The organism is Burkholderia sp. BE12 (assembly GCF_002959955.1).
In the GTDB taxonomy this organism is placed as follows: Bacteria; Pseudomonadota; Gammaproteobacteria; order Burkholderiales; family Burkholderiaceae; genus Burkholderia.
Genome location: NZ_PREY01000017.1, coordinates 1 through 115,343, shown reverse-complemented (window position 1 = coordinate 115,343; position 115,343 = coordinate 1). Strand labels below are relative to the sequence as shown.

The following is a 115,343-nucleotide window of genomic DNA, read 5'->3' as shown; positions in this document are numbered from 1 at the left end:
TCAGGTGAATCTGTTCGTCAGTCGTGGCCGCGACGCCTGCAGGGCTGGCCAACACCAAATACGGCCGCTCGAACTGTTTGAGCGTACCGCCACCTTTTATCGAGTTCGCCTGGCTCTTCAGCGAATTGGCAATAGCCTTTTGCTCGCCATCTTGCGCGCCTGCTGCCTGGGCCGACTGCGCGACGCCGGCGGCTATATCCTGCGCGTTCACAAGTTGGAGATTCACCTCGTCGACACTGAAAGTATCCCCAGTCGCTCCGGGGCGGGCATGCGTCGACAGGAGCATCCCGCGTGCGCCGCGTACCGCAACGTGACCATCCGTGCGCAACTCCGCGCCCTCACCACGCTTCTCGCCGCGCCCAGTGGGTTCGCTGACTCGCGTGAGGTAGCCCAAATGCAGTCCTGACTCAAGATGATCGCTCCGAATCTGGGTCTGCACTTGCCCCGCCGTGTCGTCTTTCAGCCAGACGTTGTTCTGCTCTCCACCAATCTCCTTGCTGACGAAGCCTGACAGGGCATGTTGATCGGGAAGATTCCACTGCGGCCGATGCGTGCCGTTCCCCACACGGGCCGTGATCACCGGCCTGTCAGGGTCACCATCGAAAAATGGCACGACCACCTCGTCACCGACTCTCGGTAACTGGATACCGCCAAACTGAGCGCTGGACCACGGCTGTGCAACCCGCACCCAGCACGAACTGCGCTCGTCACGTTTTCCAATACGATCCCAGTGGAACTGCACCTTCACGCGCCCCAGTTCATCCGTATAGACTTCCTGACCTTGCGGACCCACCACAGTAGCCGTCTGCATCTGCATGACCGGCTTGCGGTGTTCGAACGGGCTGCGATACGGAACGGCCTTTCTTTGCGCCTCTATCTCGACGAGAAAGAAGCCTTTGGCTCCATCATCGTGCACAATGATCGATGTGTTTCCGATGCCCCGGCTCGCCATTGCGTCGGACAGACGCTCCTGCAGTCCATGAGGGAAGTTAGCGTGATGACTTGAGCCTGGGAGGTTGTTCTCAATCAGCCATACGGTTTCGATAATCGCGAATTCACGCCGCTCGGCAGAATCCCGATCGTGCTCCGGATGCCCGGTGAATTCGAACCACCTGCCCGCATCGGCCGCACGCAGGCTGCCAGTACCGTAGAACCGCTTGGCGCTCGACTCCCACTCCTCCATTTGCACCTTGGCAAGGTAATCTCCTCGCTCTTGCTTCAGGTAGGTGTAGGGGCCGGTGTACTCGTACATCTCCAACTGTTCGGGCAATTCGGGCAACACTGTCGGTACATTAGTGCCCTTGGGATTTCCCAGGGAAGATGGATTCTTGTAGTCGAACGTGCGCGTCGTCAGCACGGCGCTATGTAGGACTCGCACTCCTGACCAGTGAACCAGTGCGTCGACCTCGCTATTTGCACCGTCTCGCGAAAATTGAACCGCTTTCGGCGTAGATTGCTCACAAGTGTCTAGGCGATCAGTAACTGTCAGCATGTGCGACTTGCCATCGCCAGCCTGCGTCCAGATGCCGAACAGTCCTTCTGCCTCCATGAGCCGGTGAACGAAGTTCCAGTCGTCCTCGTACTGAGTGCAATACGATCTTGGCGGCAGCGGCTTTGAAAGTGCGAACTTGAACTGTCCTTTCGCTTGCGGATGGGCGTTGAACACGTCGCTGAGGATTTCATCGACAGGCCTGTCCTGCCAGATACGTTGATCTCGGCGAAACTTGAGGAAATTCATCCACGATGCGAATCCGATCTGGTAGCTGGTCAGCCCACCTTCCGCTCCCAGCCGTCTTATCGAGTAAACATAGCCATGCCGAGGCAGATACGACTTGTTAGCCTGCTGGATCCACAGGGTGATGGGTTGCCCGATCAGTTTCTTCAGTTTGAGATCGTTGCGCGTCGACAACACATCGAGCGTGAAGTCGTACTGTCGTCCGATCCGAGACCAGCCCGCTACACGATGCGGTAGCAGCACGTTGGTGCCGAGCGGGGTATCGAGTTTCAGCAGACGGTCTTGCTGAAGCAATCCGCCGTGAAGGGCCCTCACAATATCTTGCGCGTCCATTCCCATCCCTTTATTACTTTTTGCTTACTTATTGTCATTAATATGACATGGGCTCTCTTGCGCGATTCTAACTGCACTCAGATCAGTATTGCATCAGGTTTACAAAAACTTGGCGTATCGAGGCACAACGGCTCGCGCGGCCACAGGGTCTGCGGTTCAGGAAGATCACCGATGTACTGGCTACGAACCTCGCGGACAACCGGCGACCGGAGGAACGGGTCGAATGGGCCGGCATCGGTGAGCGGACGACGTGCCGCCGCTTCGCCGCCGAGACGGGGCAGACGTTTGCGCAGTAGCGCCAGCAGGCCAGACTGGCGCGAGCGCTGGGGACAACGCCCGGGAAATATATGGACGCAGAACGACACGCAGAATGGGCAGCTCTGCACGCACATGAAGTTGCAGGACGGCAGGCCGGGGTTCGGCAGACCAAAACCGCCGTGCGCAACCGCTGCGTCAATACGTGCCGTCGCCCTTCTTCGCGTCGCCGCCGCGGCCCTTGAACTGCGCGGCGAGCCGCTCCGCGCTCCGTGCCAGCAGCGTCGTATCGACGCCGACCGCGACGAACAACGCCCCCGCATCCAGATAGCGCCGCGCGGCCGCTTCATCCGCGCTCAGGATGCCCGGCGCCTTGCCGGCCGCCTTGATCGCGCGGATCGCACCGTCGATCGCAGCTTGCACGTCCGGGTGCCCGGGATGGCCGAGATGACCGAGATCGGCGGCCAGATCGGCCGGCCCGATGAATACGCCGTCCACGCCGTCGACCCGCGCGATCGCATCGATCGCGTCGAGCCCCGCGCGCGTCTCGACCTGCACGAGCACGGCCATCTCGTCGTTCGCGCGATGCAGGTACTCGCCGACGCGATTCCACCGCGATGCGCGCGCCAGCGCACTGCCGACGCCGCGCATTCCGTGCGGCGGGTAACGCGTCGCGGCCACCGCCGCACGCGCTTCGTCCGCGCTCTGCACCATCGGCACGAGCAGCGTCTGCGCGCCGAGATCGAGCACCTGCTTGACGATCACCGGATCGTTCCACGGCACGCGCACGACCGGATGCGACGGATACGGCGCGATCGCCTGCAGTTGCGCGAGGATCGTCGGCACCGTGTTCGGCGCATGCTCGCCGTCGATCAGCAGCCAGTCGAAACCGGCGCCCGCGACCACTTCGGCGCTGTACGGATTCGCGAGGCCGAGCCACAGGCCGACCTGCGCGTCACCGCGTGCGAGCGCGGCCTTGAAGACATTCGATGAAATCCGCATCGTTCCTCACCTCACGCGAAGTAGCACTGGATCGTCCCGAGCGGGCCGTAGTCGACGCTGAACGTATCGCCCGAACGCGCCGCGCAGGGCCGCGTAAACGACCCGCCCAGCACGACCTGCCCAGGTTCCAGCGCGACGTCGAAGCGCGACAGCCGGTTCGCGAGCCACGCGACGCCATTCGCCGGATGGTTCAGCACGCCGGCCGCGACACCGGTTTCCTCGACCACGCCGTTGCGCGACATGATCGCCGCCACCCAGCGCAAATCGACGTCCCGCGGGCGCACCGGCCGGCCGCCGATCACGACGCCCGCGTTCGCCGCGTTGTCGGCGATCGTGTCGAACACCTTGCGCGGCCGTTTCGTCTCGGGGTCGATCGACTGGCTGCGCGCATCGATGATCTCGAGCGCCGGCACGACGTAATCGACCGCGTCGTACACGTCGAAGATCGTGCAGTTCGGGCCGGTGAGCCGCTTGCCGAGCACGAACGCGAGCTCGACCTCGACGCGCGGCACGATGAAGCGGCCGGTCGGGATCGTGCCGCCGTCCTCGAAGAACATGTCGTCGAGCAGCGCGCCGTAGTCGGGCTCGTCGATCTGCGACGTGTTCTGCATCGCCTTCGACGTGAGGCCGATCTTGTGCCCCTTCAGCGTGCGGCCTTCCGCGAGCTTGAGGGTCACCCACGCGCGCTGGATCGCATACGCGTCGTCGATCGTGATGTCGGGATGGTCGAGCGAGATCTGGCGGATCTGCGTGCGCGCGCGTTCGGCGTCGTGCAGACGGTGCGCGAGCTGGTCGATGATGGCGGGTTCGAGCATGGTCGGATCGGGAGTGGAGTTCAGCCGGCCCGCTTGTAGCGGGCGTGAATGTTGTTGTGCTTGTACGAGCCGCTTTCGCTGAACTCGGTCAGTTCCATCGACAATGCAAGGTAGCGTTTCGCGTACAACTCGGCGAAATGCACCTTGATCGCATCGAACAGCGCGTCGCACGCGGCTTTTTTCTGCGCGTCGGTGCGGCCCGAGCCGATCTTCAGCGTCACGTGGACGAACGCGTCGTCCTCCGTACCGTCGGCGACGCAGTAGTCGTGCAGCTCGAGCGCGCGCGAACGGATGCCGCCGGTCGGGAACACGCCGCCCTGTGCGATCAGCGTCGCGTTGATCGTGCGCAGCAGCACGGGAATGCGGGCGTCGTCGCGGATGTTCGCGGTGTATTCGACGACGATGTGGGGCATGGCAAGTCTCCGGTCGGATTCGAATGCGTGGCGGGCGGCCACGCTCAGGGCAACGGGAAGATCGCGTTGATCTGCCCGGTGCCCGAGCTCGCGAAATAGTCGGTGACGATCTCGACGGGCCGGTCGTAACGATCCCAGCCGAGCAGCCCGAGCAGCATCGCCGTGTCGTGCATGCCGCCTTCGCCGTGGCAATGCACGTTGTACTCCGGCAGCATCGCGCAGAAGGTCTTGAAATCGCCCTGTTTCCACAGTTCGACCACGCGCAGGTCGACCTGCCGGAAGAATTCGCGGCTGATCTCGTGGATCGATTCCTCGGGGCTGCCGTTGTCGTTGAAGCGGTGCGACAGCGAGCCGCTCGCCAGGAACGCGACGTTCGAATCGCTCTTCTCGATCGCTTCGAGCAGCGCCTCGCCGAAGCGCCGGCTTTCGTCGAGCGTGTGCCACATGCACCAGCCGGCGATCGACACGACCTTGAAGTGCTGGTCGCCGTTCATGTAGCGCATCGGCACGAGCGTGCCGTATTCGAGCTCGAGGCTGTCGATCTCGTGCGCACGCGTCGCGACGCCGCGCTCGGTGGCCGTTTCCGCGATCAGCCGGCCGAGCGCCGGGTTGCCCGGATACGCGTACTGCATGTCGCGGATGAAATGCGGCAGCTCGTTGCTCGTATAGGTGCCGGCGAACCGCGCATTGCAGTTCACGTGATAGCCCGCGTTGACGAGCCAGTGCACGTCCGACACGACGATCGTGTCGACGCCGAGCGCGCGGCAGCGCTCGCCGATCAGCCGGTGGCCGCGGATCGCCGCCTCACGGCAGCCGTGATGCCGGCCGGGCAGTTCCGACAGGTACATCGACGGCACGTGCGTGATCTTCGCGGCGAGGGACAGTTTGCCCATCGTTAAGTCTCCCAATCGTTCGTTCTTGCGGCGACACGACCCGCTCCCGTTACACGCCCCAGCGAGGAATGTGATGCGAACCCATCGAGATGCACACGTTCTTGATCTCCGCGAACACCTCGAAACTGTACTCGCCGCCCTCGCGCCCGGTGCCCGATTCCTTCACGCCGCCGAACGGCTGGCGCAGGTCGCGCACGTTCTGGCTGTTCACGAACACCATCCCGGCCTCGATGCCGCGCGCGAGCCGATGCACCTTGCCGACGTCCTGCGTCCAGATGTACGACGCGAGGCCGTACGCCGTGTCGTTCGCGAGCCGCAACCCTTCTTCCTCGTCCTCGAACGGGATGATGCATGCAACCGGCCCGAAGATCTCTTCCTGCGCGATACGCATCCGGTTGTCGACGTCGGCGAATACGGTCGGCCGCACGAAGTTGCCGCGGCGCAGATGGTCGGGCAACCCTGCCGGCTTGTCCGCACCGCCCGCGACCACGCGCGCGCCTTCCTGCTCGCCGAGGCGGATATAGCCCGTCACCTTCTCCCAGTGCTGGCGCGTGATCATCGCGCCGAGATTCGTGCCCGGATCGGCCGGATCGCCGACCACCAGGTTGTTCGCGCGGCGCGCGAATTCCTGCACGAAGCGATCGTAGATCGTGCGCTGAACGAAGATCCGCGAGCCCGCGGTGCAGCGTTCGCCGTTGATCGAGAAAATCGTGAACAACGACGCGTCGAGCGCGCGGTCGAAATCCGCGTCGTCGAAGATCAGCACCGGCGACTTGCCGCCGAGCTCCATCGAGTACTTCTTCAGGCCCGCGCGTTCCATGATCCGCTTGCCCGTGACCGTGCCGCCCGTGAACGACACCGCGCGCACGTCCGGATGCCGCACGAGCGCATCGCCGGCCGTCGCGCCGTAACCCTGCACGACGTTCAGCACGCCGGGCGGGATGCCGGCCTCGAGCGCGAGCCGGCCGAGCTGGTCGGCCGTGAGCGGCGACAGCTCCGACATCTTCAGCACGGCCGTGTTGCCGAGCGCGAGACACGGCGCCGTCTTCCACGTGGCCGTCATGAACGGCACGTTCCACGGCGACACCAGTGCACACACGCCGACCGGCTGGTACAGCGTGTAGTTCAGCATCTGGTCGTCGACCGGATAAGTGCGGCCGTTCATCTGCACGCATACTTCCGCGAAGAAGTTGAAGTTCTCGGACGCGCGCGGAATCAGCTGCTTGCTCGTCTGCGCGATCGGCAGGCCGGTATCCTGCGTCTCCAGCGCCGCGAGCATCGGCACGTTCCGCTCGATCAGCTCGCCGAGCTTGCGCATCAGCTTCGCGCGCTCCTTCGCCGGCGTGTTCGCCCATTTCGGAAATGCTTCCTTCGCCGCGCGCACGGCGGCGTCGACCTCGGCCTCGCCGCCCGACGCGACCTCGGTGATGACGTCGCCCGTCGCCGGGTTCAGCGTCGTGAAGGTTTCGCGGCTCTCCACTTCGCGGCCGTCGATCCAGTGCTTGATGGTCATGTGCTCTCCTTGGGCGACGGCCTCAGCCGGCGCGATAGTAGTCTGCTTCGCCGACGATCGTGCTCACGAGCCGGCCGATCCCTTCGATTTCGGTCACGACCTCGTCGCCCGGCTTCGTGTCCGCGAGCCCCTCGGGCGTGCCGGTCAGGATCAGGTCGCCCGGCGAGAGCGTCATGAAGCTGCTGATGTGCTCGATCAGCGCGGGCACGTCGAAGACCATGTCGCGCGTGCTGCCTCGCTGCGTCTCCCGGCCGTTCACCGTCGTGCGCAGCGTCAGGTCGCCCGCGTCGCCGATCTCGTCGCGGCTGACGAACCACGGCCCGAGCGGCGTGCAGGTGTCGCGGTTCTTCACGCGCAGGTTCGGGCGGTAGTAGTTCTCGAGATAGTCGCGGATCGCGTAGTCGTTCGCGACCGTATAGCCGGCCACGTAGTCGATGGCCTGCGCGCGGCTCACATGGCGCGCGGGCCGGCCGATCACGACGGCCAGCTCGCACTCGTAGTGCATGTGCGTGGCGTCCGCCGGGCGCACCGTGCGCGACCGGTGGCCGACGAACGTGTTCGGCCCCTTCAGGAAGATCAGCGGTTCGCTCGGCGCGTTGAACGCGAGTTCCTTCGCATGGTCGGCGTAGTTCAGGCCGAGCGCGAACGTCGTGCGCGGCGCGACGGGCGGCAGCCACGCCACCGCGTCCTCCGCCACCACGCGCCCCGTATCGAGGCGGATCGCGCCGTCGCCTGCCGGTTCGGCTGCATGCAGTGCCCCGTTGTAGATCACGCGCGCCGTCTTCATCGTGCTTCCTCCGCGATCAGCGTATGCCGCAGCGTGCCGATACCGGTCGCGGCGATCTCGATCGTGCTGCCCGCGCGGGCGCGCGGTGCGCCGCCCGCGACGCCGAGCAGCAGCACGTCGCCCGCGTCGAACGACATGAAGGCCGTCACGTCGGCGATCAGGTCGCGCACCGGGCGAATCAGCGTCGCGGTCGATGCGGACGCGGCCACCTCGCCGTCGATCCGCACCGTCAGGCCGATCGCGTCGACATCGGCGAGCGCGGCGGCCGGCACGATCGCCGGGCCGAGCGGGCAAAAGCCGTCACGGCACTTGAAACGCACGGCCGGACGGTAGTAATCGGGATGCGGCACCGACAGGTCGCTCGCGAGCGTGAAGCCGTGCACGTAGTGGAGCGCCTGCGCGGCCGCCACGCGCGTCGCGCGCCGGGCGAACACGACGGCCACCGACGCGCCGATCTCCAGCGCGTCGACGCCGGCCGGCACGGCGACGGCCGCGCCGTCGGCCACATGCGTGTTGGCGGATTTGATGTAGAGGATCGGCGCCTGCGGCGGGCGGCCGTAAGGCGGCGCGTTCACGGCATCGCCGAGCGCGGCGAGGGCCGCGCGCTCGTTGAGCAGCGCGCCGTAGACGGTACCGATGGCGACCGGCAACGGCGGCGCCGCGGCGGTCGTGCAAGACAGCTCCATGCGTCATTCCCCTGCCGCGCGTCGCGGCGCATCGTCAATACTTAACATCTTAAGTAAACAATCGGGCGCTGGCAACCTCGATTACCCTGATACACGAAATCCATCAGCTTCGGCTGTTAAGATTGATGCGTCCCCGTCCTCTGCTCACCCTGATGAACCGTACGCTCGACCATCGCAACCTGGCCATGCTGCTGCTCGAGGCCCGCGAAACGCTGATGGGCCTGTTTCGCCCCATTCTCAAGGAATTCTCGCTGACCGAACAGCAATGGCGGATCATCCGCGTGCTCGACGGCGAACCGGCGCAGGCGCTCGAAGCCGGGCAGATCGCGAAACGCTGCTGCATCCTGAGCCCGAGCCTGACCGGCGTGCTGGAACGGATGGAGCGCGACGGCCTGATCACGCGCATGCGCGCGCAGGAGGATCAGCGCCGGCTGCTGGTCAGCCTGACGCCGCAAAGCAGGAAACTGGTGACGGAAATCGGTCCGCGCATCGACGAGCAATATCGTCAGCTCGAATCGCGATTCGGCCAGGACGGCCTCGAGGACATCTACCGCGCGCTCGACCGGCTCATCGAGCTCGGCAGCCACGCCTAAAGCGGCGCCCGCCACGTGCGGGAACGGGCGCCGGTGCGACGCGGGCGTCAGTGGCGGTCAGTGGATCGCGCCGCGCATCAGTTCGGTCACGGCCACTCCGCGCGACGTGCGCATGCACTCCTCGACGTAATCGATGAACGGCAACGGCTCGAAATCGATTTCGTCGCGCACGCGGCGGTTGTCGAACACGCGATCGACCGTCGCGAATTCCCCGCAGCGCTGCAACGCTCGGCCGATCACGCGCTCGAGTGCCGGGTCGGGGCGCCCGAGCACGTCGCGCACGACGAGCGGCAGTTCGGCCGGCGCGCATGCCGCGTAGCGCGGCGCCCCGGTCATCCCCGCCGCCTCGTCCATCGCGCGCACGATCTGCGCGACTTGCGGCGCCTCGTCGCCGGCCGACACGTGATAGACGTCGTGCGCGAGCGTCGGCTTGACGGCCAGCAGCATCGTCGCGCGCGCCACGTCGTCCACCGACACGATGTCGATGCGCGTCATCGGCCGCGCGGTGAAGCGGCGCGCCGCATGCGCAAGCCGGAACATCCAGAACGAATTCGGCGCGGGCCGCGTACCGAGCACCGTGTGGCCGACCACGTGCGACGGCCGCACGACGACGAGCGGCAGCCCGAGCGCGCGCAGGCGCTGTTCCGTCTCCGCCTTCGCGTGCAGGTAATCGGCCGCGAGCACCGCGCCCGGTAGACCTTCGTCGCCCGGCGCGACATCGTTCCCGGCGTCGCGTTCCGCCTCTTCCCGCACGATTCCGCCACGGCCGGCATGCGCGTAGGCCGTGCCGACGTAGACGAAGCGCTGCAGGCGCGGCGCGCGCGCAAAGCGTTCGGCGAAGCGCACCGCATCGGCGACGTCGGCCTGCAGGTGCGCGCCGTCGGCCGGCGACGCATGGCCCGCGCAGTGAATCACGTGGGTCGCGCCAGCCAGGCGCGGCGCATCGGCGCCGTGCCACACGTCGCCGAGCGCGCCGACGATCACGTTCGCGTCGGTCAGGCGCGACGCCCAGTACGGCGCGAGCCCCGCGCGCAGCGCGGCTTCACGCAGCCGCGCGACCGCGTGGCCGCGATCCTGCGCGCGCACGACGCAGACGATGCGTTCGAGCAACCCTGCATTGACGAGCGCGGTCAGCACGGTACTGCCGATGAAGCCGGTCGCGCCGGTCAGCACCAGCCGTCCGACGTTCGCCGCCGCGACCGGTGCGCTGGCCGGCGACACGAGGCTCGTCCGCCAGTTCAGCGACAACGCGGTTTTCCAGATCAGCACGATAGTCTCCTTCGAAGAGTCGGCCAGGCGGCGCGGCACCCGCGGTTGCGGGCGGCGCACGGCTCACTGGCCGGGCCGGGGCTGACGCGCGCCCCGGCGGCTCCCGATCAGGCGTGCGCCCTGCGATCGCGTCGATCGCGCTCTGGCACGAGCCAGCGGCAGCCGGCGCGGACGGGCATCCGCGGCACAGGATCGGGAAGTTCCCAGTGTGGGGCCGGACCGCATGCAAGTCTGTCCCGAAAGTTTCGTGAAAGTGTGCCGATTTGTACGCGATTGTCGGAGTGTGTCGTGCCGGCCGCTGCGTCAAAACGCAGAAAGGCCTCGCCCGACTGCATTCGACCGGCGCCGGATGCGCGTCGCTCGCCCGGTTTCGACGGCGGCCGGCGCGCGACAGATCGACGCGGCGAGCGGCCCTGTCGTCCCATGTCCTGACCGTCGCGCGTGCCGGCCCGGACGCCGCTGTCGCCGGTATCGCCCGCGTGTGCTGACGCCTCCGGAACGACCATGAATCGTCAGACGTCGTTTCATCTGAAATCGAAATGGGCTCAATATGGATTTATTGCGGATTATCACTTGCGTTTCACACCAGTCTATCTAGACTGTTCAAGTCAAAACGGTCGGATGCGTCATTTTTTTCAGGAGACGATGCAATGCGCCTCACCATTCGGATTAATGGCAGCGAATCGGCAACCCGGCATTCGTTCGCGGTATTGTGGGTCGATACCGACGAGGGGCTGTGGTCGCGCGAGGCACATCAGGGCATCGACCTCCCGACCTGGGGCAAGGTCCGCGATGTGGAGGGCGCGATGGCGCTGTGCGCGGCCGACAGCGGCAATGCCGTCTGTCAGCTGAAGGGCCTGTCGTTCGATGCGACGCGGCGCGAACAGGGCCGCGCGGTGCTCGCCGGCGAGCATCCCGACGGCGCGTGGCGCCTGCAGGCGGTCGATACCTGCACGACCCAGCCGGAATACCAGGAATTTATTTCCGTTGCCCGATAGGTATTATTGACATCTATCGTCTGCGGTTTTCGGGTTTATTCCGGTATCAGTGATATTCATTTCGATATTCAGTATGAATGGCGCCTCGGTGGGAGGCGCTTTTCATTTTCGAGATTAAAGAAATAACCGAAGTGCGGGCAATTGATCGCGCGCCGGGACGATCGCGATCGAACCATGCCGCAGACCATCCGCCCGCATCGGCATGCGATGGATCGTCCGTGTTCCATCATCCGCACGTGGCGCGGAATCTCGCGCCGGCCCCGCCTTTCCTGCTCCTTCCTCTCCCTTTTCAGACGGCCTGCCATTCGCCTTTTTGCGGGGCCGGAACACACTTTCCACACACGATGTTTACTCATTTATTACAATCGCATTATTCAGACTGACCAGCCGCCATCCGGCGGCCCGACCCGGCCATTGCATGAGCTTGAAAAAGAAGACCCGCCCCGCCGCTCCGTACGCGGCGGCGACCAAGAATCCGATGCTCGCGGCGCGCCTGCCGATGTGGCGCTCGCGGCTGATCGTGGTCGTCGTGTTCCTCGCGTTCGCGGCGCTGATCGCGCGCGCTTTCTGGGTGCAGGTCGCGAACCAGGATTTCTACGTCGGCCAGGGCCAGAAGCGCTATCAGCGCACGATCGAGCTCGACGCGATGCGCGGGCGCATCGTCGACCGCAACGGCGCGATGCTCGCGGTCAGCCTGTCGACCTATGAAATCTGGGCGAACCCGAAACAGGTCGCCGACACCGATTACCCGCAGATCGCGAAGCTGCTCGACATGCCGCTCGTCGAGGTGAAGCGACGTCTCGGCAACGACAAGACGTTCGTGCTGCTCAAGCGACAGGTCGACGCGGACACCGCCAGCCGGCTCGACAAGCTCGCGATCGACGGCATCACGCAGATCGCCGATTCGAAGCGCTTCTACCCGGAAGGCGAATCGGCCGCGCACGTGGTCGGTTTCACGAACGTCGAGGACAGGGGCCAGGAAGGTGTCGAGCTCGCGGCGAACGCGCGCCTGCAGGGCACGTCGGGCCAGCGGGAGGTGATCCGCGACCGGCTCGGCCGCATCGTGTCGGACACGCGCCCGCTCGTGCCCGCGCAGCACGGCGCGACGATCGAACTGACGATCGACCGCCGCATCCAGCAGCTCGCGTTCAGCCAGCTCAAGGCCGCCGTGATCGAAAACAACGCGCAGGCCGGCAGCGTCGTCGTGCTCGACGCGCAGAACGGCGAGATCCTCGCGCTCGCGAACTATCCGACCTTCGACCCGAACGACCGCGCCCGCCTCACCGGCCAGCAATTGCGCAACCGCGCGGTGATCGACACGTTCGAACCGGGCTCGACGATCAAGCCGCTCGTCGTCGCGCTGTCGATCGACGAGCGCAAGGTCACGCCGAACACGATCATCAACACGTCGCCGGGCACCTACAAGATCGGCCCGGCGGTGATCCACGACACGTCGAATCATGGGTCGCTGACGGTATCGCAGGCGCTGCAGAAGTCGAGCAACGTCGCGCTCGCGAAACTGGCGCTGAACCTGCCCGCCGAAACGATCTGGAACAAATACCAGGAGTACGGGATCGGCCGCGCACCGGAACTGACGTTCCCGGGCGTCGCGTCGGGCCGGTTGCGCGGCTACAAGCGCTGGCGGCCGATCGAGCAGGCGACGATGGCGTACGGCTACGGGCTGTCGATGTCGCTGCTGCAGATCGCGCAGACCTACACCGCCTATGCGGGCGACGGCACGCTGCACCCGGTGTCGCTGCTGAAGAACGGCACCGACCAGCAGACGATCGACGCGCACCGCGGCCACCGCGTGACGTCGCCGCAAACGGCCGCCGCGATCCGCTCGATGCTCGAGATGGCGGTGGGTGAAGGCGGCACCGGGCGCCGCGCGCGCGTGGACGGCTACCGGATCGGCGGCAAGACGGGTACCGCACGCAAGCAGGTCGGCGCGACCTATGCGAAAGGCAAGTACCGCGCGCTGTTCGCCGGGATGGCGCCGATGAGCGACCCGCGCCTGATCGTCGCGGTGATGATCGACGAGCCGCGCGGCAAGGGCTACTACGGCGGCACCGTGGCCGGCCCGGTGTTCGCGTCGGTCACGAGCGGCTCGCTGCAGCTGCTCGGCGTGCCGCCCGATGCACCGGTCGAACCGGAGAAGAACGCGCCGGCGAAGGCCGCCGCGCCGCAGAAGACGGTCGCCGCGCCGAAAGCGGCGGCGGCAACCACGACCGTCACGCAGAAACCGTCGGCATCGCTCAAGACGGCCGCGCAATCCGGCACGCCCGCGCCCGCGAAGGCGGCTACCGCAGGCTGACGACGCCGGCGGCGATGCCGTATCCGCATCGCCCCGCCCTATCCCGCTCTGCAGCAACACACCACAGAGACTGAAGCGCGCAGGGCCGGCCGCCGCCGTACGCCGTCAATGCGCCGCCGCGACCGGTTTCGCCATCCGGCCGAGCACGTGTTCGGTCATCCCGCGCGCGAGTTCGGTCTCGCCCATGAACACGGTGCCGATGCCCTCGCTCGACAGCAGCGCGGCCTCGTCGCCGCTGTTCGTGCACAGCACGACCTCGAGCGTCGGGTTGAGCGTGCGCGAGATCTCGACGATCTGCCGCACGTCAAACACGTCGGGCAGCGTCACGACCAGCATCCCGGCGCGGGCGATATGCGCCTGCACGAGCACGATCGGCTCGATCGCGTCACCCGATACGGCCGCGATGCCGTCCGCGCGCAGCTTCTCGACGAGTTCGCGATTCTGCTCGACGACGACATACGCGATCCCGCGCTCGTCCAGTGCATGCGCGATCCGCGTGCCGACCTTGCCATAGCCGACGATCACGACCTGCCCGGTCAGATGCGTCTGCGGCGTCGACATCGGCAGCGCGGCGAGCGGATCGTCGCGCGCCTCGAGCTTGCGCGCGAACGCCGAATGCTTGCGGATCCATGCGAGCGCCGGATCGATCGTCGCGAACAGCAGCGTGTTCATCGCGATCGAGATCAGCGCGACCGCGAGGATCAGGCTCTGCCCCTCGGCCGACAGCAGCCCGAGCGCCCGGCCGAGCCCCGCGAGGATGAACGAGAATTCGCCGATCTGCGCCAGGCCGGCGCCCACGGTCAGCGCCGTGTTCAGCGGATAGCGGAATGCAATCACGAGCGCCACGGCCGCGACCGTCTTGCCGATCAGCACGATGGCCGCGACCTCGATCACGTGCAGCGGCTGGTCGAGCAATATCTTCGGATCGAACAGCATGCCGACCGAAATGAAGAACAGCACCGAGAATGCGTCGCGCAGCGGCAGCGTCTCGTCGGCCGCGCGCCGGCTGAATTCCGACTCGCGCATCATCATCCCGGCGAAGAACGCGCCGAGGGCGAACGACACGTCGAACAGCTTCGCCGCGCCGAACGCGATGCCGACCGCCGCGGCAATCATGCAGAGGGTGAACAATTCGCGCGAACCGGTGCGCGCGACGAGCCACAGAATGCGCGGAAACACGCGCTTGCCGACCACCAGCATCAACGCAATGAACGCCGCGACCTTCAGCATCGTGACGCCGAGCGTGCCCCACACGCTGCCGCCGGCCGCATGCGCGTCGCCGGGCGGCGTGCCGCCGAGCAGCCCCGCCACCGGGGGCAGCAGGACCAGCACGAGCACCATCACGAGATCCTCGACGACCAGCCAGCCCACCGCGATGCGCCCGTTGACCGTCTCGACGAGCCCGCGTCCTTCGAGTGCCCGCAGCAACACGACGGTGCTCGCGACCGACAGCGCGAGCCCGAACACGAGCGCCGCACCGAGACTCCAGCCCCACGTGAGCGCGAGCCCGCCGCCGAGCAGCGTCGCGACGGTGATCTGCACGATGGCGCCCGGCAGCGCGATCTTGCGCACCGCGAGGAGATCGCCGAGCGAAAAGTGCAGACCGACGCCGAACATCAGCAGCATCACGCCGACTTCGGCGAGCTGCTGCGCGAGCGACAGGTCGCCGACGAAGCCGGGCGTACCGGGGCCGATCACGATCCCGGCGAGCAGATAGCCGACGAGCGGCGGCATTTTCAGCAGCGACGCGAGGTAACCGAAGATCATCGCGAGACCGAAACCGGCCGCGAGCAACGCAATCAGGCTGACGTCATGAGGCATCCCCCCTCCCAAGTTCTTGTAACTATTTAGTAAGGTTCAAGAGTGAAAGGATACGGGATGAGGCGGAAAAATGTCGCGCCGCCGAAAAAATTTCACGCGGCGGCGCGTATTGGCGGGGTGCAACCCCGGCAACGGGAAAGACATCGCCGCCCCGCCGCCCGTCGGCGCTGACCGGGGCGGCAGGCGGGTCGATGCCCCGTCAGCGCGACGCTTGCGGGAACCGCGCGCCCGGCGGCGGCTCGGGCCGCGTCGACGGCACGCTCTTGCGCACCTTCGCGACCTGCGCGGCGGTCACCGGCGCGCCCGTGTTGCCCCAGCTCGTGCGCACGAAATTCGACACGTCCGCGACTTCCTGGTCCGACAGGCGCCAGCCGAACGGCGGCATCGTGAAGGTCGACGGCGCGGTACGCGTCCCTTGCAGCGCGCTGCCTTCCAGCACGACGTGGATCAGTGAGGTCGGATCGTCGCCCTGCACGACCGGGTTGCCGGCGAGCGCCGGGAACACGCGCGTGTAGCCGTGACCGTCGCTGCGATGGCAGGCCATGCAGTTGTCGCGATAGACGGCCGCGCCCGGCTTGCCCGCGTCGCCACTCTGCAGCGCCTTCGCGGCGGCCGCGTCGTACACGTGCGGCTGCTCGCCCTGCACGCGCGGCGGCAACGTCTTCAGATAGCGCGCGATCGCGTTCAGGTCGTCGTCGGTCATGTGCTGCATGCTGTGGCCGACCACGTCCGTCATTCCCCCGAACGCGGCCGTGCGCAGCGTGCGGCCGGTCTTCAGGAACTGCACGATCTCGGTTTCGTTCCACGTGCCGAGGCCCGTGCGCGGCTCGCCGCGCAGGCTCGTCGGCACCCAGCCGTCGATCGCCGCGCCGCCGGCCAGGAAGTCGAGGCCGTCCGCGTCGGTCAGCCCGCGCTCCTGCATCGTCGGCGCGCGCGGCGTATGACACGCGCCGCAGTGGCCGAGCCCCTGCACCAGGTACGCGCCGCGCGCGACCACCGGGTCCGTGTACGGTGCCGCGTCGAACGGCTTCGGCGACGGCGCGAACATCTTGCGCCAGATGCCGAGCGGCCAGCGCATCGACAGCGGCCACACGATGTCGACCGCGCGGTTCTCGTGCTCGACCGGCGCGACGCCGTGCATGAAGTACGCGTACAGCGCCTTCATGTCGTCGTCGGTCAGCCGCGCATACGACGGGAACGGCATCGCCGGATACATCGTGTCGCCGTTCTTGCGCACGCCTTCGCGTACCGCGCGGGTGAAGTCCTCGTAGGTCCAGCCGCCGAGGCCCGTCTTCGGGTCCGGCGTGATGTTCGTCGAGTAGATGCCGCCGATCGGCGTGTCGAACTTCAGCCCGCCCGCGAACGGCTTGCCGCCGCTCGCGGTGTGGCAGGCGATGCAGTCGCCTGCGCGGGCAAGGTATTCGCCGCGCTTGACGAGGGCCGCGTCGGCGGACTGGGCAGCCGGTGCGGCCGCCGGGCCCGAAGCCGCGGCCGGCGCGGACGCCGGCTGCGCGAATGCGGCGCCGCTCGCGAGACCGAATGCCGCCCATGCCGTGCCGATCGCCAGCGCGCGCCGCAGCGGGGATACGCGGCGCGCGGCGTTGTGGTGGTTCATCGTCCTCATCATGCGGTCACCAGCGGGGCGGGATTCTTCAGGTACTGCTCGCGGATCGCGCGTGCCGACCAATAGGCCAGCGCCGCGATAATCCCGGTCGGGTTGTAGCCGATGCCCTGCGGCAGCGCGGACGCGCCCATCACGAACACGTTGTGCACGTCCCAGCACTGCAGATAGCGGTTCAGCACGCTCGTCTTCGGGTCGGTGCCCATGATCGCGCCGCCGACGAGGTGGGTCGTCTGGTACTGGCGCGAGTCGAAGTGCTTGCCGAACTCGCGCGTCGACACGCCGATCGCCTTCGGCCCCATCGCCTCCGCGATCTTCTTCATCTGCCCGGTCACGTACCGCGCCATCTTGATGTCGTTGTCCTTCCAGTCGAACGTCATCCGCAACAGCGGCTGGCCGTACGAATCGCGATAGGTCGGATCGAGATCGAGATACACGTCGCGGTACGACATGTTCGTGCCGTGCGCATCCATCGAGATCGTGTGCGCGTAGTTGTCCTTGACCGCCTTCTTCCACGCCGAGCCCCACTGCGGCGTGCCGGGCGGCGTCGCGATGCCGCTGATCGGCTTCACGCCGGCCTGGTTCACCCACAGCGGCGAGCCGCCGACGAAACCGAGCGGGCCGTGATCGAAGTTGTCCGCGTTGAAGTCGTCCACCGCGACGCCGTTGCCGCCCGCGCCGATGAACGGATTCGTGTAGGTGTCCTTGTCGAAGAACGCCTTGATCGTCGACAGGTTCTGGTACGCGAAATTGCGGCCCACGACGCCTTCGCCCGACACCGGGTCGTACGGCTTGCCGATGCCCGACAGCAGCAGCAGATGCACGTTGTGATACTGGAACGCGGCCACGATCACGAGATCGGCCGGCTGGTGCACTTCACGCCCGGCCGGATCGACGTAGGTCACGCCGGTCGCGCGCTTCTTCGTGTCGTCGAGGTCGACGCGCAGCACGTGGCACTTCGAGCGCAGCTCGAAGTTCGGCGCCTGCTTCAGCGCCGGCAGGATGTTCAGGTTCGGCGACGCCTTCGAGTACATGTAGCACGCATAGCCGCTGCAGTAGCCGCAGAAGTTGCACGGGCCCATCTGCACGCCATACGGGTTCGTGTACGGCCCCGACGTGTTCGCCGACGGCAGCCGGTACGGATGCAGGCCGAGCGAGTGCGCCGCATCGAAGAAGCGCTGCGCCGAATACGTATTGAGCTGCGCCGGCAGCGGGAAGTTGTCGCTGCGGTTCGCCTCGAACACGTTGCCGTCGCCGACCACCTTGCCGCCGACCTTGTACGCCTGCCCCGACGTGCCGAACACCTTCTCGGCGAAATCGAAATGCGGCTCGAGCTCGTCGTACGTGACGCCCGTATCCTGGATCGTCATCCCTTCGGGGATGAACTTCTTGCCGTAGCGCTCTTCATAGTGGCTGCGCAAGCGCAGTTCTTCCGGCGTGATCCGGAAGTGCACGCCCGACCAGTGCAGCCCCGCGCCGCCGACGCCTTCGCCCGGCAGGAACGCGGCGAGCTGCCGGTACGGCAGCGCGGTGTCCTGCAGGCCGTGGCGGATCGACACGGTCGTCTTCGACAGGTCGAGGAACAGCTTCTTGCGGATGTTGTAGGTCAGCTCGTCGATCGTGTTCGGGTACGCGCCGTCCGGATAGGTGTCGCGATATTCGCCGCGCTCGAGCGCGACGACGTTCAGGCCCGCTTCGGTCAGTTCCTTCGCGAGAATCGCGCCGGTCCAGCCGAAGCCGACGATCACCGCATCGACATGCGGCTTCTTATCCGAGGCCATCAGCTGCGCTCCCCGTTGATCGAGACGGGGCCGTACGGATAGGGCTTGCCGCTCTGGTTGACGAAATCCATGAAGTCCGCGCGCGCGCCCGGGAAACCGATCATCTTCCACGCGGCCATGTCGCGATTGCCGCCATGCACCGGATCGCAGAAGTAGCCTTCGCGCGTGTTCTGCAGCAACTGGCCGAGGAACACGCCGGGCGGGACGTCGTCGATCTGCGCGCCGCCCTTTTCCAGCGCGCCGAGCACCGTGTCGCGCGTCGGCGCGTCGAGATCCGCGAACGCCTTGCCGTGCGCCTTTTCGCAATAGCGGTTGACGGCCGCGATGCCGAGCCGGTAGATGTCGCGCGGCACCAGCTTCAACTGGTAGCCGAGCTCGGGCACGCCCTGCTGGAACGGCCCCTGCATATACCACGTCGCACCGTGCGCATACGGCGTCTCCATCTGGCGATCGATGAATTCGGGCACGCCCGCTTCGAGTGCGCCGGGGCCTTCGGCGTCGGCCGGAATCAGCCGGTCGACGGCGGCCTGGACGAACGCCCATTCCTTCGCATCGAAAAAGGTCGGCTTGTACGGCGCGCGTTCGGCGCTGGCCGACGCAGCGGACGCGTTGCCGGCCGTCGTCGCGGACGACGACGAGCGCAGGTCGCAGCCGGCGACCGACGCGATCGGCACGAGCGCGACCGAGGTGCGTAGGAAACGGCGACGCGAATTGGGTTTGTCAGGTGGCGTAGACATGGTCGGATGTTGATCATTGGGGATCGGGTTCAGACGCGCACATTCCGCATGTCGCGTGCCCGGCGGGCAGCCGTGCCGCAGTCGGCCGGTCGCCCTGTTCTTTCGTGTGTTGCGCACAACCTCGATGCAGGCGTCCGGCGGCGATCCGCGGTGGCCCGTCATTGCAGCCGCACGTCGCCTCGGTGCCGGCGGCGCCGCGAGGATCGACCTCTTCGCGGGCCCTATCGTCGGACAAATACCGGCATCGGCCTGCATCTGTCCGCCATCGCCCATGGCCCCCGTTCAACTTAGACGGCGCGTTTGCCGACGGCAAGCGCAACGTGCACGACCCTCTTTTCGGGCCCGGCGACGAATGCGGCGAATTATATATGGAACCGGTTCCAGTGCTAGGGGGTTCAATGCAATTCAGTGCATCGAAATTAGCAACAATGGGAAATCCGCAAGGCGGAATGTGCAAGGATGGCGAGGGGGCGGATGCCTGCGCCGGTCTGGCGGACGATCGAGCCGTCGGCGCGCGCTACGGCATGCCCGCGATCGTCGAAGTCGATGCGCAGCGCATGCACGGGGAGGGCCACACGTTCTTCGTCGCCGAAAACGGCATCTGGCCGACCGCTGCCGTGCCGGCCGAATACCTTGCGCCGATCGAACCGCACGCGGGCTGAATCGCGCGCCGCTCACCCGTCACCACGGCCAGAGCATCGATCCGATCGACAACGCAAGCGCCGCGCACAGCGGCGAGTAATACAGCGTATCCATCCGCGCGAAACGCGACCCGCGAATCCGCTTGAAGAAGCCGACGTAGCGGAAATCGCCGACGGCCCGCACCGCGAAGATCAATGCGAGCGCAACGACCGCGAACGCGATCGTGCCGGGATACGCGTTGCGTCCCAGCCAGCCGGCACGCGCGGCGACCACGCCTGCGCCGCCCAGCAATGCCGCCGCGACGGCGAGCGTGCCGACGGCAGTGGGCCGCAACAGCGGTACGCCGTCATGCTCCGGAATGGCCGCGCGCTTGCCCAGCCGCCCGCCGAACGCCCAGTAAACGTGCACCAGCGCGATGGCGCCAAGCGTCGGCACGCTGAAATACGCACCGGTCATGTCGATCAATGTCCTCGTCTCGTCGTGTCGTTGTTTTGCCGAAAGCATCTCGGCGCGCGGCCCCGGCACGCGGCACACGCGGCACGCGGCACGCGGCACGCGGCACGCGGCACGCGGCACGCGGCACGCGGCACGCATGACGATACCGAATCCCGGCCACGTGCGCATTGCGACGTCCGGTCGCAACCGGCCGCCGCGCATGCTGCGCCGCAGTGCGCATGCGTCGTCGCGCAGGCCGGCCGCTTGACTTCCCTCCGTGCGCTACTACCCTGTTATTCCAGTACTGCGGTCGGCACGCCGTTGCGCAAGCGGCTGCCCGCACGACGACGATAACGAAGGCCATGGAGGCGACTCATGCTGATCGGTGTGCCGAAAGAGATCAAGAACCACGAATACCGCGTCGGCCTCACGCCGGCCGGCGCGCGCGAACTCACGCGGCACGGCCATCGCGTGCTCGTGCAGCGCGGCGCGGGCACGGCGATCGGCCTGCTCGACGACGACTACACGGCCGCGGGCGCGTCGCTCAGCGACGGCGCCGACGAAATCTTCGCGCGCGCCGACATGATCATCAAGGTCAAGGAGCCCCAGCCGGCCGAATGCGCGATGCTGCGGCGCGGCCAGATCCTCTACACGTACCTGCATCTCGCGCCCGATCCCGATCAGGCCGCGGCGCTCGTGAAATCCGGCGCGGTCTGCATCGCGTACGAAACCGTGACGGGCCCGGGCGGCGGCCTGCCGTTGCTCGCCCCGATGAGCGAAGTGGCCGGCCGCATGTCGATCCAGGTCGCGGCGACCCACCTCGAAAGCCCGCGCGGCGGCCGCGGCCTGCTGATGGCCGGCGTGCCCGGCGTGCCGGCCGCGCACGTCGTCGTGCTCGGCGCGGGCGTAGTGGGCACCGGCGCGCTGCAGATGGCGGTGGGTCTGGGCGCGCGCGTCACCGTGCTCGATACCAACGTGAACCGGTTGCGCCAGCTCGATCTCGTGTTCGCCAACCGGATCGCGACCGTCTGCTCGAATGCGCATACGGTCGACGAAGCCGTGCGCGATGCCGACGTGGTGATCGGCGCCGTGCTCGTGCCGGGCGCGTCGGCGCCGCGGCTCGTCACGCGCGACATGATCGCGACGATGCGCAAGGGGGCGGTCGTCGTCGACGTCGCGATCGACCAGGGCGGATGCTTCGAGACCTCGCATGCGACCACGCATGCGGCGCCGACCTTCGTCGTCGACGGCGTGGTCCACTACTGCGTCGCGAACATGCCCGGCGCGGTCGCGCGCACGTCGACCTTTGCGCTGAACAATGCAACGCTCGGCCATGCGCTCGCGCTCGCCGACAAGGGCTGGAAGCAGGCGATGCTCGACGATCCGCATCTGCGCGCGGGCCTGAACGTGTGCGACGGCCACATCACGTACGAAGCCGTCGCGCTGGCGCTCGGCCTGCCCTACGTCCCGGCGACCGGTATGCTCGCATGACCATGCCGGCAGCATGAGTCGAACGCATCGCGGCCGCCCGCGTTGCGTTCACGTGCCCTTCGACCGGCTCCGCTTCGCGCCGCCAACCGCGCTGCCCGCACCGCCCATCGTGCGCGCCAGCAGCGGCCGCAGTTGCGCGAGCGTGCGCGTGTTCAGCACGTCCTGCCGCGTCAGCCAGCCGCGCCGCGCCTGATCGATGCCGAACGAGAGGTTGTCGAGTTCGTCCGCGCTGCATGCATCCGAACCGATCGCGACCGGCACGCCAACCTTCGCGGCCTCGCGGCACCAGACGTCCGGCAGGTCGAATCGCCGCGGCTGCGCATCGAGTTCGACGAAGCAGCCGCGCGCGGCGGCCCCCGCCAGCACGCGCGGCACATCGAGTTCGCACGCGTCGCGCTCGCCGAGCACGCGGCCGGTCGGGTGCGCGAGAATCGTGAAATGCGGATGGTCCATCGCGCGCAGCATGCGATCGGTCTGCGCGCCGCGCGGCAGGCCGAAACCGTCGCGTACCGCGCCCACCACGAGATCGAGCCGGCCGAGCATCGCGTCGGGCACATCGAGGCTGCCATCCTCGCGAATGCCGGCTTCCACGCCCTTGAGCAACACGAAATCGTCGAACGTCGCGTTGATGCGATCGATCTCGTCGAGCTGGCGCGCGAGCCAGTCGAAGCCGTCGCGATCGCCATCGGGCGGCGCACGGTCGGTGACGGCCAGGTACGCGAGCCCGCGCGCACGCGCGGCGTCGGCCATCGCGCGCAGGCCATCGCGGCCGGCCGATGCATCGGTATGCGCGTGCAGGTCGCCATGCAGATGCTTGCGCTCGACCAGCGCCGGCAGCGTGCCGGCACGCGACGCATCGATCTCGCCGCGAGCCTCGCGCAACTCGGGCGGCACCTCGTGCAGCCCGATGGCCGCATAGACCGATGCCTCCGTCGCGCCGGCAATCCGCTCGTCGCCGCGAAACACGCCGTATTCGTTGATCTTCAGGCCGCCGGCCTGCGCGATCCTGCGCAGCGCGATGTTGTGCGCCTTCGATCCCGTGAAGTAGACAAGCGCCGCGCCGAACGCATCGGCATCGACGACGCGCAGGTCGACCTGCAACCCGCTGGCAAGCGTCACGCTCGAGCGGGTCTTGCCGTGCGCGAGCACGCGCGCGACGTCGCCATAGCCGACGAACGCTTCGGCGACGGCAGCCGGGTCGCGTGCGGTGACGAGGATGTCGAGATCGCCAACCGTCTCGCGGCGGCGGCGGAAGCTGCCGGCCGACACGGCCTTGTCGACGCCGGCCACCGCACGCAGGCGTTCGAGCAACGGCATCAGCGCATGCGCGGCGTCGGGCAGCAGAAAGCGTAGCGGCTCGCGCTGCAGGCGATCGTCGATCGCTTCGAGCAGATGCGCTTCGGTTTTCGCGCCGAAGCCCGGCAGCTCGCGCACATGCCCGCTCTTCGCTTCGGCGCGCAACTGTTCGAGCGAATCGACGTGCAGCGCGTCATGCAGCGCCTTCACGCGTTTCGCACCGAGCCCTGGCACATCGAGCAGTTCGACGATCGCGCCCGGCAGCGCATGACGCAAGGTCTGCTGCAGCTCGCAGGTGCCGGTCGCGGCGATCTCGCGCAGCTTCGTCGCGAGATCGGCCCCGATCGACGGAATCTTCCCGAGATCGTCGCCGTTCGCGATCATCGTCGGGATATCGCGGCCGTAGTCGGCGACCGTCCGCGCGGCGTTGCGGTACGCACGCACGCGAAACGGGTTGGCGCCCTGGATCTCGAGCATGTCGGCGATCTCGGCGAACACGGCCGCGCACTCGGCATTGTGGATCGGCATGATCGGCGTGGCTCCCTTCCACATGGATGGCGCCGCACGCGTGCGCGACGGCGTCTGCCCGCCCGGCGCCGCATGTCGACGCCGCCGGGCGCCCGTTGGTCATCCTACGCCGGCCGCGCGTCGCGTGCAGCGCGGTTGAAGCCGCGACGTCAGAGCGACGCGCGCGGCGTCGTCGCGTAGCGTCGCTCGTAGAGCGACTGGCAATGCGTGCAACGTTCGGCGGTCGGGCGCGCCAGCAGGCGCTCGTAGCCGACCGAGCCATCGCAGTCGATGCATTCGCCGTAACTGCCGTCGCGCATCCGCTGCTGGGCGCGGCCGACCGCGCGCAGTTCGGTCAGCTTCATGCCGATCAATGCATGATCGACGTCGACGAACAGATCCGCGTTCGCCTCGTCGCCCTCGTCCGGCGCCGCGCCGGCAAGGTCCGCATAGGATTCCGACGCGCGCTGGTCTTCGCTCGTGCGGATCTCCGCACGCAGCGCCTGCTCGCTCTCGTTCAGCCGCTGCTTCAGCGTCTGTCGTTGTTGTGGGTCGAGCGACATGGCCGTCTCTCCTGTTCCGGGTTCCGCGCGAAAAAAGAGCGGCGCGCGGTATCGCGCCGGTGCGCGGCACGCAGGCATGACTGCGCCGCCGCATCCGGATGGGCGGCCGGACGTGCGAAACGCCGGACGCATTCGACGCAGGATAAACCCATTGAACACGCGTGTGTTGACCGGAATCAGCGTGCCCGTCATGCAGCGGCAGCGGTGCGGAAACTGGGGACGGACGCGCAATGCCGACCTGCGGCGCGCGCCACGAAGCCCGCCGGCGCAACCGCAGCGCAGCAATTTTCCAGGTGGCCACAGCGCTTCTTTCCGTGCTCGAGAACCGGCATCGCGCCATCGCCAAGATCGCTCGCACGACGCCGCCTGGATAATTCGTCATCCTCAGAATGCATTGCGCCCGATGAAGCCGCGCACCACCGTCATCAGGATGATCTTGATGTCGAACCAGAAGCTCCAGTTCTGCATGTAGAACAGATCGAACTTCACGCGGGCCTCCATCGCCTCGACCTTGCGCGTCTCGCCGCGATAGCCGTTCACCTGGGCCCATCCGGTGATGCCGGGCCGCACGCGGTAGCGATACATGTAGCAGTCGATCAGTTGCCGATACAGGTCGTCGTGTTCGATCGCGTGCGGACGCGGGCCGACCACCGACATCTGCCCGAACAGCACGTTGAAGAACTGCGGCAGCTCGTCGAGCGACGTGCGCCGCAGGAACGCGCCGACGCGCGTGATGCGCGAATCGTTGCGCGACGCCTGCCGGACGACGCCCGGCTGTGCGCGATGCACGCGCATCGTCCGGAACTTCAGGATATCGAACTCTCGGCCGTCGACGCCCTTGCGGCGCTGCCTGAACAACACGGGCCCCGGCGACGACAGCTTGACCGCGATCGCCAGCATCGTCAGCAGCGGCAGCAACGGAATCAGCACGCCGAACGCGAACAACCGGTCGAACGCGAACTTTGCCCACAGCTCCGGCGCGGAGCGCGGCGTGGTCGCGAGATTGATCGCCGGCATGCCGAGCACGTCGGTCGCGGAGCGATCGACGATCGCCATCTGCCGCACGTCGGGCAACAGCCGCAACTCGACGAACTCGTCGCGCAACTCGCGCACGATGCGCTGGATCCGCCACTCGTGCGACATCGGCAGCGTGAGCCAGACCTCGTCGATGTCGCCGCCGCGAATCAGGTCGCGCAACACGTTCCAGTCGTCGATCATCGGTACGCCGCCGATGCCGCCCGCGGCGGCCTGTGCATCGTCGTCGAATACGCACGCGGCCACGAACGGGCCGTTCGGCGCGAGCTGCATCCGCTCGATCGCCACGCGCCCGTAAGCCGTTGCGCCGACGACGGCGACGCGGCGCTGCCGCGCACGCGGGTCGCCGCGCGTCAGCGCGAGCGCCAGCAGCGCCGCACGGCCGAGCAGCACCGCCGCGTCGCCGGCCAGCACCGTGCGCACGATCCAGCGGGTCGTCACCGTGCCGCCGCGATTCATGATCCACATCGCGCCGGCCACCGTCAGCACGCTCGCGCACACCACCGCCACGAGCGTGTGCGCCAGCACGTGCGCGCCGCCCTGCACCGCCACGCCACCGCGCACGGTGCGCAGGCAGCGCGGCAGCAGCGCCACCGTCAGCACGCCCAGCAGCGCGATCGAACCGCGCTGCGCATCGGACAGCTCATGCCATCCGAGACCCGACGCCGCCTGAGCGACGAGCGTCCCGGCCAGCACGAGCAGGACGTCGGCCGCCGCGATCGCGGCACGCCGCATTGCATTCGTTCCACCCGGCATCGACTGCATCGTCACGCACCGGGCGCGGAAAATCTGCGGTGCGCCTCCAGCATGCGCGGGCGAACCGCCGCCGGCCTCGCATTCCCGCGCGTGCCGAGCAACCGGCGATAGTCGGCGCAAATCAGGTCGTGGCATTCGCACGCCTGATGTTCGAGGCCGTGCCGGTCGAGCACCGTGATGCGGCCGCGGCGTTGCCGGATCAGCCCGGCTTCCTGCAGGTTCCCGGCTGCTTCCGTCACACCCTCGCGCCGCACGCCGAGCATGTTCGCGATCGTCTGCTGCGTGACGGCCAGCTCGTCGCCGTCGATCCGGTCGTGCGCGAGCAGCAGCCAGCGACTGAGCTGCTCGCTGACCGAGTGATGCCGGTTGCACAGCGCACTGCGCGAAATCTGCGCCATCGTCGCCTGGCACGTGTTGAGCAGCAGCCGGTAGGTCTGCGCCGACCGCTCGAATTCGGCGCGCATCACGCAACTCGGCACGCGATAGGCCATTCCGCCGATACGCACCTCGACCCGGCTCGACGCGGCGAGACCGCCGACCAGCGTCCCCAGCCCGACCACCCCCTCGCGGCCGACCATCGCCACCTCGACCATCGCACCGTCCTCCATCAGGTGCTGCACCGACATCATCGCCGTCGTCGGAAAATGCAGATGGCGCATCGGCTCGCCGACCCGGTCGAGCATCCCGGCCTTGATCCTGACCAGTTCGAGATGCGGTGCGATGGCGCGGACGCTGTCCTCCGGGAGGGCAGCAAGGATGGCGTTCGCCGAATAGCTCGAGTGAAGATGAAGCATGTCTGTATCCCTTTTATCGTCCGCGCCGGCTACGGCAGCCGGCATGGAACTCGTTATCTCGGTGCGCGTCCGGACATTGACAGCGGTTGCGGCCCACAACCCTGAATCCGACTGATCATCGGCTTGTCATCGCCGAATTGAGTCGACTGCCCCGTTTCGACACGCCAGCCCGAATAAGCGATTTACGTGCCAATACCCGTCCGTCCTTAATATATGAATCACATCCGATTTAGAGCCCCCGAATAACCGTCCCCAAATCCCAAAAAACGTCTCATTTCCGGACACTCCTCCGCGCGGCGGACACAGCGAGCATTCGACTGATCAATTCCCGCGCATCGGGGCGCGACGACTGCATTGCGGCCGCGACGCTTATCGTTCAATTACTTACAGCCGATTTTCAATTGTTTCCGTGATGTGCAGCGCAGCATTTCCCGCCGTCGCCGCACCTCACACGCTCGTTTCAAACTGTCTCAAATTTGAATCGGTACATTAATTCAAGGTTCTGTCAGGCATCGCACATATCACCTGCAAACCATTGATCCCAATAGGAAATCAGGCGCACCCTCTTTATTTGTCAAATAATGTTCAATGCCTTCTCGCCACTTTCGCTGTACGATTCGCCACGTTGATCGATTGATTCCCGGTCGACATAGAATGACGAGCAACCTCACGATTCCATTTCCGGATGATTAATTCCAGGAAAATGAATCATTAAATCGACATGACGTTTGCATTCAATCCCAACCGTCAAACTTTGTGAAATGACAGAATGCGGAATGGTTCGAATTCAATTGCGTGCTAGCCTTTTTCGCGAGTATCGTCATTCCGTTTTTGATCAACGAAAGTCCGCACGATCGTGCGAAATCCCGTTCCGGGATTCGCGGAGACGACGCGCGACCGCCAACCTGCGAGGATGCGCCGTGACTCACCAGGCCGCCGACGCCGTCGCGTATGCGAACGGCGTGATCGAGCTTTCCCACAGCTTCGACGCCAACCGGTTTCTCGCGGCCATCGACCGCGATGAACTCGCCACGCTGACACCCCACCTGCAACTCGTTCACCTGAAATCCGGACAGGTGCTCTGCGAACCCGGCGAAATGCTCGCCGCGGTCTACCTGCCGGTCACGACCGCGATTTCGCTGCAGTACGTGTCGTCGGGGGGCATGACGCTGGAAGTCGCGGAGATCGGCAGCGAAAGCGTGGTCTGCGACGACGTGATCGGCGGCAGCGGCCGGATGCCCTGCCGGGCGGTCGCGTGCCGCGACGGTTTCGTCTACCGGCTCGACCGGCGCATCTTCGCGGCCGCGTTCGATGCGTCGCCGGTGATCCGCCACCTCGTGTTCGTCTGCGTGCGGCTGCTGATGGCCCAGGTCTCGCAGATCACGTTCTGCAGCCGTCATCACGTGCTCAAACATCAGTTATGCAGATGGTTCCTGCTCGCGTTCGACCGCACGCGCAGCATCGAGATCCAGGTGACGCACAGCATGCTCGCGCAAATGCTCGGCGTGCGGCGCGAAACGGTCACGGACGCCGCCGGCGAAATCCAGAAACTCGGCCTGATCCGGCAATACCGCAGCTCGATCGAGCTCGCGGACCTCGACGGCCTCGAAAAAATGTCGTGCGGCTGCCGCGCGATCGTGCGCGACGAGATGAAGCGCATCCTGTCGGCCGACTCGGGCGTGCCGGCCGCTTCGCGCGCGTGACCGGTGCACCGAACCGGGACGGCGCTTCGGCGCCGTCCGCGTGCCGGGTCAGCTGTTTGTAGGGTGGCGAACAGAACGCCGTGTCTGCCGATGGTCTACTGATGCCGGACTGCCGGGGGGAATGTCAGCGCTTATCGCGCGTCTGCCCGAGCGGACGACACCACGCACGCCGGAGCAGCACGTGAAAAACGAAATCAGAACCATCCTGAAGCACGTCGCCCACCTCGAAGCCGCGATCGATTCGATCGGTGACGGGGACGACCTCTACGAAGCGGGCCTCTCCTCGCTCGATACGATCCAGCTGATGCTCGCGATCGAAAAGCAGTTCAACATCGAGATTCCCGACGAGATGCTGAACCGCAACCTGTTCCGCAGCATCGACGCACTCGCGAATACGATCGCCACGCTGCAACGCACCGAGCATTCCGCATGAGCTCGCTGCTTCCCGAACTCGCGTCCGACAGCGATTCGCATCGGCTCGACGAGGCCGCGCATGCCGTCGCGCAGATCGCCGCCCAGCATGCCGATGCGGTCGATCGCGACGCGCGCTGCCCCGTCGAGGCGATCGAGGCGATGCGCGCGCGCCGGCTGCTCGGCGCGATGGTGCCGACCCATCTCGGCGGCGCGGGCGCATCGCTGGAAGACATCGCGTCGGCCTGCTCGATCCTGGGCCAGGCGTGCGCATCGTCGGCGATGGTGTTCGCGATGCATCAGATCCAGGTCGCCTGCATCGTCGACCACGCCGCCGACCAGGGCTGGCACAAGCTGTTCCTGCAGCAGCTCGTGCGTCACCAGTGGCTGCTCGCGTCGGCCACGTCGGAAGACGGCGTCGGCGGCAACCTGCGCGCGAGCCAGTGCGCGCTCGAAATCGACGGCAGCGGGTTCCGGCTGCACAAATCCGCGCCGACGATCTCGTACGGCGACTACGCGGACGGCATTCTCGCCACCGCGCGACGCGATGCGGACGCGCCGGCTTCCGAGCAGGTGCTCGTCACGCTGCTGCGCGACGGCTATACGCTCACGCGCCGCGGCGAATGGGACACGCTCGGCATGCGCGGCACGTGCAGCAACGGCTTCGTGCTCGACGCGCAAGGCGCCGCCGTGCAATGCCTGCCGGTGCCGTTCGCGAAGATCGCCGAGGAAACGATGGTGCCGGTCTCGCACATCCTGTGGGCCGCGGTGTGGATCGGCGTGGCCGGCGACGCGTTCCATCGCGCGCACCAGTTCTTTCGCGCGCAGGCGCGCCAGACCGATGGCGCACCGTCGCCCGCCGCGCGACGTATCGCCGAATCGCTCGCGCTGATGCAGGCGATGCAGGCCCGCGTCGACAACGTGCTGCGCCTCCACGCGAACGCATCGGCCCGCTCGTGGTCGGCCGGCATGGCCTGGGCCGCCGAGATCAATACGCTGAAGACCTACGTGTCGGCGACCGCGCTCGAAGTCGCGCACCAGGCGATGATGATCTGCGGGATGGCCGGCTACAAGCAAGGCACGCCGTTCAGCATCGGCCGCCACATTCGCGATCTGCACGCGGCGCCGCTGATGATCAGCAACGACCGCATTGCCGCTAATACTGCGAGCCTGTTGCTCGCGCTGCGTCCCGCGACGCTGGAGAAACATACGTGAACGATCGCCTCGCCGTGCCCTCCACCGCCACCGTTCCCGCCGATGCACCGCTCGACCGTGCGGGCGTCAATCCGCTGCGCGACGCGCTGATCGATGCGGGCCTGCTCGTTTCGACCGGCATCCAGGGCCTGTTCGGCCGCAGCGAACGATTCGAGCGCGTGGTGGAAGCGCTCGACGCGCTCGTCACGCGCATCGGCGCCGACCAGCAGGCCGAAGTGCTGCGCTTCCCGCCGGCGATGAGCCGCACCGAGTTCGAGCGCAGCGAATACATGAAGAGCTTCCCGCAACTGGCGGGCAGCGTGCACGCATTCTGCGGCGACGAAGGCCAGCACCAGCGCGTGCTGCAATGCCTCGATCAGGGCGAAGACTGGACCGAAAACCAGAAGCCGACCTACGTCGTGATGACGCCGGCCGCGTGCTACCCGGTGTATCCCGTCGTCGCACGCGCGGGCGCGCTGCCCGCCGACGGCCGGATCGTCGACGTGTTCTCGTACTGCTTTCGTCACGAGCCGTCGCTCGACCCGACCCGCATGCAGTTGTTCCGGATGCGCGAGTACGTGCGGATCGGCACGCCCGAGCAGATCGTCTCGTTCCGCGAGACGTGGATCGAACGCGGCACGCGGATGATCGAGGCGCTGTGCCTGCCGAATGCGATCGATCTCGCGAACGACCCGTTCTTCGGGCGCGGCGGCAAGATCGTCGCGAACAGCCAGCGCGAGCAGAACCTGAAGTTCGAGCTGCTGATTCCGATCGAGCACGACGGCCGACAGACGGCCTGCCTGAGCTTCAACTACCACATGGACCATTTCGGGCTGCTGTGGGACATCCGCACCGCGACGGGCGACGTCGCGCACACGGGCTGCGTCGGCTTCGGCCTCGAGCGGCTCACGCTCGCGCTGTTCCGCCACCACGGCTTCGACATCGACGCATGGCCGCAAGCGGTCCGCGACGTGCTGTGGGGCACGCCATGAGGTTCGTTTCGCGCGACGGCGAAGACGCGTCGTTCGAGGGCGTGCGCCACCGCGCGCGCCACTACCGGCCGCACCCGCTGCACAGTCAGGAGATGGTCTGGAAACAGACCAACTGCTATGTCGACATGTGGCTCGAGGTGCTCCGGTGGTGGGGCCTCAATCCGTATGCGGCGCTGCCGTTTACGATCGCGCTCGATTTCGAGGGCGACCAGTTCACGTTCTTCAAGTTTCCGCACGACGAGCTGGAACGGCTCTACGGGATCATCGTGCAGGAACATTCGATCTACGAGCCGCTCGACCAGCACATCGAGACGCAGGTCGCGCGCGGCCACCTGATGATCGTCGAGGTCGACGCGTGGTTCCTGCCCGATACGCGCGGCAGCAGCTACCGCACGCAGCACACGAAGACGACGATCGGCATCGACGCGATCGACCGCGCGAAGCACCAGATCGGCTACTTCCACAACAGCGGCTATTACGTCGCCGAGGATTTCGACTACAACGGGCTCGTCGGCGCCAGTTCGCCGATGACGCTGCCGCCGTACGTCGAATGCGCGAAGCGACGCTTTGCGCCGCTCGACGAACGCGCGCTGTGCGAAGCCTCGCTCGCCGCGTTGCAGCGCCACTTGCGGCGCCTGCCGGTCGTCGATCCGATCGCGGCGTTCCGCCGGCAGTTGCAGACCGATGCGCCCATTCTCGCGGAGGCGCCGCTCGAGCGCTTCCATGCGTATTCGTTCAATTCGGTGCGGCAGCTCGGCGCGAATTTCGAACTGTTCGGCCACTATGCACGCTGGCTGCAGGCGAGCGGCTGCATCGGACCGTTCGCCGAGATCCGCGCCGCGTGCGATCGCATCGCCTCCGAAGCGATGGTGCTCGAATTCCGGCTCGCGCGCGCGTGCGCACGCGGCAGGGAAGAACGCGGCGATTCGACGCTCGACGCGATCGAGGCCGCGTACGCCGACCTCGTCGCGTGCGCGCGGCAGATCGGGGCGCCGCTGCGGCACGTGACGCCCGTGCGCGCCGGCACGGTGCCCGTGTCGGCCATGCGGTGACGCGCGCGCGCGCCCTGCCCGCGTGGTCGATGCTGGCGACGGCCGCGGGCGCCGTGCGCGATCCGCGCGAGCTCCCGGCCGACCACGACGGCTGGATCGCGGCGCCGGTGCCCGGCACGGTCGCGCAGGCGCTCGCGCTGGCCGGCCGGCTCGACGAAGCCGCGTCGCTCGACGAGCGCGACCACTGGTACCGGCTCGAGCTGCGCGGGCGCGGGCCGCGCATCCTGCGCTTTCACGGCCTCGCGACGCTCGCCCACGCATGGCTCGACGACACGCCGATCCACCGCTCGGACAGCATGTTCGTCGCGCACGACGTGCCAGTGTCGCTCGACGGCACGCACCGGCTGACCGTCTGTTTCCGCGCGCTCGCGCCGCACCTGCGCGACGCGCACGCGCCGCGCCGTGCGCGCTGGCGCACGCGGCTCGCCGAACCGGCCGCGCTGCGCACGATCCGCACGTCGCTGTTCGGCCACATGCCGGGCTGGTTTCCGCCGTATGTACCCACCGGCCCGTGGCGGCCCGTCGACGTGCTCGATCCGGCCGACGGCCCCGTTCTGGCCGATTGCAAACTGCAGGCACGTATCGAAGGCGACACGGGCTGGCTCGACGCGGAACTGACGTTCGCCGCGCCGCTGCCCGATGCGCTCGCGGCGCGGCTGTCGTGCGGCGAGCATCACGCGACGCTCGAACGTGCCGGCGCCGACCAACTGCGCGCAAGCGTTGCGATACCGAACGTGCGTCGCTGGTGGCCGCATACGCACGGCGAACCGGCGCTCTACGAGATCGCGCTGCATATCGGCGCTGCCCGCCGGCCGCTCGGCTCGACGGGTTTTCGCACGATCGAGATCGATGCCGGCGCCGACGGCAAAGGGTTCGGGCTGCGCATCAACGGCGTGCCGGTGTTCGCACGCGGCGCATGCTGGAGCAGCGCCGCACCGCTCGCGCTGCACGCGGACGACGCGACCTACGGCCGCCTGCTCGGGCTCGCACGCGACGCCGGCTTCAACATGATCCGCGTCGGCGGCACGATGACGTACGAGGCCGACGCATTCCACGCATGGTGCGACCGGCTCGGGCTGCTGGTCTGGCAGGACTTCGGTTTCGCGAACTTCGACTACGCGCTCGACGATCCCGCGTTCGCGGCCAACGTCGATCGCGAAGCGAGCCAGTTTCTCTCGCGTCACGGCGCGTCGCCGTCGCTTGCGGTGCTGTGCGGCGGCAGCGAGATCGCGCAGCAGGCCGCGATGTCGGGACTCGGGCCGAAACAGCGCTTCCTCGAGCTGACGGCCGACCGGCTGGCCGGCCACGCAACCGCGCACCGCCCCGACGTCCCGTACGTGCCCGATTCGCCCGACGGCGGCGTGCTGCCGTTCACGCCGCGCGAACGCGTGTCGCACTACTACGGCGTCGGCGCGTACCTGCGTCCGCTCGACGACGCGCGCCGCTCGGACGTGCGCTTCGCGAGCGAATGCCTCGCGTTCGCGAACGTGCCGTGCGATGCGACGCTCGCGGAGCTCGGCTCACCCGGCGTGCACGAACCGCGCTGGAAGGCGGCCGTGCCGCGCGACCCCGGCACGTCGTGGGATTTCGACGATATTCGCGACCACTATCTGCAGACGCTGTACGACGTCGCGCCCGACCGGCTGCGACGCGAGGATCCGGCGCGCTACTTCGAGCTGTCGCGTGCGGTGATCGCGGACGTGATGCGCGAGACGTTTTCCGAATGGCGACGCACCGGTTCGCGTTGCGCCGGCGCGCTCGTGTGGCAGTTCCAGGACGTGATGCCGGGCGCCGGATGGGGCGTGATCGACGCCGCGCATCGCCCGAAATCGGCATGGTATGCGCTGCGCCAGGTACTGCAGCCGATCCAGGTGCTGCTCGTGGACGAAGGCCTGAACGGGCTCGACGTGCACGTGGTCAACGAGCGCCCGGCGCCGCTGTCGGCCGCTGTCGAGCTGGTCGCGCTGCGCGACGGCCGCACGCCGGTCGCACGGGCCGGCTGCCCGGTGCGGATCGCCGCGCACGACACGGTGCGGCTCGGCTCGGCCGAGTTACTCGGCCGCTTCTTCGACTGGACCTACGCGTACCGCTTCGGCCCCTGCGAACACGATACCGTCGTCGCGACGCTGCGCGCCGACGACGGCACGCTGCTGTCGCAGGCGTTCCATTTCCCGTCCCGTACGCATCCGGCCGTGCTGGCGCGTCGCGAACCGGGAATCGAGGCGTGCGTATCGCGCACCGGCGCGACCTGGCACGTCGACATCGACACGCGGCATGTCGCACGCCACGTGCAGATCGACGCACCGGGTTTCATGCCGAGCGACGACTGGTTCCATCTCGCGCCCGGCACGCCGGCGCGCGTCGCGCTCATTCCATTGCGAATCGACGGGAAGCCGGCTGACGACGATGCGCCGCCCGCCGTGGAAATCCGGGCCGTGAACGCCGCGCGCGCGGTGCGGGCCACCCAGGCCGGCTGACGCGACGCTCGCGGCGGCCGCGAGCATCGGGTTGCCGCGTATCAGTCGGACGAGCCCGTTCCGCGCGGCCGCTCGATACCGTACGCCTCCATCCAGCGATACAGCGTCGCGCGCGACACGCCGAGTTCGCGCGCGGAAGCGGCGACGCGCCCGCGCGTGCGCAGCAACGCGGTTTCGATCGCCTCGCGCTCGATCGACTTGCGGATGTCGGCCACCGACGGCGACGCCGCGTCGAGACAGTATTCGAGCTCGAGATCCCGCGCGGTGATCAGGCGTCCTTCCGTCATCACGACCGCACGGCGCACGCGATTGATCAATTCGCGGACATTGCCCGGCCAGTCGTGCTTGTAGAGCGCCGTGATCGCATCCGTCGAGAACCCGCGCACGCGATGGCGCGCATCGCCGCGGAAACGTTCGAGCATGTGGTGCGCGAGTAGTTCGATGTCCTTGCCGCGCGCGCGCAGCGGCGGCTGGTCGATGCGCATCACGCACAGACGGTGGAACAGGTCGGCGCGAAAACGCCCTTCCTCCATCGCATCGCGCAGATCGACGTGCGTCGCCGACACGATCCGGACATCGACCGGAACCGGATCGCTGCCGCCAAGACGATGAATCGAACGTTCCTGCAGAAACCGCAGCAGGCTCGCCTGGCTTTCGTGCGGCAGGTCGCCGATTTCGTCGAGCAGCAGCGTGCCGCCGTTCGCGGCCTCGACGTAGCCGATCTTGCGCGCGTTCGCGCCGGTAAACGCGCCGCGCTCGTAGCCGAACAGTTCGGATTGCAGCAGATGTGGCGGAATCGCGCCGCAGTTGACCGCGACGAACGGGCCGTTGCGCCGCTCCGAATGACGATGGATCGCGACGGCCGTGAGTTCCTTGCCGGTTCCCGTTTCGCCGAACACGAACACCGGTGCGTCGGTGCGCGCGAAACGCCGCACCGTATCGAACAGCCGCAGCATCGCGCTGCAGGTGCCGACGATGCCTTTTTCCTCCGATTCGAGCTGTTCGCGATCGCGGGCGAACAGGCACTCCATGCCGTAGGCATGGCCGACCGTATCGGCGATCCGCTGGTGCGACGCCGGCAGCGTGACGTAGTCGAAGCAGTAGTCGCGCAACAGCGCGCGCACGTTCGGCGACGCGGTCTGGCCGGCGTCCACGAGCGCCACCCAGACGACGTCGCGCATCGACGCACAGGTCGACGCGATGCTGCCGATCGCATCGGCGTGGCCGCCGCTCAAATCGAGAATGCCGCAGGTAATTTCGCCGGACGTGTCGCGCAGCTCGTTCGCATGCGCGACGACCGACACTTTCCAGTCGCGGCGCGACAATTCCTTTCGCAGCATCACGGACGGCGACTGCGTCCAGTAAATCAGCGGACGCTGCCCGTTACCGCTCCCCGCGCCGGCGCTCTTATCGCGCGTTATTGGCATATTCATAACGAACCATCACTCTCTGCACTCCGCGAACCGTTCGCGTGCGCTGCGGCCGGCGGCGCATGGCCGCCTTTCCGCGCTGCGTTTCCGCAGCCTTGGCGAAGATCGAAACTGCACACGGCGAGAACCCCCGGAGGTCGAGCCGGATGTCATCCGGCCTCGTTGTCATCGAACTCGAACGGAATGCGCGACTGCAGGAGCCGTGACATCCCGGCTTTGATGCGACCCGCCGTCAGGCGGGGCACGCCGGCAAACGAAAACGCCGTCCGCATGTGCGTCGCGTCGTACACGACAGTCGCGCCCGATGCTGAACCGGAAGGCCGCCAAACCGCGCCGGGATTGACGACCCCATTTCATCCGCACCTGAATTTACACCCCGTTTCGAGTTGGCCTTGTTACCAAAAGATAAACGTGAATCAGTCGGTTACGCTGCCCGTGGCCCGGCGCTGCGCGCTTTTGACCACTGAGATTTGATTATCTCTGACCATTCCCGTCAATCAGTGGCAAATACTACTTTTCCGCAAGATTGATCCTGTCGATTGCCCGCGGTTTCCATCGAAATCCCCAAAAAAGCCAAGTACCGTGCGCCACGGACCACATAATCGCGTTCGCCGCCGGGTCGCCGCATCGCATCGCGCCGGCGCGCGGGCCGCCCGGCCGTTACACGTCGTAATCACCGGCTTCACGCCGCGCGGCCCCTTTTTCGGCGAATTCCCGCCGAACCGGCTCGGATTCCGGGCGCCGGCCGCACGAGTCGTGCGGTGCAGCATGATGGCCGTCCTTGCACGATCCGCCAAGCGGACGCACCGGCCGATCACCACGGCGGTGCAAGCGCGCGAGCGTCAGCGTACCGATGCGGGTGAGCACGCCGTGCGGGCGGGCAGGATCGACGGGATGCCGGGAGATCACGTCGTCCGGCCCGCACCACGCGATCGTCGGCGAACCTGTGCCCGGCACTGTCGTGCGCGGCCGGCCGTCGTCGTAGGCGATCGCACTGCCCGGTCCCGTCTCCCGGCGCCGCGTTTGCGTGCGATGTCGGCCGGCCCGCTTCATTGCAGCCGCCACGATGAATCCATTATGAAAAAGCACCGGCCCCGACGGTGTGTGCTACCGCACATTGCGGCGCTCCCGCGGCGCGCGCATCGCCTGGTATCCCGCGTCGCGCATGCGAATCCGGAGTGTGAGTACGCTTTCGAACAGACCGCTGCACCACGCATCCGGATGATGAAGATCGCCGCGCCGCACGGATCGATCGCATCCGTGCGATGCGGCATGCCGAAGGCATCACGCGAGGACAGCATCATGGAATGGCATTGTTGTGAATTCGAACATCTGAGCGCCGTCGATCTCTATGCAATCCTGCGCGCGCGCAACGCCGTGCTGGTGGTCGAGGACGCACACACGCATCTCGACATCGACGGCAAGGACGCCGGCGCACTGCACGTCTATGCGAGCGTGCGCGACGGCGACACCACGGAAGTCGCGGCCTACGCGCGCATCCTGCCCGGCGACGACATCGATCCGGACGTGGTGATCGACAAGGTGCTGACGAGTGAAAGCTGCCGCGACGACGACACGCTCGAACGCTTGATCGGGCGCGCGCTTACCGCCGCGCAGGCCGCATGGCCGGACACCGCGGTGCGCACGCACGTGCCTGCGCCGCGTCAGGCGTTCTACAAACAGTTCGGATTCCGCAAGGCCTACGGACCGTATCTCGAACAGGGCGCGCCGTACGTCGGCCTGATACGGTCGGCCGACCGTGCGGCCGGCGCGCTGCGGCATCTGCTGTCGCGCGCCGTTTCGGTCTCGCGCAACGACGACGCGCGCGCCGACGGCCGCGCTCGCCCCCTGCTACCCGCCGATACCGGAGCGAACCGATGACCCGCACCCTTCGTCCGGTTCCCGAACCCGATCTGCCGAGCATCCTGCCGGTGATTCTCGCCGGCGGCTCCGGCACGCGGCTGTGGCCGCTGTCGCGCGAGCAGTATCCGAAGCAACTGATCGAACTGGTATCGAACGAATCGCCGCTGTCGGCGACGGCGCGCCGCCTGAACGGTATCGCGAACGCGTCGCTCGGCGACACGCTGCTGCTCGTATGCGGCGAACAGCATCGCTTCATGAGCGCCGAGCAGGTGCACGGCCGCTCGGCGCCCGCCCGCATCCTGCTGGAGCCGGCCGCGCGCAACACCGCGCCCGCGCTGACGCTTGCCGCGCTCGACGCGAGCGCGCTCGCGGACGATCCCGTGCTCGCGGTGATGCCGGCCGATCACGTGATCGTCGACGTCGGCGCGTTCCAGGACGCGATCGCACGCGCGGCGCGCTATGCGCAGGAAGGCGCGATCGTCACGCTCGGCGTGCTGCCGCGCCGCGCGGAGACGGGCTACGGCTACATCCAGGTCGGCGAGCCGCGTTCGGGCCGCCACGGCAGCCAGGGCGGCTACGCGATCGGGCGTTTCGTCGAGAAACCCGATGCGACGCTCGCCGAACGCTATCTGCAATCGGGCGATTACTGGTGGAACAGCGGGATCTTCGTCACGCGCGCATCGGTCTGGCTGAAGGCGATCGGCACGCTCGCGCCGGACATCCACGCAGCCTGCGAGAGCGCGTGGCGCGCGGGCGTCGCCGACGATCCGTTCTTCCGGATCGATGCGGCGGCCTTCGACGCGTGCCCGTCGGATTCGATCGACTATGCGGTGATGGAGCGCCTCGCGGAACACGGCGAGCTCGGCATCGAAGGCATCGTGGTGCCGCTCGCCGCCGGCTGGTCGGACGTCGGCACGTGGGATGCGATCTGGGAAATCATGCCGAAGGACGATCACGGCAACGTCGCGCGCGGCCCGATCGTGTTCGAGGATACGCAGGACAGCCTCGTACGCTCGGAAGGCCGCCTCATCGCATGCGTCGGGATGAAGGACGTCGTCGTGATCGAGACGGCCGATGCAGTGCTGGTGGCGAACAAGCACGACGTGCAGCGCGTGAAGAACATCGTCGAGCGCCTGAAGACCGACCGGCGCCCGCAGGCGAGCGAGCACCGCAAGGTGCAGCGGCCGTGGGGTCATTACGATTCGATCGATCTCGGCGCACGCTTCCAGGTGAAGCGGATCGTCGTCGAACCCGGCAAGCGGCTGTCGCTGCAGATGCACTACCACCGCGCCGAACACTGGATCGTCGTGCGCGGCACCGCGAAGGTGACGCGCGGCGCCGAGACGTTCCTGCTGTGCGAGAACGAATCGACGTATATCGCCGTCGGCGAAGTACATCGCCTCGAGAATCCCGGCCGGATTCCGCTCGAAATCATCGAGGTGCAATCGGGCGACTATCTCGGCGAGGACGATATCGTCCGCTTTGACGATCAGTATGGGCGGCCGACGTGCGCACCGCCCGAACCGGCTACACAGAAGGCGGTCGTGCTTGCCGCACCGTCGACGGGCGACGCGTGCTGACCGCACGGGCATTGCGCCCGCACGTCAGCGCACGACGATCGCTGTCGACACGACGTTCTGGATGAACGGCTTGCCGACCGCCTTGATGAAGTAGGTGCCGGCCCGGGCGCCCGGCAGCGGAATGCTCGTCGTATCCGTCGGATAGCGGCCGGCCAGCGTGAACGATCCGTCGGCGAGCCGCTCGTACAGCTCGAGATGGTCGACGGTCTCCGGATGGGTGATCCTGACGGTCACGCTCGCGCCCACGGGCTGCGCATCGATTGCGGTGCAACTGGCGATGCCGGTTTCGAGCGCGCTGCCTTCCTCGTAGTCGTTCCAGGTGATCAGTTGAACGAACGGCAATTGTTGCCGCACGCTATAGCGCTCGTTGATGCTCCTGAACGTGTCCAGCCAGGTCCGACCGCACGACGGCGCAAGAAAGCGCGGCGCCGCGGCGCCCCACGACGCTTTCGTATCGTCGAAGCCGCTCCACACGCCGCCGACCGCGATCGTCCCGGGCGGCTGATTCCGTGCGATGTCGTAAAAGCGCTCGCGATACTGCAGGTCGCGCCGTATGCCGACCGCGTGCGGCGTGACCCACGACGACGGCTGCGCCCACACGTACGCGCCCTTGCTGTACGGAAGATCGAAACCCTGCGTCAACGTATGAATCCAGTAGATGTCGGGGTACGCCGCGTGAATCCGTGCCCAGTCCGCCTTGCCGACCGCATCCATACCGAACTCGGACACGACCGGATGACCTTCGTAGCGCAGATACTGGCTCGACGTGAAGTATTCGCGGCTGATGTACGCGAGGTTGTGCAGGATCGTTCCGGTCAGGTCGCAGCCGCGGCACGCATTGAACTTGAAGGAACCGCTGTCGATCATGATCGAGAACGTCATCCCGGGAAACTTCGCCAGTTCGGGCAGCGATGCCTGCCACGCGGTGTCGACGAAATGGCCCGCGCCGTACCAGTCGACGATCACGCCGTCGATACCTCGCGACCGCATGTCGGCGAAGGTGCGAAACGCCTGGCGGGGATCGTCGGATCGATAGCCGACGTTCACGCCGCGCAGGTCGGGGCCCCACCACGGCAGGTAGTGCGCGAGCACCTGCGTCGTGCTGCCCGGGTACAGCAACGTGTGCACGTCGATTTTCGATATCGACGACGTGCCGGCGAGCAGCCCGTTCGACGATCCCTTGAAATCGCGGCTGCCGGACGTATTGGCCGGCGCGAGCGCCATCACCCGCTCGCCGCTCTGGCAATAGCCGTAGACGGCCGACAACGCCAGTGCGCCAAGCGCGACCGCCACGATGCGCCGCAATGCCCGCATAACATTCCTCTTGTTAAAGTTTCGCGGCCGCGGGATGAACGCGCGGCCGGCATGGGTACTAGCCGAACCCGCCCGGGTCGGCGAATCCGCTGCGCTGCTAATCGCCCCGCTGCCCGCCGAGCCCCATCCACGACGCAAGCTGCGCCGCGTAGCGCGACGGCGTGTAAGCCGAACAATCGTAGCGCCGATCGGCGACGTGCAGGTGACGCCCCAATTCGTCCAGCGCACTCGTCAGGCCGGCCAGCGAATTCCGGTACAGGATCTTGTTGCCGATCTCGCTGCCGAACGTCGACAGGCTGCCGATCTCGTGCGCGAGCACCGGCAGCCCCAGCGTGGCCGCCTCGACCAGCACGAGCGGCGCGTTTTCGGCCCAGACGGACGGCAGCACCAGTGCATCGTGCGCGCGCAGCGCATGAAACAGCTCGCCGTGGCCGAGTCGCCCGGCGAAACGCAACCGGCCGGCCTGAACCAGATCCTGGTGGCGCGTTTCGAGCTCCGCGCGCAGTGTGCCGTCGCCGTACAGCGTCAGGCTGCCGATACGGCGGAACGCCGTCTGGCGCGCCAGCTCGATGAACTCGTGAATGCCCTTCTCCGCATCGAGCCGCCCCACGTATGCGAGATCGAACTGCTCGCGATCGCACACGCGCGGCGGGAATGGTTCCGCCAGCGTGCTCACCGGATTCGGCAGCAGCGCGGTGCGCGTGATGCCTCGCTGCGCCAGCGCCGTGCGCATGTAGGGGCTCGGGCACAGGAACAGGTCGAATACGTCGCGCGGATTGCAATACGCATACACCGCGTGCCAGTGCAGTTTCTTCACCGTGTCGTACAGCCGCCCGCGCGGGCTCGCCAGCGCGAGCAAGCGCGCCGGATTCGACAGCGCATCGACCGGAACCGGCACCGGACGCCCGTCCCGATAGGCGAGCAGGTTCGGGTTGTAGAACACCAAATGGTAGTCGTGGCACGTGAGATACGTGCGGAAGCCCTGCTCCCGGCGCCGCCGCGCGAGTACCGGCAGGATCGATTGCGTCAGCAGATTGTGATAGTTGTGCACGAGCACGCGATGCGGACGCACGTCGTCGAGCAACGTCGCCAGTGCGCCCGCCGCGGCGCGGTTCCAGCCGCGCGTGAACGCGCCCTTGCCCGCCGGGAAGTTCGTCTCGTCGAACGAGTACACGTCCACGTCCGGGATATTGCGCAGCACCTCGATGGAGGTCTGGTAGACCTCCTCCGCGCCAGCCTTGCGCGCGTAGTCGTTCACGACGACGATGCGCGTCGCTTCCGCGCGGGAGCCGATTCGCGATACCCCGTTCAATTCGGTATCCCGAACGTGTGTCGAACCATCCGGCATCGCGGCATGCCGCCGCCATCGTCATGCACCACCGTACTCGTCAGCATCGTCTGCGCTCCGTATCGTCCATTCCATTCGTATCGGCAACACGGGATCGCCGTTTCCAAGCCGTTCCAGGCCGTTTCATCCGTCCGCGCGCCATCCATTGCGTACCGGGTCCGGCGTCGCATCGACCGACCGATTGCCGGCCGGCAGATCGCCGCGCTGCCGCGATGCGGTCAGGCGATGCGCGAGCCGCACACAGGGCGCCTCGCAATACCGGTAGCTCAGGTACGACAACGCAATCAAAGGCACGACCGGAACGATCATGTAGACGCCCAGCGGCCACCCGGTCCATCGGTAGTGTTCGCACAGCCAGTAGAACCCGAACAACGGGATCGCGTGAAACAGGTAAATCGAGTAGCTGACCTCGCCCAGCTTCGCCATCGCGCGCGCACGGACTTTCAGTACCGTCGCCATCGCCACGAAGATCGCGATGCCGGCTACATAGGCCAGCGACGACGGCAGATGATCGACGTTGTGATGCCGCCAGTCGTTGGCCGCGCCGACGAGCGCCACGCCGACGATCATCGCCGTCAACAGCCCCGCCACGGACCGGTACGTCAGCGTGATGCCGCCGTGTTCGCCGCGCCTCCATCTCATTCGCAGCGTGTCGAGCGGCCGGTCGTAGGCCTGACGAAAACATGCGCCCCAGAACATGATCGCGAGGTGGTACGGCATGGCCTTGTACTGGCCCAGCGTGTCGTCGGGAAAGACATGCAGCGCGACGGTGATCACGAACACCGAGCACAGCCCGATGCAGGCGAACGACAGGTCGCGCAGCCGGTGCAGCCCGCCCCACCAGAACAGCACGAGGCAAAGCCCGTAGAAATACAGTTCCGTTTCGAGCGTCCAGTAATGCCCCATGACGGGCTCCTGCCCGAACGCCGTCGGAATCATCGTCGCATTGGCGATCAGCAGCGCCGCGCTCACCGGTTTGCCGAACAACGTCCAGAAGACGACGCAGCCGATCGGAACGGACAGCCAGAACGCCGGATACAACCGCAGGAAACGGCGGATCAGAAAGCGCCGCGTGCCCGGGCCGGCCGGGCCGCGCAAACTGACCGGAATCAACAGGCCGCTGATGCCGAAAAAGACCACCACGCCGATCCGTCCGAAATTGACGGAGCGCTGCAGCGTGTCGAGCCACTGCTGAGCGCCCGCCAGCGCGACGAACCGCTCGGCGTAGTGCGTCCAGATGACGAGCAGGACCGCGACGGCGCGCATCGCATCGATATGGTCCAGACGTCCGGCGTGTTCGGAATGCATCGTCATGGTCGCGTGGAGGTCGGCGGTGTCGCCGGAGAACAGACGCGTTACCGTATCACCGCACCGGTGGGCCGACTGTGCGACATGTGACACAGCCCGACCCCGGTCGAATCACGCCGGCGACTCCGCGTTGACGATCGTCGCCGCCGTCGCGCGACGCGATTCGAGCCCCTTGACGAATTCGCTGCACAGCCCGACCACCGCGTCGGCGGCATGCGGACCGAACACGCTGTGATCGAGATCGTCGAGGACGACGGCGCGCGCGCCGGCAAATCGCGACAGCCGCTTTCCGCGCGGGCCGAAATACATCGTCACCAGGTCGAGGCTGCTGTCGTATGCGCCGCAGACCAGCAACGTGCTCACCTCCTTGCGCTGCAGCGCACGCAGGATCTCGTGCGGATCGACCGGCGTCGTCTCCGCGCACGACCAGCCGACGATCCGGCGTCGCCATGCGCCGATCCGCACGGCCAGCGTCGTCGCCCAGCGCTTCAGCACGAGCCGGACGAACGGCATGATCTTTCGATCGCCGCTCAGCACCTGCTTCCATTTCTTCAGCTCGAAGAACGACGACCGGTAGCCGGCCATCGAATTGGGGCGATGCTCGCGCAGCGCGTCGGTCGAGATGCCTTCGGGCATATGGAAACGCTGCAGGTTCACCGATATGACGCCCGACAGCGCGCGTCCCACGAGCGCCGCCCGCAATGCGCTGTACGCGCCCGAGCAGATGCCGAACGCCACGATCTGCCGATACCCCTGCTCCTTCAACCAGTGGGCTGCCGTCGCGACGTCCTCGACGACGGCGCTCGAATAGACCGGCTGGCGCGCATCTTGCGGCGCGCTGCCGCCCTGCACCGGCGAGCTGTCGCCGATCCCCCGTCCGTCGAACCGCAGCGACGCGATGCCGCGGCGCGCGAGTTCGCGGGCAATCCGCACCGACAGCCGGCTGTCGCCGACGTGCGGACTCGCCGATGTGTTCGTGATCAGCACAACCGGCCCCCGGTCGTGCATCTCGTGGGGCGTGCACAGGATGCCGAACAGGCGGCCGGCCGCCCCGAATCGAACCGGCCGCTCGCATGCTTCCGGCGTGCGCAGCATCAGGTCGGGATCCCAGTCCGTTTTCTGCACGGTGCGCGCCGACGGTTGCTGCCGGCCATCGGTGGCCGCGATCCAGTCGACGACGGCGTCGAACACGCGCGTCGGCAAGCGCGAGAACGTCGTTTCCTGCATGAATGCCGCATAGCCTTCGAACGGCCTTTGCTCGACTTTGCCGCCCAGCGCTTCGAGCCGCTTGCGCAGCGGTTCGGTGCCGCCGCCGCTCATGTCGACGATCAGCGTTCCCGCTGCCGGCGCATCCGTGCCGTCCGTCAACGCGTCGATCGCGTCGAATGCATTGAGCCGCGTACGGAACGCCGCACTGTAGACCTGGCCGAGCACGTTGAGCGGCGCGTCTTTCGGCTGGGCCGCGCGCAGCGGCGCCGGCAACTGGTCGAGCCAGATATTGCGCATGATCGACAGCTCGCGCACGTAGCTGCGCCCGCTTGCCACCGGCGCCAGCAACACGAGCTGATCGACGTCGCCGCGGTTCGCCGCAAGCAACGCGAATGCCGCGCCCAGCCGCAGGCCGCACAGCGTCACGCGGGTCACGCCGGTTTCCTCGCGCAATCGCGCGACGGCCGCGCGCACGTCGTCGACGGCCGTTTCGAACTGGTCGTTCGCGCCATCGGCCCCGGCGGAATCGCCGGTGCCGCGGTAATCGAAACGCAGCACCGGCATCCCGAGCGCCGACAGGCGATCCGCCAGATTCCGCATGCCGCCGTGACTCCAGACGGATTCGTGTCCGTAAGCGTTGCACAGGACGACGCCCCGCGTCCCGTTGCCCGGATGCAGCCATCCGAACCGTCCGCCAAATATGATCGGTCTCATTTTCTATTAGGTATCGGTGAAGAATGGGTACGACGCCCTTCGGCCCGACTGCTGAATCGATCGGCCGCAGGACGGCAAATCGCCCGCGCCAGCCTTCCCCTTTCAGGTATCCATGCCGCACATGCAAGGTCCTGCAGCCGGCCGGCCGCGAGCCGTTCGGGTCACACCATCGAGGCTCTCCTCTTCGTTGCGGCGTCCGTCACGACGGACTGCCTGCCGGCGGCGCGATGAGCTCGCGCCACCGACGATCGAATACCGGCGTGCTGAAATGCCGCTCGCAGTACCCGGCGAAGCGCGTGGCCGCCGCCACGACGCGATCGAGATCCGCGGCCGGATCGGCGACGAACCGCTCCAGTCTCGAGTCGCTCATCGCAAGCGCGTCGTCGTGGAATCCGAGCCCCTCGAAGGCGGCTTCGTTGCCGACCGGCACGCAACCGTACGAAACCGCCTCCAGCACCTTCGATTTGATGCCGCCGCGCAGAAAAGCAGGACACAACGCGATCGAGCACCCGGTGTAGACATCCGCCTGCGTCGGCGCGAACCCGGCGAACTCGACGTTCGGAACGGGCGCGTACCGGCCGGCCATGCGTCCGTAGATCACCAGCGGCGTGGCCGGCCGGATACGCGCCCACAACGCGACCAGGAATTCGATCGCGAGCCGGTTCTGCAACTGCCGGTCCGAACCGATGAAGACGAACCGGAACGGCACCGCCGGACGCCGCATCGGCACCAGCGCATGCATCGGCGGCGCGATCACGTGCGTCTTCACGGCCTCGTCGTTCGTGAGGGAGCGCCGCAGCGACTGCGCGTCCTCCGTCGAGACGAGCGTAACGGCATGCGACGAGCCGATCGCCGCGCGCTCCTGCCGTTTCAGCGCGAATGCTTCATAGCCGAGGAATGCGTTGCGGACCAGCCTCGCATTGACGAGCCGGACGAACGGCCCCGGAATCGACTTCTCCAGATACCCGGCCGACAACGGAAAATCCTGCTCGCGCAGGATGTTCGCGCGGCGCGACATGAGATCGTCGAAATCCACGACGATCCGGCAGCCGGGCACGCTGCGCCGCACCAGGATCGCGTAATCGACGAGCCGGATGCCGTCGAAATAGATCACGTCCGGCTTGATCGCCTCGACGGCGCGCAGCAGCGCCGTGCGCTTGCGCGGATGCGAAAACATCGCCACCTGAAGCGCGCACGGCGCGCCGCGCAACACGCTCCATCCGACCCGCACCGCCGCGCCGATCTTCGCGCGCCAGCCGCCGTCCTCGAACACCGAGCGGATCTTGAATTCGGAAACGTCCATCTGGTCGCCGATTGCCTTCCGGATGAAGCTCAGCGTGCGCTCCCGTCCGTTCGATACGTCTTGCGGAATGTCCCGCGTCATCACCATCAGCACCCGGTTTTTCACGAGCGACCTCCCCAACGATCCGAAACCTTCCCGATTCCATGTTCCGACGGCTCATGCCGGCGCGGCGAACAACCGCCCGCACACCGGCTCATGGCCGCTCCCGCGTGAACGCGAGATTCCCGAGCACCACGCACCAGAACACGACGAGCGATACCGCAATGCCCGTCGAAGGCGCGTACATCACCAGCGTGCGCGGCATGACGAACGGCGCGGCGACGATCGCCGCGACGATCAGCACCTGCTTGATCATGATGAGCCGGTAGCGCCGCACGGCCAGGAGCCAGGTGCTCAGCCCCGCATCGACGAACGTGGCGATCGCGCAGCCGGTCGCGTAGATCATGACCGGCACGCCCTGCACGAACGCCGGCCCGTAGATCATCAGAAACACCTTGCGGCCGACGACGTAGCTGCCGACCCACGCGACACAGCCGACGAGGCCGAGATACAGGCCGAGCTTCAATGCCTTGGCGCGCACGAGCGGCTCGGTCCGCGCGGAAAAGACCATGCTCGGCGCCAATGCCAGCGCCAGCGTCGTGCCGACCGAGTTCCACTGTTCGACCAGCGACGCCGCCGACGCATAGATGCCGAGATCGGCCTTGGACACCAGCACGCCGAGCAGCAGCCGGTCCATGCGCAGGACCAGCACGCTGGCCGCAATGGCCGGCCAGATCCGCAGCCCGCGCACGACCAGCGCTTTCGTGACTGCCGCGCTGCCGCGAAACGATTTCGGCGACTTCAACGCCAGCTCGCGATAGCGGCTGAACGGCGCCGCGGCCGCCACGCAAGCCTCGAGCGGCCATGCGAACGCGGCGACGACCACGCCCAGCGACGCGTGTGCCGCGACGTACAGCCACAGCACGCGCACGCAGCTGGCGTACGCCCGCGCCCGCGTGATCACCCACGGCTTCGATTCGGCGTAGGCCATCAGCGAACCGAGGGCGATCGGCTCGACGATCAACGCAAAGGCCGCGATCAACGTGAGCTCGGAGACACTCGACGGCCGCATCACGATCACCACGATCCCCATGAACAGCAGCATGACGGCCAGCGTCAACGTGAGCCGCAGGCGGAACGCGCGGTAGACGACCATGTGCCGCAGGCGCGGGTGCTTGCCGAGGATCGGCTGGATCACCTGTGCGCCGAAAATCAGCGCGACGCTGCCGATCACGTAGGCCAGCGACAACGCGAACTGCAGCTCGCCGAACAGCCGCGCGCCGTAGATGTTCGCAAACAGGTGATTGCTCGCGATCGCCGCGAGCGCCCCGATGATCTTTTCGCACACCACGCCCGCGAACGACGAAAACAGAAGCCTGACGAACGCGTTCAAGATGTCCCCGTCCGCGTCGCATCGGCATGCACGCGCCGCGCGTCGATGCAATGCCACCAGATCAGCGCGATCGCCAGGTAGAACAGCGTGCGCGCGCCGAACAATGTCCAGTAATCGCCCTGCTGCATCGCATAGGTCGCGTAGGCAAAGATCTTCGTGGTCAGCCACAGCATCACGACCCCGCCGCGCATCGCGACCAGGATCAGCACCGCGCTCGCGACGCCGTAGATCGCGCCCGTCAGCGCAATGAAGAGCGCGCCGCCCGCGTAGCCGAACCAGTAGACCGGCACCGCCATGTTGCCCATCGTGAACGTCACGTCGTCGAACACGTAGGCCTTCAGGATCTCCGGCGTGCCGTACGACAGCATCAGGTCGCGCAGCCCGCTCACCGGCGCATCGCTGAAGAACGTCGGCTCGGTGAACGAGCCCAGCGAACCGATGAAGCGCGCGAACGCCGCCATGCCCCCGAACGTCGGTGCGCTGAACAGGTGTGCGTCGCCGTCCACCACGTACCACGCCTGCCCCTGTTCGAGAAACCGCGACACCACCGTCTCCGCGACGTCGAGCCCCTGCCCCCGGTACGCGTAGAACACCGACACGCTGCCGATCACGAGCGCGATGACCGAGCCGATTCCCAGGTAGCGCATCACCGGCTTGCCGTTCATTGCATGGATCGCGATGAACGGGATCAGGACGGTCAGACATACGTGCAGCACGGCCATGAACTGCTCGCCGTGCAACGCCTCGAGCACCAGATCGACCACGATCAGGCACACGGACGTCCAGCGCACGGCCCGCTTCGAACTCGTGCAGAAGGTGCCGAGCAGCACCGCGACGAACGTCTGGTTGTTCAGGAACAGGTTGAACAGCGTGCTGTTCGACGCGTCGTTGCGCAGGGCGTAGCGGTTCACGCCGCTCAGCACCGCGAAGCCGCCCGTCAGGCCGGCCAGCACGCCCGTCGCGAGGATCGCGCCGACCAGCCCCAGCCCGAGCGCCACGCTGACCGGCTGAAGCGTCATCCGCGCGCGGATCGGCGGATGGCCGGCGCGCACGTTCAGGAGCCGGTCGAACGTGAACAACGCGCACGCGACGAAAATGACGTAGAACGACAGCAGCCGGCTGAACGCGCCGTTCGCGACGCCGAAGATGTCCGTTTCCCGCAGGAATCCGCCGGACTCGATCCCGACGCCGGCAACGAACGCGGTCAGTCCGATCACCAGCGTGTACAGCACCGACACGGCGAACACCGGGCGCGCGACGATCAGCGCGATCACGCCCGAGACCGCCGCCAGCAACGTGCAGGTCGCGCTCGGCTCCATCGCACCGAGCGCCGGCAGCATCGCATTGACGCTCAACGCGAGCACGAGCAGCGTCGGCACGGTCACGCCCGTGAGCGCCGCGGCTCGGCCGCCGGCGTGAATCGTTCGCATCGTCGCCTCTTTCACACGTCCGCCCGGCCGGCGCGCGGCCGGTCATGCACGGCTCGCTCCAGCGCATCGTGCAGTTGCGCGCTGACCGCGCCGGACGAAAAACGCCGTGCGTTCGCCCGCCCTGCGCTCACCAGAGCGGCGCGCAGCGACGGGTCGCCGGCGACCCGTTCGATCTGCCGGCCCCATTCGGCGGCATCCATCGCATCGGCGACGGCCACGAACGACTCGCCCATCGTGTAGCGGTACACCGGCAAATCGGACGCGACGACCGGCACGCCGACGAACTGCGCCTCGATCACCGTGCGACCGAAGCCTTCGTGCAACGTCGGCGAGACATACAGATCCGATGCCTGGAAAAAGTAGCCGAGATCCTCGTCACCGACGTTCTCGACGAAATGGGCGGCGAAGCCCGCCTGCGCGGCAATGCCGCGGCATTCGTCGCGGTTCGCCTGGGTGTGTGCGCTGCCTACCCGCAGCACCATCACGTCCTTGCGTCCGAGCGACGCCAGCGCGCGAAACAGCGTCGCATTATTCTTGCGCGTTTCGTCCGAGCCGACGTTCAGCACCACCAGCGCGTCGCCGACGTCGATACCGAAGCGCGCGAGCAGCATCGCGCGCGCCCGTTCTCGCACCGCGGCGTCGATCGGCGCATAGCGATCGTCGAACGCATTGGGAACGACCTGGATCCGGTCGGCGCGGATGCGCAGCTCCGCCAGTGCTTCCTGCGCGGTCACGTCCGACGGCACGAGCACCGCGTCCGCGGTCGCGATCAGCGACTGCGTCAATCGCATGTACGCATTCTTCAACTGCTCGACGACGCCGCGCACCTGCCCCGGACGCTGCACGTGATGCAGCACGATGCCGACGCGGCCGCCCGCCCACCGGATCGGCGGAATCATGAAGGCCAGGTCTTCCTGATACAGCATCACGAAGTGCCCGGCACGCGCCGCCGCGATCGCACGCAGCGGATACAGCACGAACTGCGTCCAGTAGCGCAGGAACGAACGCGGCTCGGCCGGAATGTCGACCGCCTCCACGTCGAATCCCGCCATTGCAGGGATGAAATCGATACATTTGAGGCTGTATCGCATGACGCCGTTCCAGCTCACCGGACGCGGGCCGAGAAACCACACGACCCGCACCGCGGGCGACTCGCGCCGCAGTCCGTCATTGCCCGCCATCGAATCACTCATGCGTCGCACTCCTCGCCCGATTGCATCGACTCCCCCCGAGCGGTCAGGCGCGCGCCGCGGCAAAACCCGCGCCGATCCGGCGAACGCCGTGCAACGGCGACGGCTCGAAGCCGTTGAACACCAGCCCGTCGATGCGCACACCGATCTTGCGCAGGCCGTCGAGCGCGTCCGCCATGCCGGCCGAGTTCGCCGAACCCTGGCGCACCACCAACAGCGTCATGTCGGCCACGCGCGACAAGGCCGCGATGTCGGCCACCGGCAGCGCGGACGGCGCATCCACGATGACCATGTCGTAGCCGCTGCGCAACGACACGACCAGCTTGTCGAGACGCGCGACGTCGAAGAGGTTGCGCGCGGACGCGCGCTGGGTGCCGGCGGACAGCGCATCGAGCTTCCCGGCCACGCGCGTGATCGCCTCGTCGGCCGGCAGCGCGCCCTTCAATACGTCGGACAGGCCCGGCGACGCGGCGACCGGCAGATAGCGATGCAGCGCGGGCGCGCGCACGTTGGCATCGACGATCACCGTCTTGAGCCCCTTCTCGGCGAACAGGTACGCGAGGTTGGCGGCGATCATCGACTTGCCCTGGGCGGGCGCCGCGGACGACACGAGCACGACCTTCGCGTCGCCGCCATAGGCCGCCAGCCGGTGTCGCAACGTCAGCGCCAGGCTGTCCATCGCATCGGCCAGCGGCTCGTCGGCCGGCTCCTGTGTCGCGATGAAGGCCGGCGTGCGGTTCGCATCCGCATCGGCCTGGCGCCGCGAATTCGGCAGAATGCCGAGCATCGGGATGCCGAACGCCGCTTCCAGCTCATGCGGATCGCGAATGCGGCCGGACAGCAATGCACGACCCTGCGCCGCGAGAAACCCGAGCATCAGCCCGATCACCGCGCCGGCCAGGATCGCGATCAGGCGCTTCGGCCGGATCGGCTTGTCGCTCACGATCGCCTTGTCGACGATCGACGCGTTGCCGACCGTTCCGGCTTCCGCGATCTGCAACTGCTGCGTATTATTCAGCAATCCGACATAGAGCTGGTTGTTGACCTCGACGTCGCGCGCGAGACGCAAGTACGTCTGCTGCTGCGACGGCAGGCGCGCGGCCTTGTCCTTCAACACGGCGGCCTGCTTGTCGAGTTCCTTCAGCTTGTTGGCCGCCGCAACGACCTGCGGCTGCCCCGGTACGTATTTCGACAGCAGATCCTGATACTCGAGCCGGGTTTCGAGCCGCGACTTGTCGACGAGCGCCAGTTGCTCGACCAGCAGCCGGATATCGCCCTGTGCGTCGATCGAACCCTGCTGATTGCGGAACGTGTTCAGCGCCTGCTCGGCCTGTTGCAGCCGGGCCTTGACGAGCGGCATCTGCGCGTTGAGGAACGTGAGGCTGCGCTCGGCATCGTCGGCGCGGCGTCTCGCGTTGAAGTTCAGGTAGGCTGCGGCGATCGCATTGAGCATGCGCGCGGCAAAGACGGGATCGGCATCCTCGAAACTCAGTTGCATGATGCCCGACTGGCGCTTCGTCTCGGTCACGCCGAGTTTCTTCAGGATCGCTTCGAGACGCACGTCGGTGGCGACGCGCCGCACGCGGAATTGAGCGCCGGGGCGCGCGACGATCCGTGCCACGTCCACGCGATAGCCGTCGCTCGCGCTCGGCACGCCGACCACCCCGCTCAGCACCACCTGGCCGCCGCGGTCCGTCAACCGGAATCGGTTGCCGTCGAGATAATCGAACGTCAGTGCCTTGCCGATCTGCGCGTCCGGCACCTCGAACGTCCTGAACTCCAGACGCTCGCCGCCCCATGCCCACGACGACATCCCGAGCGGTGCGTCGACGAGGCCGTTCGCGTCCTTGGGCAGGAACGAACCGATCAGCCCGCCGACGATCGGAAACCGGTTCTCGACCGACACCTCGGCCTGTGCGGCCGTCGCATTCATCGCTTCCAGAACGACCGAGCGCGAACGGACGATGTCGATTTCGCCAACCACCGCCGAGTTCTGGATATCGAGCGCCTTGGAGATCGACGACAGCGACCCCAGTGCGCTGGCCTTGTTCTCCTCGATCTGGATCAGCGTGTCGGCCGAATACACGGGCGTTGCAGCGATCGCATAGACGATCGCCAGCAACAGGCAGGCGGCGAGCACGGCCGCGAACAGGCGCCCGTTGTCGAGCACGTTCTCCAGCAAATCGATCGGCGACAACCGCGTCGCATGTCCGGCGGCCTGTTTCGGTTCGTTCTGATGCCCGGTCAATGCAGGTCGGTCCATCTTCATGCTGAACTCCAGAATGGAAGATCCGGCTGGCTTCGCCGCTTTACGCGCGTTGTGATTCACGTTCATGTCTTTGAAAATCCGGCTGGAAACCCTTCGGTGCCGCCCCGGCGCGCGCTGCGTCGGGAGCCTGGATGCCCCGCGCGTGCCCGACCGGCGCAACGGCCGGCAAGCCGTTGTCGAGTCCTCGTTCGTTTCGTCTCGGCGTGCAGTCGTCGAGGCCGCTGCCCGCTACACACCCGCCGCGACGATTCCCGTGCGTTGCAGCGCCGCACCGATGTCGGACAGCCGCGCGACGACGTCGGCCGCCGGATCGGCCGGCGCATGGCCCGCCCGGTCGCCCACGAACAGGAAACGACGCCCGACGCCGGCGCGCGCACCGGCATCGAGATCGGACGGCTTGTCGCCGACCAGGACCGACGCGGCCAGGTCGAGGTCGAGATCGCGCCGCGCGTCGTGCAACATCCCGGGCTGCGGCTTCCGGCATGCACATGCCTGCCGGTAACGGCCCATCCCGGCCACCGGGTGATGCGGACAAAAATAGACGCGGTCGATTCTTGCGCCACGCTCGTCGAATCTGCGGCACATCCAGTCCATGAATGCGGTGAACTGCAACTCCGAAAAATATCCGCGGCCGATGCCGGCCTGATTCGTCACGACGACCACCTGGTAACCGCTCGCATTGGCCAGCCGCACGAGATCGAAGATGCCGTCGACGAACACGCAGTCCTGCTGCCGGTGGACGTAGCCGTAGTCGATGTTGATCACGCCGTCGCGATCCAGGAACAGGGCTTTACGCTTCACTGGTTCCGGTCTCCAGCATCAGCGGAATCACGGTCTGCGCGCGCCGGTAGTCCGCCGGCACGCCGATGTCGATGAACGACGTGACTTCGGGGAATACGCGGATGTCGAGCGTGTCGACCCGTTCGGCGAGGAAATCCTGTTCGAACGAAAACTTCGTCGGCAGCGTGAAGCCGAGCAGCTTGCTCGCGTTGACCACATACGTGCCCGCATTGATGTAGCCGCGCGCCGGGCGTTTCTCGCGGAATGCCGACAGCCGGTGCGACTTCGCATCGAATTCGAGCGTGCCGTAGCGCGACGCATCGTCGACGCACGTCGCCGCCACGACGAGATCGGGACGCGTCGCATGATGAAACGCCGACAACGCGCGCAGATCCAGATTCGACAACGTATCGCCGTTCATCACGATCATGTCGCGCGCGCCGTGAGCGTTCAGCGCGTGAACGATCGCGCCGCCGGTACCGAGCGGCTCGTCTTCCTCGATCACGGAAATCGCGATGCCGAAGCGGCGCGACGTCACGAACGACTTGATCGGCCCGCTGCCGTAGCCGAGCGACAGCACGACTTCCGTCACGCCCTGCTGCTGCAGCCCTCGCAGCATCCAGCCCAGAAACGGCTCGCCGTCGATCGACGCGAGCGCCTTCGGCAGCGCGTCGCCCAACACCGGGCGCAGCCGCGTACCGAGGCCGCCGGCAAGGATCAGGCAGGGCAGCATCGCGTTCATGCAAAGATCCGCTCTTCGACGATGCCGCAAACGATGTGGCCGCACACGAGATGCCCTTCCTGGATCTTCGGCGTCGACGCGGACGGAATCTCGATGCAGATGTCGGCACGCCTGCGCATCTCGGCGGCGCCCGGGCCGTTTCCCGTGAAGCCGACGGAAAACATGCCGGCCGTCCTGGCGACTTCCAGCGCGCGGAGAATGTTCGGCGAACGCCCCGACGTCGAATACGCCCAGAAGATGTCGCCGGGGCGTCCGGTCGCCTGAAGCTGGCGCTCGAACAGCTTCTCGTAACCGTAGTCGTTGCCGATCGCGGTCATGACCGAGCTGTCCACGGTCAGCGCAAATGCCGCAAGCCCCGGCCGGTCGAAATTGAAACGGCTGACGAATTCGCCGGCGATGTGCTGCGCGTCCGCGGCGCTGCCGCCGTTGCCCGCGAGCAGGATCTTGTTGCCAGTTCGCAGCGCTTCCGTCACGCGTTCGGCCACCTGTTCGATCCGCGCCAGTTGCTCACGGTCGGATACGAGCGCCGTCAGCACCGACAGCGTCTGGCGAATTTCGCTCTCCACTCCGATCGTCATTGATTCTTTCTCCACGACTGCGCACCGATGTCGGTGAACGTACAGTTGAGCACCTGGCCGTTGATCCCCTTGTACGCGTCCAGCGCGCGCATCACGGCCGACCGTTCGACCGGATCGACGAAGAACATCATGAAGCCGCCGCCGCCCGCGCCGGACACCTTGCCGGCCCTCGCGCCGGCCCGGACCGCGACCCGGTACAGATCGTCGATCATCGAGTTCGAGATGTTCTTCGCCATCCGCTTCTTCGATTCCCACGCGTCGCGCATCGACGCGGCGAACGCATCGAAATCGGCGCGCAGCACGGCTTCCTTCATGCGTACGGCTTCGTCCTTGACCTCGTGCAACGCGGCCAGCGAATCGACGACGCCCTCCGTCACGTTGCTGCTCTGTTCCTTGATGATATTGGCTGACTCGCGCGATACGCCGGTGTAATACAGCACGAGCGACGCCTCCATCTCGGCCTTGATTTCCTGCTTGATCCGCAACGGATTGACGATCACGCGATCGCCGTAGAACTCCATGAAGTTCAGTCCGCCGAACGTCGCCGCGTATTGATCCTGCTTGCCGCCGGCGAGCCCGAGATCCTCTCGCTCGATGTTGTGCGCGAGGTGTGCGATGTCGTATTCGCCGAGCGGCAGCGACAGCAGTTCGCAGAACGCCCTGACCAGCGCGACGACGATCGTCGACGACGAGCCGAGCCCGGATCCCGGCGGCGCTTCGGAGCATGTCGTGATCGTGACGGCCAACGGATGACCGCCATGAAAATCCCGCACGATCCGGTTGTAGACGCCGACATGCAGCCCGAGCCCGTTCTGCACCTCGAGCACCGGCGACACCGCACCGATCCAGCGCGTATCCGTATCCGCCGCTACCAGTTCGACCTTCGCGTCGTCGCGCGGCGCGATCGACGCATACGCGAACTTCTCGATCGTGACATTGAGCGCCAGACCGCCGAACCGGTCCGAATAAGGCGGCACGTCGGTTCCGCCGCCGCCCAGACCCAACCGCAAAGGCGCCCTGGAACGGGCAATGAAGCGTGTCATGAAATCTCTCGCAGACAGTGAGTCGGACGCCGGCACGATGCCGTTCGCGCCTCCGCACATTCGGTCGCGAATGCACGACCATGTTCGTTGGCGCCACTATGCGATAGATGTCCGGCACGCTGCGTGCGATGGCTTACATTAAGCCGCCACCGCTCGATCCAGGCGTTCAACCTGCGTTACGCTTTGTTCGCGATCGGCACGGCGACGTGCGAACCGGCGTCGAAATCGCCGTCACGTCCCCGCCGCGCATGACGACTTCCTTCCGTCATTGGCAATGTTTGACAATCGATGCCGGGAGCCGCCTCGCCGTGAACGACGCGCGGATCGCCGTGCGCCCGAATGCTGCCCGCGCGTGTCGTCACGATGTGCAGAACGAAGCGAAAGGCGCGACACGCACCTTCGATTCGATCCGGATAACGTATCAATCGATTCAACGATGCTGGACACAAAAATGAAAATCGCTCAACCGCTGGACTCCGTGGCGCCGGGCCACCCTCGCACCACCATGCACCGCATGTGCATGGCGTTCTCGTTCGCGACCATCGCGACGCTGTCCGCCTGCACGGTGCCCGGGCAGCACATGAGTTCGACCGCGTTGCCGGTCACGACCGCCGACAACGGCGACGTCACCAGCGACATGCAGGTGCCGGTCAAGCAGATCGACCTGACGCAGATCGAGCAGATTCGCGCCGCACAGAAACGTGCGCCCGGTGCGACCATTGCGCCGAGCCTGTTCGCGAAGTCGGACATGTACAGGATCGGCGCCGGCGACGTGCTGCAGATCACGGTATGGGATCACCCCGAGTTCGCGACGGCCGCCGGGCAGCCGGTGCAGAACACGAAGGCCGCGGACGCAGCACCCGGCTTCGTCGTCGACGGCAACGGCAACGTGCAGTTTCCGTATGTCCCGCGGCCGATCCACGCGGTCGGGAAAACCGTCGCGCAGCTCCAGCACGAGGTCAGGACCGAACTCGCCAAGGTATTCGTCAAGCCGCAGGTCACGGTTCGCGTCGCGTCGTTCCGCGCCACGCAGGTCTACGTCGACGGCGAGGTGCGTAATCCGGGTGCACAGCCGATCAACGACATTCCGATGACGCTGATCGAAGCCGTCAGCCGCGCGGGCGGCTTTGCGCCGACCGCGGATCAGAGCCGCGTCACGCTCACCCGCAACGGCACGATCTATCCGCTGAACGTCGCGCAGATGATGAAGACGGGCAAAAACCCGGCGGACATCATGCTGAGGCCCGGCGACATGCTGCACGTGAGCGCGCGCGACGACAATCCCGTGTACGTGATGGGCGAAGTGGTCCGGCCGCAAGCCGTCGCGCCGCTGCGCGACGGTTCGCTCACGCTGAGCGAAGCGCTCACGCAGGCCGGTCAGCTCAATCAGCAAACGTCGAATGCCAAGCAGGTGTTCGTGCTGCGCAAGGCCGCCGACAGCGCACCCGTCATCTATCACCTCGACATGCAGTCGCCGGTGTCGATGCTGCTCGCGAACCAGTTCCCGCTCGCGTCGAAGGATGTCGTGTATGTCGACAACACCGGGCTGGTCCGCGCAAGCCGCGTGCTGAACCTGCTGCTGCCGGCGATCAGCGCGGGGTTGACCGGCGCACTCGTCACGAAGTAGCCAGGCCGGCCGCACGCGGGGAGCGGGGGCGCAGGACGCTCCCGTCCCCGGGTTCGATGCGCACGCAACGAGTCGATCCCCATCCCGACGAATTACCCCGCAAGACCGCCTGCTCCCAAGTACTTCTTACCCGCGTCACCTCCCGCAATCGGGAACGATGACCGCCTTTTCATCCCGCCGCGCGCCCCTACGAAATAAAGATCACACGTATCGGTAGAAACACCGATGCTGTAGTCAAACTACATTCATACCATTAGTCGCAGCAGAGAATCGCTACATCCGATTCGACAGTGTCGGGCGGCCAGCGCGTCGCCGCCCGCATTGACCGGTCGAGCCCAACCGGCCGTAACGATTCCCCGCCTGGCCTGGCATGCCGACGCGCAACCACCCTGCATCGCCAGCCGAATGCGTCCGGTGCGAATCCACCTGGCGCGCGCAGCTCCAGACATCATCCGAACAACCGGCAATACGATCATGGAGAGCAACATGCGGGACACCCTCTGGCCGGCCGTCGTGCTGGCAGCGACCCTCTGCACCACCGCCTACGCCGGCGACGCCGATTTCAATGCGCAGGGCGACGCGACCGATGCGTTCGCATCGTCCGCCGCGCAACGGCGCGCCGACCTGCTCGTGCGCAAGATGACGCTCGACGAGAAACTTCAATTCATTCATTCGCAATACGAAATGTCCAAGGTGCCGGGCGGCGGCGCCGGCTACATCCAGGGCGTGCCGCGGCTCGGCATTCCCGATCTGAACATGGTCGATTCGGCGACCGGCTCCGGCAGCACGTCGCAGGCCAGCACGACGTTCCCGGCGACGATCGCGGTCGCCGCGAGCTGGGATCGTCGGCTGTCGTACGACTTCGGCAAGCAGGTCGCGATCCAGTTGCGCGCGCAAGGATTCGGCATGGGCCTCGGCGGCGGCACCAACCTCGCGCGCGAGCCGCGCGGCGGACGCCTGTTCGAGTATCTCGGCGAGGATCCGCTGCTCGCCGGCGATCTGCTCGCCGAACGCACGCTCGCCACGCAGCGACAGAAAGTCATCGCCACGATCAAGCACTACGCGGGCAACGAGCAGGAGCACGGCCGGATGGGCGGCAATACGCAGATCGACGAGCGCACGCTGCGCGAGTTGTATCTGCTGCCGTTCGAGATCGCCGCGAAGCGCGGCCGGCCCGGCAGCGTGATGTGCAGCTACAACCGCCTGAACGGCACCTATGCGTGCGAAAACCCTCACCTGCTGAACGACGTGCTGAAGAACGAATGGGGCTTTCAGGGGCAGGTGCAGTCCGACTGGGGCGCCACGCACAGCACCGCCGCCGCGATCAACGCCGGGCTCGACGAGGAAGAAGACGTCGGACCGAGCGTGTATCTGACGCCGGCGGCCGTCAAGCAGGCGATCGCGAACGGCTCGGTGTCGACCGCGCGCCTCGACGACATGGTGCGCCGCAAGCTCGCCGTGATGATCCGCGTCGGCGTGATGGACGATCCGGCCAAAGGCGGCGGCACGATCGATTTCGCGGCCGGTAACCGGTTCGCGCAGGCGGCCTCCGAGCAGTCGATCGTTCTTCTGAAGAACGACGGCAATCAGTTGCCGCTCGTCGCGTCGGCGCTGTCGCGCATCGCCGTGATCGGTGGCCATGCGGATGCGGCCGTGCTGTCCGGCGGCGGCTCGGGCAACACGCGCGATCCCGTATCGGGTTCGTTCGCCGGTTGCGGCGGCCTGACGTTCGGCTCGTCGACCGGGTGCAGCTGGTGGCGCAATCCGTGGCTCAAGGTCGACGTGCCGATCGTCGCGGCGATCCGCGCGTTGGCGCCGGCCGCGCAGGTCACGTTCGCCGGCAACAGCGACCAGCAGTCGCCGTTCCGCGCGTACACGCAGCAGGAGATCGACCAGGCCGTGGCGCTCGCGGGCCGCTCGGATGTCGCGATCGTCGTGGTCACGCAGCCGGCCGGCGAGGATTTCGGCGATCTGCAGAGCCTGAGCCTCGCGAACCCGTCGAACCAGGATGCGCTCGTCGAAGCCGTCGCGCGCGCGAATCCGCATACGATCGTCGTCGTCCAGAGCGGCAACCCGGTGCTGATGCCGTGGAAGGACAACGTGTCGGCCATCGTCGAGGCGTGGTATCCGGGCGAAGCCGGCGGCAAGGCGATCGCGAACGTGCTGTTCGGTGCGGTCAATCCGTCCGGCAAGCTGCCCGTCACTTTCCCGGCGCGCGATCAGGACTCGCCGACGTGGGGGCAAAACGGCGCATTCGACACCGACCCGGTGTACGCGGAAAAGCTGAACATGGGCTACCGCTGGTATGACGCGCGCAACATCAAGCCGATGTTCGAGTTCGGCTACGGCCTGTCGTACACGCACTTCGCGTACTCGGGGCTGTCGGTGTCGAAGCAATGGGACGGCTCGTTGAACGTCGCGTTTACCGTGCGCAACGACGGGCGCGTTGCCGGCGCGGAAACGCCGCAGGTCTATCTCGGCGTGCCGTACAAGGACGAGCCGCCGAAGCGGCTGGTCGGCTGGGACAAGATCCGGCTGAATCCGGGCGAGGCGCGGCGTGTGCATGTGACCGTGTCGCCGCGCATGCAGAGCGTCTGGGATACGTCGCGCAACGGCTGGCGGGTCGTCTCGGGCGGGACCGTGTATGTCGGCGCGTCGTCACGCGATATCCGCTTGCAGGGCCACTGAGCGAGCGGCGATGAAGCAATCGGGGGCGTCATGCATCGCATGCGCGGCGCTCCCGCGTCAATCATCCCTGCGCTGAAGCGCTCACCGGAGCAACAGCGCCAGCACCGTCGCAAGCGCCGCAATCGCGGCGATACCCACCACCACACCCGCCAGATGCGCGGCAATCACCACACCGGCCGGCAATCGCGACGCGATGCCGGCCATCACGCGCCGCCCGCTTCCAGTGTGTCGAGCAACGGCCTCGCCAGATGCAGGACCTGGTACACCGTGCCGGCGCCGCCGTCGTCCGGTTCATGTTCCGTCACGAGCGCACGCGTCAACCGCCAGCGCAGCGGATCGAGACCGACAGCCGCCGCGACCACGCCCTGCCGAGCCGCCGCGTCGCGATTGCGTGCGATCTCCCGCGCCAGTGCCGCGTCGAGATCGGCGTCCGCCGGAATCTCGATCGTCTCCAGACGCGCGAAACGTCCCGTCGACGCGCTGCCCTTGCGCGCGTCGAGCGCAACCTGCGTGTCGATCGGCGCGCGGCCGAAGCTGTCCGTCACGATCCGATAGCGGCCGTCCGTCACGAACCGCGCGAACGCCTGTTCGTTGCGCCACAGGTAATACGACGCGTAGCCGTTTTCCGTCGCGCCGTGGCGGCCGGCCTCGCGCAGCAGGAAACCCTTGAACAGCAGGTCCGGCGTGTCGTCCCACAGCCGGCCGCGCTCGCGCACGCGATTGCGGATGATGTCGAGGTCGTAGTCCGCCGGCAGGCGGTGCATGTAGTACGCGGTCAGCATGATCGACTCCTGGCAAAAGAAACGGACGCAATGAAAGCAGCGTAGAAGACCTTGAATCATTTGAAAAGACGATGGCAGAATATTTCAATGATTCGATTCTGAAATTAACGAGGGTGCGATGAAAACGCTCGACATCGAGGCCGTGCAGGCATTCGTACTGACCGCCGATCTCAAGAGCTTCACGCGGGCCGCGGAAGCGCTGGACACGACGCAGTCCGCGGTGAGCCTGAAGATCAAGCGGCTGGAAGACGGGCTCGGCCGCCGCCTGCTGGAACGCACGCCGCGGCAGGTTCGCCTGTCGGCCGACGGCACCGCGTTCCTGGAACCGGCGCGCGAACTGGTGGCCGCTCACCATGGCGCGATCAGCGCGTTCGGCACGCGCCAGCGACGGTTGGTCATCGGTGTCAGCCACCATGTCGTCGGCGCCGATCTCCCGATGCTGCTGCGGCGGATGAGCGAAGCGGAGCCGGCGCTCGTGCTGGAGATCCGCGTCGCCGCGTCGCGCGACGTGCTCGATGCGTTCGATCGCGGCCAGCTCGATGCGGCCGTCGCGCTGCAGCACGACAGCCGGCGGCTCGACGGCGAAACCATCCTGTCGGAGTCGTTCGGCTGGATGGCGGCGGCCGATTTCGAGTACCACCCGCCGCAGCCGCTGCGGCTCGCCACGCAGGCCGAACCATGCAGCGTGCGCCGCATGGCGGTCGACGCGCTGAACGAAGCCGGTGTCGCGTGGACGGAAGTCTTTGTCGGCGGCGGCGTGGCGACGATTGGCGCGGCGGTGTCCGCGGGGCTGGCCGTCGCGGCGCTCGGGCATCGCGTGGCGCCCGCCGGCACCGTCGACGTGGGTACGCGGTACGGGCTGCCGCCGCTGCCGACGCGCGACGTGGTGCTCTACTCGAGCTTGACTGACGCGCGAGCCAGACAGGCGCTGCGCACGCTGGGCGCGGCGCTACGGTCGTCGGTTGGCGTGCGCTGATGCCGCGCGCGGCATCGATGAATTGACTTGAGCCCATCGCGGGAAAGCAAACTGCGTGCGCTGGACGAACTGATAAACGAACAGGACTCCGCGCTTCCGTCCTTGATCGAGCGGACGACGGCAGCGAGTCATCGTTGCGAGATATTGCAGGTCAACGGGTCCTCTTCGTGCCCTCCGGAATACGCATCCGAGGCCGTCCCGTTTCGGATACGTATCCGACTGACGAATGACCGGTTGACGAGCCAGAACCGCTCGCTGTCGTGAAACTCGATTACCTCGCGCTTGACCATACTCTGCGACAGGTCGAGCCAACCACATCGGCCTGCGGCGCGCTTCGTCGATTCGTATCCGGCACGTCGCCCGAACCATGGGGTGACGGCATCGAAATGCCTCGACGCGCGCCACGGTAAAATCGCGTCTTCCGCCCGCGCATATGCAGACGATATCCATCCGTCCCCGGGCCAACTTCAAAAACATCCACCCGCCATCATCACCTTGATTTCCCTACGCTTTCCGCGTGGCGACGCATGAGTTACTCGCTCGCCACCTCGTACACCCGCGAACTCGAAATCCGCAAGAGCCGTTTCATCGCGTATGCCGTTCCCGTCGAGGATCGCGATGCCGCGATGCAGGTACTGCAGCGCCTGCGCGACGAGCATCCGGCGGCCACCCATGTGTGCTGGGCGCTGCTGGCGGGCGGCCAGTCGGGTATGTCGGACGACGGCGAGCCGTCGGGCACCGCGGGCCGGCCGATCCTCGAAGTGCTGCGCCATCACGATCTCGACGGCGTGCTCGGCGCGGTCGTGCGTTACTACGGCGGCGTGAAGCTCGGCGCGGGCGGGCTGGTGCGTGCGTACACGGATGCGATCGCGTCGGCGCTGCTCGATGCCGAGCGCGTCGAGCGCATTCGGCACACGCGGCTCGCGATCGAGATCGGCTACCCGGAAGAAGCGCGCGTGCGCCGCTGGATCGAACAGGCCGGCTACGCGCTGGTGGACAGCGCGTACGGGATGACGGTGAAGCTCGTGATCAAGCTGCCCGAAACCGCCGAAGCCGCGGCAAGAGTCGAACTGTTCGATCTGACGCAGGGGCGCTCCGGGTTTCCGGAGATTTGAGCCGTTGCAGCGACAGGCCCGAGCGGCGCACGCTCGGAGCGCTCGCCGCTATCGTTTTTCCCGGTGCGTCGGAATCGCGCCGTTTCAACGGCGTCGACGCACATCAACGCGCGCATTGGGGCACGCTGTCGAGACCGTCAGTCCGACATCCTGAAAGACTGTAAACCCTGTCGGGCCGACTCGGCCGCCCTCAACCGAAACCAAAAAAAAACGCGCCGCATCACGCGGCGCGCTTCATCCCATCGCGATCGACCGGCGCGAACCGGTCAATAAACGTCCGGCACGATCATGTTGTCGGGCACCGGCCGGCGAATGTAATCCTCGTGATGCTCGCGCCGCGGCAGATCGATGCTCGGGCGCGGCACCTCGTGATACGGCACCTGGCCGAGCAGATGGTGAATGCAATTCAGCCGCGCGCGCTTCTTGTCGACGGCCTGCACCACCCACCACGGCGCCTCGGGAATGTGCGTGCGCTGCAGCATCTCTTCCTTCGCGGCCGTATAAGCCTCCCAGCGACGGCGGCTTTCGAGGTCCATCGGGCTCAGCTTCCACTGCTTCAGCGGATCCGCGATCCGGCTCTGGAAGCGCATCTCCTGCTCGTGATCGGTGATCGAGAACCAGTACTTGACGATCTGGATCCCGCTGCGCACGAGCATCTTCTCGAACTCGGGCACCGACCGGAAAAATTCCTCGTACTCGTCGTCGGTACAGAAATTCATCACGCGCTCGACGCCCGCGCGGTTGTACCAACTGCGATCGAACAGCACGATCTCGCCGCCTGCCGGCAGATGCGCGACGTAGCGCTGGAAGTACCATTGCGTGCGCTCGCGGTTGTTCGGCGCGGGGAGCGCGGCGACCCGGCACACGCGCGGGTTCAGCCGCTGCGTGATGCGCTTGATCGCCCCGCCCTTGCCGGCCGCGTCGCGCCCCTCGAAAATGACGACGAGCCGGTGCCCGGTGTTCACCACCCAGTCCTGCAGCTTCACGAGTTCGCCCTGCAAGCGGAACAACTCGCGGAAATATTCCTTGCGCGCCTCGCGACGCTCGCGCGAGAACAGCAGGTCGTCGCCCTCGTCGAAGCGGCGGTCGTCGAGCTCCATCTCGAGCTCTTCGTCGTATGCGTCGACGAGATCCTCCTCGAAACGGCGCTGGCGTGTTTCCATCGAGTTCGTATCGGTACGGTCGTCGGTCTCGGTGCGGGTATCGTTGTCGCCCATGGGGCCTCCTTCCATCATTGACGCAGCCAAACTCGGCCATTATCCCAGTGTCGCGCGTCAAATTCATGAAAATAGGCGGCCGCGCCCGTCGGAAGCGGCATGCGGACAGCCCGCCGGCCCCTCCGCGGTCCCGCCGGCTCGCCGCGTGTCAGTCGGGCGGCGGCAGCACGACCGTATCTTCCGGCCCGAGCACGCGCCCGTCCTGCGAACGCAACTCCAGCTTCCTGACCGGCAGCCCGGTTTTCCGGTCGACGAGCAACACGTGTGCCTCATCCGGTTCGAAGAAGAAATCCTCGCCCCACTGTCGCAGCGCGACGAGCAGCGGAAACAGCCCGCGCCCCTTCTCGGTCAGCACGTATTCGTGATGCGCGCCGCCGTCCGCGGCCGGCACGACGTCCATGATCCCGTGCGCGACCAGATTGCGCAGACGCGCGGCGAGGATGTTCTTCGCGAGGCCGAGATTTTTCTGGAATTCGCCGAAGCGACGCAGCCCGTCGAACGCATCGCGGACGATCAGCAGCGACCACCAGTCGCCGATCGCGTCCAGCGGGCGGGCGACGCCGCAAAGGGAATCTTCGTGCGTGGTTCGTCTGTTCATCGGTGCATGCGGCGATGCCGTGGCCGGGATATGGGCTGAACGGCGGTCGGTTTCGTTGAATTGAACGGTTTCAATATAAAACCATATCATGAAAAGATCAATTCGAGGGGCCCGACTGCTTGGGATCGACGAACGGAACGATCGCTCTACCCGGTTTGGCACAACTGTTCATACCGTTCCACGTAAGGAGTCAAGCACTGCAGCTTTCCATCGCGTGGTTCCACTCGACCGGCTCCGCACCTGACTACTGCCCTCTCGATTATTTGGTTGCAACTTGAAACCGTATAGCCTACGCTTCGATTCAGTTTCAACTTGAAACCACTCGTCCGACTACCGAAGGAGCGTTCGATGATCCGGTCCGATGCCACGTTCGACGGCACCTTTCCATTCGCCCCGCATTTCGACGACACGTCCGGCTTCCGGATGCACTACGCGGACGAAGGCCCGCGCGACGGCGAAATCGTCCTGTGCCTGCATGGCGAGCCCACATGGGGTTATCTGTTTCGTCATCTGGTGACCGCGTTGAGCCCGACATACCGCGTCGTCGTGCCCGACCACATGGGCTTCGGCAAAAGCGCGACGCCGCAGGACCGCAGCTACTGGCTGCAGGATCACATCGACAATCTCGAGCGTTTCGTGCTTGCGCGCGACCTCGATCGCATCACGCTCGTGATGCACGACTTCGGCGGCCCGGTCGGCATGGGGCTCGCCGCGCGGCATCCGGACCGGATCCGGCGCATCGTGTCGGCCAACGGCCCGACGCCGTTCGGTCAACCCGATCTCGGCGAGCGCGCGAATGCGAACGGCCGCGATGCGCCATGGTTCCAGTGGATCATGCGCGCGGCAGCCGGCGACACGCTCGAAACGGTGCTCGGGCAGCTCGGCTTCAACATCCTGAGCACACTGAAACTGAACGGCTTCGAGAACCACGCGATCATCACCGATACGTGGATCGCCGCATACGGCGCGCCGTTCGCGCAACCGGCCGACTGTCTCGGCGCGATCGGATGGGCGCGGGGATACGCGGCCGGCGCGCATCGGTTCGAGGAACCCGACGCGGCGGCACTGCGCGCGATACGCGACAAACCCGCGCTCGCGATCTGGGGAGACGCCGACCGAACGCTCGGCGCCGAACACTTCCTGCCGCTCTTTACCGCACTGTTTCCGTCCGCGCCGATCGAGCGGCTGGCAGGCGTCGGGCACTACTGCTTCGAGGATGCGCCCGATGCCATTGCCGCGCGGATCGCGGAATTCCTCCGAACGACCGGCTAAAAAAATTCGGCAGCCGGATCGAACCACCGGCTGCCGAACGGCGCGCGCGGCCGCTGTCGCCGACGCGCACGCATCGTTTCACGTCAACGTCAACGTCAACGTCAACGTCAACGTCAACGTCAACGTCAACGAATGACCCGCGTCACGCCCCGCCCGCGCGGATCGGCCATCGCTTCCGGCGTCTTGCCGTCGATCTTGATGACCTGGATGTCGCCGCTGAAATCCTGACCCTTCAGCGTATAGCCGCGCGCCTCGATCTGCTTCGCGAGTTCGCCTTCGATCGGGTGGTACGGCTCCCAGAAGATCGTATTCGGCGGCAGCAGCTGGTGATGGAAACGCATCGCGCCAACGGCCTCCTTCAGAGGCATCTTGAAGTCGTAGATGTTGTTGATCACCTGGAAGATCGACGTGAAGATGCGCGAGCCGCCCGGCGTGCCGATCACCAGCGACACCTTGCCGTCCTTGGTCATGATCGTCGGCGACATCGACGACAGCGGGCGCTTCTTCGGTTCGATCGCGTTCGCGTCGCTGCCGACCACGCCGAACATGTTCGCGACGCCCGGTTTCGCGGAGAAGTCGTCCATCTCGTCGTTCAGCACGATGCCCGTGCCGTCGGCGATCACGCCCGAGCCAAAATAGCCGTTGATCGTGTACGTGTTCGACACCGCGTTGCCCCACTTGTCGACCACCGAGAAGTGCGTCGTTTCGGCCTTCTCCGGCATCGTCGTGCCGAGGCCCGGCTGCACGCTCTTCGTATCCGACGGCTCCTTCGGGTTGACCTCGGCCGCGCGCTTCGCGATATACGCATCGTCGGTCAGCTGCGCGATCGGCACCTTGTAGAAGTCGGGATCGCCGAGATACTGCGCCCGATCGGCGAACACGCGCTTCTCGATTTCCGCGACGAGGTGGACGTACTGCGGCGAGTTGAGCTTCACGCCCTCGAAATCCTGCTTCAGGTCGGCCTTCATCTTCAGCAGTTGCACAAGACCGATGCCGCCCGAACTCGGGGGCGGCGCGGTGATCACGTCATAGCCGTTCCACTTCGCCTGCACCGGCTGGCGCCACACCGCACGGTATTGCGCGAGATCCTCGGTCGTGATCAGCCCGTTGCCGTCGCCGGTCTTCATCGACGCGGCGATCAGCTCGGCCGTCTTGCCCTTGTAGAAGCCTTCCGCGCCACCGTCCGCGATGCGCGTCAGCACGTCGGCGAGATCGGGTTGCTTGAAGTTCACGCCGGCCTTCAGCCCGGAGAAGTACTTGTCGAAGTTGGTCTTGCCGCCGAACTCCTTCGATGCGTCGACGCCGCGTTGCGCCAGCTGCTCATCGACGACGAAGCCGTCGCGCGCATAGTGGATCGCCGGCGCGAGCACCTGCTTCCACTTCAGCTTGCCGAAGCGCTTCTGCGCTTCCCACATGCCCGCCACCGTGCCCGGCACGCCGACCGCGCGCGGGCCGTACAGGCTCATGCCCTTGACGACGTTGCCGTCCTTGTCGAGGTACATGTCCTTCGTCGCGGCGAGCGGCGCGCGCTCGCGATAATCGATGAAGTACGGCTTGCCGTCCTTGTAGATCGTCATGAAGCCGCCGCCGCCGATGTTGCCGGCTTCCGGGTACGTGACGGCGAGCGTGAACGCGATCGCGACGGCCGCGTCGATCGCGTTGCCGCCTTCCTTGAAGATCCGCTCCGCCGCATCCGCGCTGTACTTGTCGGCCACCGCCACCGCGGAGCTGGTCAGGACCGCGGGCTGCGGCCCTTTCGCGTAGGCGGGCGCGTTCGGCAGGAAGCCGATGCCGGCCACCGTCGCGAGCACGGCGGCGGATGATTTGAAGCGATTCAGCGTAGTCATTGCATGTCCCCCATGTGGATCTCGTTCAGGCACGACGAGCACCTGATCCGTGGATGGCCGCTGGCGCGCCGGCGGCCATATGCCGGCTTCGTAGTATAGGGGGACAAAAAGGGTCGAACACGCGGCGGAGGCGAAAGCGTGCCGATCGTCTACGCGCGGTCACGTTGCGGCGCCGCGACGCGAACGGGGATCGTTCGATAACGCCCGCGGCACGCGCAGTCGCGCAACGCACAAAACCGAAAGTTGCGAACCGTGGGGCAGCCCCCGCAGCACGAGCAAAAAAATCCGCGAACGAGCCACCCGCGGCACAGGCCGATCTGCGAAGATAGCGCCCCGTTTGCGCGCCGCATCATCGTTTCGTGCACGCGCCGCTTCACGTTTCCTCGTCTCGCTCCCTATGGCATCACACAATGCGCATCACGCGTCCGGCTTCGCGGCCGGCGTCGCCGCCGCCGTCCTCGTCGCCCAAACCGGCGCAACCGGCCCCTGGCATTCGGGCATGCTCGCCGCGTTCGCGGCGGGCGTCGCGGGCGGCACCGCGCCCGACTGGCTCGAAGTCGCATGGTGGAGCCGCAAGCGCCGCCTGTGGATCACGCATCGCACCATCACGCACTGGGGCATCGGCTGGCTCGCGCTGCTCGCGCTCGGATGGCACGGGCTCATCCATCATCCGCATCCGCTTTGGGCCGCGCCGCTGTTCGGCTTCGCCTGCGGCGGCGTGATGCATCTGCTCGCCGACTGGCCCAATCCGCTCGGCGTACCGTGGATCTGGCGGCGCCACTCGCTCAACCTGTGGAACAGCGGGCATTGCGACCTGATCGTGGTGGCCGCCGCCTGGGGCGGCACGCTGTGGCTCGCGCAGTCGCTGTGGTCGCGTGCGCCGCTGATCGAACACTGGCTCGGCTGGCTGCATCGCGTCTAGTTGCAATTCGACACAATTCCGCACGCGATCGGCATGCCGACATGCACGCAACTTTTCGTCCATTGAAAGCGCGGGGCAGGCCCCCATCTGAGTGTGAATCGCCGGCACGCACGCCCGGCACGCATACGCGACGTCTGGCACACTGACGATTCGATTCGCGTGCGATACATCCGCACGCTCGCACCCCATTTCAACGCTCCGATGGACGTCACCGCTACCCGCCCAGCCACCCGCGCGATCGACGTGTTCCACCCGGCCGTCGCCGCGTGGTTCCGGCGCACGTTCGCCGCGCCGACCGGCGCGCAGGCGCTCGCGTGGCCGCACATCAAGGCTGGCCGCTCCACGCTCGTCGCCGCGCCGACGGGTTCCGGCAAGACGCTTACCGCATTCCTGTGCGCGCTCGACGATCTGGTGCGCGATGCGCTCGCGCACGACGGTACGCTGCCCGACGCGACGCTGGTCGTCTACGTCTCGCCGCTGAAGGCGCTGTCGAACGACATCCACGTGAACCTCGATGCGCCGCTCGCCGGCATCGCCGAATCGCTCGCGCAACTCGGCTTGCCGGTGCCGGCGATCCGCACCGCGGTGCGCACCGGCGACACGACGCAGGCCGAACGCGCCGCGCTGCGCAAGCGCGCGCCGCACATCCTCGTCACGACGCCCGAATCGCTGTACGTGCTGCTGTCCTCCACGTCGGGGCGGCAGATGCTGTCGAACGTGCGCTCGGTCATCGTCGACGAAATCCATGCGCTCGCCTCGTCCAAGCGCGGCAGCCATCTCGCGCTGTCGCTCGAACGCCTCGACGCGCTGGCCGGGCGCGCGCTGCCGCGCATCGGGCTGTCGGCCACGCAAAAGCCGATCGACGCGGTCGCGCGCTTCCTCGTCGGCGGCCCGGCCGACGCGCCGCGCGACTGCACGATCGTCGACACCGGCCACACCCGCGAGCGCGATCTCGCGCTCGAACTGCCGAACGTGCCGCTCGAACCGGTGATGGCGACCGACGTGTGGGAACAGGTATACGACCGCATCGCCGGCCTCGCGGCCGCGCATCGTACGACGCTGGTGTTCGTCAACACGCGGCGCACCGCCGAGCGCATGGCGCGCCATCTCGCCGACCGGCTCGGCAAGGACGCGATCGCCGCGCATCACGGCAGTCTGGCGAAGGAGCACCGCTTCGACGCCGAGCAGCGCCTGAAACGCGGCGAACTGAAACTGCTCGTCGCGACCGCGTCGCTCGAACTCGGCATCGACATCGGCGACGTCGATCTCGTCTGCCAGGTCGGCTCGCCGCGCGGCATCGCGCCGTTCCTGCAGCGCGTCGGCCGCTCGGGACACCATGTCGGCGGCGTGCCGAAGGGGCGCCTGTTTCCGCTGTCGCGCGACGAGCTGGTCGAATGCGCGGCGCTGCTCGACTGCGTGCAACGCGGCGAACTCGATGCGCTGCGAATTCCCGAAGCGCCGCTCGACGTGCTCGCGCAGCAGATCGTCGCCGAAGTCGCGTGCGCCGAATGGCAGGAGGACGCGCTGTACGCGAGCTTCACGCGCGCCGCGCCGTACGCGCGGCTGACGCGCGAACGCTTCGACGAAGTGATGACGATGCTCGCCGAGGGATTCACGAGCCGCCGCGGCGTACGCGGCGCGTACCTGCACCGCGACGTGGTCGGCGGCACCGTGCGCGGCCGCCGCAATGCGATGATGACCGCGACCACCTCCGGCGGCACGATCCCCGACATGGCCGACTACGCGGTGCTGCTCGAACCGCAGGGCATTCAGGTCGGCACCGTCAACGAGGATTTCGCGATCGAGAGCCTGGCCGGCGACGTGTTCCAGCTCGGCAACCAGTCGTACCGGATCATTCGCGTGGAAACGGGCCGCGTGCGCGTCGAGGATGCGCAAGGTCAATCGCCGAGCATTCCGTCCTGGCTCGGCGAGGGGCTCGGGCGCAGCGACGAGCTGTCGGCGGCGGTCGGCCGGCTGCGCGCGCGGCTCGACGGGTTGTTCGCGGACGGCGACCGCCAGGCCGGCACCGCCGGGCGCAAGCGCGCCGGCGACAACTCGGTGAGCAATGCGGAAACGGAAGTCGAGGCAACAGCCGCAACCGCCACCGCGCTCGCCCCCGCCGAAAGCCGCCTCGCGCCCGCGTTGCGCTGGCTCGTCGACGATCTCCACTTGTCGCCCGACGCCGCGCGCCAGATCGCCGACTACCTCGCGCGCACCCGCGCGGCGCTCGGCGCATTGCCGACGCAGGACACGCTCGTGATGGAGCGTTTCTTCGACGAATCGGGCGGCATGCAGCTCGTGATCCATTCGCCGTTCGGCAGCCGGATCAATCGTGCATGGGGACTCGCGCTGCGCAAGCGCTTCTGTCGCAACTTCAACTTCGAACTCCAGGCAGCCGCCACCGACGACGCAATCATCCTGTCGCTGTCGCTCGCGCACAGCTTCGCGCTCGACGAAGTATGGCGCTACCTGCGTTCGGCCAGCGCCGAGCATGTGCTGATCCAGGCGCTGCTCGACGCGCCGATGTTCGGCGTACGCTGGCGCTGGAACGCGACCACCGCGCTCGCGCTGCCGCGTTTCACCGGCGGCAAGCGCACCGCGCCGCAATTGCAGCGGATGAAGAGCGACGATCTGCTGGCGACGGTGTTCCCCGATCAGGTCGCGTGCCTCGAGAACGTCGTCGGCGAACGCGAGATTCCGCATCATCCGCTCGTCGACCAGACGCTCGACGATTGCCTGCACGACGCGATGGACACCGACGGCTGGCTTGCGCTGCTGCGCCGGATCGAAAGCGGCGCAATCGAGCTCGTCGCGCGCGACTTGCCCGCGCCGTCGCCGCTCGCGGCCGAGATCCTGAACGCGAAGCCCTACGCGTTCCTCGACGATGCGCCGCTCGAAGAGCGCCGCACGCAGGCCGTGCAGTCGCGCCGCTGGAGCGACCCCGAATCGGCCGACGATCTCGGCGCGCTCGACGCCGACGCGATCGCCGCGGTGCGCGACGAAGCGTGGCCGCTCGTGCGCGACGCCGACGAAATGCACGATGCGCTGCTCACGCTCGCCTGCGTCGCCGACAACGAGGCGCACGCCCACGCCGGCTGGCCCGAGCGACTCGCGGAACTCGCGGAACGCCGCCGCGCGACGAAACTCGCGACGCCGGGCGGCGCCGCGCTGTGGGTGCCGGTCGAGCGGCTCGTGTGCCTGCGCGCGTTGCATCCCGACGCCCGCGTGACACCGGCGCTCAAGGTGCCGGCCGCACGCGCGCAGCTGTGGGAAGCCGATGCGGCGCTCGTCGACGTGATCCGCGCGCGGCTCACCGGCTTCGGGCCGTTGACGCTCGATGCGATCGCCGCGCCGCTCGGCCTGCCGCCCGCGTCGATCGCGACGGCGCTCGCGGCGCTGGAGCGCGAAGGCTACGTGATGCGCGGCCGCTTCACGCCGGGCGCGACGACCGACGAATGGTGCGAACGTCACCTGCTCGCGCGCATTCATCGCTATACGGTGAAGCGGCTGCGGCGCGAGATCGAGCCGGTCGAACGCGCCGATTTCATGCGCTTCCTGTTCCACTGGCAGCACCTAACGCCCGACACGCGCGGCACCGGCCGCGACGCGCTGGCCGCCGTGGTCGAACAGCTCGAAGGCTACGAGGCCGCGGCGAGCGCCTGGGAGGACGCGCTGCTGCCCGCGCGGCTCACCGACTACACGGCGGGCGGCCTCGACGAGCTGTGCCGCTCGGGCAAGCTGGTGTGGACCCGTATCGGCGTGCCGGCGCGCGCGGCCGGCACGCCCGTGAAGACGACGCCGATCGTGCTGTTGCCGCGCCGCCATCTTTCCGCGTGGCAGGCGCTACGCGATCCCGATGCGCAGCCGGCGCTGTCCGCACGCGCCGCACAGGTGCGCGACGCGCTCGCCGCCCACGGCGCGATGTTCTTCGACGCATTGCTCGACGACCTGCACATGCTGCCCGTCGAACTCGAACAGGCGCTCGGCGAACTCGTGTCGGCCGGCCTCGTGAATGCGGACAGTTACGCGGGCCTGCGCGCGCTGCTCAAGCCGGCCGTCAAGCGCAGCGCGACCTATGCACCACGTACGCGACGCGGCGGTGCGCTGATCGGCGGGATGGACGACGCCGGCCGCTGGGCGCTCGTGCAGCGTCAGGCAGCGCCGGACGACGACACGCCCGCACCGAAACGCGGCCCCGCCACGACCGATCCCGACGCGCTCGAACACATCGCGTGGACGCTGCTGCGCCGCTACGGCGTCGTGTTCTGGCGGCTGCTCGAACGCGAAGCCGACTGGCTGCCGAGCTGGCGCGAACTCGTGCGCGTGCTGCAGCGCCTCGAAGCTCGCGGCGAGATTCGCGGCGGTCGCTTCGTCGCCGGGCTCGCGGGCGAGCAGTTCGCGCTGCCCGAGGCCATCCCGATCCTGCGCGAACTGCGGCGGCAACCAGGCGACGGGCAATATGTATGCGTGACGGGCGCCGACCCGCTGAATCTCGCCGGCACGCTGCTGCCCGGCGACAAGGTGCCGGCGCTGGCCGGCAATCGCGTGCTGTTCCGCGACGGCGTGCCCGTCGCATCGCTCGTGGCGGGGTCGTTCCACTACGCGCCCGAACTGTCGCCTGCCGCGCGCGAGGACGCGCGCCTGCGGCTCGCACGTTCCTGCTGACATCGGCTGACACGCACACGGCACACGACTACTGATCGCCGGGCCGCGCGGACGCCATCGTTCGGGTAGCATCGAACGATCGACCGCGCGGGCTCACGCGCCGTCTACACAAAACAAGACTTCCGGAGACTGCCGCTCATGCCTTCGCATGCCGATTCGCCCGCTGCCGATCACGCGGGTTCGCTGACCATTTTCCAGGGCGCCGCGCTCTATATCGGCGCGGTGCTCGGCACCGGCGTGATCGCGCTGCCCGCGCTCGCCGCCGAAGTCGCCGGGCCGGCCTCGCTACTGGCATGGGCCGCGCTCGTCGTGCTGTCCGGGCCGCTCGCGGCCACCTTCGCCGCACTCGGCGCCCGCTATCCCGATGCGGGCGGCGTGTCGACCTACGCGCGGCGCGCATTCGGCCCGAAGGCCGCGGCCGTCGTCGGCTGGTGCTTCTATTTCGCGGTGCCGGCCGGCGCGCCAGCCGCCGCGATGTTCGGCGGCGCATACGTCGCGGCCGTCACGGGCGGCGGACACACAACGGTCATCGTCACGGCCGCCGCGCTGATCGCGACCGTGTCGGCCGCGAACGCGTTCGGCGTCACCGTGTCGGGCCGCATGCAACTGGTGTTGTCGGCGCTGCTCGTCGCGCTGCTGCTTGCCGCGGTGCTTGCGTCCGCGCCGCATGCCCGCACCGCGAACCTGCATCCGTTTGCCCCGCACGGCTGGCTCGCGGTCGGCGAGGCCGCCGCGCTGCTCGTGTGGAGCTTCGCCGGCTGGGAAGCGATCACGCATCTCGCGGCCGAGTTCCGCCGGCCCGCGCACGACATGCCGCGCTCGGCCGGCATCGCGGTCGTGGTCGTCGGGTTCCTGTATCTGTCGGTCGCCGCCGCGAGCGTGATGGTGCTCGGGCCTTCCGCGGGGGCATCGGGCGCGCCGCTCGCCGAACTGATCGCGGGCGGCATCGGCGGCCATGCGCAGGTGCTGGCCGCCGCCGCCGCGCTGCTGCTCACGCTCGGCACGATGAACGCGTATTTCGCCGGCGCGGCAAAACTCGGCGCGGCGCTGGGGCGCGACGGCGCACTGCCCGCCTGGCTCGCGCAAGGCAGCCAGGTCGGCGGCGTGCCGCGCCGCAGCCTCGGCGTGATCGCGGTGCTCGCGGCCATCGCGTTGGCCGCCACGGCGCTGTCGGACGTCGGACCGAAGCCGCTCGTGCTCGTGACGTCCGGATGTTTCGTGATGGTGTACGGGCTCGGCGCGGCGGCTGCGCTGAAGCTGCTGCCGCGTGGCGGCATCGCATATCGCTGCGCGTGGATTTCGCTGATTGCGGTCGCCGGGCTGTTCGTGACGACCGGATGGTATTTCCTGTGCCCGCTGCTGCTCGCGGGCGGCGCACTGGTTTATCTGCAGGTGACCGGCCCGCGTCAATGACCGGGCATGCGCCCGCGGGCCGACGCCCGCCTGCTCGCCGCACCGATCGCGCGAACAATCACGTCGGTCCGGCCGTGCGCCGTTCGTTCGCGTCGGTCAGGCCGGCACCAGCTCGAAGCTGAGCCGTTTGCCGAGCGCGGCGGCCGCGCTCGCGAGCGTCGCCAGCGTGAGGCTCGTGTCGGTTTCGTCGAGCAGACGGTTGAGTGCGGCGCGGCTGGTTTTCATCCGCGCGGCCATCGCCGTTTTCGTGATGTGCTGCGCCTTCATTTCCTGCCCGATCTGCCACGCGATCACGCGCTTGATCGCGGTGGCGGTGGCCGCTTCGAGATTGCCGTCCGCTTCGAGGAAGGCGTCGAAATCGCTGCCGATATGCGGATTGTTCGTGGTCGTCATGTCGTACTCCAGGTGCATGGCGTTGCCGGCTGCCCGACCGTCGGAGACGGTGCATTCCGGCGCAACCGGGGAATTCAGATGGCGTGCGTCAGCGCTTTCAGGCGTGCGACGGTGACGTCGAGATCGTCCGACGGCGTGGCCCGCGACTGTTTGAAGAAGCCGTGCAGCAGCACCATCGTGTCGCCGACGACCGTGAACAGCACGCGCGCGCTTCGCCCCGGCACCATCACGCGGATCTCCCACAGATCCCTCGCCATCTTCCGGACCAGCGGCATGCCGAGCGGCCAGCCGAGTTGAACGGTCTTGATCTCTTCGCCGATCGCCCTTCGCTCCACTTGCCCGAGCGCGTTGAGCCATTCGCGCACCGGCTCGTGGCCGCGGGCCGTGCGGAAGAACCGCACGCCGAGCGTGACCTGAATCTGCTGTCTCGCATCGTCTTGTCGTCCATCGTATCAAAAACGGTACGATATGCCAAGCACCCCGACGGCGGCTACTGACCGGATGGCCAATCCTGCAGCAAGGAAGGAGATCGAGCCCGGTGCATTGCCGAGCCGGTGGCCCGGTGGATCAGCGCTTGCCGCGAGCGGGCTTGCGTGCCGCGCGGGGCGCCCGGTGCGGGCGCGCATCGCCGAACCGCGATCGTGCGATGTCGCGCACCGCGTCGATCAGCGTCCGCGCGACCGGAGACGGCTGCGCATCGGTACGCAGCACGAGCCCGACCGGCTCGTCGGTGCCCGCCGACGGCAGCGGCAGGCGCGCCAGCGCACCGGCCGACAGATCGTATTCGGCTGCGTAGAGCGGCACGAACCAGACCGCGTCGTTCTCGAGTGCGAGCGCGCGCGCGACCGATACCGACAGCACCTCGATGAACGAATCCAGCGGCGGCGCGCCGCATGCGCCGAGCAACTGCTCGGCCGACTGGCGAATCAACGTGCCGAACGGCGGCAGCACGACCGGATAGCGCGCCAGCTCGGCGGCCGGCGCCGCGCTCGCGAGCAGCGGATGCCCGGCGCGCACGACCGCGACGAGCGGCTCGTTGTACAACTGCTCGAACGCGAGCCCGATCATCCGTTCCGGCTCCGACAGCCGGCCGATCGCGCATTCGATCGCCCCGGCTTTCAGACGCTCGAGCAACTCGGCGTTCGCGGCCGTCGCGATCCGCACGACGATGCGCGGCCAGCGTGCGCTCAGCGCCTTCATCACGGCCGGCGCGAGCGAGGCCGCGACGGTCGGGAGCATGCCGATTTCCAGCGTCGCGGCGGCGGCCCCGCCCTCGCGCGCCAGCAGCCCGACGCCCTGCCGCAGCGCCAGCACGCACGCATTCGCGTGCGGCATGAACAGTTGCGCTTCGCGGGTGGGCTGCGCGCCGTGCCGGCCGCGCTCGAACAGCTTCACGCCGAGGATCGCCTCCAGCTCGGCGATCGTCTTCGACACGGCCGGTTGCGTGATCGACAGGCTTTCGGCCGCCTTCTGCACGCCGCCCAGCTGTGCGACCGCGAGAAAGCACTGCAGGTGCCGGAATTTGACACGGCCGTCGGCGATACGGTTATTCATAACGGGTGGTTATGTGAATGACGATGAATCGCCATTTTGCATAACTTTCCGGAAAGTCCCAAGCGTTCGGGACGGCGTCATCCATGGCGCCGCAGCGCGTGGAATCCCGTCGGCTCCCAGATCCGCTTCGCGATCAGCAGGGCCGTGCCGTGCTTCTGCCCGAGCGGCGCGGACGACGACTCCGCATGCAGCGCCGCCGCCTTGCTGCTCAGCCGCCGCAGTTCCTGTTCGAGCTCCGCGGCGGCCGCATCCGTCAGCATCCCTTGCAGGAACGTCATCGTTTCGCCCGGGCCGTCGAAGCGGCTGCCGAGAAAATCGTCGAGCACGTGCGCATGGAAGTAGCGGCGAATCGGGCCACCCGGCAGCCAGTCGAAATCGCGCGCCACGCGTACGCGAATCCGGTCGCCGGGCAGCAGCGCGATCACGTTCATCCGGTCGAGCATCAGCAGATATTTCACGCATTCGGCCTGCGTGAGGCGATAGGCCGACACGATGTCCTGCACGGTCCAGTAGTTGATCGCGCAGACGGCGACCAGCAGCAGCTTCTCGTCCGACACGAGCAACGCCTCCTGCGGCTCGGTCAGCACGCGCAGACGCGGCGCGGACGCCGATGCTTCCTGCACGAGTTCGGCAAGCGTATAGCCGAGCAGTTGCGCGATCTCCGCGACGCGCTCCAGCGTGAAGCGGCCGCTCGCGAACAGCCGCTTCACGCTCGTCTCGGAGACGTCGAGCGCCCGCGCGACGTCCCGATAAGTCATTCCCTGCGCCTTCAGCTGGCGCTTCAGCGTTTCGATGAGTTGGGCGGTTTCGGTCATGTTGGTATCGAAAAATGATGCTCAAGGTCGGATATTAGGCTACTCATGCATCCACATCAGCACTTTTGGATACTTGTCTGCATAATCCGCTCCGTCCTGTCATGCAACGACGGAGCCGAAATGACCGCCCGAATCGACACAGCCGCCCGCGAACCGCACCACGCCGCACCGCGCGATGCACGCGAAACCGATCGCACGATGCCGCTCGCCACCGTGCGTTCGCTCGCCGCCTGCGCACATGTCGGCGATCTCGTGTTCATCCGCGTGCCGGCCGGCGCACCGGATGTCTCGACGGGCGCGCCCGGCACGTGGGCCAACCGTTTCGGCATCGTCGTCGATACGTCGGGCGACGAACCGGTGATCGCCGAGTCCACCGTGTTCGCGTGGACGAGGCTCAGGCTGCTGTCGCGCTTCGTCGCCCGTACCGACGGCGGACGCATCGCACTGGGGCGCCGCGTCGCGGCGGCATCGATCGACGCGCAACGCCACGTCCATGCGCTGGCCGAACGGCGAATCGATGCGCTGCTCGGCAGTCGCTTCAACCTGCGCGCGCGGCGCGGCTTCTGCGCGCAGTACGTGACCGAGGTGCTCGGCGCCGGCCACACGACGACACCGTCGGCCCTGCTGCGCGGCGGCACGCTGGCGCTCGAATTCGACGGGATCGTGTTCGATCCCCGCCACCCATGACGACGGGCACGCTCGGGGAGACCGGATAACAACGAGAACGAAAGACAAAAAACAGCGACGGGCTGGCTGGAGGGCCGTGCACGGGGTCGTCACCGACGACGCGAAGCCCGATCGCTTTTTCCGCCGGACAGGCTGCCTGTCCGGCGGAATTTTCATGGTCGGGGCGAACATAACGAACAGTTATGCGATTCGCGAAAAAAGGTCATTTTGCATAACTTTCCGGATTGGTTAAAGTCGTGACCATCCCCTTCGCGAAATACCTATCAGGAGACGCCCAATGGATTTCCCCACGATCCTCACGCCGCGCGACTGGCCGTCGCATCCGGCCTATGTCCACCCCGAGTACCGTTCGTCGGTGAAGCGCGGCCCGACCCGCCCGCTGATCCCGCTGAAGGAGAAGCTGCGCGACCAGTACGCGCCCGTCTACGGCGCGGAAGATCTCGGCGCGCTCGATCACGATCTGACGAAGAACGCCGTGAAGAACGGCGAGCCGCTGGGCGAGCGAATGGTCGTCACCGGCCGCGTGCTCGACGAAGGCGGCAAGCCCGTGCGCAACACGCTCGTCGAGGTGTGGCAGGCCAACGCGGCCGGCCGCTACGTGCACAAGGTCGACCAGCACGACGCGCCGCTCGACCCGAACTTCCTCGGCGCCGGCCGCTGCCTGACGGACGACGAAGGCCGCTACCGCTTCCTGACGATCAAGCCCGGCGCGTATCCGTGGGGCAACCACCCGAACGCGTGGCGCCCGAATCACATCCACTTCTCGCTGTTCGGCGATTACTTCGGCTCGCGTCTCGTCACGCAGATGTACTTCCCCGGCGATCCGCTGCTCGCGTACGACCCGATCTTCCAGGGCACGCCGGAAGCCGCGCGCGATCGCCTGATCTCGCGCTTCTCGATGGACATCACCGAAGAAGGCTATGCGCTCGGCTACGAATTCGACATCGTGCTGCGCGGCCGCGACGCCACCCCGATGGAGCGCTGAACCATGACGACGCTGAAGCAAACCCCTTCGCAGACGGTCGGCCCGTACTTCGCGTACGGCCTGTGCCCGCAGCAATACGACTACGACCTGAAAAGCTTGTTCACGCCGACGATCGCCGCGGCGCACGCCGAAGGCGAGCATGTGCTGCTGGTCGGGCAGGTATTCGACGGCGACGGCAACGTCGTTGGCGACGCGGTGCTCGAATTCACGCAGGCGGACGGCGCGGGCCGCTACCCCGCGTCGCGCGACGACATCGCGAAATCCGGCTTCACGGGCTTCGCGCGGGTCGGCACGGGCACCGACCCGCAGCAGCGCTTCGTCGTCGAGACGGTGAAGCCGGGCCGCCTCGCCGCCGACGAGGCGCCGCACATCAACGTGACCGTGATGATGCGCGGCATCCTCACCCATGCGTTCACCCGCGTGTACTTCGACGACGAAGCCGCCGCGAATGCGGTCGACCCCGTGCTGAACGCGGTGCCGGCCGAGCGCCGCGCGACGCTCGTCGCGAAACGCGACGCGCAACCGGGCCGCCCGGTCGTGTACCGCTTCGACATCCGCATGCAGGGGCCGGAAGAAACCGTGTTCTTCGACGTTTGACGCATGCGCCGGCGCTGGCCGGCGCCGTGTGCAACCGCATCGCCGTGTGGCGCGATACCGACGGGCATCGCGCCACACGGCGTTTTGGCGGTACCGTCGCCATCATTCGATGGTGCGCCGCATCGAGGCCCGCGAGGCTGCGGCGGCTTGGCCTCATCGGCTTCCCGCCCCGATATCGAACGCGTCATCGAAACGCGTGCTGCGAAAGCACATCAATCGGGGTGCCGACACGATATCGCTTGCGCGTTATGCGGCGTATGCTTCGTTATCCGCAACGAGCCAACAGGATTGAATCGGACGAGGCAATAATGACATGAATCATGCGCGACGCTGCCCGACAGGCGGCCCGCGCATTTTTTCAGACGGAGTGCCTTTAAACGCGTCCGGCCGAAGGTGGCGGGCGCGTATTTTTTTGCGCGACGGCTCGCGTACGGGCGCGGCCTGCGCCGGGCCTTGGCGCCTAGCGGCGCATTTCCAGATACCGGCTCGGCGTGTCGCCCAGAATGCGGCGAAACGCCGACGTGAACGCACTCGCGCTCGCGTAACCGAGATCGAGCGCCACGCGCGTCACCGGTTGCCCGTCGGTCAGGCGGGAAATCGCCGCGAGCATGCACACCTGCTGGCGCCATGCGGCGAAACTCACGCCCGTCTGCGCGCGAAACTGTCGCGTGAACGTGCGCCGGCTCACGCCCGCGTCGGCCGCGACCCGGTCGAGATCGGCGTCGATCGACGGCGCCGCGAACAGGTGCCGGCACACCTTCGCCAGCCGTGCGTCGGCCGGCAGCGGCGCATGCAGCGACAGGCGCGGCATCGTCGCGATTTCCGCGACCAGCAGATCCATCAGCTTGCCCGCACGGCCGTCGACGTCGTACATGGCCGGCAGGTCGACCGCATCGTCGAGCAGTTGCCGCAGCAGCGGCGACACGCCATACACGCCGCACTGGGCCGGCAGCCCGGCCGCCTGCGCGGCGTCGATGGACACGAACGCGTTGAGCATCGTGACCGGCCCGGTCGTCGTCAGTTCGTGCCGCACGCCGGCCGGCACCCAGCACGCGCGCTGCGGCGGCACCAGCCAGCGCCCGTGCGGCGTGGACACGCTGATCGTGCCGCGCGACGCGAAGGCGAATTGCCCGCGTACGTGCGCGTGATCCGGAAACGTCGTGCCCGCCGCGAAGTCGTTGGCGAGCACGACCACGCTCCGGGGAATGTGTTCGTAGGGATCCAGCAGCGTATTTCTCAAGGCCCGAATTCCATCATCAATGACCCGCTATCGAAGGCGGCCCGCCCCGCCGTGATCGGCGGGCCGGCCACGCGCCGGCGGCATCGCGCGGCGCGCGTCACCGCAACATGAACGACATCGCCGACAGGCTGTTCAGCGTGCGCACCGCATGCTCGACCGACGGTCCGTCGAAACGCAGCGTCACCGCGTCGACGCGCTCGAGCGACGGCAGCACGCAGAACAGGTCGGCGAGCGCGGCCGTCTGCACGCGCAGCGTGCACGCGGCCGGCGCGGGACGATGAGCGCCCGCGCGCCGGCCGGACGACAGTGCATGCGCGACCGTCTCCCGTGCGGCGGTCGCGATGCGCGCGCACGACGCGGACGGCGTGAGCGTCTCGCCGCTCGACGCGCCGCCGGCCGTCTTGACCGTCTCGAAACGCGCGTCCGGAAACAGCGGCTGCGTTTCCTCGGCGAATACGTCGTCGCCCGTCGCGAGCGCGACATGCGCGCCGTATTCGCGCGCCAGCGCACCGTACAGCCCGGCTTCGCCGAGTTCGACGCCGTTCAGCCAGACCTGCGTGAACGCAAAGCTGTTGATCGTGTGCGCGAGCACGCCGCGCGTCTGCGATTTCGCGTGATAGCCGATCATGAATACGAGATCGGGCTGCTGTTCGAGGCCCGCCATCATTCCGAGCGTACGCGGCTTGCCGAGCACGACGCGCGCCCGCGCATCGAGCCCGTCGGGCAGCAGGTTGCGATAGCCGCCATGCGAATCGTTGACCCAGACGGCCTGCGCGCCGCCGGCAAACGCGCCTTCGATCGCCGCGTTCGCCTCGGCGGTCATCCAGCGGCGCGCCCGCTCGTATTCCGGATTGCCGGCGCGCGTCTGCTCGGTGGCGAATACGCCGGCGACACCCTCGATGTCGGTTGAAATCAGGATCTTCATGACAGGATCGAACGTCCTTCGTTGTCTTCGTTGAACCACCGGTCGAGATCGGGCACCGCGTCGCGCAGCGATTGCCGCGCGTGGCCGTCGCGCCCGGCGACCGTTACCGCCTGCAGCAACGCGTCGGCGATCGCATGCTCGACGCTTTCGGCCGCGGCCATGAACAGCGGATCGAGCGCCGCATCGGCCACGAGGGCCGGCAGCGCGATCGTCGATGCGTCGTGCGCGATCGTGTAGGCGGTCGAGAAGGCGAGCGCGATGTCGCCGCTGCCATGCCCGTACACGGAGCCCGTGCGGGCCAGCCCCGCCGCCGCGCGGCGCGCGAGCCGCGACAGTTGTCGCGCGTCGAGCGGCGCATCGGTGGCCAGCAACAGGATGATCGAGCCCTGCTCGGGCGGCGCCGGTTGAGCGGCTTCGGCCGCGCGCCGCTGCGCGACGATGCGTCCGAGCGGCACGCCGCCGAGCGTCAGCATCGGCAGCCGGCCGAAATTCGCGAGCACGAGCGCGCCCACCGTATAGGGCCGGCCGGCCGCGACGGCCACGCGCGATGCGGAACCGATCCCGCCTTTCAGGTCGAAGCACGACATCCCGCGCCCGGCGCCCACCGCGCCGCGTGCGACGTCCCGCGACGCCGCGCGGCATGCGTCGTCGTAATGCGCGCCGGTGACCGCGAATGCCTGGATATCGTTCAGGTAACCGTCGTTGCACTCGAACACGAGCGGATTGACGGTCGACCAGTCGCGGCCGATCCGCGGATTCGCCGCGATCGCCGCACGGATCTGCGCGTGAGCGACCGGGCCGACGCCGAACGTATTGGTCAGCGCGATCGGCGTATCGAGCGTGCCGAGCTCGGCGACCTGCACGAGCCCGACGCTCTTGCCGAAGCCGTTGATCACGGCCGCCCCCGCCGGCACCTTGCTGCGGTACACGTCGCCCGGATGCGGCTTCACGACGGTCACGCCCGTCTGCACGTTGCCGGCATCGAGCGTGCAATGGCCGACCGTCACGCCCGGCACGTCGGCGATCGTGCCGCGCGGCCCGGCCGGCAGCGTCGCCGTCCACATCGGTGCAGCCCGCATCAACGGCGCTCCAGCTTCGGGTCGAGCGCGTCGCGCAGCCCGTCGCCGAGCAGGTTGAACGCGAGCACGGTCAGGAAGATCGCGAGGCTCGGGAACACCGCGATGTGCGGCGCCGTCACCATGTCCGCGCGCGCCTCGTTGAGCATCGCGCCCCACTCCGGCGTCGGCGGCTGCGCGCCGAGCCCGAGGAACGACAGGCTCGCGGCGGTGATGATCGACGTGCCGATCCGCATCGTGAAGTAGACGACGACGGACGACACGGTGCCCGGCAGGATGTGCCGCATGATGATCGTCCAATCGGACGCGCCGATGCTGCGCGCGGCCTCGACGTAGGTCATGTGCTTGAGCATCAGCGTGTTGCCGCGCACGAGCCGCGCGAACGCCGGAATGCTGAAGATCGCGACCGCGCAGATCACGTTGATCATCCCGTTGCCGAGGATCGCGACCACGCCGATCGCGAGCAGGATGCCCGGGAACGCGAACAGCACGTCGGCGATGCGCATCGTGATGCGGTCCCACCAGCCTTCGTAGTAGCCGGCGAGCAGCCCGAAGAACGTGCCGATCACCGCGCCGAGCGCAACCGAGAAGAAGCCGGCCGCGAGCGAAATGCGCGTGCCCGCGATGATCCGGCTGAAGATGTCGCGGCCGAGCGAATCGACGCCGAACCAGTGCACCGCCGACGGCCCCGCGTTCAGCGCGTCGTAGTCGAAATAGTTCTCCGGATCGAACGGCACGATGTGCGGGCCGACGAAGGCGAGCACCACGAGCGCCAGCACGAAGCCGCCCGCGACGAGCGCGACGGTCTGCTTGCGGAACTTGCGCCAGAATTCGCGCCACGGCGTGCGGATCGCGGTCGGTGCGGCCGGCGCCGCGGGCTGGACAGTCGCGTTCATGCGCCCCTCACTTGAACCGGATGGTCGGGTTGATGACCGCGTACAGCACGTCGACGGTCAGATTGATCAGGATGAATTCCAGCGAGAACAGCAGCACGATCGCCTGGATCACCGGGTAGTCGCGCATCGTCACCGCGTCGACGAGCAGGCGCCCGAGCCCCGGCCAGTTGAACACGACCTCGACGACGATCGAGCCGCCGAGCAGAAAGCCGAACTGCAGCCCCATCATCGTGACGACCGGGATCATCGCGTTGCGCAGGCAGTGCTTGAGCACGACCATCGGCTCGTGCACGCCCTTCGCACGCGCGGTGCGCACGAAGTCCTCGTTCAGCACCTCGACGAACGACGCGCGCGTGAAGCGCGCCATCACGGCCGCGACCGCGGCGCCGAGCGTCAGCGACGGCAGCACGTAACTCTTCCACGAGCCGTCCGGCACGACCGGCAGCCAGCCGAGCTTCACCGAGAAGATTTCCATCAGCAGCATGCCGAGCGCGAACGCGGGAAACGAGATGCCCGACACCGCGAGCGTCATCCCGAGACGGTCGGGCCAGCGATTGCGCCAGACCGCCGACGCAATCCCGATCGCCATGCCGAACAGCGTCGACCACACCATGCTGACGAGCGTCAGCATCAGCGTCGGCATGAAGCGTTCGCCGATCTCGGTCGAGACCGGCCGCTTGCTGCGCGTCGACATGCCGAAATCGCCGTGCGCGATCTTCGTGAAGAAGTTCGCGAACTGCGCGGGCAGCGGCCGGTCGAGCCCGAGATCGGCCCGCACGAGCGCGATCGTCGCTTCGTCGGCTTCGGGGCCGGCCGCGAGCCGCGCGGGATCGCCCGGCAGCAGGTGCACGAACAGGAACACCAGCACCGCGACGATCGCGAGCGTGGGCAGCAGGCCGAACAGGCGTTTGACGAGGAAATTCAGCATGGGACACCGATCGAATCAGCGCACCGGCGGCTCGCGCCGCCGGCACTGCGTGGCGGACGAACCGCCGTCATTTCAGCGAGATCTCGTCGAAGTTGAACGAGCCGTCCGGCATCACGTATGCGCCCTGCAGCCGCTTGCTGCGCGCATACACGATCTTCTCCTGCACGAGGAAGATCCACGGCGCGTCGGCCCAGATCTGCTTCTGCGCATCGGCGTAGAACTCGGCCTTCTTCGCGCGATCGGTCGTCTCGAGCGCCTTCGTCAGATCGCCGTCGACCGCGTCGTTCTTGTAGTACGCGGTGTTGACGAGCTTCGGCGGCGCGGACGCGCCGGCCAGCAGCGGCGTGATCGCCCAGTTCGCTTCGCCCGTCGACGACGACCAGCCGATGTAGTACATCCGCACCGGCGCCTTCGCCGGATCCGGCGCGCTCTCGACCTTCGCGACGCGCTCGCCGGCTTCCAGCGCCTGCACCTGCACCTTCACGCCGACCTGCGCGAGCTGCTGCTGCACGAACTGGATCGCCTTCTGCGACGTCGAGTTGTTGTAGGCCGACCACAGCGTCGTCTCGAAGCCGTTCGGATAGCCGGCTTCCTTCAGCAGCGCACGCGCCTTCGCCGGGTCGTACGGCCACGGGCCGAGCTTCGTCGCGTAATCGACGCCCTGCGGCACCACGCCGGTCGACGGCGTCGCGAAACCGGAGAACGCGACCTTCGCGAGCGCTTCCTTGTTCACCGCGTAGTTCAGCGCCTGGCGCACCTTCGGGTTGTCGAACGGCTTTTGCAGCATGTTCAGCGACACGTAGCGCTGCACGATCGACGGCCGCTCGACGACGTCGACCTTCGGGTTGCCCTTCAGGTCGGCCGCCTGCTCGAACGGAATGCGGAACGCGAAATCGGCTTCGCCCGTCTTCATCAGCGCCGCGCGCGTGTTGTTGTCGACCACCGGCTTCCAGTCGATCGCGTCGATCTTCGGATAGCCCTTCTTCCAGTAGCCCGCGAACTTCTTCACCTTCAGGTCGTCGGTCTGTTTCCACTCGACGAACTCGAACGGCCCGGTGCCGACCGGATGCAGCGCGATGTCGCGGCCCCACTTCTTCAGCGCGGCCGGCGAGATCATCACGGCCGACGGGTGCGCGAGCGTGTTGATGAACGCCGAGAACGGCTCGCGCAGCGTGACCTTCACCGTGGTCGGATCGACGACCTCGGTCTTCTCGATCACGCGGAACATGTTGTAGCGCTTCAGGTGGTTCGCGGGATCGGTCACGCGGTCGAAGTTCGCCTTCACGGCCGCCGCGTTGAAATCGGTGCCGTCGTGGAACTTCACGCCCGAGCGCAGCTTGATCGTGTACGTCTTCGCGTCGGGGCTGGCTTCATAGCCCGTGGCGAGCACGTTGACGAGCTTCATGTCCTTGTCGAAGCCGAACAGCCCCTGGTAGAACGACTTGACGACGGCCTGCGACACCGTGTCGTTCGCGTCGTACGGGTCCATCGTCGTGAAGGTCGAATCCACCGCCATCACCGCGGTCTGCTGCGCGTACGCGGGCAGCGCGGCCGACAGCGCAAACGCGCCGGCGAGCGCGACGAAGCATGCGCGCGGACGAAACATCGGAAACGGATGCTGCTGGGTCATTTTGCTGGGCTCCTATCGGTGAATCGGTGACGCCTCACGGGCGTTTCGGTTTCGACTGCCTGCGGGTTCGTGCGCCGTCATCGCGGCGCACGATTCCACCACTCAATACGCGCCGCCGACGCGATGCGTCGCGACGTAATGATCGGGGCCGACCGCGACGAGCGGCGCGACGACCGGCTCGTCGCCGACCGCGCGGATCGGGCTCGGAATCTCGTCCGCCGCGAGCTGGCGCGGCGCATGCCGGCGCGCGGGGTCGGCCACCGGCACCGCACTCATCAGCTTCCTCGTGTACGGATGCTGCGGCGCCTCGAACACCGCGCGGCGCGGGCCGATCTCGACGATCTGGCCGAGATACATCACCGCGACGCGATGGCTGACGCGCTCGACCACCGCCATGTCGTGCGAGATGAACAGGTACGCGACGCCCAGCTCGCGCTGCAGGTCGAGCATCAGGTTGACGATCTGCGCCTGCACCGACACGTCGAGCGCCGACACCGACTCGTCGGCGATCACGACCTTCGGGTTCAGCGCGAGCGCGCGCGCGATCGCGATCCGCTGGCGCTGGCCGCCGGAGAATTCGTGCGGATAGCGGCGTGCGGCTTCCCGCGGCAGGCCGACCTTGTCGAGCAGCCAGTCGACCCGCGCCTGCGCTTCGCTGCCGCTCGCGACGCCGTGCACGAGCAGCGGCTCCATGATCGAGAAGCCGACGGTCAGGCGCGGGTTCAGCGACGCGAACGGATCCTGGAAGATGAACTGGATGTTCCGGCGCAACGCCTGCAGATCCGGGCCCTTCAGCGCGCTGATGTCGCGGCCGTCGAATTCGATCGAGCCGCTTTGCGATTCGACGAGGCGCAACAGCGAACGGCCGGTGGTCGACTTGCCGCAGCCCGATTCGCCGACGAGCGCGAGCGTCTCGCCCGCGCGCAGCTCGAAGCTCACGCGCTCGACCGCATGCACGTATTGCGACACGCGGCCGAACACGCCGCTCTTCACCGGAAAGCGCGTGACGAGATCGCGCACGCGCAGGATCGGCGGCGCGGCAGGATCGACGAGCGGCTGCGCGTCGTTCGCGGCGGACGCCGTGGTCGGGGCCGTCGCGTTCGTGCCGTCCACCTTGAGCAGCGGGAATTTCTCGGGTACGTCGGTGCCCTGCATCGAGCCGAGCCGCGGTACGGCCGCAAGCAGCGCCCGCGTGTAGCGATGCGCGGGCGTCGCGAAGATGCGGTCCGACTCGCCCTCCTCGACCTTCTCGCCGCGGTACATCACGAGCACGCGGTCGGCGACCTCGGCCACCACGCCCATGTCGTGCGTGATGAAGATCACGCCCATGTTCATTTCGTCCTGCAGCCCGCGGATCAGCTGCAGGATCTGCGCCTGGATCGTCACGTCGAGCGCGGTCGTCGGCTCGTCGGCGATCAGCAGCGCGGGCCGGCACGACAGCGCCATCGCGATCATCACGCGTTGCCGCATCCCGCCCGACAACTGGTGCGGATAGCGTGCGAACACGCGGCGCGCTTCCGGGATGCGCACCAGATCGAGCAGCCGCAGTGCTTCCGCGCGCGCTTCGGCGGCGCCCTTCGACTGGTGCAGCGCGATCGCCTCGCTGATCTGGTCGCCGACCGTAAACACCGGGTTCAGCGACGTCATCGGCTCCTGGAAGATCATCGCGATGTCCGCGCCGCGGATGCCGCGCATCGTCGCGCCACTCGCCCGCGCGAGATCGACCAGCGCGCCGCCACGGCGCCGGAACGCGATCCGGCCGCTCGTGATTTCGCCGCCGCCGTGCTCGACGAGCCGCATCAGCGCGAGCGACGTGACCGACTTGCCCGAGCCCGATTCGCCGACGATCGCGAGCGTCTCGCCGCGATCGACGTGAAACGACACGTTGCGCACCGCGTCGAACGTCGCGCCTTCGCGGCGGAACGTGACCGACAGATCGTCGACGGCCACCACGCGCTGTTCGGGCAGCGCCGGGACCGACGGGTTACGGCTCGAAGTCATGCGTCTCTCCTCGTGCGATCGGGGATCAGGCCGCGTCGTCGCGGTAGATGCCGATGACCGGCGCTTCACCGACGCGCGCATAGCCGCGGTACATCCCTTCGGTGTTGAACGGCATCGCGACGTTGCCGTGTGCGTCGACCGCGATGATCCCCCCGCGGCCCGCCAGGCGCTGCAGCTTGTTCATCACGACGTCGTGCGCGGCATCGGCGAGCGACGCGCCGCGATATGCGATCTGCGCGGCGACGTCGTAGGCCGTCGCGAGCCGCATGAACATCTCGCCGGTGCCCGTCGACGATACCGCGCAGGTCGCGTCGTCCGCATAGCAGCCGGCGCCGATGATCGGCGAATCGCCGACTCGCCCCGGCTGCTTGTTCGTGATGCCGCCCGTCGACGTCGCCGCCGCGATGTGGCCGTTCAGGTCGCACGCGACCGCGCCGACCGTGCCGTGCTTGCGGTCCGGATCGAGCGGCTCGGCCGGCTGCGGCTGTTGCTGCGACTGGCCGAACACGAAGGTCGCCGCATCGTGATCGAGCATCGCGCCGGCCGCCGCGCGCGCCTTCACCCACTGCGCATGCCGCGATTCGGTGTCGAAGTAGCCGGGTTCCGCCAGTTCGAGCCCCTGCGCGGCCGCGAACGCATCCGCGCCCGCGCCGGCGAACAGCACGTGCTCGCTCGCCTCCATCACGCGCCGCGCGGCGAGCACCGGATTGCGCACGCGGGTCGCGCAGCAGATCGCGCCGGCGCCGAGCGTCGCGCCGTCCATGACCGCCGCGTCGAGTTCGTGCTTGCCTTCCGCCGTATAGACGGCGCCGCGCCCGGCGTTGAACAGCGGACAATCCTCGAGCATCCGCACCGCGACGGTGACGGCGTCGATCGCGCTGCCGCCCTCGGCCAGCACCTGTTGCGCGGCCTGCAGGATCGCGGTGAGTTCGGCGCGGTACCGACGTTCGGTGTCGGTATCCATCGCTTCGCGCAGGATCGTGCCTGCGCCGCCGTGAATCGCGACGATCGCGGGTGAAGTCATGATTTTTTCGGACGTGGGAAAGAAGGGTTGGCGGCCGGCAAGGCCGCTTGCGGCTGCACGAGCCACGGCAGCAGGAATTCGGTCATTTCGGCGGCGGATTTCGCGGACCGGTGAGTGCGCAGCGCGACCGCATCGATCAGCGCCTCGATCATCGTCAGCACGGCGGCTTCCGACGTGGCCGCGAAACGCCGCTCGGCCTTGACGTACAGGTTCAGCGACGCGATCGGCGCGAGCGGCGATTGCGGGCCGTCGGAGATGCCGAGCACGCGGGCGCCGCGCGCCGCCGCACGACGGGCCAGCTCGATCGTGTCCTTCACGTAGCGCGGAAACGCGAGCGCGATCACGAGATCGCGCGAATCGGCCGTGTACAGACGTCGCGCCGCATGCGAGGGGCCGCCGAGCAGCGCGAGCGATTGCACGCTGTCATGGCAGACGGACAGCCCGTGCTCCATCAATCCGGTCAGGAACGCGCTCGATCCGGCGCCGAGAATCAGCACGCGCCGCGCGCCGACGATCGCCTCGACCGCCGCCTCGACATCGGCCGCGTCCAGCTGCGCGCGCGTGTTCTCGATGTTGGCGGCAGCCTGGTCGAACACCGCGTCGATCCATGCGGCGCCGCGTACGCCGGACTCCTGCTCCTGCGCGGAACGCAGCCGTTCGACCGGCCCGAGCGTGGCCTCGAAGCCGCGCACGAGCGCCGCGCGCATTGCCGGATAGCCGTCGAAACCGAGCGCCTTCGCGAAGCGGTTCGCGGTCGCGATCGACGCATTCACGGCCTGCGCGAGCTCGTCGATCCGCATCGTCGCCGCGCGAAACGGGTTCGCCAGCACGAATTCGCCCATGCGCCGGTGAATCGGCGTCAGCAACGGCATCGCCGACGCGATCCGCTCGGCGATCGCGGGTTCGTCGTGACTGACATCGGGCGGAACGAGAGGCGTCATGCGAAGGGTCGTTGCAAGGTTCGATGAAAATCAATTTACACAATCTGCTCCCTGAAAAGAAATAAATTTTCATCAGGGTTGTCACGCCCCGTCCGGCATGCGCCGACCGTCCGGACGATCCTCCGGCCCGCCGCACGGGCCTTTGACGGGCGACTGCCTGCCCCGCCGCTCGTGCGGCCGTCACCACTCCCCGGGAAAACCCCGAGTACGTTCGTTCGAATGCAGATTCACGTTGACCGGATTCGTATTCGAACATAGGATGTTCGAAAATGATCAGTCGTCAGATAACATTGCAGTTCGATGACGATGAAATGTTCGCTTGAACACCGTAATTTCGATATGAACCGGTAAAAACCGGCACGCATCAAGATCGGACATCGTACGAACAAAACGAAACAAGCCATCCTGGACGGATGGCCCTCATGGACCGGGCAGGCGCCGCGCCGCCCTCCCTGACAGGAGACAGCAGTGAAGACAGTCAAGGCGTTGCGCTGGTGGATCATCGTGCTCGTGTGTCTCGGCACGATCCTCAACTACCTCGCACGGAATTCCCTCGCGGTGCTCGCGCCCGAGCTCAAGCAGGTGTTCGCGATCTCGACGCAGCAGTACTCGTACATCGTCGGCGCCTTCCAGATCGGCTACACGATCATGCAGCCGGTATGCGGGTTCATCGTCGACCTGATCGGGCTGCGGCTCGGGTTCGCGCTGTTCGCGATGCTGTGGTCGGTGGTCGGCGTCGCGCACGGCTTCGCCTCCGGCTGGCTGTCGCTCGGCATCCTGCGCGGCTTTCTGGGCCTGTTCGAGGCGGCCGCGATTCCGTCGGGGATGAAGGCCGTCGCCGAATGGTTTCCCGATCGCGAGAAATCCGTCGCGGTCGGCTACTTCAACGCGGGCACGTCGCTCGGCGCCGCGATCGCGCCGCCGCTCGTCGTGTTCCTGTCGATGCGGTTCGGCTGGCAGGCCGCGTTCATGGTCACCGGCGCGCTCGGGTTCGTGTGGGCCGCGCTCTGGTACACGCAGTACCGGTCGCCGGCCGACCATCCGCGCCTCACGCCGCAGGAACGCACGCTGATCCGCGAAGGCCAGGCCACGATGCCGCCCGTGTCGAAGCGCCGCATCCGCGACGTCGTCACCGCGCGCCGCTTCTGGGCGATCGCGCTGCCGCGCTTCTTCGCGGAACCCGCCTGGCAGACCTTCAGCTTCTGGATTCCGCTGTACCTCGCGACCGAGCGCCACATGCCGCTCACGCAGATCGCAGTGTTCGCGTGGATGCCGTTTCTCGCGGCCGACCTCGGCGGCATCGCCGGCGGCTACCTGTCGCCGTATCTCGCGACGCGCTTCAAGCTGCCGCTCGTGTGGTCGCGCGTCGCCGGCGTCGCGCTCGGCGCGGTGCTGATGCTCGGCCCGGCGCTGATCGGGCTCGTGTCGTCGCCGTACACGGCGATTGCGCTGTTCTGCGTCGGCGGCTTCGCGCACCAGATGATCTCCGCGCTCGTCAACACGCTGTCGGCCGACGTCTTCGATCCCGAGGAAGTCGGCACCGCGAGCGGCTTCGCCGGGATGGCCGCGTGGATCGGCGGCCTCGGCTTCTCGCTGCTGGTCGGCGCGCTCGCCGACAAGATCGGCTATGCGCCGCTGTTCGCGTGCCTCGGCCTGTTCGACATCATCGGCGTCACGCTGCTCGCGGTGCTGATCCGCGGGCAGTCGAAGCAGGAACGCCTGCTCGCGCAGCACGCCTGACGTCCGCTTTCACCAGGAATCGCATTCATGACTTCGCTCCTTCATCCGCCCCTGTTCCGCGTCGGCGGCCACCACGCGAACCGCGTGCTGCTCGCATCCGATACGGGCGCCACCCTCGAAATCTTCGTGCTCGAGGACGACATCGTGCGCGTGCGCGTGCTGCCCGACGCGACGGCGCGCACCCCGCGCACGTGGACGATCGCGCCCGGTCTCGACGACGTGCCGCTCGACGGGCGCGACCGCCTCGACCTGAGCGACTTCACACTGCCCGCATACGAGCTGGCTGAAGACGACGCCGCCGTGCACATCGAAACCGCGCAGATCCGGCTCGCGGTGCGCCGGCAAGGCGGCCATTGCACGTGGTCGATGCGCGGCGCGGACGGCGCATGGCGCGTCGCACTCGCCGACCGCGCGACGCAGGCGTACAACTTCGGCTGGTGGGACGATCGCGCGTATCACTACGTCGCCCGCGAGCGCGGCGACAAGGTATTCGGCCTCGGCGAACGCGCAGGCGAACTCGACCGCACGGGCGCACGCTTCGAGATGCGCAACATCGACGCGATGGGCTACAGCGCGAAGCACACCGACCCGCTGTACAAGCACATCCCGTTCTACATCACGTGGTCGCCCGAGGCGTGCCAGGGGTTCGGGCTGTTCTACGACACGCTGTCCGACTGCTCGTTCGACATGGGCCGCGAGCTCGACAACTATCACGGGCTCTATCGCTATTTCGTCGCCGAGCACGGCGACCTCGACTACTACTTCATCGCGTCGCCCGATACGCCGCTCGCGGCCGCGCGGCGCTTCACGTGGCTCACCGGGCGCCCCGCGCGCACGCCGAAATGGGGGCTCGGCTATTCGGGCTCGACGATGAGCTACACCGACGCGCCGGACGCCCAGCAGCAGATGAACCAGTTCGTCGAGCAGTGCGACGCGCACGACATCCTGTGCGATTCGTTCCACCTGTCGTCGGGTTATACGTCGATCGGCGCGAAGCGCTACGTGTTCAACTGGAACCGCGACAAGTTTCCCGATGCGAAGGGTTTCGTGCAGCACTATCGCGACCACGGCATCCGCCTGTGCGCGAACATCAAGCCGTGCCTGCTACGCGACCATCCCGCCTTCGACGAAGCCGCGCGGCGCGGGCTGCTGATCCGCTCGGCATCCGGCGAACCCGCATGGGTGCAGTTCTGGGACGAAGTCGGCGCGTATCTCGACTTCACGCAGCCGGACACCTACCGCTGGTGGCGCGAGCAGGTCACGTCGGCGCTGCTGGAATACGGGATCGAGTCGACCTGGAACGACAACAACGAATACGAGATCTGGTCGCCCGACGCGATCGCGCACGGCTTCGGCCAGCCGTTTCCGGCACGCGAGGCGAAGGTGCTCCAGACGATGCTGATGATGCGCGCGTCGCGCGACGCGCAGCGCACGCATGCGCCGGCGCGCCGGCCGTTCCTCGTGTCGCGCTCCGGCGGCGCCGGCATGCAGCGCTACGTGCAGACGTGGTCCGGCGACAACTTCACCTCCTGGGAAACGCTGCGCTACAACGTGAAGATGGGCCTCGGGCTCGCGCTGTCGGGCGTATCGAACATCGGCCACGACATCGGCGGCTTCTCCGGCCCAGCGCCGTCGCCCGAGCTGCTGCTGCGCTGGGTGCAGTTCGGCATCTTCATGCCGCGCTTCAGCATCCATTCGTGGAACGACGACGGCACCGTCAACGAACCGTGGATGTACCCGGAGATCACAGCGCAGGTCGCGTCGTTGATCAAGCAGCGCTACCGGCTGCTGCCCTACCTCTATCACCTGCTGTGGCTGTCGACGACGCGCTACGAGCCCGTGCTGCGGCCGACCTTCGCCGATTTCCCCGGCGATGCGCGCTGCTACGACGCATGCGACGACATGATGCTCGGCGACGCGCTGCTGGTCGCGCCGGTCGTCGATCCCGGCCAGACCGAACGCACGGTGTACCTGCCGTCGGGCGCACGCTGGACGTGCTGCGCGAGCGCGCAGTCGTTCGACGGCGGCGCGAGCGTGACGCTGCCCGCGCCGCTCGACACGCCGGTAATGCTGCTGCGCGAAGGCCGCGTGCTGCCGCTGAACGTCGCGGAACAGCATTTCGGTGCGCGCGCCGATACGCGCGGCTTCCTCGTCGCACCGCGGATCGAGGACGGCGTCGCGTCCGGCGAATGCGTCGAGGACGACGGCGAGACGGAAGCATGGCGCGACGGCGAATACGGACTGTGGCGCATCGAGACCGGCCGCGAGGCGTCGGGCGTGCTCGGCGTGTCGGTCCGCTGGGACGGCCGCGCGGCGCGCCCGGCCGATCGCGTCGAGATCCTGCTGCCCGCGTCGCTGCACGGCCAGATTGCCGTGCGCGGTGCGCGTGTCGAGAAGGATGCGCGGGACGGTGCGTGGCGCCGCCTCGTCGTCGCGTTCGACCGCTGAGCAAACCCGATCAGGCGGGCCGTTCGCGCGGCCTGCCGCCTGCCATAGAGGAGGCATTCAACCTCCCGCCCCTTGAAAAGATGAAGAGACCCGGAGATCGACAATGAAAGCACCCGTCAACCGTTACGCAATCCTGATTTTATCGGCCGCGTCGCTCGGCACGGCCACCGCCCACGCGCAAAGCAGCGTCACGCTGTACGGCGTCGTCGACGATTCGCTCGCGTACGTGAACAATCAGCAGGGCCACTCCAACGTGTACATGCGCGACGGCAACCTGTATGCGTCGAAGTTCGGGCTGCGCGGCGACGAGGATCTCGGCGGCGGCACGCATGCGATCTTCGACCTGCAGTCCGGCTTCAACCTGAACAACGGCGCGCAGGCCGCCGCCGGCACGATCTTCAACCGCCAGGCCTTCGTCGGCCTGCGCAACGTTCGCTACGGCACGGTGACGGCCGGCCGCCAGTACACGCCCTACTTCCTGTTCGTCGGCCCGTACGCATCGAGCAGCTGGCTGACCGGCGCGACCGGCGCGCATCCGGGCGACATCGACGGCCTCGACACGACGATCCGCGTGAACAACTCGGTCACCTATACGTCGCCGACCTTCGCCGGGCTGAGCGCGAGCGCGATGTACGCATTCGGCGGCATTGCCGGCGCGACCGGCAAGGGCAACACGTTCAGCGCCGCGCTGCGCTACGCGAACGGGCCGATCGGGATCGCGGCCGGCTACCTGCGGATCAACAGCTCGGGCTCGTCCGTGGGTTTCCTGAATCCGGCCACCGCATCGTCGGGCAGCTTCGCGGTATCCGTGCTGAATCAGGGCTACCTGACCGCGAAGGCCGTCGAGCAGGTCGCGGCGGCCGGCAACTATACGCTCGGCGACCTGACGATGGGGCTCAACTATTCGAACGTGAAGTACCTGCCCGGCAACGGCTCGATCTTCACCGACACGGCCGTGTTCAACACCTACGGCGCGCTTGCCGCGTACCGCTTCACGCCGACGTTCTCGGTGGCCGGCGCATTCGCGTACACGCTCGCGTCGAAGGCGAACGGCGTCGCAAGCGCGGCCCGCTATCAGCAGTATTCGCTGAAGGAGTCGTACAGCCTGTCGAAACGCACGACGCTCTATGCGCTGCAGGCGTACACGCATTCGAGCGGACAGACGCTCGGCGCGCAGGGCGCCGGCCACGTCATCGACGCGGCGCCGATCGTGGGCGATTCGCAGCAGCTCACGCCGTCGACGACGCACGGCCAGTTCGTCGGCATGGCCGGGATCGCCGTCACGTTCTGAACCCGTCCGACGGCGCCTTCCGCGCGCCGTCTCCGGCACGGACGATGCGCTTGCCGCGCGCGTCGTCCGGCCGCCGGCTACGCATTCGCCGCGTGTTTTCCCCGCCTCACCGGCCCGCCGCGCGCACCGCGCGGGTTTTCTCGATCGCCCCGATACCTTACAATTCGTCAGGTTTTTCCCTTCTGCATGCCCCTTCTTGCAGTCCTGACACCGCGGTACACTCGACGCACGCCGTATCAGGGTCCGACACGCGACGTGCGCGCCGGACGGCGTCGCGCTTCGTTGCGCCCACAACTGGATGCCCGCCATGCCGGATTCCCGTCCCTCGCCCCGCACGACATTCAAGCCGCAGGTCGTCCTGCCCTCGCTCGCGGTCATCGGCGCACTGCTGGCCGTCTGTGCACTGCTCCCGAGCGAAGCCGGCACGCTGTTCTCCGCCGGCCAGCAATGGGTCATCGCACGCTTCGACTGGTTCTACGTGCTCGCCGTCACCGGCTTCCTCGTATTTCTCGTGCTGATCGCCGCCAGCGACTTCGGCAATATCCGGCTCGGCCCCGACGATGCCGAACCCGAATTCAGCTTCATGTCGTGGACGGCGATGCTGTTCGCGGCCGGCATGGGCATCGGCCTGATGTACTTCGGTGTCGGCGAGCCGATGCAGCATTTCCTGAAGCCGCCGACCGTCGATCCCGGCACGTCCGCCGCTGCACGCGAGGCGATGCTGATGACCTTCTTCCACTGGGGCTTCCATGCGTGGGCGATCTACGGGCTGATGGGGCTCGTGCTCGCGTACTTCGGCTTCCGCTACAACCTGCCGCTCACGCTGCGCTCGGGGTTGTATCCGGTGCTGCGCGAGCGCATCGACGGCTGGATCGGTCACACGGTCGATGCGTTCGCGCTCGTCGGCACGGTCGCCGGGATCGCGACGACTCTCGGCTACGGCGTGATGCAACTGAGCGCGGGGCTGCATACGGTCGCCGGGTGGGACACGGGCAGCAACGTGTTTCGCATCGGGCTCGTCGTGATCGTGGTGCTGCTCGCGGGCCTGTCGGCCGCCAGCGGCCTCGACAAGGGCGTGCGCCGGCTGTCGGAGCTGAACCTGCTGCTCGCGTTCCTGCTGCTCGCATTCGTGGTGGTCGCGGGCCCGACGGCATTCCTGTTCCGCGCGCTCGGCGACAACATCGGCCAGTACCTGTCGAGCCTCGTCGACCTGTCGTTCCGCACGTACGCATACGCGCCGCCGCGCGAGGAAGGCTGGTTCGGCGGCTGGACGATCCTCTACTGGGCATGGTGGATCTCGTGGTCGCCGTTCGTCGGCATGTTCATCGCGCGCATCTCGCGCGGCCGCACGATCCGGCAGTTCGTGATCGGCGTGCTGCTCGTGCCGACCGCGTTCAACCTCGTCTGGATGACCGTGTTCGGCAACAGCGCGATCTGGCTCGACACGCACGGCGCAGCCGGCGCGCTCGCGCAGACGGCCACCAACGTCGATGCGCTGCTGTTCCGCTTCTTCGATTTCCTGCCGCTGTCGCAACTGCTGTCGATCGCCGCGATCGTGCTGATCGCGGTGTTCTTCGTCACGTCCGCCGATTCGGGCGCGTTCGTGATCGACCAGATCGCGACGCGCGGCAACGCGCATTCGCCGGTCTGGCAGCGGCTGTTCTGGGCCGCGCTGCTCGGCGTGACGGCCGCGGTGCTGCTCGTCGCGGGCGGGCTCGGCGCGCTGCAGGCGATGACGCTGATCGCCGCGCTGCCGGTCGCCCTCATCATGCTCGCGCTTTGCTACGGGCTGTGGCGCGGGCTCGCGGCCGACCGCGCGCACTATTCGCAGGACATCGCGCCCGCGGCGAGCTTCTGGACCGGCCAGCACTGGCGCCATCGCCTGACGCACATCCTGCGGCAGACGACCGAGGTCGAGGCGCGCCAGTTCGTCGCCGAGACGGTCGAGCCCGCACTGCGCAAGGTCGCCGACGAGCTGCGCGCGAGCGGCGTCGATGCGCACGTGCAGCGCGACGGCGACGATGCGGTGCGGCTCACCGTGCCGACCGCCGAACACCGCGATTTCGTGTACGGCGTGCGCGTCACCGCGAAATCCGCGGCGGCGTTCCTGGTGCGCGAGGCGGCCGAGCCGGACGAGTCGCGTGCGCACGTCCATGGCATCGTCACGTTCTTCGAGGACGGCCGGCTCGGCTACGACGTCGAATACCTGCGTGGCGACGAAGTGATCGCCGACGTGCTGCGCCAGTACGAACGCTACGTGTCGCTCGCCGCGGACAAACGCACGCACCTGCTGAGCCGTGCGCCGGGGCACGCGACGGAGGCCGAATGAGCGGGTTGCTGCAAAGCCGCGCCGTCGACGTCATCGCACTCGGCACGCTCGCCGTGCTGTACCTCGGCGGCGCCGGCATCGCGCTGTGGCGGATCCGCGCCGCGGCGCCGCTCGGCAAGGTCTACTGGATCGTCTGCGCGGCGCTGCTCGCCGGCGGCGCCGTCGCGATGGGCGGCAACCTGTCGCCGGTACCGAACAGCGGCGAAATGCCGCCCGGTTTCGCGCTCGGCGTCGAGGCCGTCCTGCTCGGACTCGCATTGGTCGCCGGTGGCTGCGCGTGGCTGATGCTGCGCGCGCGCAAGCGTTGACGCCCGCGCGTCGCGCGGCCCCGCTTCGTCACGCGGGCACGGTCGCGCGCGGGGCAAACGGGCGGCCGACCCCTCCTTGATCCGCTGCTTTCACGCTATACATCATGCGGTCGGCGCACGCGCCGTCACGAGCCAGCAAGCCGCATCGAAACGCACCTCGGCGCCATGCACGTACGGCTCGAACGCCGCGCGCACCGTGTCGACCACGCGCCGCCGCGTCGCTTCGTCCGTCGCCGGCAATGCAAGGCCGACCGGGCCCAGCCGGGCAATGTAGTCATCCAGCGCGGACTCCGGCAGCACGCACGCCCGGTCGACCGGCTCGATCGCAACGTCGGCCCAGCCGCTGTCCGACAGCACCGATGCGATCCGCTGCCGGTCACCGAACGCGAACTGCCCCGGTGCGCCGGGCTGCCGCGCGGGCAGGTTCGGCAGCAGCGGCGCGGCCGCCCGCTCGGCCGTCGTCATGAACGGGTTGTCGGCCGCGCCACGCCATGCGACGAACCGCATCGGCGAGCCCGGGCGCGCCGCCCGCCGCAGGTTCGCGAACGCCCGCACCGGCTCGTCGAAGAACATCACGCCGAGGCGCGACACGATCAGGTCGACGCTCGCCGGTTCGAACGCATGCGTCTGCCCGTCCGCGCACACGAACCGGGCGCGCAGGCCGCTGCGTTCGGCACGCGCCCGGGCGGCGTCGATCATTCGCGCCGAAATATCGATGCCCGTGCACTGCGCGTTCGCACCGAGCCGCCGCGCGATCGCGAGCGTGACCGCGCCCGTGCCGCAGCCGACATCGAGCACGCTGCTGGCGGACGGCGCTTCTGCGGCATCCGCCAGCAGCGTTTCGAACGGCTCGAACATCCGGTCCATCGGCGCCTGCGCATCGACCCATGCGCGCCCCGACGGACCGTTCCATAGCGCCGATTGCGCTTCGTTGGGCCGGTTGGCTTCCATCGTCGATCCCCTTCCGATTCATTGATGACGAACCGGACTGTGCTGCTTCAAGCCGGCTTGAAGTCAAGGCCGGCCAGTGCGCGCCCCGTCAGCCCCGTTTTTCACATTTCTTACATTCGCGCTGCGTATCGTTGACGACTTTCCTACGATGCCTCCGCCTCCCATGCGACGATTCCTCACGCGCGCGCTGCTCGTGCGCTGCGCCCCTCTTGTTGCCCTCGCTGCATTGTCCGCGTGCTCGAATCACATCGATACGCCGGACGATCCGGCCAGCGCGTCGGTCAACGTCCAGGCCGCATGGGTCGAGATCGGCGATGCGAACCAGGCGATCGCGCGCGTCATCACGAACTACACACCCGCGTCGGCCGGCGATCCGCCGTGCCCGCAACTGGCCGTCGACGGCAAGCTGTCGCGCATGGCGCTGCGCGCGGGCGCCGCGACCGTCGCCCAGCGGCCGACCGCCAGCGACCCGGCCGATTCGAAACCGTCGAGCTTCCCGGTGTCCGTCTGCGAGGCGACGTTGCCCGCCGGCGCGCAGGCGGCCAGCGTCGCGGGCCGTATGCTGCCGCTGCCGAAAGCGCAGCCGCAGCGCATCGCGATCATCGCCGACACGGGCTGCCGGATGAAAAAGGCCGACAACGCATGGCAGGCGTGCAACGACGCCGCGGTCTGGCCGCTCGACACGATCGCGGCCAGCGTCGCGAAGCTGTCGCCCGATCTGGTGCTGCACGTCGGCGACTACCACTATCGCGAGAACGCGTGCCCGCCGGACATCGCCGGCTGCAAGGACAGCCCGTGGGGCTATGGCTGGGATACGTGGCAAGCCGACCTGTTCCGCCCGGCCGCGCCGTTGCTCGCGAAGGCACCGTGGGTCGTCGTGCGCGGCAATCACGAGGAATGCGCGCGTGCCGGCCAGGGCTGGTTCCGCTTCCTCGACCCGCGCCCGTATTCGGCCGCACGTTCATGCGACGATCCGGCCAACGACAACAACGCGAACTATTCGGAGCCCTATGCGGTGTCGCTCGGCGGTGGCTCGCAGGTGATCGTGTTCGACACCGCGAAGGTCGGCCGCGCGCCGCTGAAGACGACCGACGCGCAGTTCGGCATCTACCAGAAGCAGTTCCAGACGGTCGCATCGCTCGCGTCGAAAGCCGGCATGACGACGACGATCTTCACGAATCATCATCCGATCCTCGCGTTCGCGCCGATCGCCGGCAGCACGCCGGCGCCGGGCAATCTCGCGCTGCAGTCGGTGATGTCGAGCCTCAACGCGCAGGCTTACTACCCGCCGGGCGTGCACGTCGCGCTGCACGGCCACGTGCACGATTTCCAGGCGATCAACTTCTCGTCCGGGCACCCGGCGACGATCGTGTCCGGCAACGGCGGCGACAACCTCGACGTCGCGCTGCCCGACCCGTTTCCGGCCGGCCTGACGCCCGCGCCGGGCGCCGTGATCGAGCGGCTGTCGCACAACAACAGCTTCGGTTTCCTGATCATGGAGCGCCGCGTCGCGCCGGCGACGGGCTGGGTTTTCCATGCGTATTCGGCGGCAGGCAAGCTGCTCGCGTCGTGCAACCAGTCGGGCACGACGCTCGCCTGCGACAAGACGGGGTTCATCGCGCCGTGAGTGACGAGGTTCGACGGGATGGCGATTTGATGCGTGCGGTCGATTGGCGTGCGCTGACGGTGAAAACACGGCAGCGCACCGGCTCGGTTCCGGCGGCGGGTTCCGCGGCCGCGCGCGGCCGGCGAACGGTTCGCGCGCTTTCGGCCGCGACGCTCGCCGGCCTGACATTCGCGGCCCACGCCGCGCCGGCTGAAACGGTCCTGCTTCCCGGCGCGCCGCCGTCGCGCGTCGTCGACACGATCGGCAACGGCACGCCGCAGGTGACGGGCAAGATCGACGCGGCCACCGCGCGCTTCGCGCCCGACCCGACGCTCGTCGCGCTCGGCCGCCGGATCTTCTTCGACCCGCGGCTGTCCGAGCCGCGCGGCATGTCGTGCGCGGGCTGCCACGATCCCGGCCGCGCGTTCGCGCCAACGCTGTCGGCGGCTTCTCTCGCGGGGCCCGGCGTGCCGGAAGGCAGCCGGCCCGGGCGCTTCAGCCAACGCAATGCGCCGTCGCTGCTGTATGTCCGCTACGTGCCGCGCCGCCACTTCTACCAGGACGACGATGCGCCGGCCCCGTCGCCGTTCGGCGGCCTGTTCAGCGACGGTCGCGCGGATACGCTCGCCGAGCAGATCCGCGGGCCGCTGTTCGATCCGAACGAGATGAACAACCGGTCGCCGGCCGCGCTGCTGCGCAAGGTCGATGCGACCGAACTCGCGACCGATCTCGCCGCGCGCTTCGGCGCGCCGGTGCGGCGCGATCCCGAGCAAATGGTGCGCGCGCTGGGCTCGGCCGTCGAAGCCTATCTGCAGAGCGACGAGATGGCGCCGTTCACGTCGCGCTTCGACGCGTTCCTGCGCACGCGCACGCCGCTCGCGCCGGCCGAGATGCGCGGCCTTGCGCTGTTCCGCAATCCGGACAAGGGCAATTGCATGACCTGCCATACGCTGTCGGACACGTCGAGCCGCCCGGAGCGTTCGCTGTTTACCGATTTCGGCTACGACGCGATCGCGGTGCCGCGCAACCGTGCGCTGCCGGCGAACCGCGATCCGCGCCATTTCGACAACGGGCTGTGCGACACCGCGCGGCGGCTGCGCTGGCCCGAACCGACGCAATGGTGCGGCTACCTGCGCACGCCCGGGCTGCGCAACGTCGCGGTCAAGCAGACGTTCATGCACAACGGCGTGTTCACGGCGCTGCGCGACGCGGTCGCGTTCTACAACACGCGCTCGACCGATCCCGGCTTCTGGTATCACGGCGCCAGGACGTTCGACGACGTGCCGGCCGCCTATCGCGGCAACATCAACGTCAACTCGACGCCGATGAACCGCCGGCCCGGCACGCCGCCCGCGTTGACCGACGCGGAAATCGACGACATCGTCGCGTTCCTCGGCACGCTGACCGACGCGCGCTATACCGGCCGCGCCGCCTCGGTCGCTCCCGACGCGCGGATCACGCGCACCGCCGCGCCGGCGCGCTGACCTTGGCCGAATGGCCAGTCGACGTGTCCCCGCTTGCAGTTACCGCCAACACTGGTTATATTTACAGTACTGTATTTATGAACAGTGAGGCGCACGATGGAACATCTGGTCCGTATCGTCAACGACACCGATCGCCAAGTGCTGGCGTGGCTTCGTGCCCAGGTCGGCGATGCCCGCGTCGAGCGCGCGGCGCGTCAGCTCGGGCATACGCGCAAGCCCTTTCCGTCCGCCGTGTGCCGGTATCTGGGCATGAGCGCGCCGGCCACGCTGCGGCCGGCGCCCGCCCGGCCGCGCGCGGCCCGCGATTTCTCGGTCGGCGATCGCTACCTGTCGCTGATCCGCCAGCACCTCGCCACGCACTCGGTCGGCCGATGAAATGGCGGCGGCTTGCCGCTTCGGTACCGCATCCGGCCGGCGCACTCGCGTATTCGCAAGTCCGGCCGGCCGCCGCCGTCGCGCTTAGGCGGCCGCCATGGCTTCCCGTACGAGGCGTCCGAATGTGTCGAATGCCGCCTCGTGCGCCGCATCGAACACGCACATGCAGGCGAGCCGGATATAGCCGTCGAAACGGTCCGAATTCGAGAAGATCGAATCGGGCGCGATCGAACGGCGCATCGGAGCGCACGCCTTCCGGCAACGCGATCCGTCACGTCGCGCTGTGCGCGCAACCGTTCGCGGAACCCCGGTGCAGGTGCTGATCGAACACACCCAGCGAGCGTGCCCCTGCCTCACCGCCCGTTCCGCCGGCGCTCGATCCACTCGAACAGCGCCATCCCGGCCAGCATCGCGACGACGAAGCCGAGCCCCTTGGCCAATCCGAAGCCGATCGACACGATCGCAGGTCCCGGGCAAAACCCGGCGAGCCCCCAGCCGATGCCGAACACGGCACTTCCCGCGATCAGGCGCACGGTAATCGCCCGCAACGCCGGCAACTGCATCGGCAAGCCGAGCCACGACCGTGTCCGGCGCTTCGCCCACGCGAACGCGAACACCGCAACACCGGTCGCGCCCGCCATCACGAACGCGAGCGACGGATCCCAGCGGCCCGTCAGGTCGAGGAAACCGAGCACCTTCTGCGGATTGGCCATGCCCGACACGATGAGGCCGACGCCGAACAAGAGGCCGGCCAGAAACGCGAATCCTGCCTGCATGTCAGCCCCCCAGCACGTGCCGCCGCACGAATACGGTCACGAAGCCCGCGACCATGAAGGTCGCCGTCGCGACCACCGAACGCAGCGCGCCACGCGACATCCCGCATACGCCGTGGCCGCTCGTGCATCCGCCCGCGTACCGCGTGCCGATCCCGACCAGCAGCCCGGCCGCCAGCAATTCAGGCCAGTTGGCGTCGACCTGCGGCGTCAGGCCTGCTCCGGCAACGCGCATCACGAAGGGGGCGACGATCAGCCCGGCGATGAACGCGACGCGCCAGCCGCGCTCTGCGCCGCCCGCCGTCAGCAAGCCGCCGACGATCCCGCTGATGCCGGCGATCCGGCCGTTGAACGCGACGAGCCACGCGGCCGCGAGCCCGATCAGCACGCCGCCGGCCAACGACAACCACGGCGTGAAATGAAGCGCATCAACCTGCATCGCGAACCTCCTTCGCGGCCGCCCCGCAAAACTGTTCGTAGAGCACGCCCATCACCGCGATCGCGGCCGGGCTGTCGAGCGAATAGTGGATGTTCTTGCCTTCGCGGCGCGTACGAACCAGCGCGTTGTCCCGCAACACGCCGAGCTGCTGCGATAGCGTCGGTTGATGGATGTCCAGTCGCGCCTCGAGATCGCTCACGCAGCACTCGCCCTGCGACAGTTCGCACAGCAGCAGCAGCCGGTCGGGATTCGACATCACCTTGAGGAGCGCGCAGGCCGACTCGGCGGCGGCGCGCATTTGATCGGGCCCGGGCGGCCCGGAGGGAAGATCGTCGTTCATCGGAGCGAGGAATACGATTAAAGAATCAATATTATATTATTTTACATATTGTTGTATCCCGCTGCTTGCCGGATCGCCAATTCGCTGCCCCCTTTCGATCAGCACTGCCTGCCCGCCATTCCGTCGGCGACCGCCACACGTACCGCACCGGCGCGCACCACGCCAAGCGCCAGCACCGCGACCGCCGCGATCACACATGGCGCGGCACAGAGGGTGAACGCGATCCGGCTTCTGCCGATGGAGCTAAAGGACCAGGGCGCGGTGTCGATGTACTGGCACCCCGACAGCACGAACCGCGCGGCCGTGGCCGCGACGATCGAGTGCCTGCGCACTTGTACAGCGCCGCAGGTCGGCGGATGGGAAAAGTGAAGGTGGCGTAACAGGCGCGGCCCGCCGCGAACCGGCCCGCTTCACTGCGACGCTGCACGCGTCATGCGCCGTCGCAAGACCCCGTGCCGTCGAGCATCAGCGTGCCGACCCGCGCGGGCACGAGCGGCGTGCGCGGCGCCGGCGGCGTCCAGCCGAACAGTGCCTGCGCGGCCGCGCCGCACACGCGGCCCTGACACGCGCCCATCCCGCAACGCGACTGCAGTTTGGCGGCCGTCCAGCCCGGTTCCCGTGCGACCGCATCGAACCGCACGTCCTCGCAACGACACAGCAGCGTGTCGGGCCGTGCGAGCCGGCGGATCGGCTCCCGGATCGCGAAGCGCTCGCGGACGGCATCCGCGAAAGCTTGCCAGTGCGCGCGCCGTGCGACGAGTTCCGCCAGCCGTGCGGTCTGGCCGGTCGCCGCGTAGCCTGCGGTTTCGCCTTCGACCATTGCCAGTTCGCTGCCGCCGACGCCCGTGCATTCGCCCGCCGCGAAATACCCGTCGCGGCTGGTGCGCTGGTGCGCGTCGACCGCCACCGCGCCGTTCTCGACCCGGCAGCCGAGATGGCGCGGCAGCACGGTGTTCGGCACGAGGCCGAAGCCGCACGCGAGCCGGTCGCAGTCGACGTCGAATTCGCGATCGCCGTGCCGGATCCGCACGCGTTCGAGCCGCTGGTCGCCGAATGCCTCGACGACGTGCGCAGCGGGCCGATATGCCGACGTGACGAGCTTCGCGGCCTGCGCGAGCTTCGACGGCCAGCGCCACAGCCCCGCGCCGAAGCGGGCCACGTCGCCCCATGCGGCCTGTTCGAGCACGTGCGACACGTGTGCGCCGGCCTGCCGGGCCGTCGCCGCGCTCGCCAGCAGCAGCGGCCCGCTGCCCGCGATCACCGTGCGTTGCCCGCGCACGTCGAGCCCGTACTTGATCAGCGCCTGCAAGCCGCCCGCACCGGTCACGCCCGGCAGCGTCCAGCCCGGAAACGGCAGCAGCAGTTCGCGGGCGCCGCAACAGAGAATCAGCGTCCGGAAATCGAGCAGCAGCCCGCGTTCGTCGTCTTCGAGCAGCAGCGTGCCCGGCTGCGTTTCGGCGACGATGCGCGTCGCCGCGAGATGCGTGACGTTCGGTTGCCGCAGCACGGCGAGGCGTTCGGCGGCGGCCGGCGTCGGTGCGGTCACTGCCGGCTGCCGCCAGATCTGCCCGCCCGCGCGCGGATTGTCGTCGACGATCGCAACGGTCGCGCCGCTGCGCGCGGCGGCCCGTGCCGCCGACAGCCCGGCCGGCCCCGCTCCGACGATCGCGACGTCGACGCTCAGTCGTTCCTGTTTCATCGCGTGCGCTCCACCCGCATCCCGTCGCGGCACAGCGTCTGGCAAGCCAGCCGGCGGCGGCCGTCGATCGTCATCCTGCACTCCTGGCAGATGCCCATTCCGCAAAAAGGCGCACGCGCCGCGCCCGTGCACGCCACGCGCGTCGTGTCGTCGCCGCTCGCCGCGACGGCGGCCGCGACGGTCGCGCCGTCGGCCACCGTCAATGCACGGCCGTCCAGATGAATGATCATGTCAGCCTCCGCCGGGCCGTCCCAAGAAGGCTGACCGCCCCCGTCAGGGACGCCTTGCACGGGACCGGAGTAAGCGCTGAAGCGCCAACTCCGGTCGACAGCGAGCGAAGTGAGCGTGGGGGTCGTTTCATGTCAGCGCTCCTGCTACAAGGGACGCGGTCAGGAAGCGTCCCGGCAAATACGGTTCGATATCGATGGGCGGCCGCTCGCCGGCCATCAGCGCGGCAACGAGCCGCGCGCTGCCCGGCGCGGTCGTCACGCCGAGCCCTTCGTGCCCGATCGCGAGCCACACGCCCGGCCGCGCCGGGTGCTCTCCTAGCAGCGGCAGGCCGTCGGGGCTCGCGGAGCGAAAACCCGTCCATGCGCGGATCCCGTTCAGGTCGGCCAGATCCGGCAGGTAGCCGACTGCGCGGCGCAGCATGCGCGCGAGCACGGGCGGCTCGACCTGTGCATCCTCGGTGTCGAACTGGCGCGACGAGCCGATCAGCAACTGGCCGGTCGGCCGCGGCTGCACGTTGAACGCGACCGACGTGCCGTCGCTCGCGTGCGCGCTCGCCGCATAGCCGAGCTCGACGAGCTGGTGCGACACGTGGCCCGGATAGCGGTCGGTAATCAGCAGATGGCCCTTTTTCGGGCGCAGCGGCAATTCGGGCAGCAGCGTGCGCGCCGCCACGCCGTTCGCGACGACCACGCGCTCCGTGCGCAGCACGTCGCCGCTCGCGAGCGTCACGTTCGGGCCATCGACCGCGACGGCCCGCTCGCGGCGCAACGTGACGCGCGGCGCGCGCTGCAGCAGCCAGTTCGCGGTGACGGGCGCATAGAGGATCGCGTCGCCCGGAATCTTCAGCGCGCCACCGAGGCCCGCGCGCAGCATCGGCTCCAGCTGCGCGAGCGCTGCCGCATCGATCAGCTCGCCGGCCACGCCGTGCGCGGCGAGCGTCGCCTGCTTCGCGCGGGCGAGATCCATCTCGTGCGCATCGGCCGCGAGCCACAGCGTGCCGCAGTTGCGGTATGCGCAGCCGTCGGGCATCTCGCCGCTCAACGCGCGCCACAGTTCGATCGAGTAATGGCTCAGCGCGAGCTCGGCCGCGTTGTCGTCCATCGCGACGAGGTGCCCCATGCCCGCGCCGGTCGCGCCGCCGCTCGCGTCGTCGACGACGAGCACACGCAACCCGCGCTGCGCGAGTTCGTGCGCGCATGCCGCGCCGACGATGCCGGCGCCGATCACGACGACGTCGGTCTTCGTTTCGCTCACGACCCGATGCCCCAGCCGAACGGATCGTCTTCGTCGATCAGCAGCGTCGCTTCCGCGCTCAGGTGCGCGCTGCCGCGAATCGTCGGCACGATGCCGCCGTCGGCCAGCTCGTAGCTCGCGTGGAACACGCTGCCGATCACGCTCGCCTGCCGCCACACGGCGCCCGGCGCGAGCTTGCCGTCGGCCGCGAGGCACGCGAGCTTCGCGCTCGTGCCGGTGCCGCACGGCGAACGGTCGTAGGCGAGGCCCGGGCACAGCACGAAGCTGCGGCTGTCGTGCTGGGGATCGTCGGCGAACAGCTCGATGTGATCGATCTCGCCGCCGTTCGCGCCGGTGATGCCCGCGCGTTCGAGCCCTTCGCGCACGGCCGACGCATACGCGGTGAGCGCCGCGACGTTGTCGCCGGCGACGCGCTGCCCGTGGTCGCTGATCAGGAAGAACCAGTTGCCGCCCCACGCGACGTCGCCCTTCACGGGGCCGTATCCCGGCACGTCGAGCGCGACGCCCTGCGCGTGGCGATACGCGGGCACGTTGCGCACGCTGACCGACAGGTCGTCGTGCAGCGTGGCCTCGACGGTGCCGACCGGCGTCTCGATCCGGTGCACGCCGGGCGCGATGCGTCCCATGTGATGCAGCGTACGCACGACGCCGATCGTGCCGTGCCCGCACATCCCGAGATAGCCGCTATTGTTGAAGAAGATCACGCCGGCCGCCGCGTCGGCCGCGACCGGGTCGCACAGCAGCGCGCCGACCAGCACGTCGCTGCCGCGCGGCTCGAGGATGGACGCGGTCCGATAACGGTCGTGTTCGCGCGCGAGCACGTCGCGGCGCTCGGCCATCGTGCCGTTGCCGAGCGCCGGAAAACCGGACACGACGAGCCGAGTGGGTTCGCCGCCCGTGTGCGAATCGATGATCTGGATACGCTTCATCATGAGCTGTCCGAAGTGGGGAAAGGAGCATAGCTTCCTCCGTCGCGCGTCCGTCCGCTTGTGGCTTTTCGATGAGGACGACGACGAAATCGGCATAGTGCGATGCGCCCTTCGCGCCCCCGCCGGTCGCTGTGCCGATTTCGTCATTTTGCTCCGCGATACGACTCAAGCGTGATGGGCGTTTGCGCGGCGATACTGGTTGCCACACCGACACACCCGTCGGCCGACCGATACGAACGTAGGAGATTTCAGTGAGCCGCAAAGCCATTCAGTGGACCGGGGTTTTCCCGGCCGTCAGCACCCAGTTCAAGCCGGACTTCTCCCTCGACATCGACGCCACGCACCGCGTGGTCAAGAACCTGGTGAACGACGGTGTGTCGGGCCTCGTGGTCTGCGGCACGGTCGGCGAAAACACGTCGCTGTCGACGAGCGAGAAACTCCAGGTCATCGAAGCCGCACGCGACGCGGCCGGCGGCAAGATTCCGGTGATCGCCGGCATCGCCGAATTCACGACCGACTTCGCGCGCAACACGGTGCGCGAAGCGCAGCGCGTCGGCGTCGACGGCGTGATGGTGATGCCCGCGCTCGTGTACTCGGCGAAGCCGCACGAAACCGCCGCGCACTTCCGCGCGGTCGCGACGAGCACCGACCTGCCGGTGATGGTCTACAACAACCCGCCGATCTACAAGAACGACGTGACGCCCGACGTGCTGATCGCGCTGCAGGATTGCGAGAACATCGTCTGCTTCAAGGATTCGTCGGGCGATACGCGCCGCTTCATCGACCTGCGCAATGCGGTCGGCGATCGCTTCGTGCTGTTCGCGGGCCTCGACGACGTCGTGGTCGAGAGCATCGCGGTCGGCGCCGAAGGCTGGGTGTCGGGCATGTCGAACGCGTTCCCGAAGGAAGGCGAGACGCTGTTCCGCCTCGCGAAGCAAAAGCGCTTCGACGAAGCGCTCGCACTGTATCGCTGGTTCATGCCGCTGCTGCACCTCGACGCACGCCCGGACCTCGTACAGTGCATCAAGCTGTGCGAAGAGCTGGTCGGCCGCGGCAGCGCGGTCACGCGTCCGCCGCGCCTCGCGCTGCAAGGCGACACGCTCGCGGAAGTGAAGGCCATCGTCGCGAAGGCGCTCGAAACGCGCCCGGCGCTGCCCGACGTCGGTCTCTGATCGACGCCCCTGCGGCGGCGCGCGGGCTTGCCCGGTGCGTCGCCATCCGCGGTCCGGCATGGCCTGCGGTCCCGCTCGCCCCGGCGCCAGCCCGCGCCGCGCGTGAACGGGCCACGGCCCGCCCCGGTCGTTCGAACCGGGCGACGCCGGCCGGCAGGCGTGCGCGCTGCTCCGTCGGAGCGCGCGCCACGCGCGCCTGCACCGACATTCTCCAGGAGACACGCCCATGCCAGGCCAAGGCAATGCTCACCCGTCTGTCCCGCTTTCCCGTTCCGCGCACCCCGACGCGGGTCACGGCAAGTTCAAGAAACAGCTGTCGCTGACCGATCTCACGTTCATCGGTCTGGGCGCCATTTTCGGTTCGGGGTGGCTGTTCGCCGCGAGTCACGTGTCGACGATCGCGGGCCCGGCCGGCATCTTCTCGTGGCTGCTCGGCGGCTTCGCGGTGCTGCTGCTCGGCATCGTCTACTGTGAACTCGGCGCCGCGCTGCCGCGCGCCGGCGGCGTGGTGCGCTACCCGGTGTTCTCGCACGGCCCGCTGCTCGGCTACCTGATGGGCTTCATCACGCTGATCGCGTTCTCGAGCCTGATCGCAATCGAAGTCGTCGCCGCGCGCCAGTACGCGGCCGCGTGGTTTCCGGGCCTGACGGTCGTCGGGTCGAGCGACCCGACCACACTCGGCTGGCTCGTGCAGGCCGCGCTGCTCTGCTTCTTCTTTTACCTGAACTATTCGAGCGTGAAGACGTTCGCGAAGGCGAACAACATCATCAGCATCTTCAAGTTCATCGTGCCGCTCGCGGTGATCGGCGTGCTGTTCACGTTCTTCAAGCCGGCGAACCTGACCGTGCACGGCTTCGCGCCGTTCGGCATGCCCGGCATCGAGATGGCCGTGTCCGCGGGCGGCATCATCTTCGCGTACCTCGGGCTCACGCCGATCGTGTCGGTCGCGAGCGAGGTGCGCAATCCGCAGCGCACGATCCCGATCGCGCTGATCCTGTCGATCCTGCTGTCGACGCTGATCTACGTGCTGCTGCAACTCGCCTTCATCGGCAGCATCCCGACGGCGATGCTCGCCGCCGGCTGGCACGACGTGAGCAAGGCATTCTCGCTGCCGTACCGCGATATCGCCCTCGCGCTCGGCGTCGGCTGGCTCGCGGTGATGGTCGTCGCCGACGCGATGATCTCGCCGAGCGGCTGCGGCAACATCTACATGAACGCGACGCCGCGCGTCGTCTACGGCTGGGCGAAGACGGGCACGTTCTTCAAGGTGTTCACGCGCGTCGACGAAGCGTCGGGCATCCCGCGCGCGGGCCTGTGGCTCACGTTCGGCCTCGCGATCTTCTGGACGCTGCCGTTCCCGTCGTGGGAAGCGCTGATCAACATCGTGTCCGCCGCGCTGGTGCTCAGCTATGCGGTCGCGCCCGTGTCGGTCGCCGCGCTGCGCCGCACCGCGCCCGACCTGCCGCGGCCGTTCCGCGCCAGCGCGTTCGGCATCACCGGCCCCGCGTCGTTCGTGATCGCCGCGCTGATCGTCTACTGGTCGGGCTGGAGCACGGTGTCCTGGCTGCTCGGCCTGCAGATCGTGATGTTCGCGATCTATCTCGTGTGCCGCCGCTGGGTGCCGACCGCGCATCTGAGCCTCGCCGAACAAGTGCGTTCGTCCGCGTGGCTGATCGCGTTCTATGCGGCGATGATCGTGCTGTCGTATCTCGGCGGCTTCGGCGGCACGGGCCGGCTCGCGCATCCGTACGACACGGTCGTCGTCGCGGCCGTCGCGCTCGTCATCTACTACTGGGGCGCCCACACCGGCGTCCGCTCCGACAAGCTGCAGCTCGACGACGACGAGGACTGACGCGCCTCCGCCCTTTTCCCTTCCATCGGCCGGGCGCAGCACGCCCGGCCCTGCTTTTTTCCGAGGAAAACCATGCAACTCACAGGTCAGCTCCTGATCGGCCAATCGGTTGTCGCCGGACAGAACGGCACTCTCCACGCGATCGCCGCCGCGACCGGCGAACCGCTCGAACCGGCGTTCGGCGGCGCGAGCCTGCACGACCTGGAAACGGCGTGCGCGCTCGCCGACGACGCGTTCGACACGTATCGCGAAACGTCGCTCGACGCGCGCGCCGCGTTCCTCGACGCAATCGGCCGTCACATCATGGCGCTCGGCGACGATCTGATCGAGCGCTGCGTCGTCGAAACGGGGCTGCCGCGCGCGCGCATCGAAGGCGAGCGCGGCCGTACGGTCGGCCAAGTCGCGCTGTTCGCGTCGCTCGTGCGGGACGGCGGTTTTCTCGACGCACGCATCGACCCGGCACGCCCCGAGCGCAAGCCGTTGCCGCGCGTCGACCTGCGCCTGCGCAACGTCGCGGTCGGGCCCGTGGCCGTGTTCGGTGCGTCAAACTTCCCGCTCGCGTTCTCGGTGGCCGGCGGCGACACGGCGTCGGCGCTGGCGGCCGGCTGCCCGGTGATCGTCAAGGCGCATTCCGCGCATCCGGGCACGTCGGAACTCGTCGGCCGCGCGATCCAGCAGGCCGCGCGCGAATGCGGGATGCCGGCCGGCGTGTTCTCGCTGCTGTTCGACGCATCGCGCGAGATCGGCCAGGCGCTGGTCGCCGATCCGCGCATCAAGGCGGTCGGCTTCACGGGCTCGCGCCGCGGCGGCGTGGCGCTGATGCATATCGCGGCCGCGCGAGCCGAGCCGATCCCCGTCTATGCGGAAATGAGCTCGATCAATCCCGTGCTGCTGTGTCCCGCCGCGCTCGCGGCGCGGCACGACACCATCGCACCTCAGTTCGTCGCATCGCTCACGCTCGGCGCCGGCCAGTTCTGCACGAATCCAGGCCTCGTGCTCGCGGTCGACGGCCCCGCGCTGCGCGCATTCGAAGCCGCGGCGGCCGACGCCGTGCGCGCTGTAGCCGCACAGACGATGCTGACGCCGCCCATCCACGCGAGCTATGCGCAAGGCGTCGCGGCGCTGCGCGATCACGATGCGGTCGAGCTGCTGGCCGAAGGCGCGGAAGGCGGCCGTCACCAGGCCCGCGCGGCGCTGTTCGCGACGTCCGCCGACGCATTCATCGCGCACCCCGAGTTGCGCGACGAAGTATTCGGCCCCGCATCGCTGATCGTGCGCTGCCCGGACGCCGACACGCTGCACCGCGTGCTGAAATCGCTCGAAGGCCAGTTGACGATCGCCGCGCATCTCGCCGACGGCGACGCAGCACTGTTCGCCGCGCTGCGCCCGACGCTCGAACGCAAGGCCGGCCGCATTCTCGTCAACGGCTTCGGCACGGGCGTCGAGGTCGGCCATGCGATGGTGCACGGCGGCCCGTTCCCGGCGACGTCCGACACGCGCACGACGTCGGTCGGCGCACGCGCGATCGAGCGCTTCCTGCGCCCCGTGTCGTACCAGGACCTGCCGGACGCGCTGCTGCCGGATGCGATCCGCAGCGGCAATCCGCTGAACGTGCCGCAGCGGATCGACGGCGTGCCCGCGCCGCGCGAGGTGAACCATGTCTGAGCAAACCACCGAAGTCGTCCTGTCGCTCGATGAACTCCATGCGCTCGCGCTGCGCGTGCTGACGCACCACGGGATGTCCGACGCGCATGCGCACGCGATCGCCAACGTGATCACGCAGGGCCAGCGCGATGAATGCCATTCGCATGGCGTGTATCGGCTGCTCGTCTGCGTGCGGTCGCTGAAGAAAGGCAAGGTCGATCCGCAAGCCGTGCCGACGCTGCGCCGGCTGTCGTCGTCGATCGTCGCGGTCGACGCGCATCGCGGCTTCTCGCTGCTGAGCTTCGAGACGGGGCTGCCGGTGCTCGTCGAGATGGCGAAGCAGCACGGCATCGCCGCGATGGCGATCAACCACTGCTATCACTTCTCCGCGCTGTGGCCCGAGGTCGAGGCGATCGCCGCCGAAGGGCTGGTCGGCATCGCGATGAACCCGAGCCACAGCTGGGTCGCGCCGGAAGGCGGCCGCGAACCGGTGTTCGGCACCAACCCGATCGCGTTCGCGTGGCCGCGCCCGTTCGGCGAGCCGTTCGTGTTCGATTTCGCGACGAGCGCGATCGCGCGCGGCGACATCGAGCTGCACGCGAAACAGGGCAAGGCGATTCCGCCGCACTGGGCAATCGACGCGGACGGCCAGCCGACCACCGACCCGAAGGCCGCGCTGCAAGGCGCGATGCGCACGTTCGGCGGCCATAAGGGCTCGGCGCTCGCGGCGATGGTCGAGCTGCTCGGCGGTGCGCTGATCGGCGACATGACGAGCCGGGAATCGATGGACTTCGACGAAGGCGTCGGCGCGACGCCGTGCCATGGCGAACTCGTGATCGCGTTCGATCCGAAGGTATTTCTCGGCGACGATCTCGACGCGGGGCTCGCGCGCGGCGAGCGGATGTTCGAATCGATCGTCGCACAGGGCGCGCGGTTGCCGTCGCAACGGCGCTTCGACGCCCGTGCGCGCAGCATCGCGAACGGCGTGTGGATTCCGAAGGCGCTGTACGACGAGATCCTGACGCTGCTCGACTGACGCGCGATCGAGCGGCACGGCGCGGCTTCATCGTCGGCGGAATGGGCGACGAGGCCGTCGCCCGGTTGCGCCGGCAATAGCCTGCTTCGTGCCGGGTGAGCCGGGTGAGCCGGGGAAGCCTGGGTGAGCTGGGTGAGCTGGGTGAGCTGGGTGAGCTGGGTGAGCTGGGGGAGCCTGGGGG

General features: G+C 67.7%; 97 protein-coding genes and 2 pseudogenes (1 of these 99 running past the window's edge). 39 read left to right on the top strand and 60 right to left on the bottom strand.

Annotated features, from left to right (window positions below):
- Positions 1–2,068: the 5' portion of a type VI secretion system Vgr family protein gene (locus tag C4B30_RS20290; protein ID WP_089502350.1), read on the bottom strand. Its footprint begins 665 nt before the window's first position; the window shows 2,068 of its 2,733 coding nt (coding positions 1–2,068); the start codon lies at positions 2,066–2,068; its stop codon lies beyond the left edge, outside the window.
- Positions 2,069–2,187: 119 nt separating this feature from the next.
- Between C4B30_RS20290 and C4B30_RS36200 the strand changes: the two are divergent.
- Positions 2,188–2,568 (top strand): annotated as a pseudogene (locus tag C4B30_RS36200) (hypothetical protein); the annotation flags it as partial.
- On the opposite strand, the gene hpaI reads toward C4B30_RS36200, so the two are convergent.
- The 7 genes from hpaI to C4B30_RS20255 are packed head-to-tail and all read right to left on the bottom strand — an operon-like array spanning position 2,522 to position 8,432.
- Complete coding sequence (gene hpaI, locus C4B30_RS20285) at positions 2,522–3,325, bottom strand: 4-hydroxy-2-oxoheptanedioate aldolase (RefSeq protein WP_105132932.1); 804 nt, start codon at positions 3,323–3,325, stop codon at positions 2,522–2,524. The pseudogene C4B30_RS36200 and the gene hpaI sit on opposite strands and share 47 nt — an antisense overlap.
- 11 nt (positions 3,326–3,336) lie before the next feature.
- Complete coding sequence (gene hpaH / locus C4B30_RS20280; RefSeq protein ID WP_105132931.1) at positions 3,337–4,140, bottom strand: 2-oxo-hept-4-ene-1,7-dioate hydratase; 804 nt, start codon at positions 4,138–4,140, stop codon at positions 3,337–3,339.
- A gap of 20 nt (positions 4,141–4,160) precedes the next feature.
- A complete protein-coding gene (locus C4B30_RS20275) occupies positions 4,161–4,553 on the bottom strand; it encodes a 5-carboxymethyl-2-hydroxymuconate Delta-isomerase (protein ID WP_027782893.1) in 393 nt (130 codons plus the stop codon).
- 44 nt (positions 4,554–4,597) lie between these two features.
- Complete coding sequence (hpaD, locus tag C4B30_RS20270) at positions 4,598–5,446, bottom strand: 3,4-dihydroxyphenylacetate 2,3-dioxygenase (protein WP_105132930.1); 849 nt, start codon at positions 5,444–5,446, stop codon at positions 4,598–4,600.
- Between the two features lie 49 nt (positions 5,447–5,495).
- On the bottom strand, positions 5,496–6,959 hold the full coding sequence (gene hpaE, locus C4B30_RS20265) for a 5-carboxymethyl-2-hydroxymuconate semialdehyde dehydrogenase (RefSeq protein WP_027782891.1): 1,464 nt from the start codon (positions 6,957–6,959) through the stop codon (positions 5,496–5,498).
- Between the two features lie 22 nt (positions 6,960–6,981).
- A complete protein-coding gene (locus C4B30_RS20260) occupies positions 6,982–7,746 on the bottom strand; it encodes a fumarylacetoacetate hydrolase family protein (RefSeq protein ID WP_105132929.1) in 765 nt (254 codons plus the stop codon).
- A complete protein-coding gene (locus C4B30_RS20255) occupies positions 7,743–8,432 on the bottom strand; it encodes a fumarylacetoacetate hydrolase family protein (protein WP_105132928.1) in 690 nt (229 codons plus the stop codon). Before C4B30_RS20255 ends, C4B30_RS20260 begins: the two co-directional genes overlap by 4 nt.
- Before the next feature lie 152 nt (positions 8,433–8,584).
- Here C4B30_RS20255 and hpaR point away from each other — a divergent pair, with 152 nt between their 5' ends.
- Positions 8,585–9,025, top strand: a complete 441-nt coding sequence (gene hpaR, locus C4B30_RS20250; protein WP_027782888.1) for a homoprotocatechuate degradation operon regulator HpaR — start codon at positions 8,585–8,587, stop codon at positions 9,023–9,025.
- 57 nt (positions 9,026–9,082) lie between these two features.
- On the opposite strand, the gene C4B30_RS20245 is transcribed toward hpaR, so the two are convergent.
- The gene (locus C4B30_RS20245) at positions 9,083–10,294 is read right to left on the bottom strand and encodes an SDR family oxidoreductase (protein WP_105132927.1); all 1,212 of its coding nucleotides are present in this window, start codon (positions 10,292–10,294) and stop codon (positions 9,083–9,085) included.
- A 650-nt stretch (positions 10,295–10,944) separates the two neighbouring features.
- On the opposite strand from C4B30_RS20245, the gene C4B30_RS20240 reads away from it, so the two are divergent.
- Together C4B30_RS20240 and C4B30_RS20235 are read left to right on the top strand one after the other, a co-directional pair.
- Positions 10,945–11,292 (top strand): DUF3564 family protein, encoded by a 348-nt coding sequence (locus C4B30_RS20240; protein ID WP_027782886.1) that lies wholly within the window; start codon positions 10,945–10,947, stop codon positions 11,290–11,292.
- Positions 11,293–11,710: 418 nt separating this feature from the next.
- Positions 11,711–13,606: a peptidoglycan D,D-transpeptidase FtsI family protein gene (locus C4B30_RS20235; protein WP_105132926.1), complete on the top strand. Its 1,896-nt coding sequence runs from the start codon at positions 11,711–11,713 to the stop codon at positions 13,604–13,606.
- Between the two features lie 105 nt (positions 13,607–13,711).
- On the opposite strand, the gene C4B30_RS20230 is transcribed toward C4B30_RS20235, so the two are convergent.
- The 4 genes from C4B30_RS20230 to C4B30_RS20215 all read right to left on the bottom strand — a co-directional run bounded on the left by C4B30_RS20230 (position 13,712) and on the right by C4B30_RS20215 (position 19,566).
- A complete protein-coding gene (locus C4B30_RS20230; protein WP_027782884.1) occupies positions 13,712–15,427 on the bottom strand; it encodes a cation:proton antiporter domain-containing protein in 1,716 nt (571 codons plus the stop codon).
- 199 nt (positions 15,428–15,626) lie between these two features.
- Positions 15,627–17,054 (bottom strand): c-type cytochrome, encoded by a 1,428-nt coding sequence (locus C4B30_RS20225; protein ID WP_105132925.1) that lies wholly within the window; start codon positions 17,052–17,054, stop codon positions 15,627–15,629.
- Positions 17,051–18,829, bottom strand: coding sequence for a GMC family oxidoreductase (locus C4B30_RS20220; RefSeq protein ID WP_105132924.1), 1,779 nt, complete (start codon positions 18,827–18,829; stop codon positions 17,051–17,053). Before C4B30_RS20220 ends, C4B30_RS20225 begins: the two co-directional genes overlap by 4 nt.
- The gene (locus C4B30_RS20215; protein WP_027782881.1) at positions 18,829–19,566 is read right to left on the bottom strand and encodes a gluconate 2-dehydrogenase subunit 3 family protein; all 738 of its coding nucleotides are present in this window, start codon (positions 19,564–19,566) and stop codon (positions 18,829–18,831) included. The genes C4B30_RS20220 and C4B30_RS20215 overlap by 1 nt, the downstream gene beginning before the upstream one ends.
- A 398-nt stretch (positions 19,567–19,964) precedes the next feature.
- Between C4B30_RS20215 and C4B30_RS20205 the strand changes: the two genes are divergently transcribed.
- Positions 19,965–20,228 (top strand): 2'-phosphotransferase, encoded by a 264-nt coding sequence (locus tag C4B30_RS20205; RefSeq protein ID WP_105132923.1) that lies wholly within the window; start codon positions 19,965–19,967, stop codon positions 20,226–20,228.
- A 19-nt stretch (positions 20,229–20,247) separates the two neighbouring features.
- On the opposite strand, the gene C4B30_RS20200 is transcribed toward C4B30_RS20205, so the two are convergent.
- Entirely contained in the window at positions 20,248–20,664 is a 417-nt protein-coding gene (locus C4B30_RS20200; protein WP_105132966.1) for a DUF3995 domain-containing protein, read from the bottom strand.
- 354 nt (positions 20,665–21,018) lie between these two features.
- Here C4B30_RS20200 and ald point away from each other — a divergent pair, with 354 nt between their 5' ends.
- A complete protein-coding gene (gene ald, locus C4B30_RS20190) occupies positions 21,019–22,134 on the top strand; it encodes an alanine dehydrogenase (protein ID WP_027782878.1) in 1,116 nt (371 codons plus the stop codon).
- A 48-nt stretch (positions 22,135–22,182) separates the two neighbouring features.
- On the opposite strand, the gene polX is transcribed toward ald, so the two are convergent.
- From polX to C4B30_RS20170, 4 genes are all read right to left on the bottom strand, one after another.
- On the bottom strand, positions 22,183–23,958 hold the full coding sequence (gene polX, locus C4B30_RS20185) for a DNA polymerase/3'-5' exonuclease PolX (protein ID WP_105132921.1): 1,776 nt from the start codon (positions 23,956–23,958) through the stop codon (positions 22,183–22,185).
- Between the two features lie 149 nt (positions 23,959–24,107).
- Complete coding sequence (locus C4B30_RS20180) at positions 24,108–24,500, bottom strand: TraR/DksA family transcriptional regulator (RefSeq protein WP_034185284.1); 393 nt, start codon at positions 24,498–24,500, stop codon at positions 24,108–24,110.
- A 384-nt stretch (positions 24,501–24,884) separates the two neighbouring features.
- The gene (locus C4B30_RS20175; RefSeq protein WP_227789639.1) at positions 24,885–26,270 is read right to left on the bottom strand and encodes an undecaprenyl-phosphate glucose phosphotransferase; all 1,386 of its coding nucleotides are present in this window, start codon (positions 26,268–26,270) and stop codon (positions 24,885–24,887) included.
- 32 nt (positions 26,271–26,302) lie between these two features.
- The gene (locus tag C4B30_RS20170; protein WP_027782874.1) at positions 26,303–27,085 is read right to left on the bottom strand and encodes a Crp/Fnr family transcriptional regulator; all 783 of its coding nucleotides are present in this window, start codon (positions 27,083–27,085) and stop codon (positions 26,303–26,305) included.
- 920 nt (positions 27,086–28,005) lie between these two features.
- Between C4B30_RS20170 and C4B30_RS20165 the strand changes: the two genes are divergently transcribed.
- The 6 genes from C4B30_RS20165 to C4B30_RS20140 all read left to right on the top strand — a co-directional run bounded on the left by C4B30_RS20165 (position 28,006) and on the right by C4B30_RS20140 (position 34,914).
- Positions 28,006–28,788 (top strand): Crp/Fnr family transcriptional regulator, encoded by a 783-nt coding sequence (locus C4B30_RS20165; protein ID WP_089501651.1) that lies wholly within the window; start codon positions 28,006–28,008, stop codon positions 28,786–28,788.
- A 181-nt stretch (positions 28,789–28,969) separates the two neighbouring features.
- Positions 28,970–29,221 (top strand): acyl carrier protein, encoded by a 252-nt coding sequence (locus C4B30_RS20160; RefSeq protein WP_027782872.1) that lies wholly within the window; start codon positions 28,970–28,972, stop codon positions 29,219–29,221.
- Entirely contained in the window at positions 29,218–30,414 is a 1,197-nt protein-coding gene (locus tag C4B30_RS20155) for an acyl-CoA dehydrogenase family protein (RefSeq protein ID WP_105132919.1), read from the top strand. Before C4B30_RS20160 ends, C4B30_RS20155 begins: the two co-directional genes overlap by 4 nt.
- Positions 30,411–31,385: an amino acid--[acyl-carrier-protein] ligase gene (locus tag C4B30_RS20150; RefSeq protein ID WP_105132918.1), complete on the top strand. Its 975-nt coding sequence runs from the start codon at positions 30,411–30,413 to the stop codon at positions 31,383–31,385. Before C4B30_RS20155 ends, C4B30_RS20150 begins: the two co-directional genes overlap by 4 nt.
- Positions 31,382–32,437 (top strand): DUF1839 family protein, encoded by a 1,056-nt coding sequence (locus C4B30_RS20145; protein ID WP_105132964.1) that lies wholly within the window; start codon positions 31,382–31,384, stop codon positions 32,435–32,437. Before C4B30_RS20150 ends, C4B30_RS20145 begins: the two co-directional genes overlap by 4 nt.
- A 29-nt stretch (positions 32,438–32,466) precedes the next feature.
- Positions 32,467–34,914: a glycoside hydrolase family 2 protein gene (locus tag C4B30_RS20140; RefSeq protein ID WP_234015447.1), complete on the top strand. Its 2,448-nt coding sequence runs from the start codon at positions 32,467–32,469 to the stop codon at positions 34,912–34,914.
- A 41-nt stretch (positions 34,915–34,955) separates the two neighbouring features.
- On the opposite strand, the gene C4B30_RS20135 is transcribed toward C4B30_RS20140, so the two are convergent.
- Positions 34,956–36,347: a sigma-54 dependent transcriptional regulator gene (locus tag C4B30_RS20135; protein WP_034185283.1), complete on the bottom strand. Its 1,392-nt coding sequence runs from the start codon at positions 36,345–36,347 to the stop codon at positions 34,956–34,958.
- A 657-nt stretch (positions 36,348–37,004) separates the two neighbouring features.
- Positions 37,005–37,397, bottom strand: coding sequence for a hypothetical protein (locus C4B30_RS20130; protein ID WP_105132917.1), 393 nt, complete (start codon positions 37,395–37,397; stop codon positions 37,005–37,007).
- Positions 37,398–37,646: 249 nt separating this feature from the next.
- Between C4B30_RS20130 and C4B30_RS20125 the strand changes: the two genes are divergently transcribed.
- Positions 37,647–38,225 carry a drug:proton antiporter gene (locus tag C4B30_RS20125; protein WP_027782865.1) on the top strand — a complete coding sequence of 193 codons (579 nt, stop codon included), beginning with the start codon at positions 37,647–37,649 and terminating at the stop codon, positions 38,223–38,225.
- Complete coding sequence (locus tag C4B30_RS20120; RefSeq protein WP_105132916.1) at positions 38,222–39,787, top strand: mannose-1-phosphate guanylyltransferase/mannose-6-phosphate isomerase; 1,566 nt, start codon at positions 38,222–38,224, stop codon at positions 39,785–39,787. The genes C4B30_RS20125 and C4B30_RS20120 overlap by 4 nt, the downstream gene beginning before the upstream one ends.
- Positions 39,788–39,811: 24 nt before the next feature.
- On the opposite strand, the gene C4B30_RS20115 is transcribed toward C4B30_RS20120, so the two are convergent.
- From C4B30_RS20115 to C4B30_RS20055, 13 genes are all read right to left on the bottom strand, one after another.
- Positions 39,812–41,101 carry a hypothetical protein gene (locus C4B30_RS20115; protein ID WP_051421345.1) on the bottom strand — a complete coding sequence of 430 codons (1,290 nt, stop codon included), beginning with the start codon at positions 41,099–41,101 and terminating at the stop codon, positions 39,812–39,814.
- Between the two features lie 97 nt (positions 41,102–41,198).
- A complete protein-coding gene (locus tag C4B30_RS20110) occupies positions 41,199–42,413 on the bottom strand; it encodes a glycosyltransferase family 4 protein (RefSeq protein WP_105132915.1) in 1,215 nt (404 codons plus the stop codon).
- A gap of 159 nt (positions 42,414–42,572) precedes the next feature.
- Positions 42,573–43,757 (bottom strand): acyltransferase family protein, encoded by a 1,185-nt coding sequence (locus tag C4B30_RS20105; protein ID WP_105132962.1) that lies wholly within the window; start codon positions 43,755–43,757, stop codon positions 42,573–42,575.
- Between the two features lie 111 nt (positions 43,758–43,868).
- Positions 43,869–45,680, bottom strand: a complete 1,812-nt coding sequence (locus C4B30_RS20100) for an alpha/beta hydrolase (protein ID WP_105132914.1) — start codon at positions 45,678–45,680, stop codon at positions 43,869–43,871.
- Between the two features lie 199 nt (positions 45,681–45,879).
- Complete coding sequence (locus C4B30_RS20095; RefSeq protein ID WP_158683512.1) at positions 45,880–47,088, bottom strand: glycosyltransferase; 1,209 nt, start codon at positions 47,086–47,088, stop codon at positions 45,880–45,882.
- An 88-nt stretch (positions 47,089–47,176) separates the two neighbouring features.
- Positions 47,177–48,415 (bottom strand): hypothetical protein, encoded by a 1,239-nt coding sequence (locus C4B30_RS20090; protein WP_158683510.1) that lies wholly within the window; start codon positions 48,413–48,415, stop codon positions 47,177–47,179.
- Complete coding sequence (locus C4B30_RS20085) at positions 48,412–49,845, bottom strand: DUF6418 domain-containing protein (RefSeq protein WP_234015445.1); 1,434 nt, start codon at positions 49,843–49,845, stop codon at positions 48,412–48,414. Before C4B30_RS20085 ends, C4B30_RS20090 begins: the two co-directional genes overlap by 4 nt.
- 11 nt (positions 49,846–49,856) lie before the next feature.
- Positions 49,857–51,038: a glycosyltransferase gene (locus tag C4B30_RS20080; protein WP_105132911.1), complete on the bottom strand. Its 1,182-nt coding sequence runs from the start codon at positions 51,036–51,038 to the stop codon at positions 49,857–49,859.
- A gap of 43 nt (positions 51,039–51,081) precedes the next feature.
- Entirely contained in the window at positions 51,082–53,304 is a 2,223-nt protein-coding gene (locus tag C4B30_RS20075; RefSeq protein WP_234015449.1) for a GNVR domain-containing protein, read from the bottom strand.
- A gap of 228 nt (positions 53,305–53,532) precedes the next feature.
- The gene (gene gmhB, locus C4B30_RS20070) at positions 53,533–54,105 is read right to left on the bottom strand and encodes a D-glycero-beta-D-manno-heptose 1,7-bisphosphate 7-phosphatase (protein WP_105132909.1); all 573 of its coding nucleotides are present in this window, start codon (positions 54,103–54,105) and stop codon (positions 53,533–53,535) included.
- A complete protein-coding gene (locus C4B30_RS20065) occupies positions 54,095–54,826 on the bottom strand; it encodes a nucleotidyltransferase family protein (RefSeq protein WP_234015444.1) in 732 nt (243 codons plus the stop codon). The genes gmhB and C4B30_RS20065 overlap by 11 nt, the downstream gene beginning before the upstream one ends.
- A complete protein-coding gene (locus C4B30_RS20060; RefSeq protein WP_089501635.1) occupies positions 54,823–55,404 on the bottom strand; it encodes a D-sedoheptulose-7-phosphate isomerase in 582 nt (193 codons plus the stop codon). The genes C4B30_RS20065 and C4B30_RS20060 overlap by 4 nt, the downstream gene beginning before the upstream one ends.
- Positions 55,401–56,447, bottom strand: a complete 1,047-nt coding sequence (locus C4B30_RS20055) for a GHMP family kinase ATP-binding protein (protein WP_027782853.1) — start codon at positions 56,445–56,447, stop codon at positions 55,401–55,403. Before C4B30_RS20055 ends, C4B30_RS20060 begins: the two co-directional genes overlap by 4 nt.
- A 107-nt stretch (positions 56,448–56,554) precedes the next feature.
- Between C4B30_RS20055 and C4B30_RS35680 the strand changes: the two genes are divergently transcribed.
- The 3 genes from C4B30_RS35680 (at position 56,555) to C4B30_RS20045 (ending at position 60,762) form a co-directional block, all read left to right on the top strand.
- Entirely contained in the window at positions 56,555–56,902 is a 348-nt protein-coding gene (locus C4B30_RS35680) for a hypothetical protein (protein ID WP_199779078.1), read from the top strand.
- Positions 56,903–56,952: 50 nt separating this feature from the next.
- Positions 56,953–58,074, top strand: a complete 1,122-nt coding sequence (locus tag C4B30_RS20050) for a polysaccharide biosynthesis/export family protein (RefSeq protein ID WP_227789641.1) — start codon at positions 56,953–56,955, stop codon at positions 58,072–58,074.
- A gap of 486 nt (positions 58,075–58,560) precedes the next feature.
- Positions 58,561–60,762: a glycoside hydrolase family 3 C-terminal domain-containing protein gene (locus C4B30_RS20045; protein ID WP_105132960.1), complete on the top strand. Its 2,202-nt coding sequence runs from the start codon at positions 58,561–58,563 to the stop codon at positions 60,760–60,762.
- 81 nt (positions 60,763–60,843) lie between these two features.
- Here the strand turns inward: C4B30_RS20045 and C4B30_RS36080 are convergent, their stop codons facing one another.
- Both C4B30_RS36080 and C4B30_RS20040 read right to left on the bottom strand, forming a co-directional pair.
- Positions 60,844–60,969, bottom strand: a complete 126-nt coding sequence (locus tag C4B30_RS36080; RefSeq protein ID WP_256980673.1) for a hypothetical protein — start codon at positions 60,967–60,969, stop codon at positions 60,844–60,846.
- Positions 60,966–61,544: a DUF4865 family protein gene (locus tag C4B30_RS20040; RefSeq protein ID WP_199779077.1), complete on the bottom strand. Its 579-nt coding sequence runs from the start codon at positions 61,542–61,544 to the stop codon at positions 60,966–60,968. Before C4B30_RS20040 ends, C4B30_RS36080 begins: the two co-directional genes overlap by 4 nt.
- Before the next feature lie 118 nt (positions 61,545–61,662).
- Here C4B30_RS20040 and C4B30_RS20035 point away from each other — a divergent pair, with 118 nt between their 5' ends.
- Together C4B30_RS20035 and C4B30_RS20025 are read left to right on the top strand one after the other, a co-directional pair.
- On the top strand, positions 61,663–62,520 hold the full coding sequence (locus C4B30_RS20035; RefSeq protein ID WP_105132905.1) for a LysR family transcriptional regulator: 858 nt from the start codon (positions 61,663–61,665) through the stop codon (positions 62,518–62,520).
- A gap of 527 nt (positions 62,521–63,047) precedes the next feature.
- Positions 63,048–63,635, top strand: coding sequence for an IMPACT family protein (locus C4B30_RS20025; protein WP_027782848.1), 588 nt, complete (start codon positions 63,048–63,050; stop codon positions 63,633–63,635).
- 266 nt (positions 63,636–63,901) lie between these two features.
- Here the strand turns inward: C4B30_RS20025 and ppk2 are convergent, their stop codons facing one another.
- Together ppk2 and C4B30_RS20015 are read right to left on the bottom strand one after the other, a co-directional pair.
- The gene (gene ppk2 / locus C4B30_RS20020; RefSeq protein WP_089501631.1) at positions 63,902–64,852 is read right to left on the bottom strand and encodes a polyphosphate kinase 2; all 951 of its coding nucleotides are present in this window, start codon (positions 64,850–64,852) and stop codon (positions 63,902–63,904) included.
- 148 nt (positions 64,853–65,000) lie between these two features.
- Positions 65,001–65,450: a winged helix-turn-helix transcriptional regulator gene (locus C4B30_RS20015; RefSeq protein ID WP_006479218.1), complete on the bottom strand. Its 450-nt coding sequence runs from the start codon at positions 65,448–65,450 to the stop codon at positions 65,001–65,003.
- Positions 65,451–65,798: 348 nt separating this feature from the next.
- Between C4B30_RS20015 and C4B30_RS20010 the strand changes: the two genes are divergently transcribed.
- Complete coding sequence (locus C4B30_RS20010) at positions 65,799–66,722, top strand: alpha/beta fold hydrolase (RefSeq protein ID WP_105132903.1); 924 nt, start codon at positions 65,799–65,801, stop codon at positions 66,720–66,722.
- 125 nt (positions 66,723–66,847) lie between these two features.
- Here the strand turns inward: C4B30_RS20010 and ggt are convergent, their stop codons facing one another.
- A complete protein-coding gene (ggt, locus tag C4B30_RS20005; RefSeq protein ID WP_027782845.1) occupies positions 66,848–68,569 on the bottom strand; it encodes a gamma-glutamyltransferase in 1,722 nt (573 codons plus the stop codon).
- 397 nt (positions 68,570–68,966) lie between these two features.
- Between ggt and C4B30_RS20000 the strand changes: the two genes are divergently transcribed.
- From C4B30_RS20000 to C4B30_RS19990, 3 genes are all read left to right on the top strand, one after another.
- Positions 68,967–69,491: a metal-dependent hydrolase gene (locus tag C4B30_RS20000; RefSeq protein WP_027782844.1), complete on the top strand. Its 525-nt coding sequence runs from the start codon at positions 68,967–68,969 to the stop codon at positions 69,489–69,491.
- A gap of 201 nt (positions 69,492–69,692) precedes the next feature.
- A complete protein-coding gene (locus C4B30_RS19995; protein ID WP_105132902.1) occupies positions 69,693–74,156 on the top strand; it encodes a DEAD/DEAH box helicase in 4,464 nt (1,487 codons plus the stop codon).
- Positions 74,157–74,294: 138 nt separating this feature from the next.
- On the top strand, positions 74,295–75,569 hold the full coding sequence (locus C4B30_RS19990; protein ID WP_105132901.1) for an APC family permease: 1,275 nt from the start codon (positions 74,295–74,297) through the stop codon (positions 75,567–75,569).
- 96 nt (positions 75,570–75,665) lie between these two features.
- On the opposite strand, the gene C4B30_RS19985 is transcribed toward C4B30_RS19990, so the two are convergent.
- From C4B30_RS19985 to C4B30_RS19970, 4 genes are all read right to left on the bottom strand, one after another.
- The gene (locus tag C4B30_RS19985; RefSeq protein WP_012338300.1) at positions 75,666–75,962 is read right to left on the bottom strand and encodes an XRE family transcriptional regulator; all 297 of its coding nucleotides are present in this window, start codon (positions 75,960–75,962) and stop codon (positions 75,666–75,668) included.
- A gap of 74 nt (positions 75,963–76,036) precedes the next feature.
- Positions 76,037–76,363, bottom strand: a complete 327-nt coding sequence (locus C4B30_RS19980; protein WP_234015443.1) for a type II toxin-antitoxin system RelE/ParE family toxin — start codon at positions 76,361–76,363, stop codon at positions 76,037–76,039.
- Positions 76,364–76,529: 166 nt separating this feature from the next.
- Positions 76,530–77,516 carry a pca operon transcription factor PcaQ gene (pcaQ, locus tag C4B30_RS19975; protein WP_105132899.1) on the bottom strand — a complete coding sequence of 329 codons (987 nt, stop codon included), beginning with the start codon at positions 77,514–77,516 and terminating at the stop codon, positions 76,530–76,532.
- Positions 77,517–77,593: 77 nt separating this feature from the next.
- A complete protein-coding gene (locus C4B30_RS19970) occupies positions 77,594–78,331 on the bottom strand; it encodes a helix-turn-helix domain-containing protein (protein ID WP_027782839.1) in 738 nt (245 codons plus the stop codon).
- A 120-nt stretch (positions 78,332–78,451) separates the two neighbouring features.
- Between C4B30_RS19970 and C4B30_RS19965 the strand changes: the two genes are divergently transcribed.
- The 3 genes from C4B30_RS19965 to pcaG all read left to right on the top strand — a co-directional run bounded on the left by C4B30_RS19965 (position 78,452) and on the right by pcaG (position 80,600).
- On the top strand, positions 78,452–79,018 hold the full coding sequence (locus C4B30_RS19965) for a YiiX/YebB-like N1pC/P60 family cysteine hydrolase (RefSeq protein WP_105132898.1): 567 nt from the start codon (positions 78,452–78,454) through the stop codon (positions 79,016–79,018).
- A gap of 277 nt (positions 79,019–79,295) precedes the next feature.
- Positions 79,296–80,003, top strand: coding sequence for a protocatechuate 3,4-dioxygenase subunit beta (gene pcaH, locus C4B30_RS19960; protein WP_105132897.1), 708 nt, complete (start codon positions 79,296–79,298; stop codon positions 80,001–80,003).
- A gap of 3 nt (positions 80,004–80,006) precedes the next feature.
- Positions 80,007–80,600, top strand: a complete 594-nt coding sequence (pcaG, locus tag C4B30_RS19955; protein ID WP_089501626.1) for a protocatechuate 3,4-dioxygenase subunit alpha — start codon at positions 80,007–80,009, stop codon at positions 80,598–80,600.
- A gap of 460 nt (positions 80,601–81,060) precedes the next feature.
- On the opposite strand, the gene C4B30_RS19950 is transcribed toward pcaG, so the two are convergent.
- From C4B30_RS19950 to C4B30_RS19910, 9 genes are all read right to left on the bottom strand, one after another.
- Positions 81,061–81,840 (bottom strand): AraC family transcriptional regulator, encoded by a 780-nt coding sequence (locus C4B30_RS19950; RefSeq protein WP_105132896.1) that lies wholly within the window; start codon positions 81,838–81,840, stop codon positions 81,061–81,063.
- A 97-nt stretch (positions 81,841–81,937) separates the two neighbouring features.
- Positions 81,938–82,765 (bottom strand): M55 family metallopeptidase, encoded by an 828-nt coding sequence (locus C4B30_RS19945; RefSeq protein ID WP_105132895.1) that lies wholly within the window; start codon positions 82,763–82,765, stop codon positions 81,938–81,940.
- On the bottom strand, positions 82,762–83,844 hold the full coding sequence (locus C4B30_RS19940; protein ID WP_105132894.1) for a DmpA family aminopeptidase: 1,083 nt from the start codon (positions 83,842–83,844) through the stop codon (positions 82,762–82,764). Before C4B30_RS19940 ends, C4B30_RS19945 begins: the two co-directional genes overlap by 4 nt.
- Complete coding sequence (gsiD, locus tag C4B30_RS19935; RefSeq protein WP_027782833.1) at positions 83,844–84,737, bottom strand: glutathione ABC transporter permease GsiD; 894 nt, start codon at positions 84,735–84,737, stop codon at positions 83,844–83,846. Before gsiD ends, C4B30_RS19940 begins: the two co-directional genes overlap by 1 nt.
- Before the next feature lie 7 nt (positions 84,738–84,744).
- Positions 84,745–85,665: a glutathione ABC transporter permease GsiC gene (gene gsiC / locus C4B30_RS19930; RefSeq protein ID WP_027782832.1), complete on the bottom strand. Its 921-nt coding sequence runs from the start codon at positions 85,663–85,665 to the stop codon at positions 84,745–84,747.
- A 67-nt stretch (positions 85,666–85,732) separates the two neighbouring features.
- Positions 85,733–87,295, bottom strand: a complete 1,563-nt coding sequence (gsiB, locus tag C4B30_RS19925) for a glutathione ABC transporter substrate-binding protein GsiB (RefSeq protein ID WP_027782831.1) — start codon at positions 87,293–87,295, stop codon at positions 85,733–85,735.
- Positions 87,296–87,397: 102 nt separating this feature from the next.
- Complete coding sequence (locus C4B30_RS19920) at positions 87,398–89,296, bottom strand: dipeptide ABC transporter ATP-binding protein (protein ID WP_105132893.1); 1,899 nt, start codon at positions 89,294–89,296, stop codon at positions 87,398–87,400.
- A 25-nt stretch (positions 89,297–89,321) separates the two neighbouring features.
- Positions 89,322–90,320, bottom strand: a complete 999-nt coding sequence (locus C4B30_RS19915) for an isoaspartyl peptidase/L-asparaginase family protein (RefSeq protein WP_105132892.1) — start codon at positions 90,318–90,320, stop codon at positions 89,322–89,324.
- Positions 90,317–91,261 (bottom strand): MurR/RpiR family transcriptional regulator, encoded by a 945-nt coding sequence (locus tag C4B30_RS19910; RefSeq protein WP_027782828.1) that lies wholly within the window; start codon positions 91,259–91,261, stop codon positions 90,317–90,319. The genes C4B30_RS19915 and C4B30_RS19910 overlap by 4 nt, the downstream gene beginning before the upstream one ends.
- Positions 91,262–91,729: 468 nt before the next feature.
- Between C4B30_RS19910 and C4B30_RS19905 the strand changes: the two genes are divergently transcribed.
- From C4B30_RS19905 to C4B30_RS19885, 5 genes are all read left to right on the top strand, one after another.
- Positions 91,730–93,001, top strand: a complete 1,272-nt coding sequence (locus C4B30_RS19905) for an MFS transporter (protein WP_105132891.1) — start codon at positions 91,730–91,732, stop codon at positions 92,999–93,001.
- 27 nt (positions 93,002–93,028) lie between these two features.
- Positions 93,029–95,449 (top strand): glycoside hydrolase family 31 protein, encoded by a 2,421-nt coding sequence (locus C4B30_RS19900; protein ID WP_105132890.1) that lies wholly within the window; start codon positions 93,029–93,031, stop codon positions 95,447–95,449.
- A gap of 103 nt (positions 95,450–95,552) precedes the next feature.
- On the top strand, positions 95,553–96,740 hold the full coding sequence (locus C4B30_RS19895; protein ID WP_105132889.1) for a porin: 1,188 nt from the start codon (positions 95,553–95,555) through the stop codon (positions 96,738–96,740).
- 307 nt (positions 96,741–97,047) lie between these two features.
- A complete protein-coding gene (locus C4B30_RS19890; protein ID WP_105132888.1) occupies positions 97,048–99,069 on the top strand; it encodes a BCCT family transporter in 2,022 nt (673 codons plus the stop codon).
- The gene (locus C4B30_RS19885) at positions 99,066–99,377 is read left to right on the top strand and encodes a hypothetical protein (protein WP_105132887.1); all 312 of its coding nucleotides are present in this window, start codon (positions 99,066–99,068) and stop codon (positions 99,375–99,377) included. The genes C4B30_RS19890 and C4B30_RS19885 overlap by 4 nt, the downstream gene beginning before the upstream one ends.
- Before the next feature lie 102 nt (positions 99,378–99,479).
- On the opposite strand, the gene C4B30_RS19880 is transcribed toward C4B30_RS19885, so the two are convergent.
- Positions 99,480–100,328: a class I SAM-dependent methyltransferase gene (locus C4B30_RS19880; protein ID WP_105132886.1), complete on the bottom strand. Its 849-nt coding sequence runs from the start codon at positions 100,326–100,328 to the stop codon at positions 99,480–99,482.
- Positions 100,329–100,491: 163 nt separating this feature from the next.
- Between C4B30_RS19880 and C4B30_RS19875 the strand changes: the two genes are divergently transcribed.
- The 3 genes from C4B30_RS19875 (at position 100,492) to C4B30_RS19865 (ending at position 103,793) form a co-directional block, all read left to right on the top strand.
- The gene (locus tag C4B30_RS19875) at positions 100,492–101,955 is read left to right on the top strand and encodes a metallophosphoesterase family protein (protein WP_105132885.1); all 1,464 of its coding nucleotides are present in this window, start codon (positions 100,492–100,494) and stop codon (positions 101,953–101,955) included.
- 29 nt (positions 101,956–101,984) lie between these two features.
- Positions 101,985–103,418, top strand: a complete 1,434-nt coding sequence (locus C4B30_RS19870) for a cytochrome-c peroxidase (RefSeq protein WP_234015442.1) — start codon at positions 101,985–101,987, stop codon at positions 103,416–103,418.
- 96 nt (positions 103,419–103,514) lie between these two features.
- On the top strand, positions 103,515–103,793 hold the full coding sequence (locus C4B30_RS19865) for a hypothetical protein (protein ID WP_027782819.1): 279 nt from the start codon (positions 103,515–103,517) through the stop codon (positions 103,791–103,793).
- Between the two features lie 84 nt (positions 103,794–103,877).
- Here the strand turns inward: C4B30_RS19865 and C4B30_RS19860 are convergent.
- The 4 genes and pseudogenes from C4B30_RS19860 to C4B30_RS19845 form a co-directional block, all read right to left on the bottom strand.
- A pseudogene (locus C4B30_RS19860) lies at positions 103,878–104,127 on the bottom strand (PLP-dependent aminotransferase family protein); the annotation flags it as partial.
- Between the two features lie 19 nt (positions 104,128–104,146).
- A complete protein-coding gene (locus C4B30_RS19855) occupies positions 104,147–104,569 on the bottom strand; it encodes a DUF6691 family protein (protein WP_105132884.1) in 423 nt (140 codons plus the stop codon).
- A 1-nt stretch (position 104,570) separates the two neighbouring features.
- Positions 104,571–105,005: a YeeE/YedE family protein gene (locus tag C4B30_RS19850; protein ID WP_105132883.1), complete on the bottom strand. Its 435-nt coding sequence runs from the start codon at positions 105,003–105,005 to the stop codon at positions 104,571–104,573.
- Complete coding sequence (locus C4B30_RS19845) at positions 104,995–105,345, bottom strand: ArsR/SmtB family transcription factor (RefSeq protein ID WP_105132882.1); 351 nt, start codon at positions 105,343–105,345, stop codon at positions 104,995–104,997. The genes C4B30_RS19850 and C4B30_RS19845 overlap by 11 nt, the downstream gene beginning before the upstream one ends.
- 237 nt (positions 105,346–105,582) lie before the next feature.
- Between C4B30_RS19845 and C4B30_RS36075 the strand changes: the two genes are divergently transcribed.
- Positions 105,583–105,714 carry a hypothetical protein gene (locus C4B30_RS36075; protein WP_267896627.1) on the top strand — a complete coding sequence of 44 codons (132 nt, stop codon included), beginning with the start codon at positions 105,583–105,585 and terminating at the stop codon, positions 105,712–105,714.
- Between the two features lie 61 nt (positions 105,715–105,775).
- Here C4B30_RS36075 and C4B30_RS19835 read toward each other — a convergent pair whose 3' ends face one another.
- The 4 genes from C4B30_RS19835 to C4B30_RS19820 form a co-directional block, all read right to left on the bottom strand.
- Positions 105,776–107,044: an NAD(P)/FAD-dependent oxidoreductase gene (locus tag C4B30_RS19835; RefSeq protein WP_105132881.1), complete on the bottom strand. Its 1,269-nt coding sequence runs from the start codon at positions 107,042–107,044 to the stop codon at positions 105,776–105,778.
- Complete coding sequence (locus tag C4B30_RS19830; RefSeq protein WP_105132880.1) at positions 107,041–107,274, bottom strand: 2Fe-2S iron-sulfur cluster-binding protein; 234 nt, start codon at positions 107,272–107,274, stop codon at positions 107,041–107,043. Before C4B30_RS19830 ends, C4B30_RS19835 begins: the two co-directional genes overlap by 4 nt.
- 127 nt (positions 107,275–107,401) lie before the next feature.
- Positions 107,402–108,529: an NAD(P)/FAD-dependent oxidoreductase gene (locus tag C4B30_RS19825; protein ID WP_105132879.1), complete on the bottom strand. Its 1,128-nt coding sequence runs from the start codon at positions 108,527–108,529 to the stop codon at positions 107,402–107,404.
- Entirely contained in the window at positions 108,526–109,458 is a 933-nt protein-coding gene (locus C4B30_RS19820) for a 4-hydroxyproline epimerase (RefSeq protein ID WP_105132958.1), read from the bottom strand. The genes C4B30_RS19825 and C4B30_RS19820 overlap by 4 nt, the downstream gene beginning before the upstream one ends.
- 251 nt (positions 109,459–109,709) lie before the next feature.
- Here C4B30_RS19820 and C4B30_RS19810 point away from each other — a divergent pair, with 251 nt between their 5' ends.
- The 4 genes from C4B30_RS19810 (at position 109,710) to C4B30_RS19795 (ending at position 115,162) form a co-directional block, all read left to right on the top strand.
- Positions 109,710–110,630, top strand: coding sequence for a dihydrodipicolinate synthase family protein (locus C4B30_RS19810; RefSeq protein WP_027782810.1), 921 nt, complete (start codon positions 109,710–109,712; stop codon positions 110,628–110,630).
- Positions 110,631–110,856: 226 nt separating this feature from the next.
- The gene (locus tag C4B30_RS19805) at positions 110,857–112,482 is read left to right on the top strand and encodes an APC family permease (protein WP_105132878.1); all 1,626 of its coding nucleotides are present in this window, start codon (positions 110,857–110,859) and stop codon (positions 112,480–112,482) included.
- A gap of 72 nt (positions 112,483–112,554) precedes the next feature.
- Complete coding sequence (locus C4B30_RS19800) at positions 112,555–114,147, top strand: aldehyde dehydrogenase (NADP(+)) (protein WP_105132877.1); 1,593 nt, start codon at positions 112,555–112,557, stop codon at positions 114,145–114,147.
- Positions 114,140–115,162 carry an Ldh family oxidoreductase gene (locus C4B30_RS19795; protein ID WP_105132876.1) on the top strand — a complete coding sequence of 341 codons (1,023 nt, stop codon included), beginning with the start codon at positions 114,140–114,142 and terminating at the stop codon, positions 115,160–115,162. The genes C4B30_RS19800 and C4B30_RS19795 overlap by 8 nt, the downstream gene beginning before the upstream one ends.
- Positions 115,163–115,343: the final 181 nt, after the last annotated feature.

What these genes read in the sequence shown, in the direction of transcription:
- hpaI (WP_105132932.1), bottom strand. Translation starts at nt 3,325, where the DNA reads ATGCGGATTTCATCGAATGTCTTCAAGGCCGCGCTCGCACGCGGTGAC.
- hpaH (WP_105132931.1), bottom strand. Translation starts at nt 4,140, where the DNA reads ATGCTCGAACCCGCCATCATCGACCAGCTCGCGCACCGTCTGCACGAC.
- C4B30_RS20275 (WP_027782893.1), bottom strand. Translation starts at nt 4,553, where the DNA reads ATGCCCCACATCGTCGTCGAATACACCGCGAACATCCGCGACGACGCC.
- hpaD (WP_105132930.1), bottom strand. Translation starts at nt 5,446, where the DNA reads ATGGGCAAACTGTCCCTCGCCGCGAAGATCACGCACGTGCCGTCGATG.
- hpaE (WP_027782891.1), bottom strand. Translation starts at nt 6,959, where the DNA reads ATGACCATCAAGCACTGGATCGACGGCCGCGAAGTGGAGAGCCGCGAA.
- C4B30_RS20260 (WP_105132929.1), bottom strand. Translation starts at nt 7,746, where the DNA reads ATGAAGACGGCGCGCGTGATCTACAACGGGGCACTGCATGCAGCCGAA.
- C4B30_RS20255 (WP_105132928.1), bottom strand. Translation starts at nt 8,432, where the DNA reads ATGGAGCTGTCTTGCACGACCGCCGCGGCGCCGCCGTTGCCGGTCGCC.
- hpaR (WP_027782888.1), top strand. Translation starts at nt 8,585, where the DNA reads ATGAACCGTACGCTCGACCATCGCAACCTGGCCATGCTGCTGCTCGAG.
- C4B30_RS20240 (WP_027782886.1), top strand. Translation starts at nt 10,945, where the DNA reads ATGCGCCTCACCATTCGGATTAATGGCAGCGAATCGGCAACCCGGCAT.
- C4B30_RS20235 (WP_105132926.1), top strand. Translation starts at nt 11,711, where the DNA reads ATGAGCTTGAAAAAGAAGACCCGCCCCGCCGCTCCGTACGCGGCGGCG.
- C4B30_RS20230 (WP_027782884.1), bottom strand. Translation starts at nt 15,427, where the DNA reads ATGCCTCATGACGTCAGCCTGATTGCGTTGCTCGCGGCCGGTTTCGGT.
- C4B30_RS20225 (WP_105132925.1), bottom strand. Translation starts at nt 17,054, where the DNA reads ATGATGAGGACGATGAACCACCACAACGCCGCGCGCCGCGTATCCCCG.
- C4B30_RS20220 (WP_105132924.1), bottom strand. Translation starts at nt 18,829, where the DNA reads ATGGCCTCGGATAAGAAGCCGCATGTCGATGCGGTGATCGTCGGCTTC.
- C4B30_RS20215 (WP_027782881.1), bottom strand. Translation starts at nt 19,566, where the DNA reads ATGTCTACGCCACCTGACAAACCCAATTCGCGTCGCCGTTTCCTACGC.
- C4B30_RS20205 (WP_105132923.1), top strand. Translation starts at nt 19,965, where the DNA reads ATGCAATTCAGTGCATCGAAATTAGCAACAATGGGAAATCCGCAAGGC.
- C4B30_RS20200 (WP_105132966.1), bottom strand. Translation starts at nt 20,664, where the DNA reads ATGACCGGTGCGTATTTCAGCGTGCCGACGCTTGGCGCCATCGCGCTG.
- ald (WP_027782878.1), top strand. Translation starts at nt 21,019, where the DNA reads ATGCTGATCGGTGTGCCGAAAGAGATCAAGAACCACGAATACCGCGTC.
- polX (WP_105132921.1), bottom strand. Translation starts at nt 23,958, where the DNA reads ATGCCGATCCACAATGCCGAGTGCGCGGCCGTGTTCGCCGAGATCGCC.
- C4B30_RS20180 (WP_034185284.1), bottom strand. Translation starts at nt 24,500, where the DNA reads ATGTCGCTCGACCCACAACAACGACAGACGCTGAAGCAGCGGCTGAAC.
- C4B30_RS20175 (WP_227789639.1), bottom strand. Translation starts at nt 26,270, where the DNA reads ATGCGGCGTGCCGCGATCGCGGCGGCCGACGTCCTGCTCGTGCTGGCC.
- C4B30_RS20170 (WP_027782874.1), bottom strand. Translation starts at nt 27,085, where the DNA reads ATGCTTCATCTTCACTCGAGCTATTCGGCGAACGCCATCCTTGCTGCC.
- C4B30_RS20155 (WP_105132919.1), top strand. Translation starts at nt 29,218, where the DNA reads ATGAGCTCGCTGCTTCCCGAACTCGCGTCCGACAGCGATTCGCATCGG.
- C4B30_RS20145 (WP_105132964.1), top strand. Translation starts at nt 31,382, where the DNA reads ATGAGGTTCGTTTCGCGCGACGGCGAAGACGCGTCGTTCGAGGGCGTG.
- C4B30_RS20140 (WP_234015447.1), top strand. Translation starts at nt 32,467, where the DNA reads ATGCTGGCGACGGCCGCGGGCGCCGTGCGCGATCCGCGCGAGCTCCCG.
- C4B30_RS20135 (WP_034185283.1), bottom strand. Translation starts at nt 36,347, where the DNA reads ATGAATATGCCAATAACGCGCGATAAGAGCGCCGGCGCGGGGAGCGGT.
- C4B30_RS20130 (WP_105132917.1), bottom strand. Translation starts at nt 37,397, where the DNA reads ATGAAGCGGGCCGGCCGACATCGCACGCAAACGCGGCGCCGGGAGACG.
- C4B30_RS20125 (WP_027782865.1), top strand. Translation starts at nt 37,647, where the DNA reads ATGGAATGGCATTGTTGTGAATTCGAACATCTGAGCGCCGTCGATCTC.
- C4B30_RS20120 (WP_105132916.1), top strand. Translation starts at nt 38,222, where the DNA reads ATGACCCGCACCCTTCGTCCGGTTCCCGAACCCGATCTGCCGAGCATC.
- C4B30_RS20115 (WP_051421345.1), bottom strand. Translation starts at nt 41,101, where the DNA reads ATGCGGGCATTGCGGCGCATCGTGGCGGTCGCGCTTGGCGCACTGGCG.
- C4B30_RS20105 (WP_105132962.1), bottom strand. Translation starts at nt 43,757, where the DNA reads ATGCATTCCGAACACGCCGGACGTCTGGACCATATCGATGCGATGCGC.
- C4B30_RS20100 (WP_105132914.1), bottom strand. Translation starts at nt 45,680, where the DNA reads ATGAGACCGATCATATTTGGCGGACGGTTCGGATGGCTGCATCCGGGC.
- C4B30_RS20085 (WP_234015445.1), bottom strand. Translation starts at nt 49,845, where the DNA reads ATGCGAACGATTCACGCCGGCGGCCGAGCCGCGGCGCTCACGGGCGTG.
- C4B30_RS20080 (WP_105132911.1), bottom strand. Translation starts at nt 51,038, where the DNA reads ATGAGTGATTCGATGGCGGGCAATGACGGACTGCGGCGCGAGTCGCCC.
- C4B30_RS20075 (WP_234015449.1), bottom strand. Translation starts at nt 53,304, where the DNA reads ATGAAGATGGACCGACCTGCATTGACCGGGCATCAGAACGAACCGAAA.
- C4B30_RS20065 (WP_234015444.1), bottom strand. Translation starts at nt 54,826, where the DNA reads ATGAACGCGATGCTGCCCTGCCTGATCCTTGCCGGCGGCCTCGGTACG.
- C4B30_RS20060 (WP_089501635.1), bottom strand. Translation starts at nt 55,404, where the DNA reads ATGACGATCGGAGTGGAGAGCGAAATTCGCCAGACGCTGTCGGTGCTG.
- C4B30_RS20055 (WP_027782853.1), bottom strand. Translation starts at nt 56,447, where the DNA reads ATGACACGCTTCATTGCCCGTTCCAGGGCGCCTTTGCGGTTGGGTCTG.
- C4B30_RS35680 (WP_199779078.1), top strand. Translation starts at nt 56,555, where the DNA reads ATGTCCGGCACGCTGCGTGCGATGGCTTACATTAAGCCGCCACCGCTC.
- C4B30_RS20050 (WP_227789641.1), top strand. Translation starts at nt 56,953, where the DNA reads ATGCACCGCATGTGCATGGCGTTCTCGTTCGCGACCATCGCGACGCTG.
- C4B30_RS20045 (WP_105132960.1), top strand. Translation starts at nt 58,561, where the DNA reads ATGCGGGACACCCTCTGGCCGGCCGTCGTGCTGGCAGCGACCCTCTGC.
- C4B30_RS20040 (WP_199779077.1), bottom strand. Translation starts at nt 61,544, where the DNA reads ATGCTGACCGCGTACTACATGCACCGCCTGCCGGCGGACTACGACCTC.
- C4B30_RS20035 (WP_105132905.1), top strand. Translation starts at nt 61,663, where the DNA reads ATGAAAACGCTCGACATCGAGGCCGTGCAGGCATTCGTACTGACCGCC.
- C4B30_RS20025 (WP_027782848.1), top strand. Translation starts at nt 63,048, where the DNA reads ATGAGTTACTCGCTCGCCACCTCGTACACCCGCGAACTCGAAATCCGC.
- ppk2 (WP_089501631.1), bottom strand. Translation starts at nt 64,852, where the DNA reads ATGGGCGACAACGATACCCGCACCGAGACCGACGACCGTACCGATACG.
- C4B30_RS20015 (WP_006479218.1), bottom strand. Translation starts at nt 65,450, where the DNA reads ATGAACAGACGAACCACGCACGAAGATTCCCTTTGCGGCGTCGCCCGC.
- C4B30_RS20010 (WP_105132903.1), top strand. Translation starts at nt 65,799, where the DNA reads ATGATCCGGTCCGATGCCACGTTCGACGGCACCTTTCCATTCGCCCCG.
- ggt (WP_027782845.1), bottom strand. Translation starts at nt 68,569, where the DNA reads ATGACTACGCTGAATCGCTTCAAATCATCCGCCGCCGTGCTCGCGACG.
- C4B30_RS20000 (WP_027782844.1), top strand. Translation starts at nt 68,967, where the DNA reads ATGGCATCACACAATGCGCATCACGCGTCCGGCTTCGCGGCCGGCGTC.
- C4B30_RS19995 (WP_105132902.1), top strand. Translation starts at nt 69,693, where the DNA reads ATGGACGTCACCGCTACCCGCCCAGCCACCCGCGCGATCGACGTGTTC.
- C4B30_RS19990 (WP_105132901.1), top strand. Translation starts at nt 74,295, where the DNA reads ATGCCTTCGCATGCCGATTCGCCCGCTGCCGATCACGCGGGTTCGCTG.
- C4B30_RS19985 (WP_012338300.1), bottom strand. Translation starts at nt 75,962, where the DNA reads ATGACGACCACGAACAATCCGCATATCGGCAGCGATTTCGACGCCTTC.
- pcaQ (WP_105132899.1), bottom strand. Translation starts at nt 77,516, where the DNA reads ATGAATAACCGTATCGCCGACGGCCGTGTCAAATTCCGGCACCTGCAG.
- C4B30_RS19970 (WP_027782839.1), bottom strand. Translation starts at nt 78,331, where the DNA reads ATGACCGAAACCGCCCAACTCATCGAAACGCTGAAGCGCCAGCTGAAG.
- C4B30_RS19965 (WP_105132898.1), top strand. Translation starts at nt 78,452, where the DNA reads ATGACCGCCCGAATCGACACAGCCGCCCGCGAACCGCACCACGCCGCA.
- pcaH (WP_105132897.1), top strand. Translation starts at nt 79,296, where the DNA reads ATGGATTTCCCCACGATCCTCACGCCGCGCGACTGGCCGTCGCATCCG.
- pcaG (WP_089501626.1), top strand. Translation starts at nt 80,007, where the DNA reads ATGACGACGCTGAAGCAAACCCCTTCGCAGACGGTCGGCCCGTACTTC.
- C4B30_RS19945 (WP_105132895.1), bottom strand. Translation starts at nt 82,765, where the DNA reads ATGAAGATCCTGATTTCAACCGACATCGAGGGTGTCGCCGGCGTATTC.
- C4B30_RS19940 (WP_105132894.1), bottom strand. Translation starts at nt 83,844, where the DNA reads ATGCGGGCTGCACCGATGTGGACGGCGACGCTGCCGGCCGGGCCGCGC.
- gsiD (WP_027782833.1), bottom strand. Translation starts at nt 84,737, where the DNA reads ATGAACGCGACTGTCCAGCCCGCGGCGCCGGCCGCACCGACCGCGATC.
- gsiC (WP_027782832.1), bottom strand. Translation starts at nt 85,665, where the DNA reads ATGCTGAATTTCCTCGTCAAACGCCTGTTCGGCCTGCTGCCCACGCTC.
- gsiB (WP_027782831.1), bottom strand. Translation starts at nt 87,295, where the DNA reads ATGACCCAGCAGCATCCGTTTCCGATGTTTCGTCCGCGCGCATGCTTC.
- C4B30_RS19920 (WP_105132893.1), bottom strand. Translation starts at nt 89,296, where the DNA reads ATGACTTCGAGCCGTAACCCGTCGGTCCCGGCGCTGCCCGAACAGCGC.
- C4B30_RS19915 (WP_105132892.1), bottom strand. Translation starts at nt 90,320, where the DNA reads ATGACTTCACCCGCGATCGTCGCGATTCACGGCGGCGCAGGCACGATC.
- C4B30_RS19910 (WP_027782828.1), bottom strand. Translation starts at nt 91,261, where the DNA reads ATGACGCCTCTCGTTCCGCCCGATGTCAGTCACGACGAACCCGCGATC.
- C4B30_RS19900 (WP_105132890.1), top strand. Translation starts at nt 93,029, where the DNA reads ATGACTTCGCTCCTTCATCCGCCCCTGTTCCGCGTCGGCGGCCACCAC.
- C4B30_RS19895 (WP_105132889.1), top strand. Translation starts at nt 95,553, where the DNA reads ATGAAAGCACCCGTCAACCGTTACGCAATCCTGATTTTATCGGCCGCG.
- C4B30_RS19890 (WP_105132888.1), top strand. Translation starts at nt 97,048, where the DNA reads ATGCCGGATTCCCGTCCCTCGCCCCGCACGACATTCAAGCCGCAGGTC.
- C4B30_RS19885 (WP_105132887.1), top strand. Translation starts at nt 99,066, where the DNA reads ATGAGCGGGTTGCTGCAAAGCCGCGCCGTCGACGTCATCGCACTCGGC.
- C4B30_RS19880 (WP_105132886.1), bottom strand. Translation starts at nt 100,328, where the DNA reads ATGGAAGCCAACCGGCCCAACGAAGCGCAATCGGCGCTATGGAACGGT.
- C4B30_RS19875 (WP_105132885.1), top strand. Translation starts at nt 100,492, where the DNA reads ATGCGACGATTCCTCACGCGCGCGCTGCTCGTGCGCTGCGCCCCTCTT.
- C4B30_RS19870 (WP_234015442.1), top strand. Translation starts at nt 101,985, where the DNA reads ATGCGTGCGGTCGATTGGCGTGCGCTGACGGTGAAAACACGGCAGCGC.
- C4B30_RS19865 (WP_027782819.1), top strand. Translation starts at nt 103,515, where the DNA reads ATGGAACATCTGGTCCGTATCGTCAACGACACCGATCGCCAAGTGCTG.
- C4B30_RS19855 (WP_105132884.1), bottom strand. Translation starts at nt 104,569, where the DNA reads ATGCAGGCAGGATTCGCGTTTCTGGCCGGCCTCTTGTTCGGCGTCGGC.
- C4B30_RS19850 (WP_105132883.1), bottom strand. Translation starts at nt 105,005, where the DNA reads ATGCAGGTTGATGCGCTTCATTTCACGCCGTGGTTGTCGTTGGCCGGC.
- C4B30_RS19845 (WP_105132882.1), bottom strand. Translation starts at nt 105,345, where the DNA reads ATGAACGACGATCTTCCCTCCGGGCCGCCCGGGCCCGATCAAATGCGC.
- C4B30_RS36075 (WP_267896627.1), top strand. Translation starts at nt 105,583, where the DNA reads ATGGAGCTAAAGGACCAGGGCGCGGTGTCGATGTACTGGCACCCCGAC.
- C4B30_RS19835 (WP_105132881.1), bottom strand. Translation starts at nt 107,044, where the DNA reads ATGAAACAGGAACGACTGAGCGTCGACGTCGCGATCGTCGGAGCGGGG.
- C4B30_RS19830 (WP_105132880.1), bottom strand. Translation starts at nt 107,274, where the DNA reads ATGATCATTCATCTGGACGGCCGTGCATTGACGGTGGCCGACGGCGCG.
- C4B30_RS19820 (WP_105132958.1), bottom strand. Translation starts at nt 109,458, where the DNA reads ATGAAGCGTATCCAGATCATCGATTCGCACACGGGCGGCGAACCCACT.
- C4B30_RS19805 (WP_105132878.1), top strand. Translation starts at nt 110,857, where the DNA reads ATGCCAGGCCAAGGCAATGCTCACCCGTCTGTCCCGCTTTCCCGTTCC.
- C4B30_RS19800 (WP_105132877.1), top strand. Translation starts at nt 112,555, where the DNA reads ATGCAACTCACAGGTCAGCTCCTGATCGGCCAATCGGTTGTCGCCGGA.
- C4B30_RS19795 (WP_105132876.1), top strand. Translation starts at nt 114,140, where the DNA reads ATGTCTGAGCAAACCACCGAAGTCGTCCTGTCGCTCGATGAACTCCAT.